General features: G+C 41.8%; 118 protein-coding genes and 1 pseudogene (2 of these 119 running past the window's edge). 37 read left to right on the top strand and 82 right to left on the bottom strand.

Annotation, left to right across the window (positions count from 1 at the left end):
* The 5 genes from DWW23_RS05765 to DWW23_RS05745 all read right to left on the bottom strand — a co-directional run.
* Positions 1-250 carry the start of an ABC transporter permease gene (locus DWW23_RS05765; RefSeq protein ID WP_122352312.1) on the bottom strand. 1,031 nt of this gene lie to the left of the window's left edge, so the window shows 250 of its 1,281 coding nt (coding positions 1-250); the start codon lies at positions 248-250; the stop codon falls past the left edge of the window.
* Positions 251-408: 158 nt separating this feature from the next.
* Positions 409-1,683, bottom strand: coding sequence for an ABC transporter permease (locus DWW23_RS05760; protein ID WP_122352311.1), 1,275 nt, complete (start codon positions 1,681-1,683; stop codon positions 409-411).
* A 10-nt stretch (positions 1,684-1,693) separates the two neighbouring features.
* A complete protein-coding gene (locus DWW23_RS05755) occupies positions 1,694-3,001 on the bottom strand; it encodes an ABC transporter permease (RefSeq protein WP_122352310.1) in 1,308 nt (435 codons plus the stop codon).
* Positions 3,002-3,158: 157 nt separating this feature from the next.
* The gene (locus DWW23_RS05750) at positions 3,159-4,439 is read right to left on the bottom strand and encodes an FtsX-like permease family protein (protein ID WP_122352309.1); all 1,281 of its coding nucleotides are present in this window, start codon (positions 4,437-4,439) and stop codon (positions 3,159-3,161) included.
* A 15-nt stretch (positions 4,440-4,454) separates the two neighbouring features.
* Positions 4,455-5,762 carry an ABC transporter permease gene (locus DWW23_RS05745; RefSeq protein ID WP_122352308.1) on the bottom strand — a complete coding sequence of 436 codons (1,308 nt, stop codon included), beginning with the start codon at positions 5,760-5,762 and terminating at the stop codon, positions 4,455-4,457.
* Positions 5,763-5,962: 200 nt separating this feature from the next.
* On the opposite strand from DWW23_RS05745, the gene DWW23_RS05740 reads away from it, so the two are divergent.
* The gene (locus DWW23_RS05740; RefSeq protein WP_122352307.1) at positions 5,963-6,760 is read left to right on the top strand and encodes a DNA-binding domain-containing protein; all 798 of its coding nucleotides are present in this window, start codon (positions 5,963-5,965) and stop codon (positions 6,758-6,760) included.
* A 528-nt stretch (positions 6,761-7,288) separates the two neighbouring features.
* Here DWW23_RS05740 and DWW23_RS05735 read toward each other — a convergent pair.
* The 4 genes from DWW23_RS05735 to DWW23_RS05720 all read right to left on the bottom strand — a co-directional run bounded on the left by DWW23_RS05735 (position 7,289) and on the right by DWW23_RS05720 (position 12,126).
* The gene (locus DWW23_RS05735) at positions 7,289-7,954 is read right to left on the bottom strand and encodes an ABC transporter ATP-binding protein (RefSeq protein WP_122352306.1); all 666 of its coding nucleotides are present in this window, start codon (positions 7,952-7,954) and stop codon (positions 7,289-7,291) included.
* A gap of 349 nt (positions 7,955-8,303) precedes the next feature.
* Complete coding sequence (locus DWW23_RS05730) at positions 8,304-9,566, bottom strand: FtsX-like permease family protein (protein WP_122352305.1); 1,263 nt, start codon at positions 9,564-9,566, stop codon at positions 8,304-8,306.
* Positions 9,567-9,588: 22 nt separating this feature from the next.
* On the bottom strand, positions 9,589-10,860 hold the full coding sequence (locus DWW23_RS05725) for an ABC transporter permease (RefSeq protein ID WP_122352304.1): 1,272 nt from the start codon (positions 10,858-10,860) through the stop codon (positions 9,589-9,591).
* A gap of 21 nt (positions 10,861-10,881) precedes the next feature.
* The gene (locus tag DWW23_RS05720; RefSeq protein ID WP_122352303.1) at positions 10,882-12,126 is read right to left on the bottom strand and encodes an efflux RND transporter periplasmic adaptor subunit; all 1,245 of its coding nucleotides are present in this window, start codon (positions 12,124-12,126) and stop codon (positions 10,882-10,884) included.
* A gap of 180 nt (positions 12,127-12,306) precedes the next feature.
* Between DWW23_RS05720 and DWW23_RS05715 the strand changes: the two genes are divergently transcribed.
* Positions 12,307-13,146, top strand: coding sequence for a PepSY-like domain-containing protein (locus DWW23_RS05715; protein WP_122352302.1), 840 nt, complete (start codon positions 12,307-12,309; stop codon positions 13,144-13,146).
* Between the two features lie 355 nt (positions 13,147-13,501).
* Positions 13,502-13,687, top strand: coding sequence for a hypothetical protein (locus DWW23_RS26370; protein ID WP_147382596.1), 186 nt, complete (start codon positions 13,502-13,504; stop codon positions 13,685-13,687).
* A gap of 65 nt (positions 13,688-13,752) precedes the next feature.
* On the opposite strand, the gene galB is transcribed toward DWW23_RS26370, so the two are convergent.
* Positions 13,753-16,260: a beta-galactosidase GalB gene (gene galB, locus DWW23_RS05710; protein ID WP_122352367.1), complete on the bottom strand. Its 2,508-nt coding sequence runs from the start codon at positions 16,258-16,260 to the stop codon at positions 13,753-13,755.
* Between the two features lie 93 nt (positions 16,261-16,353).
* Here galB and DWW23_RS05705 point away from each other — a divergent pair, with 93 nt between their 5' ends.
* Positions 16,354-17,658: an anaerobic C4-dicarboxylate transporter family protein gene (locus DWW23_RS05705; protein ID WP_122352301.1), complete on the top strand. Its 1,305-nt coding sequence runs from the start codon at positions 16,354-16,356 to the stop codon at positions 17,656-17,658.
* 124 nt (positions 17,659-17,782) lie between these two features.
* Positions 17,783-18,142 carry a co-chaperone YbbN gene (locus DWW23_RS05700; protein WP_122352300.1) on the top strand — a complete coding sequence of 120 codons (360 nt, stop codon included), beginning with the start codon at positions 17,783-17,785 and terminating at the stop codon, positions 18,140-18,142.
* A gap of 16 nt (positions 18,143-18,158) precedes the next feature.
* Here DWW23_RS05700 and DWW23_RS05695 read toward each other — a convergent pair whose 3' ends face one another.
* Positions 18,159-18,809, bottom strand: a complete 651-nt coding sequence (locus tag DWW23_RS05695; protein WP_122352299.1) for a DUF5715 family protein — start codon at positions 18,807-18,809, stop codon at positions 18,159-18,161.
* 106 nt (positions 18,810-18,915) lie between these two features.
* On the opposite strand from DWW23_RS05695, the gene DWW23_RS05690 reads away from it, so the two are divergent.
* The 7 genes and pseudogenes from DWW23_RS05690 to DWW23_RS05660 all read left to right on the top strand — a co-directional run bounded on the left by DWW23_RS05690 (position 18,916) and on the right by DWW23_RS05660 (position 23,679).
* Complete coding sequence (locus DWW23_RS05690; RefSeq protein WP_122352366.1) at positions 18,916-19,164, top strand: hypothetical protein; 249 nt, start codon at positions 18,916-18,918, stop codon at positions 19,162-19,164.
* Positions 19,149-19,463, top strand: coding sequence for a type II toxin-antitoxin system RelE/ParE family toxin (locus DWW23_RS05685; RefSeq protein ID WP_122352298.1), 315 nt, complete (start codon positions 19,149-19,151; stop codon positions 19,461-19,463). Before DWW23_RS05690 ends, DWW23_RS05685 begins: the two co-directional genes overlap by 16 nt.
* A gap of 119 nt (positions 19,464-19,582) precedes the next feature.
* Positions 19,583-20,593, top strand: a complete 1,011-nt coding sequence (locus tag DWW23_RS05680) for a PhoH family protein (RefSeq protein ID WP_122352297.1) — start codon at positions 19,583-19,585, stop codon at positions 20,591-20,593.
* 13 nt (positions 20,594-20,606) lie between these two features.
* Positions 20,607-21,557 (top strand): phosphoribosylaminoimidazolesuccinocarboxamide synthase, encoded by a 951-nt coding sequence (locus DWW23_RS05675; protein ID WP_122352296.1) that lies wholly within the window; start codon positions 20,607-20,609, stop codon positions 21,555-21,557.
* 6 nt (positions 21,558-21,563) lie between these two features.
* Positions 21,564-22,328: a bifunctional demethylmenaquinone methyltransferase/2-methoxy-6-polyprenyl-1,4-benzoquinol methylase UbiE gene (ubiE, locus tag DWW23_RS05670; protein WP_122352295.1), complete on the top strand. Its 765-nt coding sequence runs from the start codon at positions 21,564-21,566 to the stop codon at positions 22,326-22,328.
* 20 nt (positions 22,329-22,348) lie between these two features.
* Complete coding sequence (locus DWW23_RS05665; RefSeq protein WP_122352294.1) at positions 22,349-23,089, top strand: shikimate dehydrogenase; 741 nt, start codon at positions 22,349-22,351, stop codon at positions 23,087-23,089.
* Between the two features lie 61 nt (positions 23,090-23,150).
* A pseudogene (locus DWW23_RS05660) lies at positions 23,151-23,679 on the top strand (ORF6N domain-containing protein).
* Between the two features lie 52 nt (positions 23,680-23,731).
* On the opposite strand, the gene DWW23_RS05655 reads toward DWW23_RS05660, so the two are convergent.
* Together DWW23_RS05655 and DWW23_RS05650 are read right to left on the bottom strand one after the other, a co-directional pair.
* Positions 23,732-24,496, bottom strand: coding sequence for a TIGR03915 family putative DNA repair protein (locus tag DWW23_RS05655; protein WP_122352293.1), 765 nt, complete (start codon positions 24,494-24,496; stop codon positions 23,732-23,734).
* Positions 24,497-24,559: 63 nt separating this feature from the next.
* On the bottom strand, positions 24,560-25,825 hold the full coding sequence (locus DWW23_RS05650; protein ID WP_122352292.1) for a putative DNA modification/repair radical SAM protein: 1,266 nt from the start codon (positions 25,823-25,825) through the stop codon (positions 24,560-24,562).
* A gap of 67 nt (positions 25,826-25,892) precedes the next feature.
* Here DWW23_RS05650 and DWW23_RS05645 point away from each other — a divergent pair, with 67 nt between their 5' ends.
* Positions 25,893-26,720, top strand: a complete 828-nt coding sequence (locus tag DWW23_RS05645) for an AraC family transcriptional regulator (RefSeq protein WP_122352291.1) — start codon at positions 25,893-25,895, stop codon at positions 26,718-26,720.
* On the opposite strand, the gene DWW23_RS05640 is transcribed toward DWW23_RS05645, so the two are convergent.
* Together DWW23_RS05640 and DWW23_RS05635 are read right to left on the bottom strand one after the other, a co-directional pair.
* A complete protein-coding gene (locus tag DWW23_RS05640; RefSeq protein WP_122352290.1) occupies positions 26,715-27,929 on the bottom strand; it encodes a multidrug effflux MFS transporter in 1,215 nt (404 codons plus the stop codon). The two genes, DWW23_RS05645 and DWW23_RS05640, sit on opposite strands and share 6 nt — an antisense overlap.
* Positions 27,930-28,026: 97 nt before the next feature.
* Complete coding sequence (locus DWW23_RS05635) at positions 28,027-28,689, bottom strand: vancomycin high temperature exclusion protein (RefSeq protein ID WP_122352289.1); 663 nt, start codon at positions 28,687-28,689, stop codon at positions 28,027-28,029.
* A 116-nt stretch (positions 28,690-28,805) separates the two neighbouring features.
* Here DWW23_RS05635 and DWW23_RS05630 point away from each other — a divergent pair, with 116 nt between their 5' ends.
* Entirely contained in the window at positions 28,806-29,969 is a 1,164-nt protein-coding gene (locus DWW23_RS05630; protein WP_122352288.1) for a glycosyltransferase, read from the top strand.
* Positions 29,970-29,998: 29 nt separating this feature from the next.
* Here the strand turns inward: DWW23_RS05630 and DWW23_RS05625 are convergent, their stop codons facing one another.
* The 13 genes from DWW23_RS05625 to DWW23_RS05565 all read right to left on the bottom strand — a co-directional run bounded on the left by DWW23_RS05625 (position 29,999) and on the right by DWW23_RS05565 (position 46,786).
* Positions 29,999-31,243, bottom strand: coding sequence for an ABC transporter permease (locus DWW23_RS05625; RefSeq protein WP_122352287.1), 1,245 nt, complete (start codon positions 31,241-31,243; stop codon positions 29,999-30,001).
* A gap of 16 nt (positions 31,244-31,259) precedes the next feature.
* Entirely contained in the window at positions 31,260-32,459 is a 1,200-nt protein-coding gene (locus DWW23_RS05620) for a pyridoxal phosphate-dependent aminotransferase (RefSeq protein ID WP_122352286.1), read from the bottom strand.
* Positions 32,460-32,600: 141 nt separating this feature from the next.
* Positions 32,601-33,497, bottom strand: coding sequence for a YitT family protein (locus DWW23_RS05615; protein WP_122352285.1), 897 nt, complete (start codon positions 33,495-33,497; stop codon positions 32,601-32,603).
* Positions 33,498-33,642: 145 nt separating this feature from the next.
* The gene (locus DWW23_RS05610) at positions 33,643-33,999 is read right to left on the bottom strand and encodes a hypothetical protein (protein WP_122352365.1); all 357 of its coding nucleotides are present in this window, start codon (positions 33,997-33,999) and stop codon (positions 33,643-33,645) included.
* A 120-nt stretch (positions 34,000-34,119) separates the two neighbouring features.
* Positions 34,120-34,644, bottom strand: a complete 525-nt coding sequence (locus DWW23_RS05605) for a DinB family protein (protein WP_122352284.1) — start codon at positions 34,642-34,644, stop codon at positions 34,120-34,122.
* 63 nt (positions 34,645-34,707) lie between these two features.
* Positions 34,708-35,388 (bottom strand): RNA polymerase sigma factor, encoded by a 681-nt coding sequence (locus tag DWW23_RS05600; RefSeq protein WP_187576638.1) that lies wholly within the window; start codon positions 35,386-35,388, stop codon positions 34,708-34,710.
* Between the two features lie 189 nt (positions 35,389-35,577).
* Positions 35,578-36,639, bottom strand: a complete 1,062-nt coding sequence (locus tag DWW23_RS05595; RefSeq protein ID WP_122352283.1) for a DUF4221 family protein — start codon at positions 36,637-36,639, stop codon at positions 35,578-35,580.
* Positions 36,640-36,750: 111 nt separating this feature from the next.
* Complete coding sequence (locus DWW23_RS05590) at positions 36,751-37,926, bottom strand: MFS transporter (protein ID WP_122352363.1); 1,176 nt, start codon at positions 37,924-37,926, stop codon at positions 36,751-36,753.
* 4 nt (positions 37,927-37,930) lie between these two features.
* Complete coding sequence (abc-f, locus tag DWW23_RS05585) at positions 37,931-39,814, bottom strand: ribosomal protection-like ABC-F family protein (protein ID WP_122352282.1); 1,884 nt, start codon at positions 39,812-39,814, stop codon at positions 37,931-37,933.
* A gap of 79 nt (positions 39,815-39,893) precedes the next feature.
* Positions 39,894-43,202: a DEAD/DEAH box helicase family protein gene (locus DWW23_RS05580; protein WP_122352281.1), complete on the bottom strand. Its 3,309-nt coding sequence runs from the start codon at positions 43,200-43,202 to the stop codon at positions 39,894-39,896.
* A 32-nt stretch (positions 43,203-43,234) separates the two neighbouring features.
* Positions 43,235-44,164, bottom strand: coding sequence for an endonuclease NucS domain-containing protein (locus DWW23_RS05575; RefSeq protein WP_122352280.1), 930 nt, complete (start codon positions 44,162-44,164; stop codon positions 43,235-43,237).
* 13 nt (positions 44,165-44,177) lie between these two features.
* Positions 44,178-45,287 (bottom strand): restriction endonuclease subunit S, encoded by a 1,110-nt coding sequence (locus tag DWW23_RS05570; RefSeq protein WP_199664121.1) that lies wholly within the window; start codon positions 45,285-45,287, stop codon positions 44,178-44,180.
* 2 nt (positions 45,288-45,289) lie between these two features.
* Positions 45,290-46,786 (bottom strand): class I SAM-dependent DNA methyltransferase, encoded by a 1,497-nt coding sequence (locus DWW23_RS05565; RefSeq protein ID WP_122352278.1) that lies wholly within the window; start codon positions 46,784-46,786, stop codon positions 45,290-45,292.
* A gap of 434 nt (positions 46,787-47,220) precedes the next feature.
* Here DWW23_RS05565 and DWW23_RS05560 point away from each other — a divergent pair, with 434 nt between their 5' ends.
* Entirely contained in the window at positions 47,221-47,628 is a 408-nt protein-coding gene (locus DWW23_RS05560; protein WP_122352362.1) for a MauE/DoxX family redox-associated membrane protein, read from the top strand.
* Positions 47,629-47,724: 96 nt separating this feature from the next.
* Positions 47,725-48,171, top strand: coding sequence for a DUF6078 family protein (locus DWW23_RS05555; protein WP_122352277.1), 447 nt, complete (start codon positions 47,725-47,727; stop codon positions 48,169-48,171).
* A 260-nt stretch (positions 48,172-48,431) separates the two neighbouring features.
* Here DWW23_RS05555 and DWW23_RS05550 read toward each other — a convergent pair whose 3' ends face one another.
* A complete protein-coding gene (locus tag DWW23_RS05550; RefSeq protein WP_122352276.1) occupies positions 48,432-49,271 on the bottom strand; it encodes a phospholipase A in 840 nt (279 codons plus the stop codon).
* A 163-nt stretch (positions 49,272-49,434) separates the two neighbouring features.
* Between DWW23_RS05550 and DWW23_RS05545 the strand changes: the two genes are divergently transcribed.
* A complete protein-coding gene (locus DWW23_RS05545) occupies positions 49,435-51,228 on the top strand; it encodes a MutS family DNA mismatch repair protein (RefSeq protein WP_187576637.1) in 1,794 nt (597 codons plus the stop codon).
* 50 nt (positions 51,229-51,278) lie between these two features.
* Here the strand turns inward: DWW23_RS05545 and DWW23_RS05540 are convergent, their stop codons facing one another.
* Positions 51,279-52,076 (bottom strand): M48 family metallopeptidase, encoded by a 798-nt coding sequence (locus DWW23_RS05540; RefSeq protein ID WP_122352361.1) that lies wholly within the window; start codon positions 52,074-52,076, stop codon positions 51,279-51,281.
* A 183-nt stretch (positions 52,077-52,259) separates the two neighbouring features.
* Here DWW23_RS05540 and argR point away from each other — a divergent pair, with 183 nt between their 5' ends.
* The 5 genes from argR to DWW23_RS05515 all read left to right on the top strand — a co-directional run bounded on the left by argR (position 52,260) and on the right by DWW23_RS05515 (position 56,735).
* Positions 52,260-52,703 carry an arginine repressor gene (gene argR / locus DWW23_RS05535; protein ID WP_183672226.1) on the top strand — a complete coding sequence of 148 codons (444 nt, stop codon included), beginning with the start codon at positions 52,260-52,262 and terminating at the stop codon, positions 52,701-52,703.
* Between the two features lie 65 nt (positions 52,704-52,768).
* Positions 52,769-53,362: a GNAT family N-acetyltransferase gene (locus DWW23_RS05530; protein WP_122352273.1), complete on the top strand. Its 594-nt coding sequence runs from the start codon at positions 52,769-52,771 to the stop codon at positions 53,360-53,362.
* Positions 53,363-53,432: 70 nt separating this feature from the next.
* Positions 53,433-54,632 carry an argininosuccinate synthase gene (locus DWW23_RS05525; protein WP_122352272.1) on the top strand — a complete coding sequence of 400 codons (1,200 nt, stop codon included), beginning with the start codon at positions 53,433-53,435 and terminating at the stop codon, positions 54,630-54,632.
* Positions 54,629-55,597 (top strand): N-acetyl-gamma-glutamyl-phosphate reductase, encoded by a 969-nt coding sequence (gene argC, locus DWW23_RS05520; protein ID WP_122352271.1) that lies wholly within the window; start codon positions 54,629-54,631, stop codon positions 55,595-55,597. Before DWW23_RS05525 ends, argC begins: the two co-directional genes overlap by 4 nt.
* A 10-nt stretch (positions 55,598-55,607) precedes the next feature.
* Positions 55,608-56,735 carry an aspartate aminotransferase family protein gene (locus tag DWW23_RS05515; RefSeq protein WP_122352270.1) on the top strand — a complete coding sequence of 376 codons (1,128 nt, stop codon included), beginning with the start codon at positions 55,608-55,610 and terminating at the stop codon, positions 56,733-56,735.
* A gap of 74 nt (positions 56,736-56,809) precedes the next feature.
* Here DWW23_RS05515 and DWW23_RS05510 read toward each other — a convergent pair whose 3' ends face one another.
* Positions 56,810-57,322, bottom strand: coding sequence for an FKBP-type peptidyl-prolyl cis-trans isomerase (locus tag DWW23_RS05510; protein WP_122352269.1), 513 nt, complete (start codon positions 57,320-57,322; stop codon positions 56,810-56,812).
* A 126-nt stretch (positions 57,323-57,448) separates the two neighbouring features.
* Here DWW23_RS05510 and DWW23_RS05505 point away from each other — a divergent pair, with 126 nt between their 5' ends.
* The 3 genes from DWW23_RS05505 (at position 57,449) to DWW23_RS05495 (ending at position 62,236) form a co-directional block, all read left to right on the top strand.
* Complete coding sequence (locus DWW23_RS05505; RefSeq protein ID WP_122352268.1) at positions 57,449-59,683, top strand: S9 family peptidase; 2,235 nt, start codon at positions 57,449-57,451, stop codon at positions 59,681-59,683.
* Positions 59,684-59,767: 84 nt separating this feature from the next.
* On the top strand, positions 59,768-61,576 hold the full coding sequence (locus DWW23_RS05500; protein ID WP_370449243.1) for a mechanosensitive ion channel family protein: 1,809 nt from the start codon (positions 59,768-59,770) through the stop codon (positions 61,574-61,576).
* 102 nt (positions 61,577-61,678) lie between these two features.
* Entirely contained in the window at positions 61,679-62,236 is a 558-nt protein-coding gene (locus DWW23_RS05495) for a copper resistance protein NlpE N-terminal domain-containing protein (protein WP_122352266.1), read from the top strand.
* A 93-nt stretch (positions 62,237-62,329) separates the two neighbouring features.
* Here DWW23_RS05495 and DWW23_RS05490 read toward each other — a convergent pair whose 3' ends face one another.
* From DWW23_RS05490 to DWW23_RS05480, 3 genes are read right to left on the bottom strand one after another with little or no spacing between them, the layout of a single operon-like run.
* The gene (locus DWW23_RS05490; RefSeq protein ID WP_158583159.1) at positions 62,330-63,223 is read right to left on the bottom strand and encodes a T9SS type A sorting domain-containing protein; all 894 of its coding nucleotides are present in this window, start codon (positions 63,221-63,223) and stop codon (positions 62,330-62,332) included.
* Between the two features lie 13 nt (positions 63,224-63,236).
* The gene (locus tag DWW23_RS05485) at positions 63,237-65,564 is read right to left on the bottom strand and encodes a C25 family cysteine peptidase (RefSeq protein ID WP_122352264.1); all 2,328 of its coding nucleotides are present in this window, start codon (positions 65,562-65,564) and stop codon (positions 63,237-63,239) included.
* 4 nt (positions 65,565-65,568) lie between these two features.
* Positions 65,569-66,642: a tail fiber domain-containing protein gene (locus DWW23_RS05480; RefSeq protein WP_122352263.1), complete on the bottom strand. Its 1,074-nt coding sequence runs from the start codon at positions 66,640-66,642 to the stop codon at positions 65,569-65,571.
* Between the two features lie 547 nt (positions 66,643-67,189).
* Here DWW23_RS05480 and DWW23_RS05475 point away from each other — a divergent pair.
* Positions 67,190-67,999 carry a DUF6261 family protein gene (locus DWW23_RS05475; RefSeq protein ID WP_122352262.1) on the top strand — a complete coding sequence of 270 codons (810 nt, stop codon included), beginning with the start codon at positions 67,190-67,192 and terminating at the stop codon, positions 67,997-67,999.
* Between the two features lie 130 nt (positions 68,000-68,129).
* Here the strand turns inward: DWW23_RS05475 and DWW23_RS05470 are convergent, their stop codons facing one another.
* From DWW23_RS05470 to DWW23_RS27020, 3 genes are all read right to left on the bottom strand, one after another.
* On the bottom strand, positions 68,130-69,323 hold the full coding sequence (locus DWW23_RS05470) for an aminopeptidase C (RefSeq protein ID WP_122352261.1): 1,194 nt from the start codon (positions 69,321-69,323) through the stop codon (positions 68,130-68,132).
* A 198-nt stretch (positions 69,324-69,521) separates the two neighbouring features.
* The gene (locus DWW23_RS05465; protein ID WP_122352260.1) at positions 69,522-69,926 is read right to left on the bottom strand and encodes a type II toxin-antitoxin system HicB family antitoxin; all 405 of its coding nucleotides are present in this window, start codon (positions 69,924-69,926) and stop codon (positions 69,522-69,524) included.
* A 39-nt stretch (positions 69,927-69,965) separates the two neighbouring features.
* Positions 69,966-70,142, bottom strand: a complete 177-nt coding sequence (locus tag DWW23_RS27020) for a type II toxin-antitoxin system HicA family toxin (protein ID WP_122352259.1) — start codon at positions 70,140-70,142, stop codon at positions 69,966-69,968.
* A 330-nt stretch (positions 70,143-70,472) separates the two neighbouring features.
* Between DWW23_RS27020 and DWW23_RS05455 the strand changes: the two genes are divergently transcribed.
* A complete protein-coding gene (locus DWW23_RS05455; protein ID WP_122352258.1) occupies positions 70,473-72,155 on the top strand; it encodes a WG repeat-containing protein in 1,683 nt (560 codons plus the stop codon).
* Positions 72,156-72,295: 140 nt separating this feature from the next.
* Here the strand turns inward: DWW23_RS05455 and DWW23_RS05450 are convergent, their stop codons facing one another.
* The 40 genes from DWW23_RS05450 to DWW23_RS05250 all read right to left on the bottom strand — a co-directional run bounded on the left by DWW23_RS05450 (position 72,296) and on the right by DWW23_RS05250 (position 100,677).
* A complete protein-coding gene (locus DWW23_RS05450) occupies positions 72,296-72,715 on the bottom strand; it encodes a hypothetical protein (RefSeq protein WP_122352257.1) in 420 nt (139 codons plus the stop codon).
* Positions 72,716-72,986: 271 nt separating this feature from the next.
* Positions 72,987-73,706: a hypothetical protein gene (locus tag DWW23_RS05445; protein ID WP_122352256.1), complete on the bottom strand. Its 720-nt coding sequence runs from the start codon at positions 73,704-73,706 to the stop codon at positions 72,987-72,989.
* A 440-nt stretch (positions 73,707-74,146) separates the two neighbouring features.
* Positions 74,147-74,524, bottom strand: coding sequence for a hypothetical protein (locus tag DWW23_RS05440; protein WP_122352255.1), 378 nt, complete (start codon positions 74,522-74,524; stop codon positions 74,147-74,149).
* Positions 74,521-74,928: a structural protein P5 gene (locus DWW23_RS05435; RefSeq protein WP_122352254.1), complete on the bottom strand. Its 408-nt coding sequence runs from the start codon at positions 74,926-74,928 to the stop codon at positions 74,521-74,523. Before DWW23_RS05435 ends, DWW23_RS05440 begins: the two co-directional genes overlap by 4 nt.
* On the bottom strand, positions 74,915-75,355 hold the full coding sequence (locus DWW23_RS05430; RefSeq protein WP_122352253.1) for a phage holin family protein: 441 nt from the start codon (positions 75,353-75,355) through the stop codon (positions 74,915-74,917). Before DWW23_RS05430 ends, DWW23_RS05435 begins: the two co-directional genes overlap by 14 nt.
* 135 nt (positions 75,356-75,490) lie before the next feature.
* Positions 75,491-75,706: a hypothetical protein gene (locus tag DWW23_RS05425; RefSeq protein WP_122352252.1), complete on the bottom strand. Its 216-nt coding sequence runs from the start codon at positions 75,704-75,706 to the stop codon at positions 75,491-75,493.
* A 3-nt stretch (positions 75,707-75,709) separates the two neighbouring features.
* On the bottom strand, positions 75,710-76,207 hold the full coding sequence (locus DWW23_RS05420; RefSeq protein WP_122352251.1) for a hypothetical protein: 498 nt from the start codon (positions 76,205-76,207) through the stop codon (positions 75,710-75,712).
* 71 nt (positions 76,208-76,278) lie between these two features.
* The gene (locus DWW23_RS26520) at positions 76,279-76,944 is read right to left on the bottom strand and encodes a pyocin knob domain-containing protein (protein WP_187576636.1); all 666 of its coding nucleotides are present in this window, start codon (positions 76,942-76,944) and stop codon (positions 76,279-76,281) included.
* A 46-nt stretch (positions 76,945-76,990) separates the two neighbouring features.
* A complete protein-coding gene (locus DWW23_RS05410) occupies positions 76,991-77,866 on the bottom strand; it encodes a hypothetical protein (RefSeq protein WP_122352250.1) in 876 nt (291 codons plus the stop codon).
* A 56-nt stretch (positions 77,867-77,922) separates the two neighbouring features.
* Positions 77,923-81,399: a hypothetical protein gene (locus DWW23_RS05405; protein WP_147382595.1), complete on the bottom strand. Its 3,477-nt coding sequence runs from the start codon at positions 81,397-81,399 to the stop codon at positions 77,923-77,925.
* Between the two features lies 1 nt (position 81,400).
* Positions 81,401-83,494, bottom strand: coding sequence for a hypothetical protein (locus DWW23_RS05400; RefSeq protein WP_122352248.1), 2,094 nt, complete (start codon positions 83,492-83,494; stop codon positions 81,401-81,403).
* Positions 83,491-85,365 (bottom strand): hypothetical protein, encoded by a 1,875-nt coding sequence (locus DWW23_RS05395; RefSeq protein WP_122352247.1) that lies wholly within the window; start codon positions 85,363-85,365, stop codon positions 83,491-83,493. The genes DWW23_RS05400 and DWW23_RS05395 overlap by 4 nt, the downstream gene beginning before the upstream one ends.
* On the bottom strand, positions 85,346-85,588 hold the full coding sequence (locus DWW23_RS05390; protein ID WP_147382594.1) for a hypothetical protein: 243 nt from the start codon (positions 85,586-85,588) through the stop codon (positions 85,346-85,348). Before DWW23_RS05390 ends, DWW23_RS05395 begins: the two co-directional genes overlap by 20 nt.
* A gap of 98 nt (positions 85,589-85,686) precedes the next feature.
* On the bottom strand, positions 85,687-85,983 hold the full coding sequence (locus DWW23_RS05385; RefSeq protein WP_122352245.1) for a hypothetical protein: 297 nt from the start codon (positions 85,981-85,983) through the stop codon (positions 85,687-85,689).
* Entirely contained in the window at positions 85,980-86,375 is a 396-nt protein-coding gene (locus tag DWW23_RS05380; protein ID WP_158583158.1) for a phage tail protein, read from the bottom strand. The genes DWW23_RS05385 and DWW23_RS05380 overlap by 4 nt, the downstream gene beginning before the upstream one ends.
* Before the next feature lie 75 nt (positions 86,376-86,450).
* On the bottom strand, positions 86,451-86,834 hold the full coding sequence (locus DWW23_RS05375; RefSeq protein ID WP_122352243.1) for a DUF3168 domain-containing protein: 384 nt from the start codon (positions 86,832-86,834) through the stop codon (positions 86,451-86,453).
* Positions 86,831-87,352, bottom strand: a complete 522-nt coding sequence (locus DWW23_RS05370; RefSeq protein WP_122352242.1) for a hypothetical protein — start codon at positions 87,350-87,352, stop codon at positions 86,831-86,833. Before DWW23_RS05370 ends, DWW23_RS05375 begins: the two co-directional genes overlap by 4 nt.
* Positions 87,342-87,674, bottom strand: coding sequence for a phage head closure protein (locus tag DWW23_RS05365; protein ID WP_122352241.1), 333 nt, complete (start codon positions 87,672-87,674; stop codon positions 87,342-87,344). Before DWW23_RS05365 ends, DWW23_RS05370 begins: the two co-directional genes overlap by 11 nt.
* Positions 87,671-87,967: a head-tail connector protein gene (locus DWW23_RS05360; protein WP_122352240.1), complete on the bottom strand. Its 297-nt coding sequence runs from the start codon at positions 87,965-87,967 to the stop codon at positions 87,671-87,673. The genes DWW23_RS05365 and DWW23_RS05360 overlap by 4 nt, the downstream gene beginning before the upstream one ends.
* 77 nt (positions 87,968-88,044) lie before the next feature.
* Entirely contained in the window at positions 88,045-89,154 is a 1,110-nt protein-coding gene (locus DWW23_RS05355) for a phage major capsid protein (RefSeq protein ID WP_122352239.1), read from the bottom strand.
* 18 nt (positions 89,155-89,172) lie between these two features.
* Entirely contained in the window at positions 89,173-89,808 is a 636-nt protein-coding gene (locus DWW23_RS05350; RefSeq protein WP_122352238.1) for an HK97 family phage prohead protease, read from the bottom strand.
* The gene (locus DWW23_RS05345) at positions 89,795-91,009 is read right to left on the bottom strand and encodes a phage portal protein (protein ID WP_158583157.1); all 1,215 of its coding nucleotides are present in this window, start codon (positions 91,007-91,009) and stop codon (positions 89,795-89,797) included. The genes DWW23_RS05350 and DWW23_RS05345 overlap by 14 nt, the downstream gene beginning before the upstream one ends.
* A 131-nt stretch (positions 91,010-91,140) precedes the next feature.
* Positions 91,141-92,847 (bottom strand): terminase TerL endonuclease subunit, encoded by a 1,707-nt coding sequence (locus tag DWW23_RS05340; RefSeq protein ID WP_122352236.1) that lies wholly within the window; start codon positions 92,845-92,847, stop codon positions 91,141-91,143.
* 1 nt (position 92,848) lies between these two features.
* Entirely contained in the window at positions 92,849-93,193 is a 345-nt protein-coding gene (locus DWW23_RS05335) for a hypothetical protein (RefSeq protein WP_122352235.1), read from the bottom strand.
* Between the two features lie 114 nt (positions 93,194-93,307).
* A complete protein-coding gene (locus DWW23_RS27015) occupies positions 93,308-93,562 on the bottom strand; it encodes an HNH endonuclease (RefSeq protein ID WP_158583156.1) in 255 nt (84 codons plus the stop codon).
* 76 nt (positions 93,563-93,638) lie between these two features.
* Positions 93,639-93,938: a hypothetical protein gene (locus DWW23_RS05325; RefSeq protein WP_122352233.1), complete on the bottom strand. Its 300-nt coding sequence runs from the start codon at positions 93,936-93,938 to the stop codon at positions 93,639-93,641.
* Between the two features lie 10 nt (positions 93,939-93,948).
* The gene (locus tag DWW23_RS05320) at positions 93,949-94,317 is read right to left on the bottom strand and encodes a hypothetical protein (RefSeq protein WP_147382593.1); all 369 of its coding nucleotides are present in this window, start codon (positions 94,315-94,317) and stop codon (positions 93,949-93,951) included.
* A 23-nt stretch (positions 94,318-94,340) separates the two neighbouring features.
* The gene (locus tag DWW23_RS05315) at positions 94,341-94,739 is read right to left on the bottom strand and encodes a hypothetical protein (RefSeq protein ID WP_122352231.1); all 399 of its coding nucleotides are present in this window, start codon (positions 94,737-94,739) and stop codon (positions 94,341-94,343) included.
* Between the two features lie 21 nt (positions 94,740-94,760).
* Positions 94,761-94,970, bottom strand: a complete 210-nt coding sequence (locus tag DWW23_RS05310; RefSeq protein WP_122352230.1) for a hypothetical protein — start codon at positions 94,968-94,970, stop codon at positions 94,761-94,763.
* Between the two features lie 26 nt (positions 94,971-94,996).
* Positions 94,997-95,137: a hypothetical protein gene (locus tag DWW23_RS26515; protein WP_187576634.1), complete on the bottom strand. Its 141-nt coding sequence runs from the start codon at positions 95,135-95,137 to the stop codon at positions 94,997-94,999.
* A 109-nt stretch (positions 95,138-95,246) separates the two neighbouring features.
* On the bottom strand, positions 95,247-95,537 hold the full coding sequence (locus DWW23_RS05300; RefSeq protein ID WP_122352228.1) for a hypothetical protein: 291 nt from the start codon (positions 95,535-95,537) through the stop codon (positions 95,247-95,249).
* 14 nt (positions 95,538-95,551) lie between these two features.
* Positions 95,552-96,844 carry a PcfJ domain-containing protein gene (locus DWW23_RS05295; RefSeq protein ID WP_122352227.1) on the bottom strand — a complete coding sequence of 431 codons (1,293 nt, stop codon included), beginning with the start codon at positions 96,842-96,844 and terminating at the stop codon, positions 95,552-95,554.
* Positions 96,845-96,847: 3 nt separating this feature from the next.
* A complete protein-coding gene (locus tag DWW23_RS05290) occupies positions 96,848-97,210 on the bottom strand; it encodes a Cas9 inhibitor AcrIIA9 family protein (protein ID WP_122352226.1) in 363 nt (120 codons plus the stop codon).
* Between the two features lie 202 nt (positions 97,211-97,412).
* Positions 97,413-98,387, bottom strand: coding sequence for a hypothetical protein (locus DWW23_RS05285; RefSeq protein WP_122352225.1), 975 nt, complete (start codon positions 98,385-98,387; stop codon positions 97,413-97,415).
* Positions 98,388-98,675 (bottom strand): helix-turn-helix domain-containing protein, encoded by a 288-nt coding sequence (locus tag DWW23_RS05280; protein WP_122352224.1) that lies wholly within the window; start codon positions 98,673-98,675, stop codon positions 98,388-98,390.
* 9 nt (positions 98,676-98,684) lie between these two features.
* Entirely contained in the window at positions 98,685-99,149 is a 465-nt protein-coding gene (locus DWW23_RS05275) for a recombination protein NinG (RefSeq protein WP_122352223.1), read from the bottom strand.
* Positions 99,136-99,444 carry a hypothetical protein gene (locus DWW23_RS05270; protein WP_122352222.1) on the bottom strand — a complete coding sequence of 103 codons (309 nt, stop codon included), beginning with the start codon at positions 99,442-99,444 and terminating at the stop codon, positions 99,136-99,138. The genes DWW23_RS05275 and DWW23_RS05270 overlap by 14 nt, the downstream gene beginning before the upstream one ends.
* Before the next feature lie 373 nt (positions 99,445-99,817).
* Positions 99,818-100,033 carry a hypothetical protein gene (locus tag DWW23_RS05260; protein ID WP_122352220.1) on the bottom strand — a complete coding sequence of 72 codons (216 nt, stop codon included), beginning with the start codon at positions 100,031-100,033 and terminating at the stop codon, positions 99,818-99,820.
* Complete coding sequence (locus DWW23_RS05255; RefSeq protein WP_147382592.1) at positions 100,030-100,269, bottom strand: hypothetical protein; 240 nt, start codon at positions 100,267-100,269, stop codon at positions 100,030-100,032. The genes DWW23_RS05260 and DWW23_RS05255 overlap by 4 nt, the downstream gene beginning before the upstream one ends.
* A gap of 12 nt (positions 100,270-100,281) precedes the next feature.
* The gene (locus DWW23_RS05250) at positions 100,282-100,677 is read right to left on the bottom strand and encodes a hypothetical protein (RefSeq protein ID WP_122352218.1); all 396 of its coding nucleotides are present in this window, start codon (positions 100,675-100,677) and stop codon (positions 100,282-100,284) included.
* Positions 100,678-101,020: 343 nt separating this feature from the next.
* On the opposite strand from DWW23_RS05250, the gene DWW23_RS05245 reads away from it, so the two are divergent.
* The 6 genes from DWW23_RS05245 to DWW23_RS05220 all read left to right on the top strand — a co-directional run bounded on the left by DWW23_RS05245 (position 101,021) and on the right by DWW23_RS05220 (position 104,936).
* Positions 101,021-101,590 carry a hypothetical protein gene (locus DWW23_RS05245; protein ID WP_122352217.1) on the top strand — a complete coding sequence of 190 codons (570 nt, stop codon included), beginning with the start codon at positions 101,021-101,023 and terminating at the stop codon, positions 101,588-101,590.
* Positions 101,591-101,737: 147 nt separating this feature from the next.
* Entirely contained in the window at positions 101,738-102,379 is a 642-nt protein-coding gene (locus DWW23_RS05240) for a S24 family peptidase (RefSeq protein ID WP_122352216.1), read from the top strand.
* 46 nt (positions 102,380-102,425) lie between these two features.
* Positions 102,426-103,238, top strand: coding sequence for a hypothetical protein (locus DWW23_RS05235; RefSeq protein ID WP_122352215.1), 813 nt, complete (start codon positions 102,426-102,428; stop codon positions 103,236-103,238).
* A gap of 53 nt (positions 103,239-103,291) precedes the next feature.
* Positions 103,292-103,558, top strand: coding sequence for a hypothetical protein (locus tag DWW23_RS05230; protein WP_122352214.1), 267 nt, complete (start codon positions 103,292-103,294; stop codon positions 103,556-103,558).
* Positions 103,559-103,619: 61 nt separating this feature from the next.
* Positions 103,620-104,510: a hypothetical protein gene (locus DWW23_RS05225; protein WP_122352213.1), complete on the top strand. Its 891-nt coding sequence runs from the start codon at positions 103,620-103,622 to the stop codon at positions 104,508-104,510.
* 225 nt (positions 104,511-104,735) lie between these two features.
* Positions 104,736-104,936 carry a hypothetical protein gene (locus tag DWW23_RS05220; protein ID WP_122352212.1) on the top strand — a complete coding sequence of 67 codons (201 nt, stop codon included), beginning with the start codon at positions 104,736-104,738 and terminating at the stop codon, positions 104,934-104,936.
* Between the two features lie 262 nt (positions 104,937-105,198).
* Here the strand turns inward: DWW23_RS05220 and DWW23_RS05210 are convergent, their stop codons facing one another.
* Entirely contained in the window at positions 105,199-106,479 is a 1,281-nt protein-coding gene (locus DWW23_RS05210; protein WP_122352210.1) for a phage integrase SAM-like domain-containing protein, read from the bottom strand.
* 220 nt (positions 106,480-106,699) lie between these two features.
* Here DWW23_RS05210 and proC point away from each other — a divergent pair, with 220 nt between their 5' ends.
* A complete protein-coding gene (proC, locus tag DWW23_RS05205; RefSeq protein ID WP_122352209.1) occupies positions 106,700-107,503 on the top strand; it encodes a pyrroline-5-carboxylate reductase in 804 nt (267 codons plus the stop codon).
* Positions 107,504-108,035: 532 nt separating this feature from the next.
* Here proC and DWW23_RS05200 read toward each other — a convergent pair.
* The 3 genes from DWW23_RS05200 to pruA all read right to left on the bottom strand — a co-directional run bounded on the left by DWW23_RS05200 (position 108,036) and on the right by pruA (position 112,244).
* A complete protein-coding gene (locus DWW23_RS05200; protein ID WP_122352208.1) occupies positions 108,036-109,229 on the bottom strand; it encodes an aminopeptidase C in 1,194 nt (397 codons plus the stop codon).
* A 95-nt stretch (positions 109,230-109,324) separates the two neighbouring features.
* Positions 109,325-110,500, bottom strand: a complete 1,176-nt coding sequence (locus tag DWW23_RS05195; RefSeq protein WP_122352207.1) for a proline dehydrogenase family protein — start codon at positions 110,498-110,500, stop codon at positions 109,325-109,327.
* Between the two features lie 112 nt (positions 110,501-110,612).
* A complete protein-coding gene (pruA, locus tag DWW23_RS05190; RefSeq protein ID WP_122352206.1) occupies positions 110,613-112,244 on the bottom strand; it encodes an L-glutamate gamma-semialdehyde dehydrogenase in 1,632 nt (543 codons plus the stop codon).
* A gap of 189 nt (positions 112,245-112,433) precedes the next feature.
* On the opposite strand from pruA, the gene DWW23_RS05185 reads away from it, so the two are divergent.
* The 3 genes from DWW23_RS05185 (at position 112,434) to DWW23_RS05175 (ending at position 114,483) form a co-directional block, all read left to right on the top strand.
* The gene (locus DWW23_RS05185) at positions 112,434-112,622 is read left to right on the top strand and encodes a ferredoxin (RefSeq protein ID WP_122352205.1); all 189 of its coding nucleotides are present in this window, start codon (positions 112,434-112,436) and stop codon (positions 112,620-112,622) included.
* Between the two features lie 133 nt (positions 112,623-112,755).
* Positions 112,756-113,760 carry a L,D-transpeptidase gene (locus tag DWW23_RS05180; RefSeq protein WP_122352204.1) on the top strand — a complete coding sequence of 335 codons (1,005 nt, stop codon included), beginning with the start codon at positions 112,756-112,758 and terminating at the stop codon, positions 113,758-113,760.
* A 90-nt stretch (positions 113,761-113,850) separates the two neighbouring features.
* Positions 113,851-114,483 (top strand): murein L,D-transpeptidase catalytic domain family protein, encoded by a 633-nt coding sequence (locus DWW23_RS05175; protein WP_122352360.1) that lies wholly within the window; start codon positions 113,851-113,853, stop codon positions 114,481-114,483.
* A 1-nt stretch (position 114,484) separates the two neighbouring features.
* Here the strand turns inward: DWW23_RS05175 and DWW23_RS05170 are convergent, their stop codons facing one another.
* A protein-coding gene (locus DWW23_RS05170; protein ID WP_122352203.1) for an alpha-L-fucosidase crosses the window boundary here: on the bottom strand, positions 114,485-115,343 show its 3' portion. The gene runs 692 nt beyond the window's last position; only the last 859 of its 1,551 coding nucleotides appear in the window; its start codon lies beyond the right edge, outside the window — the gene reads right to left on this strand; the stop codon is at positions 114,485-114,487.

Below are 115,343 nucleotides of genomic sequence, written 5' to 3'. Positions count from 1 at the left end.
TCGTCTTCAGCGACAGGTAACCGTTCGCCTGGGTACTCTCAGTCAGTTTATCCTGCACGCCAACCCATTTGACATAAAGCGTCCGTTCGCGGGCGGTCTCCGGAGCTATATTTTTGTACATGGCCTGATGGCTGATAATGATCGTCATAATGAACGATATCGCCAGTGCCGTACCGAATATGGAGATGAAAGTGAGCCAGGGACTTTCCTTCATCATTTGTATGGTTTGTTTGAAGTATTGTTTATACATAGCTTTTGTTGTTTATATTTTGTATATACAGTTCGTATTAGGGAACGCAGACGACGCAGACAAAGCGCAGAAGAACGCTGATAAGAATATTAATTAGTCTGCGAAACTCTGCGTTATCTGCGTCGTCTGCGTCCCCTAATATAGACTTTGAACAAGATTTACTCATAATGTAATGCTTCCGCCGGTTCCAGATGTGCCGCCTTGCGCGACGGATACCAGACAGCTAAAGTGATAATAACAGCCAGCAAGAGCCATGTCAGCAAGCTGACAAGCAACAGGCGACCGACAGTCACCTCCATGACTTCCGTGCTCAGCAGACCGGCAAAGGCTACATTCACACAGATCAACAAGGCAGGTACGGCAGTAATAGTCAGTATCATCAATCCCTCGCCGATCAGCAACTGCTGCAGGCGGAGACGGGTAGAGCCGACAGCCATGCGAATCCCCAGCTCGTTACGGCGGCGGTTCACACGGAACCAGAATGTCCCGATCACAGCCAAAAAGACATTGATCAGCAGGAAGAGGTTAATGGCAACGTCCAGCTTCTGCCCACCCGTATTCATCGAGGTCGCCAGATAGTTCGTACGTAGATCGGGATAATATTGAACATTCGCCAGCCAGAAGTTTCCCGCCGCCAGCCGGTGTTTCATCTCTTTCTTAAAACGGACGGCATATTCGGAAGCACTTTCCGCCGCGACATTCGGACGAACCCGGAAACAGATCTGCATCTTCCCCAGCTCCTGTTCACCCATCCTGAGGATACTCCGTTCCTTCATCTCTTTAAAGACAATCGAAGGCGGTTGGCTAAACTCTTCGCGTTTTACGCCTCCCGTCACTCCCTTCACACGGAAACGTAAGGTATCATCCTGAAGGATAAGCAACTCCTGACCGTCCACCTTCGCCGAACCGAAACATTCCATCGCCATCGGCTCACTGATAAGGATACCCTCCTGAATAGCAGCAGCCAACTCGTCCGATGAACCGCCATCGGCTGTATGTATATCGAATACACGAAAATAACCGGGCGTAACGTTGAAGTCTAAGGCATTCCGGAAAAGAGAATCTTTCTCCTGAAAGTAAGTATCCGAATTGGACATATACGTATAAGGCATCGAAGCCTCGTTTGCCATACCTACCACCTGCACGTCGGGATGTGCTTCCAACTGGCGGATGATACGCATGAAATCCTCTCCCGCCCCCTGGCTTCCCTTTTCGTAGGCAATAAAGGAAGCGCTGTTTGAAGGACGTACTGCCAGCGTCACCTTATAGACATTTTCAAACGAATATTCCATCGGTTGTGCCTGTGTTATCCGATTCATCATCATCCGGTCGACAGCATACCAGAGCAGTACGAAGACGACAAGTAATTCGATAAACACCCAGGTATTGCTGCGGCGTTGTGTCTTGATCAGTTTCAGTATATGTAACAGCATATCTATCTCTTTAATTGTGGTTTAATGACTCAGTTATATTCACACGGATCGCACGCCAGGCAGGGATCATCGACGACATCAGGTTCAAGACGAAGCAAACCAGGAAAGCATAGCCGAACACAGCCGGACTCAACAGCATTCCGAATGTCAGTTCCGTCTGTACACTGCCCTGTATCATGGCGATGATACCCGGAGTAAGCAGCAACTGCTGGAAAAGCGCGACCATTCCATAAGAGACCAGTAGTCCGACCAATCCGCCCGGCAGCATCAGCAATAAGTTTTCTATCAGTACCTGTGTCAACAACCGGTTCTTACGTGCCCCGAAAGCCTTCCGCACACCCAGTTCGGAAATGCGATCCTGCATCCGTGAAGCGTTCAGTCCGGACAGGTTCAGAGCCGGAATCAGCATAAAAAGCAGGATCAGAAACAGGAGTATCAGGTAAACCGCAGTCACGGAGCCGCCCATCACAAACTGGCGGACCACATGCGTCAGATGCGTCTCCACCCCGTTCATCATACTGAGCTTTCCGTCGGCCAGGGTCGTATTATAACGGTCGATCATTTCTTCCAGTTCATGGCTCACCTCATCGACTCCCATCCCGTCGGCAGGCAGAATACAGACCGTCAGCAAGCCGACCGACACATCACGTTCGCCAGAGGCCCCCATAATCAGCGGTATGGAAGTATAAGGCATCCACATATCGGCATAAACGGACGGTGTAACGGCAGAGATATCCTTTACCACACCGCTGACGGAATATTCGGTATCATCGAGCAGGATGCTTTTTCCCGTCACACCGGTCGTCGTCGAAAAAATACGGCGTGCCAGCGATTCGGAAACGACCACACGGGGGAAGCCCGACTGGAACTCTTCCTCACTAAACGGCTTCCCTTCGATAAAAGAAAAAGAGAAGAGGCGCCAGAAGCTATTGTTCGTCCCCATCACTTGCACCTTCTGCGGGTCGTCTCCCCCTGGAATCTGCACATAGGTATCGCCATGAAGCATGCTTGTAATGGCCGTGTTGGTCATCAGTGCCACCTCCTTCGCCGACTTCAACGGCATCAGGCATTCTTTAGCAGAACGAATGCCCCAGAAGAAATTGGAACTGCTTTTACCCCATTCATATTTCATCTGGTCGATATACAGGTATTTACCGCGGTGCACTTCAGGGGCGATGTCGGCGGTACGGATATGGTACACGATCGCCATGACCATCACCATCGAGATAGCCAGTCCGGTACCGATAATGTAGACCGCGCTGTAGAAGCGGTTCTGCTTCATCAGGTTCCAGGCTTGTTTGAAGTATTGTTTATACATAGCTTTTGTTGTTTATATTTGTATATACAGTTCGTATTAGGGAACGCAGACGACGCAGACAGAGCGCAGAAGAACGCTGATAAGAATATTAATTAGTCTGCGAAACTCTGCGTTATCTGCGTCGTCTGCGTCCCCTAATATAGACTTTGAACAAGATTTATTCATAGTGCAGGGCTTCGGCAGGTTCCAGATGCGACGCTTTGCGCGACGGATACCAGGTTGCCAGGATGATCGTCAATGCCAATGTCGCCCAGGTAATCAAGCTGACGACAAGGAAACGTAGCGTACCGGCAGGCATCACCGTAGCGGAAAGGAGATCCATCCAGACCAGGTTCGCACAGACCAGCAAGGCCGGGAGTGCGGCAAGTGTCAGCAGAACCACTCCCTCCCCGATCATCAGCGTCTGAATGCCCGAACGGGTGGAACCGACCGCCATACGCAATCCCAGTTCGCTGCGCCGACGGTTCACGCGGAACCAGAAAGTACCGATCACGGCCAGGAAGACGTTTACCAGGAAGAAAACACCCAGTGCAGAGAACAGCTTCCGGTTGTTGGTTTCCTTTGAGTTAGCCAGGAAGTCGGCACGAATATTCTCAAAACGCTTTATATCCGACACCCAAAAGTTCCCAGCCTTCAACTGAAGTTTCATCTCTTTAAGAAAATGCTGCGCATAGTCAGGCAAAGTACTCCCCGGACGGGTTCGAAACGTAACCTGCACATCCGTAAAATCGCTCTCTTTCATCCCCCACTCCCGCTGCATAGCCGTTAAATCCATCCGGGTAAAGAAAACATTCATATCTCCGGCATCATATTCATCGTTACGTACCGGTTCCGTTACTACCACAATACGCTTAGGTATTGAATCACCAGACATATAGACTTCTTTACCCAGTATATCAGTCCGATCGAACAACGATCTGGCTAATTCTCCTGAAATCATCAAATCTTTAGTGCTCACCAGCTCCGATAACTTACGTGCCATTTCCTCCGGAGATTCACCTTCCGCGGAATGAATACCAAAGACTTGCAAATAGTCTGGCGAAACCATCATATTGCGTACATTCAAACGAATAGAATCCCTCCTTATCCCATCGCCCATATTGGAGAAGGTATAAGGCAACGAATAATACGACAACCCCACTACCTCCACATCCGGATGCCGCCCGATGCGTTCGATGATACGTTCGAAATTCTGCAACGGTTCCTCGCTTCCTTCCTCATACTGAATGAACGAAGGGCTTTCCGCCGGACGAAGCGATACGACCGCCTGATAAACATTATCCAGCTTGAAACCTACCGGACGGTTCATCAGAACACCCTGCATCAGGAAATAGTCCGCCATAAACCACATCACGACAAATACGACCAGCAGTTCTGCCAGCACCCAGCTATTGCTGCGAAACTGCGCTTTTATCAATTTCAATATATGTGTTACCATTGTCTTATCGTTTTATTATCCGTTCAACGCATCTGTAATATTCACCCGGACAGCCCGCCATGCCGGGACCATTGAAGATAGCAGGTTCAGCACCAGACAAATAAGGAAAGCGTAAAAGAACACCTCCATATTCAACAGCATCCCTGGTGAAAGAGCTATCGTATTACCTGTCCCCATCTGCATCGCAAAGAATCCGGAAGACAACAGGATATTCCGGAAAAGGAACACCAGCACATACGAAAACAGCAACCCGGCTATTCCCCCCGGTAACATCAGTATCATATTCTCGGCAAATATCTGCGACAACAGGATCGAACGCGATGCCCCGAAAGCTTTCCGTATGCCGACCTCCGGAATGCGATCCTGCATATGCGACGTATTCAATCCTGACAGGTTCAACGCCGGAACCAACAGGAAAAGCAGCAATACGATAACCAGAATGAGATAGGTTTGCTTCCTGTCCTTATAGAACAGGTTACCGATCATATTATTCGCATAGGATACAGGCTCGCCATATTTAACCTGCCCTTCGACCAGCCCCGTATTATAACGTTTCACCGACTCTGCCAATTCATCCGTCAGCGCACCGATATCTTTCTCATCATGAAGCAAGATATTTGCGATCAGAGGTCCTGCCGAACCGTTCTGCTCACTCGTCATCTGTTTCATAATAGCATTCAAAGAAGAGTAAGGAACCCAAACTTCCGCATAGACATCGGAAGTAACGCCGGACACATCGGCCACTACCCCACTTACGGTATATCTCGCCTCATTAATCAATAAGGTCTGCCCAGTCGCTTCGTTCTCTCCGAACAGGCGGCGCGCCAACGATTCAGTCAGCACCATACGCGGAAAGCCAGACTGGAAATCGGCTTCGGTAAACGGTTTCCCTTCGCGGAAGTTAAACGAGTAGACTTTCCAGAACTGGTCGTTGCAGCCCAGCAGATTGACCTTCGGCATCTCATCGTGTCCGGGTACCTGTACAAAAATATCTCCCAGCATAAAACGTGCAATAGAGGGATCGGTAGTGACGGCAACCGCCTCGGGTGTCTTCAGGCTGTAGAGCACATCCTTTACAAACCGCGTACCGCAGCTGCTGTTCAACGTCCCTTTGTTATCGTTTACCCGATAAGAAACATATCTCACGTAACATGTCCGGTCACGGTTCACCTCCGGTGCTATATTCGCTGTCCGGATATGGTAAACCACCGCCATCACCATTACCATCGAAATGGCCAGTCCCGTACCGATGATATAAACGGTACTGAAGAAGCGGTTTTGCTTCATCAGGTTCCAGGCTTGTTTGAAGTATTGTTTATACATGGTGCTATATTATTTGTTTTGTTTCTGCAAAGGCAAATGCCGTGCCATAAATGTAACCAGCTGATAGTAAGCATGAATACCAAATCCGGAAGTGTTCAATAACGAACAGTGCTCACGGTTTCGAACACTGCGGTGTCCGGTATGGTATATTGTCCGGACATATTACCTATCTTTGCATTCAATAGTAACCTATAAGTCTTATGGATAAAGAACTTCCCCAATCGAAGATGACCGTCAAACCCGGCAAACTATTCGTCAACCTGACCAAAAGCCAGCTCCCCGGACAAGAACCGTTTTATAAAGGAACACTTCCTTTTCATCCTTCACTGACCCTCGAGGATATCGCCGAACGCGCAGTGAAGAATCGTTCTTCCTATTCGCACGGGACGCTCATTGCTTCCTTCCGCACGATGGTGGAAGAGATATATGGTGCCATCGAAGACGGCTTCAACGTCGACTTCGGACTGGGGCGGACGGAAATGACCGTCAAGGGCCGCTTCAAGACTGAATACGAGAAGTTCGACCGCGAACGGCATGCGATTTGCATCAAACTCCGTCCTTCGCCCCGGCTTAATCAACTGGCCGGTTGGTTTCCGGCGGAGGTCACCCCTTACCACCGCAACGCACCGCTACCCAACGAAGTCAGCATCCATAATGACTGTTACCGTCAACAGGAGGATCGCGAGTTCTGCATTATCCCAGCCAACTATACTCTTCCGCTCTTCATTCATGGCAGCCGTCTCAAAGTGATGGGCGATCATCCGGAAGTAGGCATCGTCATCAGACAGGAAGAGGGCGAGAAAAAGTATTTCATCAATCCCCGGATGGTTTTTATCAATGAGTCGACACACCTGGCCTTTATGCTGCCCGAGCCGTTGACACCGGGCAGGTGGGTGGCGGAGGTGCATAGTCAGTACAATCCAAACTATATCCTGTACAAAAACCCTCGCATAGGGTCTGTCACCTTTACTATACTCGACCCCACCCTACCCGGATAGTGCAGTTAACCCTATCAGGATAGGGTCGACTACACCATCAGGATAGGGCAAGCTACACTATCAAGATAGTGTGACACCCTACCTTAGGCATCTCCCCTCCCCAGACAAAAGATATCGACATATCAGAGATACCCGGGTTATCCCCAAGCAGGAGCGGATCTATCCTCTCATCGAAGTTACTTAGCCATTGCAGGTTCATTTGCCGTCAGTTTTAACTGACGGGTTACAAGTCGTTTCTCTTTTTTGGCTTTAGCCACATTTCTCGTCACATAAAGAGACTGTTAAAATGGGACTAAAGTCCAAAGAGATAGATCATTTACTAATCCGTCAGCTGAAGCAGACGGCAAAGGAACCTGTAACTAAGCATGTCTTATTTATGACTGATGGCTTATGCTCGAATAAGCTCAAATCTTTCTAATTCGACAGCGAAGCCTAACTGTCAACTGTCACTTGTCACCTATCAACTGAAAAAAGGTTTCACCTTTTCCTAGATTCTCATCCGCTCCGAAACTCCTTCCCTTTACCTATCTATTGAACCTGTCGTCCGTCGAAGAAACGCACCGTACGGCTGGTCTGCTGTGCCTGTGCTTCGTTGTGGGTTACCATTACGATGGTACGTCCGTCTTCCTTGTTCAGTTTATGAAGTATTTCCATGACCTCGATACCCATCTTAGAGTCCAGGTTACCGGTCGGCTCATCCGCCAGGATGATCTCGGGGTTACCTACGATCGCACGGGCAATGGCTACACGTTGGCACTGACCACCAGACAACTGGGTCGGGAAGTGACGCATACGGTGACTCAGACCGACCTTTTCGAGAACGGCTTCGGCTGCCTTGCGGCGTTCGGAGGAAGAGACGTTGCGGTAAAGTAACGGCAACTCCACATTATCCAGTACATTCAGGGAATTGATCAGATGGAACGACTGGAAGACAAAGCCCAGCGTCTTATTACGGAAAGCTGCCAGTTGCTTGTCGTTCATATGGCTCGTATCCGTACCGGCAATTTCCACCATACCGCCTGTCGGAGCGTCCAGCAGGCCGATAATGTTCAACAAGGTCGACTTTCCACAACCGGAGGGTCCCATGATGCTCAGGAATTCACCTTTCCGGATATCCAGATTTACATTTTCCAGGGCTACTGTTTCGATCTCCTTCGTGCGGTAGATCTTTTCGAGGTTTGTTAACTTGATCATGATGTTTGATATTTAATTGTTATTATTGATTAATTCGTTATTTACCAGTTTTAAGTTCTCTCTTTATCAAAGTCAGAGGTAACTATTCTCTTATCAATGTGACTTCGCAATTGCAGGTTCATTTGCCGTCTGCTTTAGCTGACGGTTTACAGTTGTTTCTCTCTCTTGGCTTCAGCCACATTTCTCTTCAATAGAGAGATTGTTTAAATGGGACTAAAGTCCAAAGAGATAAACCATTTACTTATCCGTCAGCTAAAGCAGACGGCAAATGAACCTGTAACTAGGCATGTCTTATTTATGACTGATGGCTTATACCTTGATAGGCTCACATCTTTCTATATTTATTTTCTTATTCATAATGTAGTGCCTCCGCCGGTTTCATCTTCATCGTTTTACGGATCGGGAACCAGATGCCGAGGGTGATCATTCCTGCCATCAGCAGATAAGCTCCTCCAAAGGTCGCCGCAAACCGCCACCAGGTATACGGTAGACGATAGGTGTCAGGCATATCGAAGTAAAGCATATTCATTATAAATACCAGCAGAAAGGGAATTGTGAGAGCCAGCAGAATAAGCCCTTCGAGGTTCATCAGGCGGCTAAGCTGACGACGGTTCGAGCCGAGAGCGACACGCAATCCCATCTCCCCCTGTCGTGCCTGCGTACGCAACCAGAAAGTTCCGATGATGCCGAAGAAGACGTTGATCAGCATGAAACCCACCAGGGCGGTCTTTTTCTTCATATTGTCTTCGCGGCTCTTCAGAATCTGGCTTCTCATTTCACTGAGCGGGACGACGCTCGAAACGTAGACATTGTTCACCGTCAGCCGGTCGCCCATCCCTTGCAGGAGTGCTTCCATGTCTTCCGCCCGGAAACCGGGTTTCATTCGCACCAGGCAGTCGACAGCCTGCGGTTGATTCTCTTCAATATCCCCGAGCAGCTGCTCCCGGGTGGGTATCTGGTAAAAGAAAGGTATGCTCTCCTTATATTCCGACTCGCGGACGGAACCGGAAACCGCCAGGACGAGCATCTCATCCGAACTATCGGGATGATACTTGACAAACTGCCCACGGGCCGAACCTTTCTCCCCGTAGAAAGCACGCTCCATATCGGCGGAAATAACGATCCCGGTCCGTTGCCCGATAAGTGGAGAAAGCTCCTTACCCTCTTTTTCTTTTATCCGCAGTACGGTAAAATACTCGGGAGTGACGGTCGACTGTCGGAAACCTGCCTTGATAAACGTATCCGCATCAGCCCGGAAGAGTGTCGACCAGGAACGGTTCTCCGTATAGACACAGCCGACGTGGGACAATGAAACTTCTTCCACCTTGTCTTCCTGACGGATGTTGTCGACCAGGCGCAGTACGTCCTCACCTTGCCTGGTGATGAGTAACGAGTCTTCCACGTACCCCGAAGTACCCGGCATAATAACTCCCAACTGCACCTTATAAACATTATCGATATTAAAACCCAACGGTTGGTAATAGGTGTACTTATCCACCAGCAGTGAATCCATCATGACCCATAGAATGCCGACCACAACCAGAAGTTCGGCAAAGATCCAGCCATTGCTGCGCCGTTGGTTCCAGATTATCTTTAGTATATGCTTTATCATCTTCGTTTCGTCTTTTATCTTGTTATTTATCTATCGAGTCTTCTCCTTTCAACGAGCCGGCTATCTGTTCATTGGCAATGCGCAGGGCAGGTATCCCGGCTGAGAGCAAATTGAGCAACAGGCAGAATAACAGGGCGATGAAGAAGATACCGGGCTTAAACAGCATATCGCCTTGCAACGTCGTATCGGCATTGGGCAACAAGAAGTCGCGACAGACAGTCAGAAGCAGGAACGAAAGGATCAGGCCGATCACACCGCCCAGCAGGGTCGTCACACTGTTCTCATAAAGAACCTGGCGTACAAGTACAGCGGAGGTTGCCCCGAATGCCTTACGAACGCCCATCTCCCCACGGCGTTTCTGTACCGCCGATTGCGTCACGCCCATCAGGTTCAGCGCCGGAACGAGCAGTAGGAAAAGCAGCAAGCCACCCATCTCCGCGAGGAAATCTTTCAGTTCGACTTTGACCTGCCCGATGGTACCGATCGCCTTGTCGAAACGGGTGATCGGGTTGTGGAAAAAATGAATCTCTGCTTCCTGCTTCGTTGAGTTATAACGAGCGATCTGTCCCTTCAGTTCTTGGCGGATGGCATCGAAGTCGGATGCATCGCGAGCCAACAGGCAGGTATTGAAAGCACCCGACATATTCTCAAGGTATGCCATATTGAGTACCATCGGATTGGTCGTGTAAGGTGTCCAGACTTGTCCGTAGGAAGAGTCGGAGGCACGGCTGACATCTTTCACCACCCCGCAAATCGTAAAAGGCTGACGGTCGATGATGACCGGCTTTCCTACTACCTGAGTCGTGCCATACAGCCCCCTCGCAACACTCTCGCAGACAACAGCCTGGTGAATGCCGGATGTGAAGTCTGCCTCCGTGAACGGCTTGCCTTCCAGAAAAGAGAAGGCGTAGACCTTCCAGAAACCCGGATCGGTATAAAAGATCTTATATGTCTTAAACATTTGCCTACCGGGCAACGACAAAGGGTATGACATCGTGAACCAGGCAGATACGGCTTCGGGTGTTTTCAACGAATAGAAGCATTCGCGGACAGCTTCGACAGACATGTTTCCTCTGCTCCAGCTGTTCTTTGTCTTTACCTCGGTTCCTTGTTCCACATAGAGCATCCGGTCGCGGTTCACCTCCGGTACAAAATTGGTCAGCTGTACCTGAAAGACCAGGATAACGATCATTATCATTGCGATAGACAGTGCCGTTCCGAGTATGGATATCACGCTGATGAGAGGATTCTCACGCAGCATGCTCAGGGCTTGTTTTATATATTGTTTGATCATATTATTGTTGGGTAGGGACGGTTATTTGATTTTGAGCTTGTTCTTATCCTTGTAGCTGCTCATGTCGGAGACGATGACTTCGTCGCCGGGTTGCAGGCCGCTGATCACTTCCACGTATTCGTAATTGCTGTCGCCCAGCTGGACTTTGCGTTTCAGCAGTTGGTCGCCGTTGATGACGAACAGTTCATATTCGCCTTTGCCGACGTAATAAGAGGCATTAGCGATACGCAAAACGTCGTCTTTTATTGCGTTCATTACATATACGTCTGTCTTCAGACCGGAGCGGAGGCGGCGGTGGTTGTCTTCCTCCAGTTGTACGGTAAAGGAGATGACACCGTTCTTTGAAAGCGGGGTAACGTCGCTGACGGTACCTTCCAGCTTATCGCTGCCGATCTTAACAACCGCCTTGCTGCCTGCGGCGATACGGTCGCCATACGTGTCGGCTATCTCTCCTTCGATCTTGAAATGGGACAGGTCGGAGACGATGGCGACTTTCGTTCCCTGTGGCACCTGGGCACCGATCTCGTTGTTCACATACGTCAGGATAGCCTTACGCGGCGAACGGATCTGGGCATCGTCGAGGGTACGTTTCGTTTCTGAAAGACCTTTGCGGAAGATATTGAGGTCGAGTTCTTTTACCTTCAGGTCGGCTTCGGAAAGGGCTTGTTCGTTGATGTATTTCTGTTCGTCTTCCTTCAGCTTGAGCTGGCTGACGTTGAAGTCGAGTTCTACCTGGCGCACTTTGTCGGTCGTTCCGGCACCGAGGCTGTCGAGATAGCGTTCGTTACGGAGTTCCACGGCTTTCCGGTCGAGTTCCATGCGGGATACTTTCAGTTTCATTTCCATTTCAGACAGCTTGCTTTGGTTGGTGACTTTCAGCTTTTCCAGTTCCAGGCGTTTCATCTGTTCTTCGTCCAGCAGTTTGTTGTATTCGGTTTCTGCACTTTGCAGGTCCAGTTTCAGGATGGGGGTACCGACATCCACGGAGTCGCCGCCTTTTTTATAGATCTCGACGATGCGGGAATTGATCGGTGAGTTGATTATTTCTTCAAAGGCGGGAATCACTTTCCCGGATGCGCTGACCGATACTTCGATCACCCCTTTATCCACTTTCGAAATAGTGATGTCTTTACGATTCAGGCTGGTTTGCAGAAAAGAGATGACAACGGCAACGACGAGAACGATGCTCCCTACCCCTGCTCCGATCTTGATGATCTGTTTGCGTTGTTCTTTTCTCCGAACCTCTTTCGATATCTCTCTATCCATATTTAGTATTGTTTTTATTTCTGCCCTCCTAGGGGCAAACTCCGTGCCAAAAAGCTAAACAACTGATTATGTGCAAAAAGGAAGGATGAATGGGTGTTCAATATCGGACAGTGTGTTCGGTTTTACGGAAAACATTCCAGGCATGACGGTTGTTCTTATTACCATTAAAACAGTAAACGTATGAATGCTAAAACAACACTTTTCACACTTTTCGCGGGCTTAGCCATCTTGCTGGCTGGTTGCGACAATAACGACGATGATCACAAAGATGCAATCGAACCGACCGAACCGGTCATGCAAGCTTTCAACAAGAAATATCCGAATGCCTCCAACCCGATCTTTACGATAGAGGGTAATTACTACGTAGCGGAATTCACGAACAACGGTGTCTCTACCGAAGCGTGGCTAACCGAACAGGGCAAATGGATGATGGACAAAGCGGATACGCCTTTCAACCAGCTTCCGGAAGCGGTGACCGCCGCATTCGATAACGGACTTTATGCCGGTTGGAAAGTGGATGATTCCTATACGATCAACCGGGATAGCATGACGGTCGTTTATAAGATCGATGCCGAGAAAGGGAACAGTGATATGGATCTGTATTACTCCCCGTACGGCAATCTTATCAAGGCGGTAAATGATGAAGGGAATGAGGATGCCCCGATCGTGATACCGGCAGAGGTGCATACGTTGATGGCATTCACCTTTGCTACCTGCGACTTGCTGGATATACAGAGTAATGCCGACGGGTATATCCTGAATATGCTGGATGGAAAGGTGTACAAGATTGCCCAGTTGAATAAGAATTATTTATGGCAAAGCACTTCCTACCAGATCGCGGAGCAGAATGTACCGGAAATCATCATGGATAGTTTCCAGTCTACGGGCTATGTCGGAGATACGATTGAATCAATCCTGGTAAAGATCGATGCAAACGGCACATTCTATACCTTTACCGTCGATCACAATGGGCAGAGCACGGAGGTTACGTTCGATGCGATCGGAAATATCGTACAATAAGTAATTTTAAACCTACTTTTCCCTTGATGGAAAAGTAGTCAAAAGATCAAGGCTGAACCGGCTTCACTGCTCCGGTGAAAGACTACGCTGAAAAATCCGAAACTCGCTACGCTCAGACAACGGTTTTTTTAACCGCTTCGTCTTTCCCCTTCGCGGACGCTCACCCGCTTAGGCCTTTCATAGGAAGCAGAGCTTCCTCTTAGGATTGCCGACACCGCTTGCTTTTTGCACGATTCCGGGTCAAGCCCGGAATGACAAGCTTGGGACTTCGGGATTGATAACAAACCTGTCATCCCGTGCTGACAGCCTAAAGAACTGCCAGTATCGGCAATCATAAGAGAACGCTTTGCGTTCTATGAAAGGCCTCAGCTGGCGAGCGTTAAGCGCAGCAGCCGGAGAGAGCGCCCGGAGCATCCGCTGTTTGAGCGAAGCGAGTTTCGGAGGCGACAGCGAACGCAGGATGCGGAGTAGCGAGGCAGGTGCAGCCTTGAACTTTTGGTTACTTTTCTTTCAAGAGAAAAGTAACATACAAATAGGATAATATCCGAATCTATCCATAAAAAAATCCCCTTCGCACATCATTCTGCGAAGGGGATTTTAATAATCTTATCTACTTATCAACTCGATCCGTGCACTCTTGACTCCCGGTGAAGAAGCTTCGAAGTAGATCGTTCCCGGAGTCTCTTCCGTTTGTACGATGGCGGTCAGCTGTCCGCTGAACAGTTTCATCTGTGGAGCCTGGAAAGATTCGAGGCTTGCCGAATTACCGTTGGCGGCCGCTTTATATGTACCGGCTCCACGAACATTGAACTTGATCTGGTTGGTGGCATCCGGACAAAGGTTACCGTTTTTATCCACTACCCGTACGTTAATAAAAGACAGGTCTTTACCATCGGCTGTCAGATTATTGCGATCAGCAGAAAGCTCGATATGATGAGGTTTACCGGCTGTATGTACTTCCTCTTCGGCAACGGCGTTTCCATCCTTATCATAAGCTACCACTTTCAGCGTACCCGGCTCATATTTGGTATCCATCCACATCAGGCGATAGCGTTTCTGACGTTCGAAACTCTTCTGAGCTGCTTCGGTATAGCTGCTGTCAATGCCGATGCTCAGATCTTTCGTACGTTTGCCCTGGCTCTTTCCGTTGATGAACAGCTCTGCAGAAGGATAGTTGGTGTAAACGAACACCGGAGTCACTTCACCTTCGCGTCCCGGCCATGTCCAGTGAGGCAGGACATGTAACGTCTTTTCAGCCTTGTTCCAATGACTGCGATACAGATAGTAGCGGTCCTTTGGAATACCGGCCAGGTCAATGATACCGAACAGGGAGCTATGGCTCGGCCAGTTAGTATAATACGGAGTCGGTTCACCCAGATAGTCGAAACCGGTCCATACGAACTCGCCGATACAATAAGGCAGGTCTTCATGCTGGATGAAATCGTCTTCCGGCAAGTTTGACCAGCCGCAATGCTCTACGTCGTAAGAAGAACTCTGATGATCGTCGTAGACAGCCATCGCCTTGCGTTCAACCGGAAATTTATAGACACCACGTGAACTTACCGTTGAAGCCGTCTCACTTCCCAGAATAATTTCCTGCGGTAGTTTCTTGTAATTAACCTGATATCTGAACGGACGGTAGTTAAAACCGGCCACTTCCATTACCGCAGCAAAGTTATTGTTTACGACAGCATCCGGCGCATCCATACCCTGCGTTACCGGACGAGTCGGGTCTTCCCGGTGGCAGATGTCCTGCAGGAAGCGGGCGATCTTGGCATCTCCTTCAATCCACTGGTTCGGAACTTCATTACCGATACACCACATCACCACACTCGGGTTATTACGGAAATGGTGAACCAGGTTTACCATATCTTTTTCCGCCCATTCATCGAAGAAGAGATTGTAGCCGTTCTTACATTTAGCGACATTCCACTCGTCGAAGCTTTCAGCCATCAGCATCATACCCATCTCATCACAAGCCTTCACCAGTTCAGGGGCAGGCATGTTGTGGGAAGTACGGATCGCATTACACCCCATCTCTTTCAGGATACGGATCTGGCGACGGATAGCGGCATCATTCACGGCTGCTCCCAACGGCCCCAGGTCATGGTGGTTACATACGCCTTTGAACACGGTCTTTTCACCGTTCAGGAAAAAGCCTTTACCCGGAATGATCTCGATAGAACGGATACCGAACGGGGTCGTGTATTCGTCTTTCAACTCGGTTCCGTTCCGGTACAAACGGCTTTCTGCCACATACAGGGCCGGCATATCCGGTGACCAAAGTGTCGGAGTATGAACAATAAACTCTTGGTCGACCGAACCGTTATTATATTTAATGTCGGTCAATGGAAGCATTGTCTCTACCAGCATCTGTCCGTTCGGATTACGAAGGCTTGTTTTTACTGCATATTGTTTCGGGTCAGCTCCTGCCGGCAGGTTCACCTTCGTGTTTACATTCACTTTGGCATATTCTTTCTTTACAATAGGAGTTGTCACATACGTTCCCCAAACAGGGATATGCGCATCTTCCGTAACAATCACATGCACGTTCCGATACAGACCGGCTCCGGGATACCAGCGGGATGATTCCGGCTGGTTTTCCAGGCGGACAGCCAATGTATTCTTCTGTCCCGGTTTCAGATACTTCGTAATATCGAAATGGAACGAGTTATATCCGTAAGGCCAATACCCTACTTCTTCTCCGTTAATATACACTTTCGCGTGGCTCATAGCTCCATCGAACAGGATGGATGCTTTTTTACCTTCAGCGAACTGGGGGACTTCAAACTCAGTACGGTACCAACCGACACCAACAAAAGGCAGACCGCCTGTACGTCCGGCGTGTTCCATTGCCTCTTTCTGGCCATCCTGTGAAATGGCTACTTCCTGCTTGTCGTTCTGGGAACTGAACGGACCGTATATCGCCCAATCGTGAGGCACTGTCACCGATTGCCATTTACTGTCGTCGAAAGCGGGTTTGATAAAGTCGGGGTTATCCTCACGGGTGAACTTCCAGTTTTTCTCCAGAAGGAACTCACTACGTACTTGTGCTGAAAGGTTGGTCAGCAGTCCGAATAACGCGACTAAAATAACTAAATTGAATCTTTTCATGCGCATTTTAATGTTTTTGTAGTTCTTAGCGCAGCAAAAATAGCTAAATTTGCAGCTTTCACAAACTAAATCTACAATAACAAGTTACTGAATATGTTAATTCAACTAGCGTTTGTACTAATTGCAATTATAATCGGAGCCCGTCTTGGTGGTATCGGGCTTGGTGTTTTAGGTGGACTCGGGCTTGCCGTACTGACTTTTGTCTTCGGCCTCGAACCAACCTCTCCTCCTATCGACGTGATGTTAATGATCGTAGCCGTCATTGCTGCAGCCAGTTGCATGCAGGCAGCCGGTGGTCTGGACCTGATGGTGAAATGGGCAGAAAAACTTCTTCGTAAGAATCCTTCCAAAATTACAATATTAAGTCCGCTGGTTACCTATGTTTTCACGTTCATTGCCGGTACAGGGCATGTAGCTTACTCGGTTTTACCCGTTATCGCGGAAGTGGCAACCGAAACGAAAATACGTCCGGAACGCCCGCTGGGTATCGCCGTGATTGCTTCACAGCAGGCTATCACCGCCAGTCCGATCTCTGCGGCTACCGTGGCTCTGTTGAGCATGCTGGTGGGACAAGGGTTCAATGTGACTCTATTCGATATTCTGATGATCTCCGTACCCTGTACGCTGGCAGGCGTGCTGGCTGGTGCTTTCTATTCCCTGCGTGTCGGTAAAGAGCTGGAAGACGATCCTGAATTCAAAAGACGTATTGCAGAAGGAGAATTCACGACCCAGAAGTATGAGTTGAAAGATGTAAAGAATCAGAAAGCGGCCGGTTGGTCGGTCATCATCTTTATCCTGGCGACTATCGGTATTATCCTGTTCGGTTCGATTGAAAGTATCCGTCCGACATTCAACGGCCAGTCTCTGTCGATGGCTTACATTATCGAGATATTGATGTTGTCGGCTGCCGCCATCATCTTGCTGGCAACCCGGACGGACGGGATCAAAGCCGTTCAGGGTTCGGTTTTTTCTGCCGGTATGCAGGCCGTTGTCGCCATCTTCGGTATTGCCTGGATGGGCGATACGTTTATCGGCGGGAATATGGCGGAGCTGAAAGGCTCGATTGAACAGATCGTTACCGAAATGCCTTGGTTATTCGGGATCGCCCTGTTTCTGATGTCTATTCTGCTGTTCAGCCAAGCGGCAACCGTACGTGCTTTGCTTCCTTTAGGATTGGCGCTGGGAATATCTCCTTATATGTTAATCGCCCTCTTCCCTGCCGTAAACGGTTACTTTTTCATACCGAATTATCCGACAGTCGTTGCTGCAATCAATTTTGACCGTACAGGAACCACCCATATCGGAAAATATATCCTGAATCACTCTTTTATGATCCCCGGATTGATCGCAACCGGAGTTTCTGTATTGCTTGGACTACTTCTTATACAATTATTTTAAGGATAGTCGGCAGTAACTTTTAAAACGGCCATACGGAAAAATTGACAAGTATATTAGCCATATTGCTATGTCACCGATTCTTTATCCTGTGTAACTTTGCACTGTAAATAAAAACAATAAGCATATGAAACCAGTAGAATTGACAAAAGCAGATTTCATTCAGAAAGTAGGTAATTTCGAAGCTGACCCGAAAGATTGGAAATACATAGGAGATAAACCTTGTATCGTAGATTTCCAGGCACCATGGTGTGGTTACTGCAAACGTTTGGACCCGATATTGGATGAATTCGCCGAAACGTATGACGGGAAACTGGATATCTATAAAGTAAATGTAGACGATGAGGAAGCTTTGGAAACGGCATTCAACATCCGTACTATCCCTACACTCCTTATCTGCAAACCGGACGGGACAAAAGAATTCATGCTCGGAACAATGCCCAAGCACGAGTTAAAAAAGATCATTGAAGAAAATATCCTGAAATAAGAGTCATTACACTCCGTTATTTACGGACTGTAATATGGAAACAGCCTTGCTTGCGTTCGTGCTTGATATAACAACGTTCAGCCTTTCGCTGATCGCGGAGCACAGACGCAAGTACCATTTTCAGACGGTCGCTATCGATATTCAAGGTATCCTTTTCGTCTATTTTAGTGTAACGAACCCAGGATATATCAAAAGTAGTACCATAGCGGTGAGCTGAATTCATGGAAGCGTTATAGTTACGTTTTCCTAATTTCTTCACATCATCGACTGTACGGGTAACGCTTGTCACTTTTATTTTATAGATGGAAGCATTCAGGTTATAAAGGGAATCCTGGAAATTCCGTCCGATATCTTCCAGCAATGTAGCAGCTTCGGGGATCAGATAAGGGATGGAATGTTTCAATTCTTCCACTTCATAATAATCGCAGGTCTTGATCTCCTTCATTTTCTTAGAGGCATGTTCGGCATCATCCCGATTACTGATAGGTTCTATTCCTATTTTCTGTGCTACCGCCAGTTGAACATCATTCAAGTCATTAAAGTCCCGGTTATAACTACCATTATACCAAATGGTTTTCAACTCACCCCGCTTTTCCTTGCAAGAAGAAAAAGCACAAACAGCCATCAATACGGCCAGTAAACTTATTGTATTTATAAATAATTTCATCCCTTTTGATTTTGGGAAACAAAAATAAGAAAAATAACAGACTTAACAGGACAAGAGAAAAAAGATTTCGTACTTTTGTAAACAGTATAAATAAAAGAATATGGATATGAGTACTTTAGAACTAAAACTTTCACTGATTGAACAATTAAAGCAAATCGATGACGAGCAGTTGTTGCATAAGATCAAAAATCTTATCAGCCAGCACACAGGCAAGAAAGTCGAACGCCTGCCGGCACAAATGACGGTAGATGAGCTGAAAGAGGTGTTGAAGAAATCTATAGAAGAATCCAAACAAGGGTTAGGTATGACTTCCGATGAATTACGAAAAAGACATCCTCTATGCCAACAAGATTAAAGTGGTTACCACAAGCTATTACCTTACTTGAAAATATTTACGATTATTACAGTAAGAAGAGCGAATGCTCTGCCGTTCGCTTATATAACAGAATTATTGATTCTGCCGACTTGTTAAAGACATTTCCTCACGCAGGACCTCTCGAACCTTCATTAAAGGATTTTCCACAAAACTTTCATTCGTTTGTTGTCGAAAAACATTACAAGCTGATCTATACGATCAGTCCCGACCTCATCGAAATACATGCCATATGGGATTGCAGGCAAGACGACTGGAAGCTTAAAGAAATGTTCCGATAGTTATATCTCAAAAAAAAGCCCGAATCTATTTAGGAGACAAAGAATATTACTAATTTTGCGTACCTAAATAATAGATGGGATAAAAACATAAAAATTATAAGGAAAAAGGAAAAGAACGGATGATAGAACGAATATATATTCTGGAAAGTGTAGACCCGGTTATTTTTTACGGAGTGAACAATGCGAACATGCAGCTTATCAAAACACTGTTTCCCAAGCTTCGCATCGTTGCCCGAGGAAATGTGATGAAAGTAATCGGAGACGAAGATGAATCCGAACTGTTCCTGAAGAAAATCCGGGAAGTTGAGAAATACTGCGAAGAGTTCAATTCCCTGACTGAAGATGTCATACTCGACATTATCAAAGGTAAAGCCCCGACTGTCGTTAAACAGGAGAACCTGATCATTCATGGGATGAACGGTAAGGCGATCGTTGCCCGTACCGAAAACCAGCAATTACTGGTGAAGGCATTCGAAAATAACGACCTGGTATTTGCCACCGGCCCGGCCGGAACGGGTAAGACATTCGTAGCCATCGCCCTGGCCGTAAAAGCATTAAAGAACAAAGAAATAAGAAAGATCATCCTGAGTCGTCCCGCCGTCGAAGCCGGCGAGAAGCTGGGATTCCTTCCGGGAGAGATGAAAGACAAGCTCGATCCGTACCTCCAGCCGTTGTACGATGCCCTGCAGGATATGATACCGGGAGCGAAACTCAAAGAATATATGGAAAATAATGTGATTCAGATTGCCCCGCTGGCTTTTATGCGCGGACGTACGCTGAACGATGCCGTTATTATCCTCGATGAAGCACAAAATACGACTACGCACCAGATCAAGATGTTCCTCACCCGCCTGGGTATGAACGCTAAAATGATTATTACCGGTGACGTAACGCAAATCGACCTTCCCCCCACAGCAACTTCCGGACTCGTGCAGGCCATGCAGATACTGAAAGGCGTAAAAGGGATCGGCAAAATTGAATTCGATAAGAAAGATATCGTACGACATAAACTGGTGCAACGTATAGTGGAAGCGTACGACAAATTCGACGATAAACGACGCAGTGAGACAAAGGCCCACTCGCCTAAAACAACAATAGAAAAGAACAACAAACTATCAGAAAACAATTAAAAATAAATTGGTCATGAAGAAGGCGTTAGTTAAAACAGATTACAATTTCCCGGGACAAAAGAGTGTCTATCATGGTAAAGTACGCGACGTGTACAATATCAATGACGAAGTATTGGTGATGGTCGCAACCGACCGTATTTCAGCTTTCGACGTAGTATTGCCGGAAGGTATTCCTTACAAAGGCCAGATGTTGAACCAGATTGCTGCCAAATTCCTTGACGCGACCACCGACATTTGCCCGAATTGGAAAATGGCTTCACCCGACCCAATGGTTACCGTTGGTGTACAGTGCGAAGGTTTCCCTGTTGAAATGATCGTACGCGGTTACCTTTGCGGTAGCGCATGGCGTGCTTACAAAAGCGGTGTACGCGAAATCTGTGGTGTGAAACTGCCGGAAGGTATGCGCGAAAACCAGCGTTTCCCGGAACCTATCATCACCCCGACAACGAAAGCTGCCATCGGTGCTCACGACGAAGATATCTCCAAAGAAGAAATCCTGAAACAGGGACTTGTTTCTGAAGCCGACTACGCCGTTCTTGAAAAATATACAATGGAGCTGTTCAAACGTGGTACAGAGATCGCAGCCGGACGCGGACTGATCCTGGTCGACACCAAATATGAATTCGGTCACCGTGACGGTAAGATCTACCTGATCGATGAGATTCATACACCGGACTCTTCCCGTTATTTCTATTCAGAAGGTTACGAAGACCGTTTCGCCAAAGGTGAACCGCAGAAACAGCTGTCTAAAGAATTTGTTCGCGAATGGTTGATGGATAACGGCTTCCAAGGTAAAGCAGGCCAGGTTGTTCCTGAAATGACTCCGGCTATCGTCGAAGGTATCAGCGACCGTTACATCGAATTATTCGAACACATCACCGGCGAAAAATTCGTGAAAGGCGATACAGACGACTTGCTTGCACGTATCGAAAAGAACGTTACAGATTATCTGAACAATAAATAAGAATGTATGAAGTACGGTTCGGAACAGATTTTACCTTACAACAGGGAAGAACAAAAGAGCACACAAGTCAGACGTATGTTCGACTCGATTGCAGGCACATATGATCTGCTGAACCATACGCTCTCGTTCGGAATTGATAAAATATGGCGCAGGAAAGGTATTGCTTTCCTGCGTCCTTTTTCTCCGAAGTCAATACTGGATATCGCAACCGGAACAGGCGACCTGGCCATCTCCATGCAAAAGAAACTGAAGGCAGACCGGATCATCGGCGCCGACATTTCGGAAGGCATGATGCAGGTCGGACGTGAAAAAGTAGCCCGTGCCGGTCTTTCGGAGCATATCTCGTTCGAACAACAAGACTGTACGGCGCTCACTTATCCGGACAATTCGTTCGATGCCGTTACTGCCGCATTCGGAGTACGTAACTTTGAAAATATAGAACAAGGAATAGCAGAGATGTTCAGGGTCCTGAAACCCGGTGGCCATCTCATGATCCTGGAGCTTTCCACCCCGGAACATTTTCCGATGAAACAGCTCTACCGCATTTATTCAAAGACGATCATTCCATTTATAGGCCGGTTGTTCTCAAAGGAAAAAGCGGCATACAGTTATTTACCGGAATCCATCAAGGTCGTTCCTCAAGGAAAGGTTATGGAGAAACTACTCGCACGGCAAGGTTTTGCACAGGCGAAAGCACGTACCTTTACCTTTGGGATTTGTTCATTATATACAGCCAGTAAGGACAGTTCGCGAACTGCCCCTACAATTTAAACATAAAAAAGAAGAAGGTTATGCAGAAATATGGTTTATTGGGATATCCACTCGGGCACTCGTTTTCCAAAACTTATTTCAACCAGAAGTTTGAGGCGGAAAAGATAGATGCTCAATATGTAAATTTCGAGATTCCGAACATCAAAGAGATAAAGAATGTTCTGAAAGAGAATCCCGAATTAAATGGTTTGAACGTTACGATCCCTTATAAAGAACAGGTGATCCCTTATCTGGACGAACTGGATGAAGATGCACGCCTGATCGGTGCCGTCAACGTGATCAAGTTTACAAAAGGTCTTTTCGGCAGGAAACTGAAAGGTTACAATTCCGACATTATCGGTTTCAAGCAGTCGATCGAACCTTTATTGAATGAAACACACCGGAAAGCCTTGATCCTCGGAACAGGCGGAGCTTCTAAAGCAGTCTTCCAGGGATTGAAGCAGTTGGGTGTCGGAGCTACTTTGGTATCACGCAAGCCAAAAGAATTTTGCATTACCTATGAGGAGATCACACCTAAGACGATGGAACAATACACTGTCATTGTCAATACCACACCGCTCGGAATGTTCCCTAACATCAACAGTTGCCCGGATATTCCTTACGATCTGCTCACCCCAGACCATCTGTTATACGACCTGCTGTATAACCCGGATGAAACACTTTTCATGAAGAAAGGAAAAGAAAAAGGAGCCGTCGTTAAAAACGGTCTTGAGATGCTGTTGTTGCAAGCGTTCGCAGCCTGGGAAATCTGGCAGAAATAAAAGGTTGTGAGGTGGTAATTACCCCACACATCTACAATATAACAATCAAAACACATTAATTATGAAAGACAAAGATGAATTGCAGACAATCCAAAATAGGATTTATGAGATAAGAGGACGGAAAGTAATGCTGGGCGGTAAAACGCAATTCGGATCGCTTCCCCGAAGATTTTATGTTTCAATTAACAAACGAAGAAACTCAAAATTGGAAGTCACAAATTGTGACCTCCAATTCCATAAAGATGGGTATCAGACGAAATCCGTATGCCTTCACAGAACTGGGAGTAGCCATGCTAAGTAGCGTTCTTAACTCTAAAACAGCTATACAAATAAACATGAGTATCATGCGCGTTTTCGTTGTAATTCGTCACCAAATACTCACACCTCCGAAAAATGAATTACATGAGTTGCAACAAGAAGTCAAGCAGTTAAAAGAATACATAGAAGAAGTCTTCACCGATTACAATGATATTAATGAGGATACCCGGACACAGTTGGATTTGATCAATAAAACACTGGCTGAATTACAAATACAAAAAAGACTATCGGATAAGCCACGCAAACCGGTAGGATTTGTGAAACCCCAATAACTACCTTTTCCCATACGTGGAAAAATAAGCAGAAACCATATTCAGGCTTTTCCTACTGTTTTTCCGTCATATACTTCCAGAAACGGGCAGGCATATGCTGGCGGTGCAGCTTCGGGTTGATACGTTCTTTGATAGCAATCGTCTTGAAATACTCTTTCCACATCTGCTGGAACAATTTCTCATCCTTATCCATCAGACTCTCATTGAGGAAACCGGATAACAGATGCTCTTCCTTCTGTTCGAAACGGACCTCGATCGTCTCTTTCAGATCATAATAATAGCCGTACTCCCGGCGCATATCATAGATCAGCCATTTCTGATCACCGAAACGATCGTTCAGATACGGAAGGACAAGCGGCAATACATTATATATAGGCTCGACGGCAGAGAAGTAAGTGCCGTCCAATGCTTTCTGAAAACGGAGAAACTGCATGATGCGGAGGCGCTCGTTACTCACTTTCTTCCAGACTTTGGAAATCTGCAGTACATCGGGATCGCCGAAATTCAACTCGATGGACTTGGAATGATCGAGCGCCTTACGGATATAACGGAACAACAACATATCGACCTCCGGCAGTTCCGACAGCCAGGAGACTGTCAACCCCGACAGGGATAGTTTCGACACTTTCTTTTCAAGCCCTTTCCAAACCCGGTCCGCCTTTTTCTTGTCGGAATAAATCGTCACCGTTTCCTCGCAAAACAGAGGTAACGGCTCGCCTTCCGCCAGCAGCACATCGGGAAAAGACTTCCGGACATAAGCGTCGAAGACGGCAGTCAGTAACCCCTCGAAAGTTTTGTCATATATAAAAGCAATCACAATACGTCCTGTTTCAATCCACGCACCCGTAAAGAATGCAACTTTTCTACCTCTACATCACGTTCACAATACATCCTGAAATTGAATTGTTAGTTGGCGGTCGTCCAGCTTCCTGCCTTTTTTCTGAGTCAGGATATGGCGCACATTCTCCGGCGTCAGTTCGTTTACCGTCCGCATCGCCAATTCATGGCAGGTGATGAAGTATTGCGCTTTCTTCATCACGACCCCGATCTTTTTCAATTGTTCCGATCCCAGACGGGAATAGCGGCGGGAGACAACGATCATCTTCGCCGATTTCACCCCGATACCGGGTACACGGAGAAGTAACTCATAATCCGCCTTATTGATATCGACCGGAAACATATGCGGATTCCGCAGTGCCCACGATAACTTCGGATCGACCTCCAGATCCAGTTCCGGGTAAGCATCATTCACGATCTCGTCCACCTTAAACTCATAAAAACGCAACAACCAATCTGCCTGATACAAACGGTTTTCCCTCACCAGAGGCGGTTGCTTCAATGCCGGAAGCCGGTTGTCATAATCATTCACCGGGATAAACCCCGAATAATAAACACGTTTCATCGTCGGACGCTGATAAAGAGCTGACGACAAACGGAGAATATCTTTGTCTGTATCGGCTGTCGCTCCGATGATCATCTGCGTGCTTTGCCCGGCAGGGGCAAAGCGGGGTGCATGCCGGAAACGCTTCCTTTCCTCCGCACTTTGCAACACGCCCTGCTGAATATAGCGCATCGGGGCAAACACGCTCTTGAAGTCTTTTTCCGGAGCAAGAGTCTGCAAACTTTTCTCATTGGGTATCTCGATATTCACACTGAGACGGTCGGCATACAACCCGGCTTCATTCACCAGTTCCTGGCTGGCTCCGGGAATGCTCTTCATATGGATATAACCGTTGAAACGGTGTATCAGCCGCAGGTCTTTCACGACACGGACCAAACGTTCCATCGTATAGTCCGGACTACGCACCACCCCCGAACTCAGGAAGAGACCTTCTATGTAATTCCTCCGGTAAAACTCGATCGTCAGATCGACCAGCTCCGTTACGGAAAGCGTCGCCCGGGGCAGATCATTGCTCCGGCGGTTGATACAGTAGGCACAATCATACATGCAATAATTGGTCAGCATGATCTTCAGTAAGGAAATACATCGCCCGTCTTCCGCAAAACTATGGCAAATCCCCCACCCTGCCGCACTTCCGACCATTCCTTTCTTTCCGGAACGGGAAGTACCGCTTGACGCGCAGGATACATCATACTTAGCTGATTCTGCTAATATTTTCAGTTTTTCGAGAACAGTTTCATTCATATTTTAGGAGGATATGCCATACAAAAATAAGGATTAAAAAGCTATCTTTGCGATAAAACAGAGTGAAATGTTCTTAGATAATATTCCCGTACATAACCTGGATGAAACGGACTTCTTTGTCGTCGAACGGATCGAAAACTGTGCGCCCTTGAATTTTCAGGGATCGCACCGGCACAATTTCTACGAACTGCAATTCTTTACGGAAACAGGGACAAACGAAAGCCACAGCATCGACTTCGTCGAATATCCGTTGCAAGCCAACCAGCTTTACCTGCTCCGTCCCGGACAAGTACATACACTGAAACTAAAAGATCAGAAAGGATTCCTGTTCGCTATCAATCCCGATTATTTCGAGCGCCTCTGCCTTCATATCGAGAGGTATGCGGATCATACATTTCCGAATATGCTTCTTCTCCCGGAGAAAGAAATCTTTGCCGTCCGCCAGATCGTTCATCTGATCTACTGCGAACATGAAGAGCTACACCGGAAAAGCCTGCTCAACTCATACATGCATGCTTTGATCACCCATCTGTTGCTATTATATACCGACACCCGGATCGACCAGGATATACGTGTCGGCAAAGTCTTATCCCTGATAGACAAGCACTACATCAACGAACGTACGACCGACTTCTATGCCCGCGAAGTAAACCTCAGCAACAAACGGATGAACGAGCTTACAAAAAAGGCCGTTGGCCACACAGTCAAACAACTGATAGACCAACGGCTATTACTGGAAGCCAAACGCATGATCAGTTCCGGAGCTTCGAGCTTCAAGGAAATAGCGTTCAGCCTGGGATTTAGCGAAGCTTCTTATTTCACCCGCTTCTTTAAGGAGCAAAGTGGCTGTACCCCCGAACAATTCCGGTCGTTACTGAAGAAAGACCTGTCATGAACGAACTTTGATCACCGCCAACCGTCGCCGTGTATCGACAAACAACAACACGAAAGAGGTCAGTCCGCAAACAAACAATCCGCACATCATCGGTACCACCGAATTGTTCTGCAGGAAACTGACTACCGCCGACAATATCCCGGTAAACAATAATTGCAGGAATCCCATCAATGCCGAAGCTGCCCCGCTATCTTCCTTAAAATAAGCCAATCCAAGCGAAGTCGTTGCCGGAAGCAGCAACCCGATCGGAATCAGATTCAGGAAAACCAGCACCAGCAAAGGTATGACGGAAGTCGACACCAACGAAGTCACCACCAACAATACCCCGATCAACAACTGAAAGACAAGCGTATATCTCACCAGCTTCTTCAACGTCATATATTTCAGGAAGAAATTAATAATATAGGTACCGAACATCAAACCCAACGAATTGACTGCGAAAATAATGGCAAACGTGTCTCCCGACATTCCTCCCTTCTCCATGATCAGGAACGGAGCATTGGAAACATACACCATCAAACCGCCGTAAGCCATACAGCCAATAATCGTATAAACCACAAACGGCCATACTTTCATCACCCGCACATATCCTTTCGTCATCTCCCTCAACGAAGGTTTCTTTGCTGTTACACCCTCGGATAAAGGTATCGGTTTACTTTTCGGAAGAAATACCCAGGTCAGCAAAATGGTACAAGCGCCTAACAATGCCATTGTATTGAACACCCCGTGCCAATGCCATTGTTTTAAAAGTAAATTACCGATAGTCGGTGCAATAACAGGAGCAATACCTGAAATAATCACCAACAAAGAGAATACTTTTGTCCGTTGTTCATTCACAAACAGGTCGTTTACGGCTGCACGTCCGACCACAACACCGGCGCACCCACCGAAAGCCTGAAAGAAACGGATTACCCAAAGTTGTTCTATCGAAGTCACATAGATGGAAGTAAACGAACTTACGGTGTATAAAGCAGTTGCCAGCAGAATCGGATTTTTCCGTCCGTAATAATCGGATAGCGATCCCCAGAACAATTGTCCGAGGGCAAAACCCGCCAGGAAGATGGATAAGGAAATTTGTACTTCACCCAGAGAAACCTGCAGGCTCTCAGCAATATCTGTAAAAGCAGGAAGATAAAGGTCTATACTCAGAGGTTCCAGAGCCGCCAGTAAGGAAAGGACCAGAACCACGATTCCCATTTTTCTATTCATCACGTTATACCTATTAAAATTACCGCGACAAAAGTACTTCCTTCTTTCCGTCCGTCTTTTACATTAATTGCACATTTACTGGTATAAACAGGAACTTTCAGGGAATAGGGACCGGTTCACCCAGATGGCGCGGTTGCTTCCGTATCGCCAGATCGATAAAGACTTTTACCCTCGCCAGCAACTCGCGGATACGTGTCTTGAATCCGGCATAGGTATCCACATCACGTGCATTGAAACCGACAGCCTGAATCCCATGCTTACTAGCCAGGAACAAAGCCCGTTCATTATGGAATCGTTGAGAAATAACGGTGAAACGATCTTGCCCGAATATCTCCCTGGCACGGACAACCGAATCCAGGGTACGCAGTCCTGCATAATCCAGAACAATGACCGAATCGGGAATATGGTACATCAGAAGAGCTTTTTTCATCTCTTCAGGCTCGTTATAATTTCGCCGACGGTTGTCCCCGCTGATCAGGATATATTTTATCTTTCCGGACTTATACAATTCGGCAGCGGCTTCGATCCGGTAATCGAAATACAGGTTACTCCGTCCGTTCTTCAACATCGGTGTAGTTCCCAGCAATAAACCGACTTTATTTTCCGGGATTTGTTCCGTATCGTCATAAACGAGTTCCTTTGCATAATTACGAATACGAACATGGCAGGATAGTATCACAATACCAACCAGCAGACAAGCAGTGAACAGAACACCAGCAAGCACACCAACCACCTCTTTTCTTTTATTTTTATTCGCCATCTACAAATATAGTATTTTTCAGTAGAATAAACGAAACGGGATATTTCTTTTATGAGTGTGGTTATTAGGCAGGAAACATGTACATTTGTACGTTTTTAAAATTTACAAATTCAAGAATGAACGACTTACTTATTTTCAACCATATAGAATTGATCCTGGCGGCTACAACTGCCGGTCTTTTCATCATCCAGCTTTTGTATTATCTTGTTACTTATGCCCGTCCGTTGAGACAGGCAAAAAGGAGACAAATGGAGGCAGGACAGGCGAAACCCGCCGTTTCCGTGATTGTCTATGCCAAGAACGAATCGGAGAATCTAAGGAAACATCTCCCGGCTTTACTGAACCAGAACTATCCGGAATACGAAATTATCGTCGTCAACGATGGCTCCACGGATGAGAGTGACGAGGTTTTAAAAACCTTCAAAAACGAATACGATCACCTTTATCACACCTATATTCCGGAAGACGTAAAATACCTGAGCCGCAAAAAACTGGCACTCACCGTCGGAATCAAAGCTGCCAAATACGATATCCTCCTTTTCACCGAGGCTAATTGCGAACCGATGGGTAAAAACTGGGTATCTGCTATGGCACGCAACTATACATCCAAGACAAGCATTATTTTAGGTTTCTGTGCGTATGGTCCCCATAAAGGATTTTTCCACAAACTGGTCGCTTACGATAACCTGATGACCGGACTGCAATACATTTCGTCTGCCCTTACCGGAAATCCCTATACCGGAAACGGCCGTAACCTCTCCTACCGGAAAGACTTGTTCTTTGCTCATAAGGGTTATTACAAATCGCTCAGCCTGCATGCCGGAGACGATGATTTGTTCATCAATGAATCCGCCACCAAAGATAACACGTGGGTGGAATATTCTCCGGATAGCATCACCGAAATGGCCAAGATAGACCGTTTCAGTATGTGGAAAGAAATGAAAGTATCACGTGCTGCGACCCAGCGTTATTATAAAGGTTGGAATCTGACCTTTTTCAGAACGGAGAGCATCAGCTACTTCCTGTTCTTCATTGCGGTTATTACCAGTATCGTATTGGGTATCCTCGGAAACTGGTTGATCTCCATACTGGCCGGCTTACTTTACACAATCCGGTTTTCCTGTAAAGCTGCCATCCTACACAAATCGGCCAAGCTCCTGCAACAGAAACCGGTCACAGGCTGGCTATTTCTATTGGAGTTGATCTTACCTCTGTTCAATCTGTATGTAAGAATATACCGTATATTCAGAGGGAAGAACGATTATACGTTCAGGCTGTGAATAATTGAGAATTGAGAATTAATGGAAGATTACTCGAATCGAATACTTTTGGCGGGATCGATCTTTGTAATCAGGTAAGACGGGCCGAGCATCATCAACATGGATGCACACAGCGTTCCGATATTCAGCAGAACTAAAGAGAGTACACTCAGATCGATAGGCACTGCATCCAGATAATAGGTAGACGGGTCCAGTTTTATTATATGAAAATGAGACTGGATCAGACAGATGGCAATCCCGATCACATTTCCCCAAAGCATCCCTTTCCCTATCAGGAAGAAAGAGATATAGAGAAATATCTTACGGATACTGGCATTGTTTTCTCCCAACGCTTTCAGGATACCGATCATATTAGTCCGCTCCAGAATAATAATCAGCAAACCGGAAATCATTGTAAAACCGGCAACAGAAAATATCAGGATAAGGATAACGACCACATTCACGTCCAACACATCGAGCCAGTTAAATATCATCGGATTCATCTCCTTGATCGAACGGGTAAAATAGGTATTTCCATGACGATCCTGTTGTTCAACCAAATTGAAATACAGGTCTTCTGCTATCTGATCCAGATCGTTGTAGTCATCGACAAGCAATTCCAGTCCGCTGACTTCGTCTTTATCCCAGCCATTCAAACGACGTATCTGCTTGATATCCGCCAGGACAAACAACTTGTCGTAATCCATAAAACCAGTCTCGTAAATCCCGGCTATGTTGAATTTGCGTGCACGGACATCTTCCTGAACGAAATAAGTCCGAACCGAATCTCCCAGTTTCAGATTTAATAAATCGGATAAATATTTGGAAATAATGATATCTATCGAACTTTTATCCGGGTTTATCGTAAGGATTTCACCCTCTTTCAGATTATTCCGGAAGAAACTCCAATCATAATCCGTATCGACACCCTTCAATACAATCCCCTGAAAATCGCTATCCGTTTTCAGAATCCCCATCTTAGTGGCATATGCTTCTATATGTTTGATCCCGGGAAACTCCTGAAGAGCCTGAAGCAAGGAATCGCTCACCGCAATCGGTGTCGTTTCGTACGAACTGTTATTATCGAAATTGGTGATCTGGATATGAGAGCCGAAACCGATCACCTTATTACGGACTTCTTTTTTAAACCCGATTACAATAGCCACCGAAAGAATCATTACCGCCAGTCCGAGCGCAATCCCAATTATGGCAATACGAACAGCAGGAGGTGTTACCTGACGGTCCCCCTCCTTACTGAAATGAATTCTTTGTGCTATAAATAATTCTAAGTTCAAATCACTTTATAATTCGTTAAATGACTCTTCCCGGATAAGCTTCCAATGCTTTAGCCAGCACAACCAACGCATTTGCCAGATCTTCTTTTTTCAATACGTAAGCAATACGTACTTCATTCTTACCCAGACCCGGTGTTGTATAGAAACCGGAAGCCGGAGCCATCATGACTGTCTGTCCTTCATATTCAAATTCATCCAGACACCAGGCACAGAACTTATCGGCATCATCCACGGGCAGTTTGGCAACCGTATAAAAAGCTCCCATAGGGATCGGAGAATAGCATCCCGGAATACGATTCAGACCGTCGATCAGGAATTTGCGACGTTCCACATATTCGTTATACACCTCCAACATATACTCTTCAGGCGTATCCAATGAAGCCTCGGCAATGATCTGTCCGATCAATGGAGGACTCAAACGGGCCTGGCACCATTTCATAACATTTTCCTTCACCATCTGGTTCTTCGTGATCAGCGCCCCGATACGGATACCGCATTCGCTGTAACGTTTAGAAACAGAATCGACCAACACCACGTTATTCTCTATCCCTTTCAAATGGAAAGCAGAGATATAAGGGGCTCCCGTATAACAGAACTCGCGATATACCTCATCCGAAAACAGGAACAGATCGTATTTCTTCACAATATCACGAATCTGATCCATTTCTTTCTGTGTATACAGATAGCCGGTCGGATTGTTCGGGTTACAGATCAGGATCGCTTTCGTACGCGGTGTGATCAGTTCCTCAAAACGTTCTACCGAAGGAAGGGCAAAACCTTCATCGATAGTAGACGGAACCGTTTTGATCACAGCCCCGCTGGAAATGGCAAACGCCATATAGTTTGCATACGCAGGTTCGGGAACAATAATTTCATCCCCCGGATCCAGACAAGCCATAAAAGAGAAGAACACAGCTTCCGAGCCACCGGTAGTGATGATTATATCGTCAACATCGACATTGATATTGAATTTCGCATAATATTTAACCAATTTCTCACGGAAACTACGAATCCCTTCACTGGGTGAATACTCCAAAACCTTACGATCAATACGGCGCATCGCCTCCATCGCGACCTCAGGAGTAGATAAATCCGGTTGACCGATATTCAGATGGTACACCTTGGTACCCTTTGCCTTAGCCTTATTGGCTAGCGGAACAAGTTTTCTAATGGGGGAAGCCGGCATGTTGACACCCCGCTGTGAGATATTAGGCATTACTTTTTCTATATGTTAGTTTAAAGTTCGGCAAAGATAGGAAATAATTGAAAATTGAAAGTTGAAAATTGAAAATTAATATCGGTTTGCATGTTTTCCGCTCATTTAATTTTCAATTTTCAATTCTCCATTTTCAAATCCTCAAATTCCCGGCCGAGGTGAATCCTTGCTTGCATGCATCGTCGAGATAAACGCATGTGGATCAATATCTTTAATCTCGTCTTTCAAACGCGGCATATCTTTACGTTCAGCGATCGTAAAAATGATCTCTTTCTCCTGTCCTTCATACATTCCGCGTCCATGCAGGAAAGTTCCGCGCATCCCCATCTTGCCGACAATCAGGTCTTTTATTTCCTGTGTTTTCTTTGATACGATGAATACGGCGCGATTCGGATTCTCTGTCTGGAACATTTCCACAACCTTCCCATAGACAAAGATGGCAAACCAGGAATACAAAGGCACTGCCCAATCCTGAAATACGATCAAACCGAGCATTACGATGGCAGAGTCAAGCAATATGATCATATTACTAACTTTCAGATTGGAATTATTGGCAATCACACGGGCCAGCACATCGGTTCCCGCACTTGTACTTTGTGCCTTAAAGACACAAGTCACACCCAGACCTAATATCGCACCGCCATAAAAACAGGCAATAAAAGTATCATTTTCTACCAGCGGTTCCGTTCCGCAGAAATAAGATAAAGTATCTGTAAAAACAGAGATCAGTACAAATGTCACTATTGTTTTCGGTCCGGAAGAAAGTCCGATCTTTTTCATCGCCAGTATCAGCAACGGCACGTTGAAGCACAAAGCGGTAGCCCCCATTGGCAAACCATCCGGAAAAATGGAGAAAAGTCCTTTCGTGACATAATGTAAAACAATGGAAATACCATAAACCCCGCCCGGTACGATTTTATAAGGGGCGAGAAAAAGCACATAGCTCAGTGCCTGGAGAAAAGCTCCGACAACGATCAGCGAATAGTCGAAAGCATTACTTCTCAATGTAGCATTAGAAGGAAAACCTAGTTGTTTCATGATAAGATTAAATCATTATTTGTTCTTTTAAGTGTCGCAAAGATAAATAAAAAAAGAAGAGACTACACAAACAAATTGTGTAATCTCCTCTATCTATTTTCAACAACCGCGATACGGGATCAAACAATCCCGACGCCTTTTATTATTAAAGGCTCAATGCACGGTTATTATTATTTGTCACATTCAACAATGTTACATATTTACGATACTGGTCGGGAGTCAGAACCTTTTTCATCAATTTCAAATTCCCATAGATAGCCTGGTGCATTTTCTTCTGTTGCTTGCTTTCGCTCGAACGAAGACTTTCACGTTGCATATCAAGGAAGTATTCATTAATGTTTGCTACTTCATTCACCTGAGAGGGGGTTAATTGTAAATAATAACTCAGTTTCTCAAAGTTAATAGCAAACGGTTCTTTACTCACATTGTTCCGGTTCTCGCGTGCAAAACCTACTGTTGCACATAATAAAATGGCTGCTACAGCCATACCTAAACGTTTCATAATACCTAAAAACATTAAATTAATAACCTAAACTCAGAGGCCGCTGCCTCTCTATCTCCTTTTATCTTTTTGCTTTCAGATATATAACAGTATGTTTTATAACATTGTTCACGAGCAGGTTTATTTATTCAGCCAAATGATCGGATATCCCAGTCTCCGCTTGATATCTTCCATCTCCGCACTATGCCACATTTCATGTTTGAAGCACCAGGACAATGCCTCATATTTGTTATTTGCGACCGGATGTTTAAAGGGAATAGGTTCTAATGGAGTATATAAAATACCATCACTTAAAGCCAACAGGTTTTCAATACAAATTTCATGAACTGCGTCCAACTGATTTTTCAATACGGAAGCAGTTACAACCTCCTCTTTGACAGACCGGTGTAAAGTACCCATCCCATTAAACAATTTATTATACTGTGCCACAGGAATCACCCGGTTGACTTTTTCATTCCATCCTGTTATCACAGTAATTGCATGAAAGTTCTGGGCAACGATCAGATGTCCGATCTGCCACGCAAAGTTTGAATCCGTATTTTCCGGTATGACAAACCATAAATCTTCCGGGAGTTCCGAAACCAGGCGATTGACAAAATTTCTTGATTCAATAATCTGCTCTCTCAAAAATTCAATTCGATTCATAATGTTTACTTTTTAAGTTATACATTAATCATTAGTGAACGAAAGAGCAGGATATGTGACAACTCAGTCCAAAAATTTTTCCCAATAATTCTTTCTCGGTAAATCTTTTTCAAATTTATGATACAGATCGGCCAGCCGTATCATTTTCAAAACGGTTGAATATTCTTTCTCCAGATCGATACGGTAAACCTGTTTGCAGATCCGGCATTTACAAGTCCCGACAGGATTATATAACGGACAGGTATCATTCATAAAATGACTGATCTTAGTTATTGAACGAGAGGATATCTGCCGGACATTCTCTACCGACATTTCCATAATACTACTGATCTGTTTATAGGAAAGACCTATATTTTCTTTAAATATAAAGATCAAACGGGCATCGTTATTTAAACAGTGATTCAATGCAGTCAAACACCAGTCACACCGTTCCTTTACCCATTCTTTCCGATCCTCGTCAGAACCGGAATACTTAATTTCCTCCAAACCTCTGAATTGTTCCAAGTTCAGCAAAGTGACTACCTTTTCATTTTGGGCATACCGTAAAATAGTCCGTTTCGCAATCGTATATATCCACGTTGACAATTCAGAATTACCATTAAAAGAGGACAGGCTTTTAAAGATTTCATACCAGACTTCCTGTGCCGCCTCTTTCGCTATCTCTTTGTTCTGGATCATACGATGAGCAATGGTAGCAACCATTCTCCCATATTGTTCAACTAAATTTTTACGGTCTATCTCCATTGATCGGGTTATTAATCGATTTCTCCTGCCAAACCATACTATATTATATATGATTAAACCATTCTCCTATTACAAATCCTGTATATTGAACAAACCGAAAGTCAGATAATCGTCATCCTCCGGTTCTGTTCCGATACGTTCTATATTCAATCCCTCTTTAGTGACAAAAGAGTTCGTCCAGTTCCATTCCTACCCTGTTCCTATCATTGTTTCACCGAGGTAATGAAACTGTTCGTCCATCATGACAATCGTTAGCGGCTTACTGTCGAGAGGTGTTTTCAAATTCGCATCCGGCATGCCATGTAACAAATAACGGTAATATACTTTACGGTACGGATCATGAATTACAGCTGCATAAAAGTCCTGTTCCATATAAGAGGTATAAACCAACTCGTCAGGTGTAGTCTTTACCTCCTCATGGCCGATAGAAGTAATCGTTCCGGCTTCATTGCTACCTCCGTATACTTTCATTGCTGCATCACTGTCCCAATCCGATATATACAGATCGTGTGAATTTGTAAAACTGTGGACCATCTTCCCTTCCGGTGTTATTGCCGGATACACAAACTGAATCAGGTCACCTCCCCAATTATAATTATTTCCGAATAACTCTTCCGGATAAAGATGATGATTCTCAGCCTTATCAGTAACCAAATCAATAGAGGTTGTAAACCGGAAATTCTCCCTGTCGGCCAATATCTCCGGGAAAGGAGCAAGACCGGGTAACTGTAAATGATTATCTATCAACATCAACGGCATAACTGTAGAAAAAACATACTGCGGATTATGCATTGCCCATTCTTTATCGTCTTTATTTAATAATGTAACACGGTTATGTATCACCCCAGCACTATCAGCCAAAGCGATTTCTATCAACGGGCGGTTGAATACATAAATAGAATCCGGACTTTTGATATAATAAGCCCCTATACTCATAACGGCATTCGCTCCTTCACGCTCGAAAGCGATTTGCCTGAGATAAGCAGTATCCGAATAATTGTAGAAATAAATCGCATTTTTCCGGGGATTCAGGAAGGTGAGCAGATCATTCCCCGTATGATCGGAACAATACTGGATATAAGGAGGCTTAACCTTTGTCTCCGTATCCAAACGGAAACGTTTCTCGCCTGTCTCCACCAACTGCTTAACAGCCTTCAACTTCCCTTTATACTCATTCTTCACGCTTTTTTGATTACCGGAACAAGCGAAAAGTAGCAACAGCGATAACAGATAACAGTAATTCTTTTTCATATAGTTCTTATAGATTTGTTTTTCAGGTATAAATCAAAATCAATGCACAAATGTAAAGAAATATTCCATCGAAGTACATTAGAAACTGTTCATTTCTATAAACTCTAATATTCAAACAGATAATTTATATTTCTCATATGAAGGTCTCACCCATCGCAAATAAACCAGGAGCGATATCAGGCAACACCCCGAACCGGCTAAATAAGCAGTTGCCAGATCAGCATGCGAAGCAATAAAACCAGCCGCAAGCATGCCGATCCCCACCCCGAAATCGAAAGAAGTCAGATAAGTAGAAGTAGCCGTCCCACGCATATGATGCGGGGCCACATTCACAAAAAGGCATTGAATGGCCGGTACACAAACGCCAAATCCTATACCGATAGCCAAGGCAGAAGCAAAGAATACAATTTCATTATGAAAAATAGCGAAAACGGCGAATGAAAGCGTCAGGAATGTCAGTGCACTGATCGACACAAGATGTATCTTCCCATGATCGACCAAACGCCCGGAAATAAGACGGGCCGTTCCCACTCCTATTGCCATAAAAATAAAGAAATAACCCGGATTGGCGACATTGATCTCCTTCCCGTACAATACCACAAAAGAAGTCACCATCCCATAAGGAATTGCACTCAACAGATAAGCCAAAGCCGTCGGCAAAGCTTTCACCAGGATAAAACGATCGAGCGAGAATGCTGGTCTCGGCACTTTCTCCCGCTTCGGATAACGGATCAGGCAAACCGAACCGACACCCACCAAAGCAATTGCCAGTCCTGCAAACACCACCGGATGAAAACCGAACCGGTCATAGATAAACACGGCCACCAACGGCGACAGCGACATCGCCAGGTTTATCGTCAATCCATAAAAACCCATTCCTTCCCCTCTTCGTTTGGAAGGGATCACATCGATCGCTATGGTATTTCCGGCAACGGAAGTCATTCCCATAAACCCACCCTGAATAAAACGGACAGCCATAATCATCAATACTGTCGTTGCGAACAGGTAACCGGTAAACATACAGGCAAAAACCATAAAAGCTAACAAATATAATGGCTTGCGGGAAAAACAATCCACCAGATATCCGGAGAACGGACGAACACATAACAAACCGATCGAATAACTGGAAAGAGCGATTCCCACTTCCGACGGATCGATCTTCAGAACTTCCACCAAATAGACCGGCATAGTTGGCATCAACATGTAGAAAGAGAAGTTCATCAGGAAATAAGAGATACAACACTGAATGAAATTCCGGTTCCAAAGCACAGGTTTCGCTTCGTTCATATCTTTAAGCCAGTTCACTCAGTTCCAGCCAACGCATTGTCTTTTCGTCTATTTCTTCCATTACTTTCGCAATTCGTTCCGACTTAACCATCAGCTCATCGTTGCTAAGTGTTCCGCTACTCATTGCTGTTTCCAGTTCTGCCTTTTCGGCTTCAAGCTGCGGTATTTCCACCTCCAGTGCTTCAAACTCTTTCCGTTCTTTGAAGGTAAGTTTCTTTTTCTGCTCAGGCTGCGGACGGTTATTCTTTTCAGGAACCGATGTTTGTTTGGGCTGGCGAGCTGCTTCAGCCTCTTTCTCCAACTGATCCTGTACCTCTTTCCAGTCACGGTATTGGGTATAATTTCCGGGGAAATCCTTCAGATCGGCATTACCACGGAATACCAACAGGTGATCGACTACTTTATCCATAAAGTAACGGTCGTGCGAAACAACGATTACACAACCCTTAAAGTTACGCAGATATTCTTCCAATACATTCAAGGTCACGATATCCAGATCATTGGTCGGCTCATCCAGTACCAGGAAGTTCGGGTTGCGCATCAGAACGGTACATAGATATAAACGGCGTTTTTCTCCACCACTCAGCTTGTAGACATAGCTATGTTGCTTTTCGGGAGTGAACAGGAAATAATTCAGGAATTGAGAAACCCCCAACTTCTTACCGTCCCCAAGATCGACATATTCAGCTATATCCTGCACGACATCGATCACTTTCATCTGCTCGTCAAACTGCAGACCATCCTGACTGTAATAGCCGAAACGGACTGTTTCGCCGACATCGAAGCGTCCGCTATCCGGTTCTACTTCGCCCATCAGCATTTTAATAAAGGTAGACTTCCCTGTCCCGTTGTTACCTACGATACCCATCTTTTCGTAACGGGCAAAAATATAATTGAAATCTTCTACAATCTTGATACTGCCGAAGCTTTTCGTAACATGCTCCGCTTCAAATATTTTTGATCCGATATAGGATGCTTTCACATCCAGGTTCACATTACCGTTATCCCGTTGCTGCTTGGCTTTCTTTTCCAGCTCATAAAAAGCATCGATACGGTATTTAGCTTTCGTACCGCGTGCCTGTGGCTGACGACGCATCCATTCCAACTCTTTACGCAACAGGTTGTTGGCACGTTCCACCTCTGTGTTCATCGTCTCCATCCGTTCCTGACGTTTTTCCAGATAATAGCTGTAATTACCTTTATACTGATAAATTTGTTGACGGTCTATTTCGATAATCTCGCTGCAGACACGATCCAGGAAATAACGGTCGTGCGTAACCATCAGGATACTGATATTGGCACGGCTCAGGTAACCTTCCAGCCATTCGGTCATTTCCAGGTCGAGGTGGTTGGTCGGCTCATCCAGAATGATCAGTTCGGGGTCGGTAATCAGAACGTTGGCCAATGCCACACGTTTCAACTGCCCACCGGACAGATGTTCCACTTTCTGATCGAAGTTTGTGATCTTCAACTGCGAAAGGATCTGTTTGGCACGCTGTTCATAATCCCAGGCTTTCAGGTTATCCATACGCATCAGGATATCCTCCAGATTGGAATGATCGTCACTCGCCATCGCTTCTTCATACTCGGCAATCAGACGAACCGTCTCGTTCGGAGAATAGAAACAGGCTTGCAGAACAGTCAACCCTTCCGGATAGACAGGCGTCTGCTCCAAGTAGCCGACACGCAGGTCGTTACGGAACACGACAGCTCCGTTATCATAATCTTCCTTCCCTGCAATGATATTCAGCAAAGTTGTTTTACCCGTCCCGTTCTTTGCTATAAGGCCCACTTTCTGACCTTGTGCAATACCAAATGTAATATCCTCAAAAAGAACCAAATCGCCGAAGCTTTTGGTCAGTCCGTCTATCTGTAAGTAACTGATCATACTGCCTTTTATGCTTTAAATGCCGGACAAAGATACAAAAATTCAGCGTAGGGTAATCTATAATAATGCCTCGTTTACTTTAAGCAGTTATTACCTTATGCAAATTCTCCACATATTGAGTAAGGTCACTAAGCTTATCACCAAATGCATCATACCAATCAAAATTCACAAATGGATCATTTCCGAATGTAGAGGTCGTTATGTCCCCATTTTCACATACATAATTTAAAATGGTCTTCAAATATTCCTCCTGCATGGAATTCAGATTACTTTCAGATATTAGTTCTGTGAATTTTCGAATAGCAATATTCCGATTCACTCCAATTATAGAACGGATAAAAGCAGCAACATTACCTCCATAAATCATATTCTGAGCATATTTTGAATATTCCTCTCTGGTTCCCAACTGCTGCCATAATATACGTTCCAAATCACGAATATCAGCTTGAGATAATGGCTCTACATTAAATATCTTTTGCAATACTGCATTATCTTTGTTCTCAGCCAAATAATCCACAACACGCTGTTTGTAAGTCGTAGTCGTAACTATTCCTGGCGCTTCTCCTCCATCGGTAAAAGCATCTTCAATATCTATAGTAAAAGTATTCTTACTATTTCCTTTTAAGAATAATATCAGTTCACGCAAGTCCTTACGAACACGCTCCAAACCATCCAAATTCAGATTTTCCCAGAAATGAGAGCTTAGAACCTCCTTTATAGTCTCTATCTTTGCCATAACCAAAGGAATGGAAGTTGCTTTTTGAAGATCTCGGGCAATTTCAATTACTTTTTTCTTACTTCTCACAGCATTAATATCCGCATCCAACAAGGATAATTCTATATAAAGAATAAGTAAATCGAACTGTTTAGACTCTTCATTCTCCATTTTTTGAATCAATAACGGAGATAGACTATTTTTTATGTGTAAAGCATCTGTCTCGGAAATAAAAATCCAATTTTCTGATTTACGATATTTACATACCAAATCCCAATGCTTCCGAACTCCAATTCGTGAATCATTCAGCGTAGCCACCTGACTATGCAACAGAGTCTTCAATTCATCATGTAAGTTTTTAGCAAAAGGATCTTCCTGATACCGGCTATGCTGCAAAAACACAGATATATCCGTACGAAGACAAAACAAACGCTCAGTCAATGACTGAACAGGTTTTGCCTCTACCCCTTGAGGGTTATCATTGAAAAACTCAAAATTATTACAATAATCAAATATGTAAAAACATTCCTTATTCTTTCCGGGCCCAAATATATTTTCAGATAAACGAGTGCCTCTACCTATCATCTGCATAAATTTGATCTTTGATTTAATCACTTTAAAAAAGACCAAATTCAAAATATCCGGCACATCAACTCCAGTGTCGAGCATATCAACAGAAACAGCTATTTGTGGTAAATTATCTCTCACCTCAAACTGATCAATCAGATTTCCTGCATACGTCACCGAGTTATCAATCAATTGACAAAAGCTCGGACCATATTCAGGATAAAGTTTTCCAAACCGTTCTACAATCAATACTGCATGTTTGTGATTATAAGCAAAAATGATTGTTTTTCCGATCCGTTCACCGCTCTGAACCCGCAACCCGTTTTCCATCAGATCCTGCAACACTTTATCTACCGTATCTTCATTAAAGAGAAACTTAAATATTTCATCCTTTTCTATATCACGATGATAATCCTCATCCGGATCAATATTTCTTTGAGCTTTTTCATATTCCCACACTTTTTCAAGCTGTTCCTTCTCCTCTTTACTCAAATTTTCATATTTAATTCCATTATTAATATGAGCAGAATGACGGATAATTCCTTTATAAGGGACCAGATACTTTTCAGCAACAGCTTCCTCCAGTTCATAAGCAAAATTGGGTTCTCCCTGTTCCTGTTCGAATAACTGATAAGTACTTCTATCCACCTCACTACGTGGTGTAGCAGTCAATCCGACCAGTAAAGAGTCAAAATAATCAAATATATCCCCATATTTTCCAAAAACAGAACGATGCGCCTCGTCAACAATAATCAAATCAAAACGACCTACAGAAAAATCTTTCGTATCACGATCTATATAATTAATCATCGTTTGATAAGTACTGAACATAACACGGGCTGCCAAATCCGGTTTATTATCATCCGACAAGACACAATAGGTTCCTGGTAATAATTTTGTAAAATTCTTATATGCTTGTTTTACCAAAGCGGTACGATCAGCCAGAAACAAAACATTTTTCACCCAGCTGTTGCGCATTAGTAATTCAACCAAAGAAATAGCAACACGCGTCTTCCCTGTACCTGTTGCCATAACCAATAAGGCACGACGATGTTTTTTATTGAAATATTCACAAACAGCTTTAATTCCGCGTTTCTGATATTCGCGGTCTGTTATCTCGTCACGAATACGCAAATCGGAAATCTCCGCTCTCTCTCGTTTCTGAATGATCAGCTCCAAATCAGCTTGCGTATGATAACCATATACAGGACGTGAAGGATAACCTAACCCATCTATCACAAAGGTATTAAAACCGTTTGTATAATAAATAACAGGCATCACGCCATACTGTGCTTCCAGGCATTGGGCATACAATTCAGCCTGATGTTTTCCTCTGGCGGCATCCACACTGGTACGTTTAGCCTCTATGACCGCTAAAGGCTTTCCATTAGCACCAAACAAGACGTAATCAGCAAAACCAGTTTCCTTATGATTCGGCATTCCTGCTAATTGTATTTCGATGCAGGCTTTTGCTGGCATAATAGATCCTTTTGCTTCCAAAATATCCCAACCTGCCTCACGTAACATTTGATCAATAAAATACTTTCGGGTTTCCGCTTCCGAAATACCTGTAACTGCTTTCGTAACCAAGGCTGTTTCTAACTGACCCTCATATTTCTCTACCAAAGCATTGGTCGGCTCCATATTTTCTTTGGGAGCTATATGAACTTCAGCCTGTCCAGGGATCAAATTACGGTCAAAAGTCGGATAATCATCTATTACTTTCAGCTTTACTAATACTGAACCGACAAAAACATATAAATTCAGTAAAGAGAAAAAAGATTCTTTCTTTGCTACTTTTCCCAAATGTGCTGAATTATTACCGGCTTTACGGATATAGTGCAAGCGTTTCAACAAATCATCACTCTGAATAAAATTCTTAAACGACTCAGCATTTACCAACTGGAAAAGTGAAGACCGTTCCGGTATTTCCATCCCCCTAAACAAATAAATAGCTCTTACAATATATTCTAAAGCCCGGCGACTATTGATAGCCGACTTCTCCGGATCTATAATCTGGTTAATTTCTGCCTCATTGCAATATGCATACAAATCTGCAAAGTCCGAATTTCCTTTCAGGTAATCAAAGTTTTTTGCTTGTATCATAACACTAACACTAGTTATGTTGATTTATAAATTCACACGCCTTTAAAAAGTTTGAAATCTATCTGATACCGATAGAACTCAATATTAGTACATACAGAAAGAGCTCTCTTCAACCGGGTATCTGCCTCCAATCCGATAATAATACCTTTTACCTCTTGATTGGGTTCCGCTAATTCTTCTTTGACATACCCCATGTATCGATGAATTTGCCCGACAACGACATCGGATGTTCGCCCTCTTTTTAGCTCTATGACCAACAAGGTCTTTTTATCCTTGCTGACTGCCAGTATATCAATAGGACCTGTATCGCTAGGATATTGTTCCCCTACTATTTCACCATTATCCTCAAATATATCATATTTTTTTCCAATATCAGTATGTTTCCAATTTTTTACGAGAAAATCTTCCAAATGTTTTTCCAAAGCAAAGACTGTGGGGTCTTCAACCTCCTCATCATTACAATACACAGTTGGAGGAGCAGTTCTTGTCAAGAATGTTTCTATTTCTTGTTGGTATTTTGTGATATCGCAGCATGTACCGATAGAACCGGTCGAATGTTGCAAACCTTCACTCATTTCACTTCTTTGAATAGTTTTATCATACCATTGAACTCTGCGTCGGTGAGGTAGATTAGTTCCCGGCACATAATAGTAATTTCCTACAATTTCGGCAATATAATATTCACCTTTGCCATTAGGAGTTAAAACAATATCGCCTATTTCAAGCCCACGGCATACAGTCCAGAGAAATCCACAGGAAAGACCAGCAGCAACTTTTGTTTTTTCCGGATTTTCTTGCAGATATACAGGTATATACTCTTTATTAAAAGCTTTCCATCCATCAGGTAAATGACCTGACAAATCATTATCCGGAAGAAAGTTAGTTCCAATAAAACCACCTTCTTTACACTCGTCAGCATATATGCTGCCTCTTCCTAACATTACTCGGTTGTATTGTTTCATGGTTGATTAAGTTTTATCCAAAATATTTATTCATGGTGTAGTCTAAGAGTTGTTGAACTTCGACTATGGATTGTTTTATTTTTTGTTTTTGATTTTCAAGAGATACTACTTTTTCTACAAATATAGCTTGTATATCTAAAGAAGGTAAAATTAACTTCAAATTTTCAATATCTTTATTTAGAATATTAGCCTGTCGTACTCCTCTACAATTTCGTGTTAAAAATGATTTTATCTTTTTATCTGATAACAAATACTTCAAAAACATATTTTGATACAATCCATATGTTTCTAATTTAGCATTACGTTGATTCAAATAATAACATTTATAAGTATCAGGTAATATACACACATTTCCATAATCTCCCTTCCCCACTGTTCCTGTTAAGGAAATTACAAGATCATTTGGATATACTTCATATTTACACAATTTAGAATCATATGCATAAAAACATAAATTATCTTGTTTAAATATGCCTGTATTAATATTGCCTATTTTTAAAACAGGTATACCTTTTATATTAAAAGAATCACTCTTAAATGCAAAGCCTCCAATGACAGAAGCTATATCACCAAATCGCTGAATTAACCATTTTTTCTCATTATTATCTGGATCCCCAAACATATCATAAAAAACAGCCTGTCCAAGACGATCCAACTCTTTAAGCTGTTCATGTTTCTTTGTTAGTATTTCGTTTAGTTTATCAAGCTCAGCAACAATAGCTTCTTGTATTGAAAGAGTAGGAACCGGTATATAAAGTTCTTTCAGAAGCTTATAATGTCTAGAATAGCCTAAATTAGGAATATTATACCAGTACAAATAATATTTTAAAAATTTGGTATTTAGAGCGTCTTTAGGTAAAAGAATTTTTACACCATCTGCACCTATAACAAAATCAAAATCCACATATTTTAAAACACGTGTATGATCTCCAAATATAACAACAGGCTTTTGTACACGAAAAACATCATCTTCGTTATTCCAATATCCTGATACAAAAGCCTCCTCTTGAGATATTATAGGATAAGTACCTTTTTTTAAATAATCCGAACTAAAAACCTTATTCGTATATTTAACCTTTTGCAAGCAATCCTCAAATAGAATGTATTTCCAGTTATCCTTCATATTCATATCATCTTCCTAAAATCCACAATCGCCTGCCGAATCTCCTCCTCCAAACTCTCAATACGTGCAAGAATCACCTCCGGTTTTTCATACTCTACTTTTTGCCGTTCCACTTCTTTGTACTTATTGATCGAAAGATCATAATCATTGGCACGTATATCATCTACAGGCACAAAGAAAGACTGGTCTTTACGAGTGCGGGATTCTTCTCCTGCAAGGTTATGGAACCTTTTTATCACATCAGGAATATCGCTTCCTTCACATTCAGAACGTTTTTGATCGAGGGTAAAACCATCGGCTTTCATATCGTAAAACCAAACTTTACCTGTACCCCCTACATTTGTTTTTGTAAAGATTAGAATAGCCGTACTTACCCCGGAATAAGGTTGAAAAACACCTGCCGGCATAGAGATAACAGCCTGTAATCGATGCTTATCTACCAATTCCTTACGAATAGACTTATGCCCTTTACTATTGCCAAACAACACGCCATCAGGAACGATCGAAGCACAACGTCCGCCCACTACCAACATACGTAAAAACAAAGCGACAAACAACAACTCAGTCTTCTTTGTATTGGTAATTGCCAACAGGCTTTTACTCACCGAATCATTGTCAAGGCTACCGGTAAACGGAGGATTTGCCAGACAAAGCGTATATAAATTCTCATCCGTATTATCAGACGATAACGAATCACGCCATTGAATATTCGGATTATTAACTCCATGCAACATCAAGTTCATCGCCCCAATACGCAACATCGTTTGATCGGTATCGAACCCGTTAAACATTTCATTATTAAAATGATCTGCAGCATTTTCGTTCAACAATTCATCTTTACAATGCTCTGTGATGTATTTTGCGCATTCCACAATAAACCCAGCTGATCCCATTGCCGGATCACAAATGATATCTCTTACAGTCGGCTTCATTAATTCCACCATCATCTGGATGATATGCCGTGGCGTACGAAACTGTCCGTTGGTACCACTTGCCGCCATTTTACCCAGGATATACTCATACACATCTCCCATCGTATCGCGGTTATTCATATCCAGATTGTTGATACCATCGACAACCTTGGCTAAAGTCCGTTCATTAGGTATAAGAAAAATAGCACTTCGCATAAAACGACTATAAGCTGAATCCTCTCCTACACCAATATTTTTGATGAAAATGAAAACATCGTTACGAACGGTATTGAACATACGAACAGTATCCATATTCTTAAAAACAGACCAACGCAACGATTTATAAGGGACGTCCTTATCACTTTCCGGATTATGCCAGTTTCCATCCTTAAATATAAGCTTTTCAGGAGCAACATGATACTTAAATGCATTTGCTATTGCTTCTTTTTTAATCTGCGCATCATCCAACATCTTCATAAAGAACAAATAGGTCATTTGTTCCAGAATTGTAATCGAGTTCGTGATACCACCTGTCCAGAATGCATCCCATATCTGGTCTACACGGTTTTTTATCTCGCCTGTTATCATTTTCGTTTTTTATTGTTTATAAGTCTATTTGCAAATATAAGCACTTTCAGTCAAACCAGTCGTAATATACAGGTTTTCCATCCCATATTGAATATAAATTCTTATCTCCCCAAACTTTATTATTTTAAGCCCACGTAGTAATACTACTTTGTAGGAGGTTTATTTTTTACTCTAAAAGACTATCATTCATCTTAATGGCTTTTCTAAAAGGATTCACCATTACACCACATTTAATACAACCTCCCTCGTTTCTTTTGAAGAAACCATGTCTCTTCAATTTACAAATTGTCTTATGCTATAAAAATAATACATTTTCATGAACCTAACCAAAACATATAATACCTTTCTCCCGTTTTATAATAAAAGGTCTCCGCTTGATTCTGATAATCATTATCAAGAGAGATTTTAAATATCATTCTTTGAATATTATCAATATGACTAAAAAAATAGATTATATATCTTTGTTTGCACGCATTGCTTTAGCTTTGGGATTTCTGTCAGCCGTTGCAGACCGTTTAGGGTTATGGACTCCGTTATTGGGAAGTGACAATGTGGTCTGGGGGAATATGGAAAGTTTTACCGCTTACACCGGAGTTTTATTGCCGTGGGTTCCTCCATATCTGTTACCGCTGTTCGCATGGACGGCTACAATCGCTGAAATCGTACTTGGCGTATTACTATTAATAGGTTTCCAAAAACGTTTGGTTGCTCTTCTTAGCGGCATTCTATTATTGACTTTTGCTTTTGCCATGCTGTTTTCTTTGAATATAAAAACACCACTCGATTATAGCGTATTTGCAGCGGCGGGATGTGCTTTCTTGCTTTACAAGGAAAGCGATTAAGAACCGTACAAAAATTTAGATGAAATAACCTTCTCCTAAATTCGTTTAATCAAAGAATAAAATGTATGTTTGCTTCGTTAACTAAACGACAAATATATGAATCCTAATTTCGACTACAGCTTATTCCCATACTCTTTCGCCCACTGTCTGAACCACGAATGCCTACGTGCAGAAAAATGCCTGCGCCGACAAGTTGCCTTACGTATGCCAAAAGAAAGAGAAGCGGTTACAGTCGTGAATCCGAAACATGTTGCTCCTTCGGGGGAGGATTGTAAGCTCTTTGTTCCCGATCAACCGGAACAATATGCACGAGGAATCACTCATCTGCTCGATCGTGTTCCGCACAATGATGCTGTTATTATCAAACAACAAATGATAGAACATTTCGGACAGACGAACTATTATCGCTTTTCCCGGAAAGAACGTCTTATCAAACCCCATGAACAGGAATATATACGAACATTATTTCATAAGAGAGGAGTAACAGAAGAACCTGCCTTCGATGAATATGTAGAATACTACGATCTTTATCGAAAGATATAAAACAGGAAAATCCCTTTACACATATTAAACCGAGTCAACCCTTTTTATTGATTAGGCAGAAAGTAGTCAACTAAAATCGTTAAACGACAGTAATTTTATTTCCATATATTATGAAAGGACATTTTCATATATTGTGAAAATAGTGTTTCATAATATAAGAAAATAGATTTTCATAATTTACAAAAATCTTAACAAAGCAATATCTTCTGTCCGTTTATTCAGTAAAAATATGGAATTGGAACTAACCCTATCACTCAATCTCAATAAATACTGAAATCCTGCGGCTTTATCACAAACCCGATCCGCAGCATACTCTTGAACTGATTATATTCCAACAGGTTTTCACCGTAGCCATTATAATATTGTAGGAAGAAATATTGATTCTCATTATTATTGAACTTATAACTCAACTCTACCTGTGTATTAAAGCTGAACCATGTTTTGCGTTTCGTCAGGATCACTCCGCAATTAAAACGCTTATTATCCGTTCGGAAATTAGTTGCCAGCTGGAATATACCGTTGTATTTCAGCAAATCCTTGTTATACTTACCATCGACGATCGGTATCCAGGTCTTGAACTGGGCTTCCCAATTCTTGTTGAGAACAACGGCTGCAGCAAATGTGACCCTATTCCAGCTACGCGAAGCTGTGCTGTCTTTCCCGTTAGACTCATGTTCAAGCATCAGATATCCTTTACCTATATATTTGTTATGATGGATAATCAGGTGTCCGAGTCCTATTCCCGGATTAAAGTTCAGGTCGCGCATAGGAAGAGATTCCTGAAAAACATTCCAGAAAGCTTTCTGTGTATACTGGATGAAAAGATAGGTATCGAAAGGTAACTTGCTTTTGGTCAGCCGCTGCGCAATACTCAATTGAAATTTGACATCCGAATTGGCTGCGGTCGGTTTATGCCCGATCGTCGTTCCACCGATAAAATAGTTGTCTTTAAATAATGTAAAATAAGGAGCCTTGTCCAATACCGCACGTACACTGTCTGCATTATATTCCATCTTGGGGTCCTGGACCAGCACCTGGGAGAAAACTGATACGAAGCCGGAGATAAATAAAACAAACAGAAATATAGTTATCCTTTTCATATATAATATTATTGTGTATAGACCCTATAAAACAGAGCAAAGGTAATAACCGCACAGCTAAACAATTCTCCCCGATTTCCTGAATTATGGTCAATTCAGTTACCTTTTCTTTATTAATAACCAATTCTTATCCGGTAAGTTCATTTTTTATATCTTTGTCCGCATGGAAAAAGTATATCAATATTATCGGGATACAATAGCAGCATACACACGCCGCTCGGACAATCTGAAAAAGAAAATACATTTGATAGGAACAATACGCCTGTTACTCGTTGCCGGACTTATTGCAGCAATATGGTTTTTAAAGACCGAAAGCTGGATGATGCTGACAGGGGCAGTTATCCTGTTCCTTATACCTTTCGTCGGACTAATGGTCTATCATACGTTTTTATCATCGAAAAAATCGTATGCCGACGTTCTTATATCACTCTGCAACAATGAGCTGAAAGGACTGGATTATGACTTCAGCGCTTTCGACGGAGCTTCTGAAAAAAGCAGCGGAGAACACTCCTTCAGTCTGGACCTGGATCTTTTCGGGAATCGTTCCATCTTCCAGTCGATCAACCGCACGGTCACTTCCATGGGAAAAGAAAGGCTTGCCGACTGGTTCACCAACCCGCTTACCGACAAAGAGGAAATTCTCAAACGGCAGGAAGCGATCCGCGAACTAAGCGAAATGACACAGTTAAGACAGCATTTCTATGTTACCGGCATGCTGCATCCCGGAGAAAAGGGAGATATTCGTACGCTGATCTCACTAACTGACAATAAACCGGTATTCATCAACAGTTTGCTCTGGAAAAGCCTGACATGGATTATCCCTGCCATATGGGCGGTTCTGTTCGTAGGAGCATCGACCGGAACAGTCACTTTTGCCATGCTAGGTATATTTTTTGCCATTGCATTCCTTATTGCAAATATACGGGCCAAACAGATCAACACACTTCACAACTCTGTGAATAAGATGGAAAAAATACTATACACCTATTCTTCACTGATCAAAAGTATTGAAGGTGATATTTTCAAATCATCCGAACTGGCAACTATCAGCGGACGGTTCAACGGGCCGGACGGTACAGCTTCCCGTTCACTGAAAAAGTTATCCCGCTGCATCGGAGCACTCGACCAACGGATCAGCTTTATGGGAATCATCCTGAATATATTCATCCTGCGTGATACCCGGACAGCGATCAGGCTGGAACGCTGGATACAGACACATGCCGGAGATATTCCTCTGTGGTTCGATGCTTTGGAAAAATTCGATGCTTATAGTTCACTAGGCGGTTTCGCATTCAATCATCCGGGTTATATTTATCCGGAAATAGCAGATACTTATTTCAAGATGAGCGGCAAAGCATTGGGACATCCCCTTCTTCGTCGTGATGTTTGTGTCAGAAATGATATTTCGATCGAGAAAAGTCCCTGGTTCCTGATCATTACCGGGGCTAATATGGCAGGAAAAAGTACTTACCTGCGGACTGTCGGGGTCAATTATGTATTGGCTTGCATAGGTGCTCCGGTATATGCAGAGGCACTAACGGTCTATCCGGCAAAGATGGTGACCAGCCTGCGTACTTCCGATTCACTGGTCAGCAATGAATCTTATTTCTTTGCCGAACTGAAACGGTTGAAGATGATCATCGACCGCTTGCAACAAGGCGAGCAGTTATTTATCATCCTGGATGAGATCCTGAAAGGAACCAACTCCATCGACAAACAGAAAGGCTCGATCGCCCTGATGAAGCAACTGGTATCTTTCCAGGCTTGCGGTATCATCGCCACACACGACTTGGTATTAGGTGAACTGGAAAAAGAATTTCCCGACCAGATAAAAAATTACCGTTTCGAGGCAGATATCAAAAACGAAGAACTGACTTTCTCCTATCAACTCCGGGAAGGCATTGCCCAAAATATGAATGCCTGCTTCCTGATGAAGAAAATGGGAATAACCGTTTAAAAAGAAAGGCTATCAAAAATGATAGCCTTTCTTTTTAAACTTAACCGATATTATTTGGTTTTATACTTCGCCTTGATCTCCGGCAATGCCCGTTGTATCTCTGCAATACGGGTCGCATCACTCGGGTGAGTGCTCATGAACTCGGGAGTCGCCCCGCTCTTTCCGGCAGACATTTTTTGCCAGAAATTCACAGCGACATCCGGATTATACCCGGCCATTGTCATAAATACCAATCCCATATAATCCGCTTCCGATTCATGTTTGCGGGAGAATGGCAACATAACGCCATATTGTGCCCCTACTCCATAAACCGTATTCGCCAGATTCTGTACTGCCGCACTCTTATTACTTACCGCCTGACCCAGAATAGCCGCGCCATACTGTGCCATCAACTGCTGACTCATTCGTTCGTTACTATGCTTAGCCACGGCATGAGCTACTTCGTGCCCAACAACAACCGCCAGTTCATCGTCCGACGATACCAGAGACATCAAACCTTCATAAACAACGATCTTACCACCCGGCATACAGAAAGCATTTATTTGGTTATCCTTCACCAGATTGAACTCCCACTGAAAATTCTTGATCTCACTTTCCATCCCGTTTGCTTTCAGATAAGCCTCTGTGGCTGCGGCAATCTTTTTACCGACACGGGTAACCATTGCACTCTCATTCTTATCCGTTGACTTTGTGGCTGATTTCATATAATCGCTATATTGCGTTAAGCTGGAAGTCAACACTTCCTGATCGGAAACCAACAATACCTGTTTTCTCCCTGTCAAAGGAACACTTCCGCAAGCACTCAGCAGCAGAAGCATAGCCATTAATAAACCTGTAATCTTTTTCATCTCTCTCATTTAGTTTTTACGAATACAAAATTACCATTTCTTTATAAGAATAGAACAAATCCAAAGGCATTTTTGCTCAATAGACGTATATGACAAATAATTATGCAAAAAAACCGGAGTAGAATGTATATTTATTCAATTATTCGATTTATATTTGCATCCGTTTTGCATAAATATACAAACATGAGTACAAAAAAGGAACGATTGGACGCTATCTGCCGCATCATACAAACAAAGGCGATATGTAACCAGGAAGAGCTGCTGAAAGAATTGGAAACCAGCGGATTTCAGGTCACACAGGCTACCTTGTCACGCGACATAAAGCAACTGAAAGTAGCCAAAGTTCATGATGCGAACGGCGATTATGTATATTGTCTGCCTGATTATTCAGCTTTGATACAGCCGAACAAGGTACAGACACAACATCATCCGAACATCGAATTTTCCGGAAATCTCGCAGTTGTCAAGACTCGTCCGGGATATGCGATGGGGATCGCTTCCGATATCGATACCCATGCTCCGCACGAGATACTGGGAACGATTGCCGGAGACGACACCATCCTGATCATCCCCCGCGAAGGGATTAGCAGGGACCGGATAGTGAAAGCATTATCACATTTTATATAAGGGCGATTAAGGGAGACAACAGTTCTTCCGTTTATAAACAAAAGAAGATTAAGAACAATCGTAAAATGAAACAAGAAACAGAAATCGATGTAATGATTGCTGACGCCTCTCACGAAATATATGTAGACAAGATATTGACTACCATTGAAGAGGCTGCCAAAGTGCGCGGAACTGGTATCGCTAAGCGTACGCATGAATATGTGGCCCAGAAAATGAAAGAAGGGAAAGCAGTCATCGCACTGGCCGGAGATCAGTTTGCCGGTTTCAGCTATATCGAATCGTGGGGGAACAAACAGTATGTAACGACCTCCGGGTTAATTGTTCACCCGGATTTCCGAGGTTTGGGTATTGCCAAACGGATCAAGGATATGACGTTTCAACTGGCTCGCATGCGTTGGCCGAAAGCGAAAGTATTCAGTCTTACTTCGGGTGCAGCGGTGATGAAGATGAACACCGAACTGGGTTATGTACCTGTAACCTTTTCCGATCTGACCGACGACGAATCGTTCTGGCGCGGTTGCATCGGTTGCGTAAACCATGATATTCTGGAACGTACGAACCGGAAATATTGTATCTGTACGGCGATGTTGTTCGACCCGGCCGATCCGCACCGTGCCAAACGGGAAGCAGACGAAAGAGAAAAAAATAATAATAAATAAATCATACGGGGCTTTCCGGTAAGGGCGTTTCGCGAAACGCCCATACGGAACCCACAAAAACAAACAGACAATGAAAAAGAAAGTAGTAGTTGCATTCAGCGGAGGTTTGGATACCTCTTTCACAGTGATGTACCTTGCCAAAGAAAAAGGCTACGAAGTATATGCAGCTTGTGCCAACACTGGTGGATTCAGCGAAGAACAGTTGAAGCAGAACGAAGAAAATGCTTATAAACTAGGCGCTACCAAATATGTAACGATCGACGTTACAAAAGAATATTACGAAAAGAGCTTGAAATATATGGTATTCGGCAATGTATTGCGTAACGGTACCTACCCTATCTCCGTTAGCTCCGAACGTATCTTCCAGGCATTGGCTATCGCCCGTTATGCCAACGAGATCGGTGCGGATGCGATCGCTCACGGTTCAACCGGTGCAGGTAACGACCAGATCCGTTTCGACATGACTTTCCTGGTACTGGCTCCGAACGTGGAGATCATCACATTGACCCGCGACATGGCGCTGACCCGCGATTATGAGATCAACTATCTGAAAGAACACGGCTTTGTTGCCGATTTCACGAAGTTGAAATATTCTTACAATGTTGGTCTGTGGGGTACTTCCATCTGTGGAGGTGAAATTCTGGATTCTGCTCAGGGATTGCCTGAAAGTGCTTACCTGAAACAGGTAGAAAAAAACGGCAGCGAAGAACTACGCATCGAATTCAAGAAAGGTGAGATCCATGCAGTGAACGGTGAAGTATTCGAAGACAAGATCGCCGCTATCCAGAAAGTGGAAGAGATCGGTGCTGCTTACGGTATCGGCCGTGACATGCACGTCGGCGACACGATCATCGGTATCAAAGGACGTGTAGGTTTTGAAGCTGCTGCTCCTATGCTGATCATCGGTGCACACCGTTTCCTGGAAAAATATACATTGAGCAAATGGCAGCAGTACTGGAAAGACCAGGTTGCCAACTGGTACGGCATGTTCCTGCACGAAAGCCAGTATCTGGAACCGGTTATGCGTGACATTGAAGCCATGTTGCAGGAATCACAGCGTAATGTAAACGGCACGGCTATACTCGAACTCCGCCCGCTTTCTTTCTCAACCGTCGGTGTTGAATCGGAAGACGACCTGGTGAAGACTAAATTCGGTGAATACGGTGAAATGCAGAAAGGCTGGACGGCAGAAGATGCCAAAGGCTTTATCAAAGTAACTTCTACACCGTTACGTGTTTATTATAACAACCATAAGGACGAAGAAATATGATAAAGATCGGAATTATAGGTGGTGCGGGATATACGGCAGGCGAATTGATCCGCCTGCTGCTTAATCACCCGGACGCCGAGATTACATTTGTGAATAGTACCAGTAACGCCGGAAATTTGATCACTGACGTTCATAGCGGCCTGTTCGGCGAAACCGAAATGCGTTTTACCGACGAGTTGCCGTTGAACAGCATTGACCTTCTGTTCTTCTGCACCGCCCACGGCGACACGAAGAAGTTCATGGAAAGCCATACTGTACCCGAGAACGTGAAGATCATCGACCTCAGCATGGACTACCGTATCGAAAGCAACGAACATGATTTCGTTTACGGTCTGCCGGAATTGAACCGACGACGTATCTGCAATTCCCGACACATTGCGAACCCCGGTTGTTTTGCCACCTGTATCCAGTTAGCCGTTTTGCCACTGGCTAAGCACTTGATGCTGAACTCCGAATTACACGTCAACGCGATCACCGGTTCAACGGGAGCCGGCGTGAAGCCTTCGTCGACTTCTCATTTCAGCTGGCGAAACGATAACATTTCGATTTATAAACCGTTCACACACCAGCACTTGGCTGAGATTGGTCAGAGCCTGCGCCAGTTGCAGAATAGTTTCGAAAGTAATATCAACTTTATTCCGGTAAGGGGCAATTTCTCACGCGGTATTTTTGCAACGACTTATATCGACTGCAAAGTAGGATTGGATGAGATCCGCCGTATTTATGAAGAATACTACGACGATCATTCGTTCACATTCATTACAGATAAGAATCCGGATCTGAAACAGGTAGTCAACACAAACAAATGTCTCCTGTATCTCCAGAAATATGATAACAAATTGCTGATCGTATCTATGATCGACAACTTGTTGAAAGGCGCCAGCGGACAAGCTGTGCATAATATGAATTTGCTGTTCGGTTTGGAAGAGACTGTAGGATTACATCTCAAACCGTCAGCGTTTTAAATAAGAAATCATGAAACTATTCGACGTATACCCTTTATTTAATATAGAAATAGTAAAAGGCAAAGGATGCCATGTATGGGACGGTGAAGGTACAGAATACCTCGACCTGTATGGTGGCCATGCCGTTATATCCGTCGGTCATAGCCACCCTACTTATGTAGCTGCTATCACCGACCAGGTGAACAAGTTGGGATTTTATTCCAACTCTGTCATCAACAGTTTGCAACAGAAACTGGCTGACAAGCTGGGAAAAGCTTCCGGTTATGACGATTATTCCTTATTCCTGATCAACTCCGGTGCCGAAGCAAACGAAAATGCGTTGAAACTGGCTTCCTTCCACAATGGGAAGAAACGGGTAATCGCTTTCAAGCACGCTTTCCACGGACGTACTTCTGCTGCGGTTCGCGTCACTGATAATCCGAAGATCATCGCTCCGGTCAACGAAGACCTGGCTGTTACTTACCTACCGTTGAACGATGCGGCAGCTGTTGAAGCTGAATTGCAAAAAGGGGATGTTTCTTCCGTTATTATAGAAGGTATCCAGGGAGTCGGCGGTATCCAGCTTCCGACAGACGACTTTATGAAAGAATTGCGTACCTTATGTACCAAATATGAAGCCTGCCTGATCCTGGATGAAATTCAGTCCGGTTACGGTAGAAGCGGAAAGTTCTTTGCCCATCAATATGCTGATATCCAGCCGGATTTGATCACGGTTGCCAAAGGGATCGGTAATGGTTTCCCGATGAGCGGTTTGCTGATCAGCCCGATGTTCAAGCCTGTTTACGGCATGCTGGGAACGACTTTCGGAGGTAACCATCTGGCTTGTGCTGCTGCTATCGCCGTATTGGATATCATGGAAAACGAGAAGTTGGTTGACAATGCAGCCAAAGTCGGTGAATTCCTGATCGAAGAGTTACACAAACTGCCGGGAATCAAGGAAGTTCGTGGTCGCGGTCTGATGATCGGTATTGAGTTTGAAGAATCGATCAAAGAAGTACGTAGCAAGCTTCTTTTTGAAGAAAAAGTATTCACCGGGGTTGCCGGAACCAATACGATCCGTCTGCTTCCGCCGCTTTGCCTGACAATGGATGAAGCGAAAGAATTCCTTGCCCGATTCAAAAAAGTACTCAATGCTTAATTAGTTCTTTATTATAAAAGAAAGGCGCCAACGGATATTCCGAAGGCGCCCTTCTTGTTTATAGAAAGAGTCTGTTATTTGCTATCCTCTACTCTATAGTTGAATATCAGAGTAGAACCAAAAGGAACTGTTCCCATCCCCAACTGATAATCATAGCCTAAATCAGAAGGAATGATCGCCTCTATGGAATCACCCACTGATGTATCCAAAATAACATATCGCAAACCGGTAATCAGTTCTCCTACAACAAAATTTTCAGTAATCTTCTTTTGAAATACCGTACCATCTATATAATGTCCTTCCAAAGTAAAGTGCAGTTTACTACTACTTGTCGGATATTTAGGTGTTTCAGCTTTTCTGTCGATTATTCTATACAACGTTGTATCGCCATCCTTCACAATCTGCTGATAGACTAAATTCCCGTTCTCATCTTTCTCCAACGCTTTCTCACGAATATATTCGTGGTTCTTCTCGTAATGAGCAATCTGCTCCGGACTTAACTCAAATTTGTTGTTATCATTATTACAAGCGGTAAACCCACTCAACATCACCATCGCAGAACATGCGACTGCATAAATAGATCTCATTATTTGTCTTTTATTTTACTATTAAACTCTTTTGAAGCCGCAAAGATAATAATAAGAGTTTCTCCTTTGTTATCTCAAAGAACTTTACGTTATTTGTATATTCAGAAACAAACACAATAAATACAAATGAAACTAAATAAACTAATTGTTGCCGCCGCTATTACTATTTTCTGCAGCAATCTGTGTACCGCACAAAAATCATTGGATTTAGAAGAAGTTCTCAGTGGGAGACTGATCCAGACAAAAGGAATCGGTGCCATGAACTGGATGAAAGACGGGGAACGTTACAGCCGCCTGGAAAGAAATGAAACAGACGGAGGTATGGATGTCGTTGCCTACCGTGCCAAAGATAATGCCCGCGAAATGATCATCCCCTCTTCCATGTTTATAGACCCATTGACAGGAAAACACATTGGAATGGGGCGCCTCTCCTGGAGCAATGACAATGACAAAGTTATGATATTTAATAACACTAAACGTGTTTGGCGTTATGATACGCGGGGAGATTACTGGGTGCTTAGCCTGCAAGACGGCAGCCTCCACCAGTTGGGAAAAGGATTGCCCGAATCATCGATGATGTTCGCCAAATTCTCTCCCGACGGAACCAGAGTAGCCTACGTTTCCGACAATAATATTTATGTAGAAGATATAAACTCCGGCAAAAGAACCCAGTTGACCCACGACGGAAGCCGGACTATCGTAAACGGTACGTTCGACTGGGTATATGAAGAAGAATTCAGCTGCCGCGACGGTTTCCGCTGGAGCCCAGACGGCAAATATATAGCCTACTGGCAAAGCGATACGGAAGGGACCGGCGTATTCGACATCATCAACAATGTCGATTCTGTCTATCCTACTATCCTGCACTTTCCCTATCCGAAAGCAGGTACAGCCAATTCAGCAGTAAAAGTAGGATATGTCCCGGCAGAAGGGGGAACGACCACCTGGATCGATATTCCCGGAGATCCGCGGAACAATTACATTCCCCGTATGGATTTCATTCCGGAAAGCAACGAATTGTTCATTCAACAATTGAACCGGGAACAGAATACCAATAAAGTATGGATTGCCCAAATAGGCAGTGCAACACCTAAAAATATCTTTACCGATCAAGATGCTGCATGGCTGGATACAAACGATAATATCCAGTGGCTGAAGAACAACCAGTATTTCACCTGGGAAAGCGAACGCAGCGGATGGCGTCACCTGTATCGTGTGAGCCGTGACGGAAAAGAGATTGTCCCTGTCACAAAAGGAGATTTCGATTATATCCAGCCGGTCGGAACCGATCTGCAAAAAGGTTTGGTTTATTTTATCGCTTCACCGGAAAACTATACACAACGTTATCTGTACAGTGCAAACCTGTTCGGCAAAGGCGAAGTAAAACGCTTGAGCCCGGAGAACCAGCCGGGGCAGCATCATTATAACATGTCTCCGACCGGAAAATGGGCAGTACATACCTACAGCAATTCAGTAACCCCTCCGGTGATTGACATGGTTTCATTTCCTAAGAATCAGTCCGTTCGTATAATCGAAGATAATGCAAAAGCGAAAGAACAATATGACGCACTGGGATTGAATCCGAAAGAGTTTGTCAAAGTCAAATCAGGCGATTTACTACTCGATGCCTGCATGATTAAACCTGTTAACTTCGACCCTTCGAAGAAATACCCGGTTATTATCGAAGTCTATGGCGAACCGGCAGGATCGACCGTACAGGACTCATGGGGTGGCGGCGATCTGTGGAACCAATATATGGTCAATCAAGGATACATCTATGTCAGCATCGAAAACCAGGGAGCTAATGCACCACGCGGACGTGAATGGCGCAAATGCATCTATGGGGAAGTCGGTACATTTGCATCCGAAGATCAGGCACGGGGCATACAGGATCTCGGACGGCAATACCCGTTCATCGACCTGTCCCGTATCGGTATCAACGGATGGAGCGGAGGCGGTAGCCAGACACTGAACTGTATGTTCCGCTATCCGGAAGTATTTCACACCGGCATTGCAATCGCTTTTGTTGCCGACCAGCGCTTATATGACACCGTTTATCAGGAACGCTATATGAACACCCCGCAAAATAATCCGGAAGGTTATCGTAAAGGTTCTCCTATCAGTTATACAAAAGGATTGAAAGGAAACTTATTACTGATACACGGAACGGGCGACGACAACGTACATTACCAGAACTGCGAAATGCAGGTGAATGAACTGGTCAAACATGGAAAGATATTCAGTCAGATCAGCTATCCGATGCGTAGCCACGGTATCTATGAGCGTGAAGGCACCACCTTACATCTACGGAAAAGTATGGCAGACTACTGGTTGAAACATTTGCCGGCAGGAGGCAAATAAACATATATAAATTAAAGTATAGAGTAAAAAGGCACTATGAAACGTTTAGTTATATGCTTTGCCGTTATATCGGCCCTATTCCTCATGCCTTCCCGGGCTACGTCCCAGATCAGGGAAAAGGCTGAAGGATTATTGAATGCTGTCATTACAGAGAACAAGACAAACGAGGCCCCGGCCGATTCATCCGCCGCAATGGAAGAAAAGTACCGGCAGGATTCTATCAGAATGCAGGAGCTTGAACTTCAGTTACAGGAAATGAAGCTGAATGAGATCGTACTCCGGACCGAGTTGGACGATGCGCTGAACAAGCATATCACCACCGATTCGCTGAAAAAAGAGGAACAGCGTCACCGCATCGACTCGTTACGAACCCTGACACCCGGTGTCCCTCTTATCATCGACAATGATACGCTCCTCACTTTCTATGCCAAAAGAGGAGGTGTTTCTGCACACGACCGTGCTGAAAATGCCGTCAACTTAATCCTGAAGATCGGAAAAGACCTTAGCCTGAAAACCGACTCTGTATATCTGTTCACCAGTGAATACCAGACGGATATCATGTATGGAGAAAAAGTGATATTGAGTGTTACCGACCAGGATGCCCTTTGGATGAATACGGATAGGGACGAACTGGCAAAACAATATCGATCTGCTGTCCACGATAAGATCCTGTCGCTGAAAAAAGAACACAGCATCCTTCAGATCGCTAAACGGGTAGGCCTTTTCATCTTAGTACTGGTCGTTCAGTATTTCCTGTTTAAGCTGACCAACTATCTGTTCAGAAAACTACGCCGCCGTATTATCTGGCTGAAGCAGAACAAACTCAAATCCATCACCATACGGGATTATGAATTTCTGAATACTCACCGGCAAGGCAGGATACTTATCTTCCTGAATAACATTCTTCGCTACCTGGTTTTACTGATACAGCTTATGTTCAGTGTCCCGATGCTGTTTGCCATATTCCCGCAAACAGAGAATCTGGCAATGAGGTTATTCACTTATATTATCGAACCGATCAAAATGGTTCTTAAATCTGTTGTCGAATACATACCTAACCTTTTCATTATCATTGTCATTTATTACAGTGTAAAATATATTATAAAGGGTATTCAATATATAGCCAATGAGATTGAAAGCGAGAAATTAAAGATCACCGGATTCTATCCGGACTGGGCACAGCCATCTTTCAATATAATACGCTTCCTGTTGTATGCCTTTATGATCGCAATGGTCTACCCGTATCTGCCAGGCTCCGATTCCGGTGTATTCCAGGGTATTTCGGTCTTTGTCGGACTGATCGTCTCCCTGGGTTCAAGTACGGTTATCGGAAATATCATAGCAGGGCTGGTCATTACTTATATGCGTCCGTTCAAACTGGGCGACCGCATCAAGTTAAACGAGACTACAGGAAATGTAATTGAAAAAACGCCGTTCGTAACCCGCATCCGTACCCCAAAGAATGAGGTTGTAACAATTCCTAACTCATTCATCATGTCGTCACATACGGTCAATTACAGTGCATCCGCCCGCCAGTTCGGTCTGATCATCCACTCGACAGTCAGTATCGGTTATGATATTCCCTGGCGTCAGGTCCATCAGTTGCTGATCGATGCAGCCCGCTCGACTCCCGGAGTGATGTCGCACCCGAAACCGTTTGTTCTGGAAACGGAATTGCAGGACTACTATCCCTGTTACCAGATAAATGCTTATATAAAAGATGCCGACAAATTATCTCAGATATATTCCGACCTGCACCAGAACATACAGGATGTATTCAATGAAGCAGGTATAGAGATCATGTCGCCCCATTATTATGCAGAACGCGACGGTAGTGCTATCACTATTCCTCCTGAATATCAGAAAAAACCGGAGAGTCCGGATAAAAAATGAGAAACAGCCTGTCATATAGTTAAAAAAGTCCTCCTGCAAAACAAAATGCAGGGGGACTTTTGTTATAACGGCAAAGTCACTAATAAATAAAAATGCAGAATAATGAAAAAGTATTTTATCGCAGTAGCAGCTCTGGCTTTATTAGCTGCATGTAGCGGGAAGAAAACAACCGAACCCGCTTTAATAGAGGAAGAAAGCGTAACAGTAGCTGAAGCGGTACCCGATGCACCGGCTTTGCCTGAAGTAACAGGAAAAACGACCAAACCTGTGAACATGCGTGATTCGCTGAAAGTAGATCCTAAAAAAGGAAGCGTTATCCAGAAAAAATATAAGGGAACATTCCCGGCTGCAGATGGTCCCGGCATCGTTTATGACCTGACTTTGTTCTATCAGCAAGATAGCGACGACGGCGTTTACGAAATGGATGCCACTTATCTGGAAGCTGAAAACGGACAGGATAAAACATTCTCTTCTACCGGTAAACGTCAGGTAAAACATGGTACACCCAGCGATTCAGAAGCTGTCGTTTACGAATTGATCCCTAGCGACGGAAGTATGACATTCTATTTCCAGGCAGAAGGCGACAGTCTGACACTATTGAATCAGGAATTACAGAAAGCAGCATCCGATCTGAATTACACCCTGATACTGGTTCCATAAATAAGCACATCTTTGTATAAATAGAAAAGAGGCACCCCAACTCCTACCGGGAATGCCTCTTTTCGCTTTTAACGTTCAATAGCCATATCGGGTTTACAGATTATACACCTTCCGGGAATAAACATCATTACCGCAAGTGACACGGACAACAAAAATACCTTTGCCGGAATAGACCGGTATTACGGCTTCTTTCGAATGACCTTTCCGTTGTTTCAGTAACACTCCGTTCATGCTGTAAACAGCTACATCGAAGAATTTTTCTTCTTCAAATATAATATGCAACATATTGTCGCTCATGGATATTTTCAAATTATCCGGGATTTTAATGGTTTCATTACCAACTATGGTACCTTCGCAATCAGAGAAACGGGGATTTCTGTAAAGCAACTGACCATTTACATGGCAACAAATATTAGTCTCACGAATCACACAGTTTTCACAAGTTGGTATCGGAGTAAATATAACTAAAGGACTTGTTTTTGCAGAACCAAGACCTTCTATAAAGCTTCCATTTGAAGAAGTAATTAATCTTTTATGTTTTTTCCCATCATGCAATAAAACAGAGTCTACCCCAATAATTGGGGCATACCAAGGTTCTTGATTATAAAAAACCAAAACACTATCTCCTACGTCGAAAGAGAAATCATATAAAAGGATCTCTTTTCCTGTATAAGGATATATATTGTTTTTAGTTTCTTCATCTGGTTTAAAAATAACTTTCTGCCCGTCGGTACGAATAAACCCTGCTGCCTGATAAGGAGGTGCCTTGATAATTTTCCAATTCATTTTGTCAATGATCGTATCACCTTCCAATATTAACTTGTCTATATATTCGCATTCATGCGTAACACTGGTGGTATAATCAATTATCCACTCTGTCTTTTCCGCAGTAAACGCATTAAGAAAACCATCATCTGTATTGGTTTCCTGAGCCGAAAGACCTGCCGCCAAACCCAGTGCAATGGTAAATAATAATATCTTTTTCATACTCAATTGTATTTTATTCAATGCTAAATATTGAATTTTCATTTATAGACAACTTACCGGTTGCTTCAAAAGTACCCGTCGACTCTAAATGCAAACTAGTAGATCCAGTCACCGTTACATTATCCAATGAGAAGTTCTTTCCATTTATAAAATAACGGCCTGTATTATACGTTTTGTTTGTAATAATAACATCACTTACATAGATATATGGAATATTATTATCCCCTATGACAGTCACTGTATACGAATCCGGTACATTTGTAAATGTATTACGTGAAGCTTTAATTGTTTTATGATAGCTAACTCCGTTATCTGCAGAACTCATAACACATATTTTACACCCAGCCTTATTGGCTACTACTGTTACAGAACTTCCAGATCTTGTAATCGATACATTGGTGAACTTTGCTGGAGTAGTTGTCCAGATTTTCATTTCGGGACAACCGATAAGATTATGGGTAAAAAATAAATATCGATCATATGCATTCGTTTTTGATAATGAATTTTTAGAAAAGATCTCAGCTTCACCTAAACTTAAATGACCGGAATTAATAGCATCTGCAAAATAACCAAATAATTGTTTTGATGAATTGACCCAGCCAAATCGTGTATTACCCAAAAAAGCAACACAGCCGGTCCTGTAAATAGAAGTTAATACTTCACCGAAACTATCGTCAATGTTTTCTGCCAATTTATCATATGGTATATTATCACAAGACATGGAATAATTGATATTAGGATATCCGTCATTTGTCATATTTTTTAAAGCACCTCCATTACTAAATTCATTTGCTCCATGTACATCAGTTTTGATGTAGTCGTAAGTATAAATTCTTAATTTAGGTACTCCTTCTCGATTCATACCAGTAGTAGCCAAGGCAACACTAGTAATAGAACCATGCCCTAAAAAACTTATAAAACCATAGTTTTTATTCAATTCTTCAATGACATCCCTTCCTGAAGGGAAAGATGGCAATACGGAAGAGTTATAATCAAGTACACCATCCACTTCTTCATTAAAGACCGTCTTTGTTGTGAAAGAAGTCAATTTAGATCCAAGATAACTTGCATGGTCATATTGTTGCATTTGATCAGCTTGTGCAAAAAATAGCTTTTTTAAATATGAATAATCCCCCCGCCCAGGATTTTGTTCATATAATAATGCCTTATAAGTCCAATTATCCACATGCGTCTGTTGCGAACAGAGAATACGTCCGACATAAATTTGTTGTGTAAATGAAGGATTGTCACCGGAATATTCACCATAATATTGATCGCCATCTACATTCCAATCTCCATTAAATTCTGCATAATAGACATCTGTTGGAATTGTTTTATTATAAGAAGTATAGTTATTCCCTATTTCATTAACATATGCATACCGTGCCGGAATAATATTCTCATCCCCTCCAAGAAGGACATATTTCGTTCCATTTGTATAAGAATCCTTTAAAAACTGTCGTACTTTTCCTGGATCATCATAAATTCCCGAAACTAGATCTCCTGTATAATTTGCTTTGATGTATTCCATTGTAACAATTCCCACAGTCAAGCCTTTACGTCTTTTCCAATTTGCAAACCGTTCAAAAGCCGGAGCCAAGGCTTCACTTGTTATAATAACATATTCAGAACCCAGCCCATTTTGCACGGCTCTATTTATAGAGGTAGCAGATGCCGTTTCCATTGATTTAACGGCAAAACGATCAAAATCATCTTTATTATTGACAAAATCGCGCAACATTTCGTTCGTCATAAAACTATTCTTAGCATTGCTACCGATTAATGCCAGAGATTGTTTCTTATTGATCGTTCCTCCACTATACCGAAGAGAAACCTCCAGGCGGGAATAAAATTTCAATCGATTACTTGCCGGATGATATTGAAAAGGAGATATTTTTATTGTTACAACTTTATTACCGTTAAAATTCTCGGTATTCAGAATCTCTGCCATTTCTACCGGAAACGGATCATCTGATGAATAGACAGAGATATTACCAGATATAATTTCCGGATTACCCCCAAAACCGATCGGAACGGGAGCCTGTGCCGGTTGTATGTCTTTATTCAATTGAAAAGTCTGTTCTTCCAGCTTATTTACACTGACAGATGTAGCTTGGCTAGCTGAAGGAATTATAATACGCAGGTACCGAAACGGAATATCAGGCAAACCTTCTTCTATTCCCATTAACATATCGTTTGCAACCACCGATACATAATTATCTGATCCGGCATTTTGAACCTGTGGCGTCTCAAATGTCACATTGACCTTCACCTCCTGTGCAAAACTTAACCACGGAATGACCAGTAATGCAGTTATAAGTAATAAACGTATTTTCTTCATAGTCTTACTGATTAATCATTTTTTTAGAACCTAGAACTATTCCATTTGCTATCAACCTGTAGATATGAAGACCGGAAGTAAAATCAGCAGAAGAAATAGAAATTGATCCGCTTCTTTCCTGTACATTAAGTGGTATGCTTTTTATTATTGTACCATTCATTGAATAAAAAGAAATGGAAGCACTTGTTGTTCCTTCAGGCAAAGAATAATTGATCTGAGCCGTACCATTCACCGGATTCGGTATGTTTTGCGACAGATAAGCAACAGAAGCATCAATCGTTTCATTTGCTGTAGCCACACCGCTCCTGGTTGACAAAGCTGAAACTTGTAATGTCGACTGGCTTTCCAATGTTTCTACTTTTGCCTGTAATTCTTTAATCGCTTCTAATAATATAGGTATTAATCCCGTATAATTTACAGCAGATATTCCATCTGCACTTTCTTCCACCAATTCCGGAAAAACGTCTTTTACTTCCTGCGCAATAAAACCGAACTCCTTTTTATAAACGTCTTTTCTGGTCTGATTTAATGATTGCAATGCAGCCGAAGCATCTTCTTGCCGAATCTTTCCCTGAGCGACCATCTCTGATATTTCTTCTGAACTGGCTCTATTATTATAAACCAATTTCTCGTACGATTTGCCATTTAGGTTCTTGAGTTTTTCCAGATAGTTAGAATTATTGTCATTGATGTTTACAATATTTCTTTTAAACTTTTTATCTGACGTGATCAATAATCCACTGGTAGTCCAAACCTGACCATTCACTTCAAGTGCATACGTGGTCGGTTTACGATTAATTCCAACTTTACCGGTAGCATCAATGAATATTTTGTAGTTTCCTGGACTAGTATTTGGATAAGGGCGCCAAAAGTTTAGTCCATTTTCATAGAACTCCATTCCAAAGTTAGGTCCCAGATATATACCAGGCCCTGTACTTAAGGTTTCCCAAGCTGTAGGTTTTTCACCAAGGAACAAATGACTGTTGTGATAAAGCATCTGTGCTTTCACTGATGATAAATAAATCATAGTTAACAATGCAACAAGAACAACTCGAAAAACTGATTTTTGCTTTTTCATTTTGTGTAATTTTAAAGTTAATAATTATAATCAAGTAGCAACATTCACATTTTTTCAATTAAAAAGGATATCTGACAGTTATTACCGGATTTAAGAGGTCTTTACAGATAGATTAGATTCCAAATAACATCCTTATATAAGTAATAAATTAAAATAAACGACAGTAATATAACAAATTATTTTTAGCAAGATGATGAAAAGAGAAGAAAATATTATAAAAAATTATCCCGTCATCTGCCACACAACATACAAAATCAAGCCGAATCTTATAAAATAAGGCTTACATTTACCCCGAAAGCAAATGAGAAAGATTGTTGCAACCGGAGAAAAGCCTGGCGAAACTTTCAAAAGATTGTTGTTCCGATGTAAAATGCTTTCGGTACTCCCGTAAGGTCGATGCAACTGATGCAATAACCTCGCGGAATCTCCGAAAGCACTTTGCAACCCTTGCAACAACCTCGCGGAAATCCCGAAAGTACTTTGCAACCTTTACAACGACCTTACGCATAAAAAAACAAGTTGTTACATCATTAAATCAAACAAAATCATGGCTGAAATTAAAAAAGTAGATTTCTCCAGATTCCTGCAAAACCAGGATTTCACATTACACGGGTTGCTGATAGCAGAAATTGAAAAATTGACCGAACCTAAAATCACGGATTTACGGACCATCTATAAAAACAAGTATAATACATTCGATGATGTATTGAAAGTGGGTGGCAAAAACCCTAATTCCAAAAAATTATCAGACCTCGACTTGTTGCAGGATAAAGCATACACGGGACTGGCTGCCCAAAACAAGGCCATGCTTAACCACTTCGACCCGGAAAAAGCAGAAATAGCTTATCAAGTGGATGTCATCCTGAAAAAATATGGCAATCCCTGCCGCCTGGCTTATTTGCAGGAAGATGCCGTCATTAAAAACCTGATACAGGACCTGGAAGCGTTCGACAATAAGCCGGGAGGAGACCGACCGGAAATAGAGTCGCTCGATGGAGTAACAAACCGACTGGAAAAAATAGGACTGCGCGAATGGGTAGACCAATTGAAAATGAAAAATGAAGAATTCATGGCACTCTATACCCAACGAAATGAAGAAAATGCAACTATCGTGACCGGCGCCACCAAAGAGGCACGCGATGCAACGGATGCTGCTTGCTATGACGTGATACGCCGGATCAATGCATTGGCAGATATCAACGGAGAGGCCGATTATCTTACTGTTATCAACAACATTAACCAGTTGCTCGACAAAGAGCTGGCGGCTCTTGCACTTCATCGCACTACGACAAAAAAACGTAACGACAAGAAAAAAGAAGAAGGGGGCGGCAGTAGCGACCGTCCGGAGATCGAATAGAAACAACATCCTCCGATAAATCCGGATAAGAAGAAACAAAAGCTAAAGAAAAAAAGAGATGTGTCTAAAAGCGATTAAAGAACGCAGATGACACATCTCTCCATTTTTCTCCGAAGAGAAAATATCTTAATTATTTAATACCTAATTTTGTTTTGATCGTTTTAGGCAGTGCATCTTTGTGAACGACGATCGTCATAGTTTTAAAAGCGACAAACGGTTCCGAAGCATACCAGGTTCCTTTATATTTGTTGTCAGTTCCCCAGGAATTCTTTACCATATAGAACTTCTTACCGTTCTGGTCTTTGGCAATACCATAGATCAACATGCCGTGATCATCGGTAGTCTGATAGTTATCATAATCTTTCTGACGCATTTCCTGAGTGATCGTCAATTCCTTGCAACCCGGTTTTTCGATCATCTTCTTGATCTCTGCATCCTTCTCAGTCTTGCTCAAACCTACCCATTTATCCTGGTCTGAACCGGATGTTTCAATGGAAGTAACATCAGCAGCTACAGCAATACCGTTACGGGTAAAACCTTTTTCACTTACATCGGCAGCCCATGCGATAGAATAACCTGTATTGATTGCATTGTCCATGACCTGCATCATTTCATCCAACGGCAGGTTATAAGACAAATCCCAACGCCAGTTATCCTGCACTTCAATAGGGAATGCAGTATAGAAAGGATGATGTGTATAAGAAGTCAAAGAGATATAGTCATCGATATTCAAACCCAGTTCTTCACCAAAACTCTTCGGAGTATATTCCTTTCCGTTGTAAGTAAACTTTTCAGGAACTGCTCCCAAATAAGAATCGATAATCCCGTCAAAACCTTTCTTCCAGACTGGCGACAGCTTTCCGTTCGGATTCTTGATGATTGTATTTACATAAGAGATGGCCAGGCTTTCCAATTCACCGTGCACATGCTGTTCTTCGCCATACTGCAATCCGTTCATGACTGATTCGGGTACTGCGCCATAATGTTTCGTTGCGTAAAGCACATCTCCAAACGAACCGCCCTGTGCGAAGTTCAGACAACCATGCAAACGGACAAATTTATCAGCCTTATCTTTATAAGAATGACTTACTACAAACATCTCAGACAGGTCATATTCACCTTTTCCCGTACGCAACAATTCTGCTTCCAGGAAACCGATTCCAGAGAACGACCAACACGTTCCCGTACGGTTCTGATTCTTGACCGGAGTAATTTTCAATTCTTTGACCGGAGTAAACACATACTCGTCTTTTTCCTGTGCTTCAACACTCGTTGCAGAGAAGGCACAAGCCAACAGCAGGCTAGCAGCAATAAGTTTCTTCATCTTTTGTTTTCGATTATATTAGCAATTATACATTTTGAGGCAAATGTACGGGTTTTATTCCAATCTAGCAATCAACCCTTATCAATAAGAACGTTACATAGATTATGAATTACCAATTGTAAAACATTTGTACGATTAAATAAAACCCGGAGTTGGGTTTCCCTCTCCGGGTTCGCCAGACTAAATACAATTGTGTAATCAAAAGCGTATTTGAACCTGGCTAAACTCTTTACCGAAAGCTTGAATGCTATTCAATATCTTTTCGGCCGTATCTTTATTCGGATTTCTATAACCATTAGCATAATTCCAAAGCTGCTTCTGGTTAACACCCGTTATTTCTTTCATGCCTGCAAAGGAAATGAATTTTGAATAATATTTCAAGAATCCGGACACATCAAAAGTAAATTCGATTTCGTATTCTCCTTTTAACAGTTCCGGTAATTCCTCGTTTACCTCCTTATACAGTTCCAGGCCTTCCAGTAGATTTTCTTTTGTTTCTTCTACTGTATCACCAGCACCATACACACCGGGCACATCTTCCAACCATGCCCCAAACTGATCCTTACCACCAGTTATGACCGCTTTCAATAATTTACTTTCCATATTCTTTGATGTTTTTAATTACAAAGTAAAGAGAGGGGCTTAAAGCCCCATCTCCTTTTCAATCTTAAGCCGAAGTCCTTCGGGAATCTCTTTAGAACCGTGAAAAGGTACTGGATACCTTTTTCCATTCTTTTCGTAGATTACATGACTTCCACTTTTACGAACCTCAATCCAACCTTGCCGAACTATGGTTCTGTGAAATTCTCTGTACTTCATAATTTCAAATATCGCTTTTGATTACATCACAAATGTAGGAAATATTTCTATCACCACAAAATACGTCGATAGAAATATTTCCTACATAGTCATATTTAACATTTGCACATAAAAAAAGAGTGTCCGGGCAATCACTTGTCCAAGCGCTCAACCTTAACTATGAAAAAAATTACGTTTTTCGTTTGGAAATGTATCTGTTTATTTAATAAACGGATCTACAGATTGAATGTTATTCAACAGGTTTATCGTATTTTTGAACAAAAAAAACAGTTTTCGTAAATAATAATATACTTTTGTGAATACAATATTTATTTTAAAGTATAGTGGGGTATGAAACATCTGTTATTTCTTATATTTTTTGTATTTACAATGCATTGTTCAATCATTCATGCACAAGAAAATGAAGCTTTAAAAGAAGGAATCAGACAAAAGTATAACATCAGTCTTGATCAAATTACGTACGAGAATAAATACGAAGATGAGATAGGTGGATTCTATTATGTACAAGTTAATAATCATTGTGGTATGATCGATAGTAAAGGTAAAATTTTTATTAAACCATCCAATTATACCAGTATATTCTATGTACAAGATGGTTATTTTGTGGTTGGTCAAAATGGTAGATATGGAATTTGTGGTTTTAATGGTAAAGAACTTTTATACTGTGGGGAAAGAAGGCTTCGGATAATTGGTAATCACATACAAATAGAAAATATGCCTCATAAAAATACGTATATACCTTTAGCCGCATTTGATGGATATCATAATATGGGAAAAACTACACATGAAAGTTCTAATTTGTTGGAGTTTCCCCAAAAACAAAACAGTGAAATTGTTAAAAAGCTCAAACAAAGGTATCCTGATATACAATATATTGCATATGAAAATAAATACGGATTTAAACTAGAATGTTTTTATTATTTCCAAGTTAATGGTAAATGCGGGATTTGTGATGATAACGGAAAAGTCCTGATTGAACCATCTAGATTTACTAGTATATTTTATGCACAAGATGGCTATTTCGTCGTTGCAATAGGGGACAAGTATGGAATCTATGGGTTTGACGGTAGTGAACTTTTATATTGTGGAGAGCATGAACTTCTCATTATAGGTAATAAAGTGGCAGCAAAATATTCACCAGATATAGAAAATGTATATCTCTCATTAAGTTCACTTGGTGGATATCATAATATGGTGAAACCAACTTATGTTGTTTCAAGTTTACTTAAGTCGCAGATAATATCTACAACGAATAATGAAGTACGCGAAAGCAAAAAACAAACTTCATCTGTAACGGGTGAGAATGACGCAACTTCTCTTCCAGAGGAAGAAAGAGAAGTGACACAAGCAGAGCTGGACAGGTTAAAAAAAGAATTAAGAGAATTGTCGGATGCAAGTAAAAAATCACTTCGTGAGAGCGAAGAAGAATATGATATAAGTTTCATGTATACAGAAGATAAATCTACATATGATGGTCCAAAAGTTATTTCTATAGTTAAAAAACGAATAAAGAATGATATGTATGACAGAGCAGTAGACATACTCAAAATGTATCTTGTGGAGAATACAACATTTACTGCAGATGAGTTATTTGAATGCGGAAAGTTATTGGATGAATTAGATATTATATATACAAAATTAATGATGCAATATAGTATGTCTCCTAAAGTTTTTTCTTTCTTGAGCACACAGGCAAAAGTGCGGGACCTAGGACTAATGGCATATCAATTATCATGGGAAAAAGGAAATAGCCAAGCTGAAAAGATTGTTAAACAAAGAGTAATGAATGCTATCATTTCGACGCAATCACAATCCATATTTTCTTCTCCAGGCAATTCCTCTGGATCTTCTAGTAGTAAATCTTCATGTAGTAGATGTGGTGGAACTGGTGAAATTATTGAGTCAACAGCCTCATATGTAGGTGGAACAAAATGGTGTAGTAAATGTAACAAAGAGGTACCTGAAGGTCATTATCATACTCCTTGCCCTGTATGTGGAGGAAATAGTTATTGATAACCTCTTTAAAATACTATTTTAAATTTTTAAAGATGAACTAATGAAGGTTATCTTTACTAGTTCATCTTTTTCACAAATTAATTTTTTCTCTGTATAAAAACTGTATCCGTAAAGGTTAATCCTTATATCTAAATGACTTACTGATCCAGTTTAAACCTTTGGCTCCACACGTCTTCTTCATTATTTTCTATCCATGTTAAAATCGTCTGATGAGCCCCTACTTGTTCAGCATTATAACCGCGTGGATGCGTCCGTTCTTTATCTCTCTCAACAGCATCTAGCCAGCCTGAGACAACACTTCCTTGATCACGTCTTATAATAGTGTTTACGCTTCCGCCAGCATTATGGGTATGCGTATATCCCAGATAATATCCACTAATATGTAGATGTGGGCATTTACTTGCATTCGGAATATATTTGTCTTTTAGCTGTATTACTTCGAATGTCCTTTTTTGAGTTCTATTATCTATAAATTCCTTCAATTGCCTATTTCCAGTCTCCCTATTAGCAATCGCCCTGCTCTGCTGCCCCCTTCGCTCCCTATTATATTCAGCCATACTCCATACATTTAAAGTGATGGATAAAGATAGCTAATAAGAAAAAGACAGGCTAATTTATTTACTAAACGACAAGATTTGTTTGTAAACGACAAACCAAAGGACATGAACGTAAAAAGAGCGTCCGGGCAATCACTTGTCCAGGCGCTCAACCTTAACTATGAAAAAATTTACGTTTTTCGTTTGTAAATATACGAGTTGTTGTGATCCGGTGTTCACCGGATTGAATGTTGTTCAGCAGATAACTCTGATTATTTATTGAAACAAGACTCTATTTTTTTTCATTTTGCAGTCTTTGCTGGTAAAATTCTGATCGTTTAACTTTATCCATTATTCTTCCATACAAATCTTTCCAATTTTTATCGTTTAACAAATCGGGAAATGATTCACATATATTTTTTGATTCTAAGTCTTGTTCATCAATAACACCAAATTGATATAATAGCTCATTGTATAAATGATTTTTACATTCATTTAAAACGTACATATAAGCAGCCAAAGTATTTTTCATACCAATTGAAGGGCCTTCATATTCACGAACACACTGTTGCATAAACTTAATCCTTTCATATGATGATGAAAAACTCGATACAGAAGGAGCTGATATTATTCTTAGTAATAAATCATTATTAAAGCTAATATCAAATGCAGTTGGATAACCAAGAGTCCTTTTTGCAAATCTATCCTTTTGATACACAATAGTATCAGAATCTTTTGAAATATCATTACTGAATCCTGATACGTCATTATATGCATCAGTTATACTTTTCTCAGAAGCCTCTATATATTTAATCACATTATTTTTTTCAGTTTTAGAAACCTCAATTTGATTAAAATAAATAGCTAAAATTACGCCAAGAAATGTCATAGAACATACCGTTATCATTTCTTCCAATATTGTCCATATTTTTTTCCCTTTTTTATAAAAACACATTTTATAGGAAAATACAACAACTATAACTACTATAGATAAAACAAGATATACATTCATAATTTTAATATTTAAGGAAAATTTGTATTAATGTATAGAATTTCAATTCATCAAGATTTTTTTTGTTAGATACAAAGCACTTTTATATCCGTACTACAATTCTTGAGATTATTAACTGAACCACTCAACACCATCTTTCCTGGTATTCCATAAACAAAGATATTTACAAAAAACACTTTTTCATACTAATATCATTCAAAATGTTAATAAAAACTTAATGTGCGCACATTCTATCGGATCAAATTTACACAAATAAAACAATAAAAAGCATCTTTTTTATAACATTTGTGTAAAAATATCTCTTTAACAATCAGCCATTTACAAATTAAACTTGCTATACAATAAGCCATTTTAAGTAATAGTTTTCATCTTGAAAAGCCAAGCCGCCCCACCTATCACAGGCAGAGCGGCACACACTAGTATTAATATCAAACAAAAAGCTATTTCTTTCGACGGACTAGCCAGAGCATCAGAATTACCAACGCCCCTACCCCGATCCACATTAACGTCTCCTGATACCATCGAAGCCGGTTCACCTCGACAATCTTATCGACTGGATATGGCACCTGAACACTATCCGTTTTATAAATATTGATAGTATCACGTAACAAGCGATCTTTATATTCTGTATGCCATCTATCCCGGAATACCGTATCTCCTTTTTGATAAACGTTAATACTATCATGAACATGAATACTATCACGTTGCAGTCGATCACGGTACTCTATTTCCGTTCTAACTTTTTCGACAGGTACATAGACCATTTTCGTACAGCCTACCAGCCAAAAGGCAATACATATATATAATAGGACTCTCATAGCAGATTCCACCCCGCGATTACGTCTGACATATCAGCCTCTCTCCCATTCTCGACACGACTCATCCCGGCCACGATCCGGATCATCTGCTCACGATCGAAGCTCAGGGGATCGTCGGGTCCGATCCCGGAATAGCTACTCACTAGCGACACATAAGCGCTCGTATTGTTTTCGTTTTCCGGTGCCCAGCGTCCGATCATCTTTCTGATCGTGGTTAAACTATATTTCCGGTAATAGTTCGACAGGATTTTAAACATCGCTCGATAGCCGTGAGCCATGCTTTTGAATTGCTTAAAATCCTTGTCTCTACTCGGGTTTACTTCGCCTTGAAATACATCGCTATTCTTTCTGATGTTGCCGGGATTGTTATTTCTCAGCCCCCTAGCTAATTCATTCTTTTTCATCTTTCTTCTCCTCTATCTCTATTATGTCCGCTTTTTTCGCGAACAGTTTAAACACATTTACTTTAACCTTCTTCCCGTGAGCCTCAAAATAGTTTCCGTAACAGGAGTTTATTTCAAAGCCATAGACCGCGAGCAAAACCAATGCCGGTAACAAGGGTATATCAAACGGTATCCCAAACGCTTTGTCTAAAGCACCAGCAAGCAATATCCAACATAGATAGTCCACCATCTTATTAATTGTCCTTCGACCGGCCCGAGACTTCCGGATCTTCTCTTTTCTAAATTTAGCGGCCTCAATGCCGAACCGTAGATCGACTAAGACTAATACCACGGCAGCCAGTAAAAAGAATCGTAGCGGATAGAGGAAGTCAACAAACTCACTCAACACGACTGCACCCACTCCATTTATTACATTCCTCTCATCCATATACTTTGTTTTTCAAATTAATATTCTACCTTTGTTAATAGGTAAACACAGTTTCGAAAAAAGAAACTAAGGTATCCGCCTCCCTGCTGCGAAGTTCGGAGGCGGAGTTTTGTTTCATATCTTATGCGATCTGAACTATTCCAGTTCGGCAATCTCCAACTCCAATTGGTTGATCTGATCTCGGATAGATTGTCGTTCCTGATGTAGGGTATTAAGATCATATTCACATTCTAATCCTAAAGCTGCATATTCAGTCGCTTTGATAATCTTATAGTCAGACGCTTGTAAGGATTCAATAAGCTTCTGTCTATCTCGGTTGAGATAGTATCGTTTTTCTGTATTTTTATCCATATCTTATACTATTCCAATTGTTATAGTTTTTGATAATTTATTGCAAACGAAAACATTACCAGATGTTTCCTTTCTTCCTAGAGATATTTTATTTAACTCTCCATATGTTGCAGAGAAAACACCTCCGCCATAAATTAATTTAGAGTTCTTATAAGAGTCAATTAAAAAAAAGGAAGTTGCTCCTTCATACGGAAATGTTACAGTAAATGTCCTACAGTAATAATATTTCCCTAAATCATATTCTTCCCCTTCTTTAAGTGTTATAACAAAAATATTATTATAAGGTATAATATCTTTACTCATTAATCCATTTGAATCTTTTGTAGCGATAGGTATTTTACTAGTTAGTAACTCAATAAATCTCACTATGGTCATAATCTCCGCTGGTTCCCCGCTCTTCGGATTGATTAGCGACACCAACCAATCATCTGGTAAGGAGTTCGTTTTTATCTTCAAATCATTTAAAGCTACATCTATATTTAAATTTGAGCTATCTGCCATAATTTTTCGTGTTGTGGGCGCGTGCCCGGTTAATTAATAAATTTAGAAAAGGTTATGGCAGATATAGATGATTAGGCTTTCATGCCGACAACTTGTTTCTGTAGTTCAAGGATAGCTTCGGCCATTTTCGGTATACTATACTCATATCTTTCGATGGTCTGCGTTACGGGCACCGGTTGCCCGGTTTCCTCTAGCGTCATCGGTGTATCGGCTGATACCGGTACTTCTTCTACGATTGTTTCAGTCAGATCATTAGGAATCAAAGAATAATTGCTAGGAATTGCTGCAGTAAATCTCTTCCAGTCAGAAAACGTATTATTTATATAAACACGAGTATGTATAAGACCGGTTTTATAACCTAAAGCAATCTGTACCCTATTTGAGGTAGAAGAAATACCTGAGTAAAATATTTGTATAATATAATGAAAATCATCATCACTTGGACGGTTTACCCCTCCCAACAAAACTAAATTATTTAATATTGTATTTGCATCACCTTGAGGGATATAATAAGCCATGCCGCTAAATCTTCTAAATAATGTACTCGAAAAAAGTCCATTATTATTTTCCGAAACGATAGGCTGCTTGTTTGTAAACAACTCGATAAACCTAGCTACCGTCATATTTTGTGCTGGTGCTCCAGTCTTCGGGTTGATTAAAGTTATCAACCAATCATTGGGCAAAGAGTCTGTCTTTAAATCAAGTCCATTTAATGCCTTATCTATATTATCTGCCATAATGTTTATTTAATTAATTAACCGGGGCGGTCCCGCCCGCGGAAGGTTACATTTGTTGTACCTCGCTATCGTCAGAGATATTGAGGATTTGTTTAAGTCTCTTGTTTTCTGCCTGTAGTTCCAGGACAGCTTTTCCGATCTTGTCGATTGACCAGATGTACTGTTTCTCGTTTGACTCAGATTTAACTGGAATTGAACCATCCTGACCCGATTGTACTGATTGTTCGCGAGAAAAATTTGATATAGATGTTTCTGCAGGCAAGTTGCAGCGAACTTGCCTGCTCTCCAGTACTGGAGAGGTTGTAATTGTATCGGTTAAAGCATTTTGTTTAACTGCTACCGATCGACCTGTTTGTATTGTTAATTCAGTTAATCCACCAGGATCGCTAGATACAGTCATGGGATATGTAACACCAAAATAACCTAGTGGAGTAATGGATACTTCCATGTTAGTATCTGATTTAACATATAATTCCAGCATATCATTATATACTCTATAATAATATCCTCTTGTCAAACCTGGATTAATGCCTAGCGATGTCAATACCGGTACTGAATTTTTCTTTATTACAGCACATACGGGGCCTATTAAAGAGGCAGAAAGATTACCCGCCCAAATTAAGGCACACCCTTGACTATAATGATAGTCTGCTGTTCTCATCAATAATATATACTGATTATCAGAAGATGTACCTGACTTGTATTTTAATGAGGACAGTTGTTTATAATTTTCATTACTAAACAGACCGTTAGTTTTATCTGTCGCTACTGGCATTTTACTTGTCAGCAACTCTATAAACCGCGCCACAGTCATATTTCGGGCCGGTAGTCCTGTTGTTGGATCAATCAATATTACCTTCCAGCTATCTGGTAGACTGTCTGTTTTGATCGTTAGATCATTCAAATCAATTTCATTCGCCATAATATTTCAATTTTAGTTGTTAGTTCTATTTTGTTTCAAATCTTTCCAGTTTTGAGTTATTTCAGTAAAATCCATCTAATGCAACTACCTGAAGCTTTTAAAGAGTAGCCTAGTACCGCTGAAAATCGAACTATACCTCCACAAACACCAACCGAATCCTTAAAAAACTCTTCTCGTGGAATATCTGAAGAACTTTCAGTATTTATCTTCTCTCCGTTTTGTGTAGTAACTATTGTTGAATACGTACTCTTTGTATAAGGAGGCCATTGATTATCACAAATGGAAACAATACTTCCTTCGTAACTTTTGTCTGTAGGTAGTATAATATTGTTGCCATAAGATTTTATATTCAGATTGTTTTTCAATAGATATTTTCCATTTGTCTGTACTGCATCAGATTGTTCTATATCTATAAATGGCAGTTTAAGATATCCATAAAATTCCCCTTTATAGGCATAAAACTCCCCAGTTCTACCATTCATTATAAGATATGGTTTACCTGTTTTAGGATCAACATCCCGGCTTTGCATAAGCTTGTTTTTAAACAAAAATCCCGCTATGTCAGCGCCATCAATTAAAGCAGTATCCATCGCAACAAAGCCCAATTTGTTCGCCGGTTCCCAGTTTGCGTCACCGTTCTGTGACGTGGGAGGCACGGAAACACCTTGTCCCGGACTGTAATTACGAACCTGAAAGATATAGTAAATGTTACCAAACGGATGCAGCACGATATCTCGATACTGTTCATTCCAAAAAAACGGAGCTTTACTTTGGTCGTAGTAACCACAATTTCGCGGCATAGCACCGGTTTGTCCGTCTTTAATCACAGAGACACCGACTTCATCCATGTAGTTACTGTTCCAGGCTTTTGCATCAGCTTGATTCTGATACAATCTGATGGCATAAGCTTTGATTCCTGCAATAACTGTTACGTTTACAGATGATGCTTTTACGGGAGCGACATGCTGTTCCCAGGCAGATGTTCCGGTGATTGATTTTCTAGCAGCCAGATAAAACTTATCAGAGGCTTGTACTGATCCGGTACCTGTCTGTTGTTTGGCTAACACGGTAAAGGCAGACGGAGTAGGTGTACCGACTGTATTAAATGTGATATTTGTTATAGGAGATACAAGCCAATAGGCTGTAGCATCAGTTCCTGGCTTACCATCTTCTGCCGAATACTGTACCGGATCACTCCAGCTGCCGGTAGCGTCCGATACCGCCTTCTTCGTAGATTTCCACCGGGCACCAGTCATAATTGTTTGACTCCAACCTAAACTATTTCCAGTTAAAATCGGACGGGGCGGTTTGGTTACGCTTGTATGATAAGTTGTAAACTCTTGCTTGATCGGCTCGACAACCGTCGGAGGAATAAAGATATCCCAGTATTCCGAATTAATAGTTTGAGGCGTAAGAGGCTTGCATAATAGATAGCTACCACCGGTCTTTAGATATTTACCTCCTGTGGTCAAGAATGGTACAGGCGTTTGCCCTGTATTTTTCTTTTTGCAAAATATCTTACCTCCTGCAAAAGATAGGAGATCACGTTGCTGATATTCTCTATATGGACTATAAGGTTCTGTTATATAGTTCAATCCGGCTTCACCCGGATCACCTTTAACTTTACTCCATATGTAATCAGCTGGATTGTCTGATTCCTTGATAGTTTCTTTATTATACGCTAGCCCGATATACGCTTTTCCATCAGGACTATTACTCATTCCGTTACCTTGGTCATCATCTGCATATCGAATCCATGTGTAGTAAGTTTTTCCATCATCTCCCGGTTTTCCCGGTATTCCTTCTCCAACGATTAAAGCCCAAGTATATTCTGTTGGATCACTGGATTCGATAGGACTAAGTTTATTAATAGCAAGTCCTATGTACTTTTTCCCAGCCGGTAGTTCAGACATACCGTTACCTTTGTCATCATCAGCAAATTTTAACCAGGTATAATACTGTATCCCGTCATCTCCTTTTTCACCTGGGACACCCTGTGCACCCGGTTCTCCATCTTCGGATATTAATTGCCAGGGATGATTTGGATCGCCGGTATATAACCGTTTGCCTCCGGTGGTTAAGTATTTTCCTCCAGAGGTCAAATACCCTCCAGGATTCTTTACTGGTTTTACTCCTATGTTGCCCCTATTAGCAATATAAGATGCTCCATCACTTCGAACGATATTGCTTTTTTCATATTCACGGGCACGATCCCACTCACCGACCGCCTCGGCACTTGTTCCGTCTTTACCGTCTTCCCCTTTTGATACGCGCTTAAACCAGTCCGGATTAGCATCGGTCGGTTCCGATGTTGTCCCATCCGGATTGACACATAACCAAGATGATCCGTTATGTGTCACATTATCGTAGTAGGCATATTTCCCCTTAACCCAATTCCCTTTAAAGAAGGGTACTCTCTCAACAGACGTTCCGTCAGCAGACATCTGGTTGATAGTGCCGGTCATGTAAATGTTATTTAGGAAAATGGAATAACCGGTCATATTATACCCATGTATCGAAAGATTTGTGAGGTCACCAAATTGAGCGGCAATCTGACGTTTTTCGAACTCCCAGCCATCAACATGATATAGATAGCGGGTATAAGTCCGGGTTGAGTAGTTTGATGTCTGACGGTCTTTATTTGTAAAGTTTCCATAGGCAACGAAGTGCATCGCTTCGACTGGATGGAACTCGTGAGGATAACTAGCAGAAGAAGGGCGAAGCTGATATCTAAATGTCTTGTTCCCTTTATCCAGTATTTCTGTCACAGTGAAATAAGCCGTAAAAAAGCCAGCAAAAGTGAAAACGCCTTTGCTGTCGTCTTTGTCCTCTGTCGCATTTTCAGAAGCAATAAGAGAGTGAAATATACCCATACAGATATCTCCGACGGAAACTGCCCCGACCTCCCCGTTTTCAAGTTTTAATTTGGCAATCCGATTTTTGACATCGACAGACTCAATAATTCCACCACCGGGAGCGTTCCACTTGATACCTGTAAACACTTCGGCCCGGTTAAATCGAATCTCAGGTACTTCCAAAAATCTACGTATAATCAATGACTCCAACTCTCCGTTTCCGAAAGCGTCAATCATACCTCCTTTACCGGTTAGGATACCAGGGATGAACTCTCCGAATTTTGTCCCTTTCAAAAAGTTGATCAATTCCAGGGCAAAATCTTCAATGTCCTTCCTGAGGCGTTTTTCGTCCTCATTTTTCGCCCGGAGAGCAGTATAAAGGTTCTTGTCGCTAGGTACAGTTTCGGTATTCGTTGACTCAATTATTTCAAGAGTTGAAAGTTTTTTTAATGCGTCAGCGTCAGTCGCTGTCAAGTGGATATCCCGGGCAAATTCAGAATATTCATCAGAAGTCGAAATAATTCCGCTCAGTTCACTATGGTTTGTAACACCACTATTTGTCCCCGAGGAAATAATTGTGTTATTTCCTCGAATGGCATTCGCTGCACCTTCCAATACCCTTCCTATTCTTGGGGTAGCAGAAACCTCTCTAACCTTATATGTGTACTTTTTAGCCATTCTAATTAGTGAACTCTACGCCTTCATAATTGTCAGCTTCTATTTCTACCATATTTATCTCAGAAGTGGCCGCACTTAAATTTTGCAACTCAGACGTAAGCATGTATTTACCTGGCGTATTATTTTCTGAGCAGATTGTAAATTCGGGTAATAATTTGACCGTTCCGGAAAACTGATTTTTGCGATTCCCAAATTGAGAATAGATAGTACCTATTGCTAGCTGTTCCAATCCTGCCGTATATCCATTTCGGTAAAGTTTTTCAACCATATCATTAGATGAGGCACGAAATATAATACCGCGAGCGGCAGGAGATGCTTTTTTCATTGTTCCTATATGTGTTTCTACCTCATATTCCTCTTCTGCATCTCTTTCTATCCAAGCGGTATGTATTTGATCTTTTAAGTCTAGAGAATTACCATATTTATCTACAAGTTCGATCTCAAATGACTTATAAAGCATCCAACGTGTTCGTGAATAGATATCCTTTTCCTCACGTTTATAATCGAATTGATAAACACCAACACCTACACGAACATCAAGCCACCCCGCAGTAGGCGGCATTTCGATAAATTCACCTTCACCTCGTTTAGTTATTTTGGCCGGTAAACCGCCTCTATAATAGCCTATAATTTGCCTGTTAGTACTCCAACCACCTAGTCCGGTTCCACTTTTGCGGTTTCCCTCATCATAATAACAGAGATAACAATCACCCCATGAACCTTCTCCGGCATCCCACCTACCAGCTAAATCATACCGATCACTCTCCATCACATTTTTATTTCTGTAATGATATAAAGCTTTCCCATCTTTATCTCGTAATGTCAACATTATAGGGACATAGGCAAAATTACACCAGTCAGTAAGACGAGCATAATTCCCCTCCTCATTTCCAAGGGCGGCAGATTCAAAAGGATTGTATCTCACATCAAAAAGAAAATTTAAAGACAGTTTCAATTTATAATCCGTCCTACGGTAAGATACATATCCCAAATAGGGCTGTTTCTTCACTTTAAATAATTCTCCTTTTACATGTTTACCTCCAGACATACAGGAGGTAGCTTTATTTAGGTATTGTATATTATCCGGGGTACAACAATACGCTACACCACGATCATTATTTCCGCTGTAAGTAGGCTTTATGCAAAAGTATTTGGCACCGGTACCCGACTTGATTTCAAAAACACTATCTTTGGTCGTATCAAATGATATCTTAAAACCTTCTACCCCGTCGTTATGGTCTGTTTTGACTAACGTCCCTCCATCCTCAGGAGTTTTATAATCTTCCTCATCCATTTCTGCAGATAATATGTCTGTTTGCTCATAAGCAGAAAAAGTTATCCTAGCATTATTGTAAACCTTATCAACACTAAGTAGACTGTCTTTTCTCATCCATTTTATCAAGATAGGATTCTCTGTTACTATTTGATTAATATCAAAAATATGAATGGAACCGTTCTTTTGTTGAATGTGGGCTGTGAATGGAGTCAAGACATACTCCAATACATCATTTAGGTTGTCGGCTTCCCCATCTTCATTGTAAAAGTTATCACTCAAAATACTAAGCGACTCAAATATATCATTTGAGTCACCACTGTACATCTTTGTAGAAATATGTTTCTCTATTGCCTTATACTTTAACCCGGCAGAATTAATACAAGTATTGAGAACATCATTAATAGTTTTAAATCCCGCCTCTCCCCACTTGATTCGATTCAATACCGCGAAATCACTAAATGTTAATGAAACAACATATCCTTTTGGAGTATAATAAGGTTCCTCATATAGTTCCGTATCAATTGTGCCACTCCAATAAAGAGATCCGGACCGATAAATATCCAAGCGTACGGTTTTAACAGCAACCGAATAAAGATCGATAAATTTACGATCAGACTGGCAAAGTATCTGTAAGGTTACCGCACTCGACCGGATGGGGTCTAATTTATCCTGTTTCGTCCATTCGATAGTGACAGCTTCACGAACTAACGTTATTTCTTCAACAGCGAACGCTTTTTCTGCATCTTGCCAGATTTCAATATTATATTTAATTTTGTCTACATCACAAAATCTACTCTTGTATCGTAAGTATAAACTCATTGCGTCCTCCTTTTAAATTGATTACGTTTTTCCATCACTAATTCAAGATCCCGACCGGAAATCCGGCCAACAACATTGACATCAACCCGGCTTGTACTACCACCGGCAACCAGTTGAGCGGCGATATTCTTCTGCTGCGCCCTGTTGAGGATAAGTTCACCAGAATTTACCCGAGCCAGTATTTTATCTCCTGAGAAAGAGGCCCCGGGAACAACGCCATTAACACCAGCAATACCTCCATTTTCATATTTTGGTAAAGAAGCAAATGCAGCAGTCATAGCACCGATTGCAGCAATAGCGGTTATCCAGCCTACAATCGGAGTTTCGGCAGCACTAGCAGCACCGGCAACAAGGGCCTTAACTTGTAATGCAGGAATTACAGCTGCTAACGCTTGATATGTACTATTCAAGGCAGCTAAAGAATTTGCACCGTAGACAATCCAGCCTGCAGCTCCCTCATTTGTGGCATTACTAACCGCAAGCAGCATGCTTAGCGTATGGTCTAAAGACTCATTATACTGATTGGTAACCTTTACGTCTTTGGAGGTTATTGCGGGTTTCAATTTTTTATTTGCGATAGGGCTAACCTTCTCCCCTGCTGCATCTTTAGCACTTTTGCCGGTGACCTTTCCGACCTTTTTACTTTGCAGTGGTTTTATAGTCGCTTCTAGCTCTATCAAATGTTTTTCCTTATTAAACTTCTCAATCGCCTTTCTTAATCCGTACCGAGCTGCCTCATCCGTCGAAGCATTTAACTTTTTGGTAAACTCTGCAATCTGAGCATTGATATAGTCGATAGATCCTTCAACCGGCTTTTCTTTTTTGGCTTTATTTTCCGCCTTCCCTGCTTTCTCTTTTTTGGCAGCACGGCTATTTACTCTTCTTTCTGTCAAATCTACTCTTAGTTGAAGAGAGGACATTTCTTCCATTACCCGAGATTGCGCTATCAAAGTTTCTATACTCTTTCTACGCGCTTCATCGTTTTCTTCGGTAAGCCATCCTTGTTTGATTAAAAACTCATTCTCCTGTTTGTATAGTTCCAATTCTTTCTTCTTTTCAAGATATGCCTTTTGGGCTTTTGTTGTTGGATCAAAACCAAAGTTTTTTACTTCATAATCAAACGATTTCTTTAATTTTTCAGCTTCATTATTCAGTTTGACGTATTTTTTATAGGCTTCGTTCATGGGTGCAGTTGCATCACCACTAAAGTTTGTGTTTTGAGCAAAATATCTGACATCATCCGCATTGATATTTAATCCGGATTTATTTGCATAGCTTTTGTTCAATGTCTCAAGTTCAAAGTCTATTGTCTCCTTAGTTTTCTTATTAAGGTGGTTAACTACTCCCTGCATGTTTTGAATCGCATCTTTTTGCTCCGCGATTGTGCTATCTGAATCTTTTGCTATCTGCTCAAACCTTTTGAGGTCTTTTAAATCATCAGCCTTAATAAAAGACAGTGATAGTTTTTTATCTGCCAGCTCATCCATCATGGCAGATAAATCGCGTGCGCTTTCAAAGGCTCCAATAAGTCCGTTTTCGAAAGGAGTCCAATCGCCAGTAGCGAGACTTTTAAAAAATAAATCTACTGAATCTTTAGCCGCATTGATATTGTTATCAAATAAATCAGAAGTAGTCTGGTTACTTCTCATCATTTTTTCCAATCCCTCCCCCGCTGTTATTGCTAATCCAATACCACCGGCAAACTTTAAGAAACTGCTTCTAGCAGCTCCAATAGTACTCTCAAATTTCTTAAAATCCCGATTTGCATCCTGAGTCTTTTTGGTAAACTCTTGCATTTGTTGTCTTGACTTTTTGAGGTTTGACTCATAATTGTCAGTAACTAATTTTAATTTACATAGTATATCTGCCATCTTTCAACTCTTTTTCTATTAATTTTGCTTGTTCTCGTAATTCCCGAAGTTCGTCAGGATCAACCTCGGTACTTTCTTCGATGTTCTCATTTTCTTTATCCCAAGGCAAAGGCAAAAACTCCTCTGCTGTATCTGCATCACATCCTCCAACACGAGCAACGATGAATGATAACAACCTGGTCTGTTCCCATGAGTCCTGCAAACGTTCCGCAGCCCCTTCCATGTAGTCTCCTATTTCTAAGATTGTTGCCTGATCCAAAAAATATACCGGATCCATGCCGTACCGTCCGACACAAATCCGGTATAACTCCCTAACACCTATTACTTTTTCTTCGGCACTTTTTTTTTATCCTCTACAGGAGTACGTTTTTCCAATTCACCAGTCAACCAGTCTCTGAATTTATTAAGAGGCGTATTATCTTCATCCAAAAAACCAACAAGCTGAGCGAACGTGCAAGGGAAATCATCATTACTAGCCAATAGTGCCGAATAAAACAGGAGTGATACAGAAATAAGAGTACCACCGGTAAACATCGTACCAGTTATACATTCATACGTATAGTACATACGTAAGGAGTATTTAATCTCATACTCTTTACCTTCAATTGTCACTTTCATGCTTTCGGGAATTTTTCCAATGCTCCCTTACCTTTCAAAGAGACGGTAATAGTTGCATTTTGTTTATTTGCGGCAGTGATTTTCACACTGTCAATAACAGCTTTGCCGGTATATCCTTTACTAGGCGCCTCCCAACCTGCTGCGGGGACCTCCACATCTGAGGCGTTTTTAGCAATGCCAAACTTGAGGTCTACCGGTTCACCTGCCATCCATAAATCGACAAGACTTTCATAGGTAACGTCTACACTGTCGGCCTCATCGGCGCTACATAGGTTGTCAGAGCTAGCTGACCAAGCCCAGCCGGTAATCTCCGGATCATCCCAGCCGCCACTGTCTTTACTCGCAGAATCTTCTGTGTTGGCAGTAAGATCAATGCCACATGATGTTGCCAACGCTAATGCCTTTCCACCTACAAAAAGCATTAGATTTTTTCCTTTTAAAGGCCGTTTCTTCATATTCTCAATTATTTAAAATGTTTCAAACTCAAAATTTAACACTATCACGTAAACGCCATTTTGATAAGAGTCTCCGCTTTTTTTCAACTCGGCACTTCCGATTGTGTACCCGTCATATTGTTTTTTACTATGCTCTAACGTAATTCGTACACTCTCCGCCAAATCGGCCGCACTTTCGTATTTATCGGCCACACACATAACGGTAGCCTGTGTTACATCTCCCGCCCAACCATCCTTCGTGTATTCACCGACAACATTAATATCGTTAAATACGGCAAATGGGCGATCTGCCCCATCCGGTATAACCAGCGGGAAAACTCTTTCCTCTACTAGCCCATTAACATCATTGTCTGATGTTAATACACTGTATATATGCTTTCCTATTAGTAAACTCATGATCGTTTTTTATTAGCTATTTTAATAAGTTCTTTCTCTATTCCATCGTTGAGTATATCCTGAGCGGCTTTATATTTAGCCTGTACGGCTGGCGCAAAGAATGGCCTGGCTTCCAATACTCCCCTGTTCGTTCCTCTAGGGTACTTCCCGCGCCCTTTTAATTCACGTTCGTCAGTTCCTCGCTCAATAAATCTCAAAAGGTAAGCTGGGTTCTTATAATTGCCGCCCTTATATCTCACCGTTGCTTTACGATTATCAAGCAAGCTGATACTTGCCCCGCGTCCGGATTTATATACAAGAGTATTAACCCCTCTCGATAAAAACATGGGGTTTTTAATAGGTCCGCCCTTATATGACAATCCACGCAGATTTTTCTTTGCTTCAGTTTGTATCATGCGGGAAGATGTAGCAAGAGCCTTCTTCATAGCTTTGTTCAAATCCTTGCTTGACAAATCCAGATCATCAATCACACTGTAAAGCTGATGAGCATCTATTAACCAACCGTCATTATCCGCCATTGTTTTCGTTTATTAAATCCGCGATTATTGTTAGTGACCGATCTGCTGCATCAGGATTGATAGATACTATATTGTACTGATTTCCTTCCCATCTGATCCGCTGCCGGTTATTTATCTTGTCACTTCTCCGACAGGTAATGACTACACTAGTCGGGTTCCAAACTTCACCGGCCAGAATCGCCCTGGAACCTTTACTAAACTTTACATCTGCACGACAGGTATAAGTCGGGATCCAGGTCTGTATCTGTTCTCCGAAACTATTCCGGTCAACATCGGCCTGCAGAAAAGATATTCTATATTTAAGCAATCCGGATGATATCATATAATTTTCTTATGTGGGGTTATTAAAGCCTCTACTCCGAAAGGTACACGAGATTGAGCCGTAGAACTAACAGCCTCACGAACTCTATACCAATGTGTGGCAACCATTAGTACAGCCATTTCGATATCTTCCGGGAACACACCATCATTATCGACTATGATATCCTTAAAGGTTGTATTAAGACGCTTCTCGATAAATCGCTCTGCTGCTACTGCATACTTGATAAGCAATTTATCGTCCTCTTCAAAATCAACATTACACTGCTTCTTTAAATCCTCCAATGTTACTATCATATCATTGCTTTTTACCAAAAGAGGCGGTATTACCCGCCCCCTTCCTTTACATAATAAAAAGATTGTTACAAACAACGTTAAGCCTTAGCCGGAGCAGCAGCTTTAACAGTACCAAGAGCAAAGGCTTCATTTCTGGCAGCTGTCATACTAAACTCTGTGTTAAGCACAAAATAGGTCATGTTCTTTTTTGCACCTGTATAAGGATCTACAATGAAATTTATATCACCGAACTGGCCGAACAATTCATAGCTGAAAATTCCGAAACCGATCTTTCCTGCGCCAATATACTCAGTGACAAAAACAGGAATACCGCCGATTTTCCCGTTCTGGATTATCATTAAACCGGAACCTGCATCGATCGGGGTAGCTTCCAGGATGGCGTACAACTCGGCACCCATAACATACGCTCCTGATCCATCCGGAACAATACCCTTTGCATATACCTTACCACGCATTAGGATCAGTTCCTTATATGTCGGAACCTCACCGGCAAAGTCAACAGTCGTACCCGGAGTTTTAAAACAGCCCGAACACCCCACAACAACTTCCTCCGGCTGAAACATCCATTTATTCAATGTACGCTGCAACGCTAAAGGAATTTGCATTTTAACGATCTCCAGCAAAACACCGCGCGTCTGATGTACGGCGAAATTTGAGACAGGGATAGAAATACCTACGCGCTTCGGAGCGGGTTGTAATTTTGTGATATCGATTTTCTTATCAGACAAAGCCACTTCCTGGCCTGCTATTTCTGCATCAACTGCCGCAACGATCGGGAAAACATAATCACCGGCTAAACCGGTCTGTAATTTAATACCGACCTTATCCAAGATCAACCCCTTTTCCAGCGGCTGAATAATATCCCCAATAGTAACCGGAACAATATTTGTTGCGCTGGCTAAATCCTGCATCACGTCGGCACGTTGCAGTTTGATTGTTGTCTGAGTACTATTGGTAACAGAATCACGCACAATTTTGTCAAATGCATCCGCACGACTTTCGACATGGACAGGCTTACCGGCCTGCATTGCATCAACTCTCATCGACAAAAGACCACGCTCGATACGGATAGATTCAAATTCCTTCTTTTCGTCATCCGTCATGGCGCGTTTTTCCTTTTCGCACAGATCCGCCATCTCGCTCATACGGATATTGATTTCACCGATTCTCTTTAAATAATTCTTCATCTTATGATTTTATTAACGTTAATAAATTTGTTCTATACTTCTACGCATCGCAGCGACCTCCGCGATGACATTATTGTTTTCCGGCTCAATAACTCCGGCATCCTCCATGCTCCTACGACTTACCGAGCTTGCCTGATAAGCTGGGTTCTGTACGATTGATATATCATACATCTGTACAATTTTATTTACTGACCGGCAAAGAATGCCATCCTTATCACGACTGTATGTACAATCTGTTTTCTCATCAAATGAAAACATGAAAGATGATCCAAATAATTCGCCGCGTTTTATGCGCTCAGCAGCCCGTTCGCCGTCGATTGTATCAGGAACATCAAACGAATATTTAACACCATGATCGTCTACCGTCAGCGCCAAAGATCCTTTACCGTTGACGGATCGAGCCAGAAGCTGATTAAAGTCATGATCCAACGTTGCCCGAACGTCCCACTGATCCAAATCAGCCTGTGTTACAGATCCGCGCTCAATTGTTTCGTATATTTTTTCACCAGCCATCCAATCGTAAATAAGATTAGATCTGGAGCCAAAAACAACAGCATACCCCTCAATGATTTCGGGTCTACCTTCCTCTGCGGAACGTACTTGTACGTTAACCGCATCTGAATAAGTTCTTATTTCATGCTTATGCTTTTCCATCTTTTTTATTATTACTGTTAGTTCCCGATAAATTGGCCGCACTTTCTGTCTCTCCACTTATTTTAGGCGAATTTATAGGGGCAACATTACAGGATACGAATACCTGATCGCCGCCCTCAACCGGTTTCAGATCCTTCTTGCGTCGCCAGTCATTAACGGTCATAACCCCGTTTGACAACGTTGTAGTCATATAGACTCCCTCTGTTGCCAGGTCTGTCGTGTAGATACTAGATTTATCAAATTCAAATTTGTAATACTGGTAAAACTCACGGTCTACCAATTTTGCATAAAACTCCATTTCAATTTGTCGGAGTGTTGGAGCTAATGTATCAGTTAAAAAAGACACCTGAGACATTTCGCTAGCTTTGTAATTTGCAGATTGACCGGCAAAAACCTTATCAGGATGCACGCCAAAGAACCGGCATATTTCCAGGACGCCGAACTTTTTACTTTCCAAAAGCTCCATGTCTTTTTGGCTGATAGACATCGTAGAGAATTTGGAGTCACCCGGTACAGAAATAATGTCATTGCCTGACTTTATCGCATCTTCAATTATTTTTGCTGCTGTTTTTAACTGCCCGTCTTGCAGTTCTCCGAATCCTTTCGCAAGACTGTTGTCATTACTTACAAGCCCCTTCAGACGACCGCCAGTAGCAAAAGCGGAAAGGGTTTCTTTATCTGCTGTTGCCGATATTCCCAGGACATTTGTAGCCCACTCAATTGTAGAAACACCAGTATAACCACCGTCGAGACTGAAGTTTCTGATATGAATTATATGGTTGGCCTTGTATGTTCCAAATACTCCATTTATGTAATCAGTAATCGTATAAGAGTTCAGATATTTATCGAAGCTAACACTATGAGGACTACATAGAATAAGTTCATCCAAATCACCTCCTGCCATTCGCGGAAAAACGTAAGCATTCCCTCTCATTACTTTCTCAATAATGATATTGCGCATAAACTCATAGGCCGTCATTCTGGGATTAGCCTGTACAGTAAGAAGATAATACAAATTGGATTGATAATAATCAACAAAGTATCCCTCAGCCTGATTGTATCGTTTGTACTCAAACGGTAACGATGCAACACCGGATGATAGAATGTCTACACATCTAAAGACCGCGGCTATTTTCATTGCTAAATCAGGAGAATTGACCGAGACTACCCGCCCGGAAGATGGCGGAGGTTGTGCAGTCATATCAAAATAGCTTTCTCGATCGGGAGCAATACCGCCCACGGAGTCAGACCTTTTAAATCGAAATAAATCAGAAAAATTCATACCTGGCTTTTTACAACCCGGTACTCCCTGATAAATTGGCCGCACTTCTGCTATTGTTCGTAGTTATTGAATAGCCAGAAGGTCATAAGCATTGTTATCACTCCGTCGATCTTCCGGAACTGGCTACGTTTGATAGGTTTCTTATTTTCGTTTCGATCCGTATCAAGTACAGCATTGCCAAAGCAATAAAAGTTGATCGGATTATTGTTGATCTTTAGTTTTCCGGTTCGGGCCGCATATTCAAAGCTCTCGACTGGTGAGGTAAAGTTCCCGTATGTCTGAGGCACAGCTTTGAGTACTCCCATAGCTCCGGCAGCCCCTAGCATGTTAACACACTCCTGACTCTTATATGCATCGTATCCAATCTGCAGTATAAGTAAGGTTTTGTTCCTTTCCAGTATATCATCAACGATCATTCGATAATCAATAACATCACCTTTGCATAATTTCAAATACCCGGCATCAACCCAACGCCGGTATAATTCCTCGTTTGGATGCCCGGTCAAAGCTCCCTCCGGAAAATAGTAATCCGTGTGAGCAAAAAATGAGCGATTAAGTTTTGAATAAACGGTATAAGATACAGCAGAAAAATCGTCATGAACAGACAAGTCAATAGAAACCATTGCCTCCGGTCGTCCCTGGATCTTATCTACATCAATATCACAAGCCATCGACCGAGCAAAGTCGGCACTAATCCAAGCTCTAGCCTCATCGACAGCAAAAATATTCAACAATTTATTGCGGAAATCTTTCATATCGGCACTTGATCGGAGAGCCTTGTTATATTCGTACGCATAAAAATCAGGCTGTATCGTTATCCCCCAGTGCGGTTGTACCTTTTTCCATGTTCTTTCGTCGTCCTCCTCGTCGTCCACATCAGGTTCAAATATATGAGCGAATATAGTATCATCCTGTTGCTCTCCACATAAGATCGCTTTGTAGCCTTGCAGCATCTCATAAAAAGGAGCATCCACTTTGTCGCTTGCAGTTGTGATGACGATAGTAAGAGGGTTTTCACGGACACCCATAGATGAGGTTAGTACATTTTTTAGGTCCGCGCTGTTTGCCTGTGAATATTCATCGAGTATAACTACCGACGCATTAAGCCCGTCCAGCTTATCCGGATTGGTGGCCAGGCAGCGCGCCAGAGAACTTTTACCTTTCATCCGGTTATACACTACTTCCCTATTCAGCTTAAAGTACCTCAACCTTTTATCAAGCCCCGACAAAATACTTTTTATCTCTCGGAAACAAATCTGAGCCTGGTCATAACTGTTAGCACCGACATAAGCCTGAGCATTAGCATCACCAAAAAGTAAATCATAGATAGCAATCGATGCAACGGAGGTTGTTTTGCTAAATTTGCGGGGAACAAACAAAAGAGCTTCCCGGCAAAGTCTTTTCCCGTCAGACTTATAGAAGCCTAGTATATTAGCGAATTGAAAGACCTGTATCGGCGTAAGTTTATACCGGGTCTTCCCCTTCTTCCCTGTAAATTTCAGACGCTCATAAAAGCGGATAAACTTTTTTACCTCCCTGGATCGGAACTCGTATGTGTCAAGGAAACGAAAAAAACGGACAATAGAAAGATGTTCATACAGATTGTGAGCGTCAGGATCTGAAATGCATTGCAGAACATAATCACGCAGCCGGGCATCAGTATTGCACAATCCGTACGAGTCCACATTTATAGACCGTAACCGGGCAACTGTAAAGGATTTCAGTTCTCTGAGTTTCTGCTTTTCAGTTTCTTCCATTTCATTCTACACTCTCAACATCTTCAATTAACTTACCCAGTTCATCATCTTCATCAACAGCCAGAGTAGACATAGTCAGACCCAACTCCCGTAAAGCTTTACGAACACTTTCCTGTGAATCTTTCAGCGTCTTAAATGCCGGATGAGGAACCAGCTTTATATTGCCTTCCCGAGAAACTTCCTCTACAAAACTGCGGTCTAAACTTTCAATATCCCTCTGGGATAGTAAAAAAGCATAATACGAGCCTGCAGCTGTACCTATACATATCTCTAAATCCTTTGAATAAGTACCCTGCCTTTTTAAGGCCGATCTAATTTTTGTTGTTATACTTTTTACTGTTTCCATATTTCACCATTACCCCCCAGGGAAAAAATACCTCGCGAGTGTAAATACTAAAAGGGCGGGGTTTGGGGCTTTCTCCTTCAATTAAAAAAAGACCCTCCCCCCTCTTGTTGATTTTTATAAATACCGGCCCTTAAAGCTCTTTACCTCTCGCTCAGTCTTGTTCTTTACTACATCTTTTCCTCTTGAATGCAGAGCCTTGTGTACTTCTATGTGACACTCATGGCAGAGGTTTACAAGATTGTCGGGATCATACGCCAGCTTCTTCATTGCTTGTTCACTTTTTACCGACTCTACCGGCATACGGTGGTGTACCTCGGTTGCTGACGTATAGATTCCTTTACTCCTGCATTCCTCGCAAAGTGGCCGCATTTTCAATTGTCTATTTCTGAGGTTGCGCCAGGTCTGGCAGTTGATTAGCTTTATATAAGTTGGATTGCGTGACATATCAGATGTATTTGCTCATTGGGTCAATATCTTTGTCGATCGTGGTGTTACACCTCCGTTTAGGTTTCTCGCCTTTATATCTGCTTTCTGCATCGGTATAGCCTGCAAACATTGTCTCTATCTCAACAGGCAGAGGCTCATCGATCGGATCATTCTCCGGATCCGCTACACGCAGAAAACAATGTACCAGGTAATTCAATATTTCATACACGGATTTAAATCCATACTTTTCTTTGATCGCATTAAGCCGGTCAAAGTCTACTCCTGTCACTCTGCTTTTAATATGTCTAAATCGTTTCATTTCAATGCTATTATTTATTATTTTTGTAGTGGAGATTTACATTGAAACGTTTTGGTTTTACTAAAGCCGTCCGGATTGCCGCCGAACGGCTTTGCTTTTCTTTTCTGATTGGTTCAGTTCTTGCGTGAATTGAACTATTCTTCTTCCGTTTCTTGAAACCAATCAACAAATGTTTTAATACATTCTTTCGAAGAAAATATCTTCTCAAAAACAAACCGAGGTATAAATGTTTCAAAGCAATAGTACCAACAACCCCATATATTCCGGTATCGTGTAGCACTTTTGGCCAGCTTCTCATTGTCAGTAAATCCATGAGCATGTACTGCAATGAAGTTTTCATGAAACCAGAATTCAAATCGCTTTTTCCGCCCATTGTCATCTTCCTGTGATATTGTAATATTCCTATTCATGATCTTTATTCTTTAATTGACTCAAGGAACTATCATCAAATCTAGGACAGGCCGGATCATTACAATCTACGCCATACGGCCCCATAACACACTCACAAAACGCGTCACAGTTGCCGCAGATCAGGTCGTTCGGTTTTTCCGAACAACTGCTATCTAGTTCTTGACCCAGGTAAGCTCTAAAATACTTCAACGCTTCCTCGTCCTTAGTACAGGCCGGAGAGGTATAATAAATCATCGCCTCATTGAAGGCTTCGATAGCTTTAGACTTCATTTCTTCCTCTGCAAGTTCTACGGACTGAACTGCATCATCATAAGAAACAACTGGTGTACTATATCCTTTAACCTTCGTCACCCAGGTATCAAGGAATATTTTTGCATTTTTACTCTTCATCCTTTATTCCTTCAATTTCAGTTATAATTGCTTTAGTTTCACCTCACTTATTACAGCGAGAGGTGTATCTTCGCTGAATTTTGCCAATAATTGTTGAACTATCTCAGCCAGGCCACGATTCAGAGCTAGCGGCGAAAATGTTCCATCTGAGTTTTTCTGAAATAGAAGTATTGAACCCTCTTGTAGATTTCCGAATGCTGTATTCGGGGTTGAAAAATCAATATTGATCATAACTATCAATTATTTTTAGTTGTTAATTAATGATTGTCTCCTCCGTCTCCACCTTCGCAGTTAATAAATACATTACAGCAGGCGTCTATGTTATCGTCATGCCATTGATCGTTAATTCTTACACTTATGGTCCCATTTGCCATCAGGCAGATTCTACCAGGATTCATTTTGCTTAATCGCTCTAAGGCTCGGATATATCGTTCTTCGTCTTCTGTGAGAGTAAAAAATTCATCTCTATGGTTCCAAACTTCTCGACATTTCATGATTCACTTCTTTTTAAATTCGAACTACATTAAAATCCTTCAATACAAGCCTATAAGACAGATCGTCATATTCATACACACTATACTCATACACATGTTCTATTGCAAATCGTCCTTCCAGACTTTTGCCCGCTATATGAAATACAACCATATCACCAATGCCTAAATCATCCGGCTTCTTTATTACTACCTCATCCTGCATAAAATGATACATAGAGCGGGCTATTTCTGATTGACCACTGCCGAACTCTTTGAAAAAGCGTTCTATACTTTCTGTTTTAACTATTAATCTCCTTGTTACCATAATACATTTAGTTTTTACGCCGTCAGTTTACGACGGATTAGATTCATATTCTTTTTTACTAGCGCAATTATCCGGTCGTGGTACTCTGTATTTTTGTTACACACTCCCCGGGATTGAACTATCTCCATCTTTTTAAGTGAAACCTCTATTGTCTCAATACGCTTATCATTTATGCGCGCGGAAAGTATTAATGAATCTTTCTTTTTAAAATATTCATTTGTAAATACACAATGGTGCATAGCATCTCCTTCTTGCTTGAAATCATCGAGGCTTTTTAGAACTACAATAACAATCTTTCCGTCTGAGATATTCAAGTCAAAAAATTTGGACTTTAGTTCCTCAAATTCTTTCTCGTATTTCTTTAACTGAAGTAATTTTTGCATATCACGCTCTTTAGCTTCTCGCTCCTGCTCTTTCCTACGTTTATTCATATAGTAGTCATGAGCTACACTTAAGTCTTTAGGGCAAACATAATGAGCATTTCGCAGGTCCTTATGATACCGCTTAAGAAGATCCAGATAGTCGAACCACATAGAAGCATCTTTCACGATATAGTTATTACGGAAACAGATTTTGATAGAAGGCCAATTGTTATGAACTTTATATGCTCCGGAAAAACCCACAATAAATCGAAGTAAATCGTATTGTTTTGCTTTTAATAAGGTTTCAACCTTAGGTTCATATAGTAATTTACGAAGCAAAGAAAATACACCTATATGAGGAATAGCTTTTGTAAATCCAAGCTTTTTCCATTCAGGTAGAACACGCATGATAGGGTAAGTCTCGTTTACACTTACATTGTAAACGTCCTGATAGTTCCTTATTTCCAACTTTCCGCCATGACTCCACATATCAGAAATATAGGCAGAGTTCATCAGACGTGGTTTAGCTATTGTCACAAGCTCATTATCGGGCTTCATCCATTGCTGTATAACTTCGTCAATGTAATAGTAAGCGGATTTTCCAGCTTTACAATTTTTCTCTATGTAGAAAAAGCGAATGACTTGCCATCCTTTACATGTAGTGACAATAGAGAAGTACTCTATCTCCCGGTCTGTCTTTCTCCGTGAAGTTTCTATTTTTATACAAGCTCCACAGTGCGGACATATATCAAATTCTCCATCTTCGAACTTCATCATGTCTGTAAAGGAATTACCACAATCTGTGCAAATAATGCCTTTCTTTGTCCGAAAACCGGGATGTTCAACCGCGTTTTTCATAGCCCACTGACGTTGCTTGTCGGTAAGTTTCGGCAACTTACTGCTTAGACTAGCTACCAGCCTTTGTTGTTTATTACGTGGTTTCATAGTTCAATCAAATAAAGATAATTGTAACTTATTTTCTTCATTTCTTATCTTTCCGCGTTTCGGTATTGCCACTGGCGAAACAATAACTTTCGCCGGCTTACTTGATTGAGTAATTTTGGCCTTATGACCGTTAGATTTATTCACTACGATATTTTCTTCATCGTAATAATGCACAGCTAGTCCAAAAACTTCGTCATCTGTCATGACTACCTCTCTACCTCTTTTACGAGCCTCTCCTAAAATGTACTGACAGCATTCATCAACACTCTTCTTTGAGTTAGTAAACTTCGGAGTGAATAGTGCATCCTCTGTTGCCCGCTGTTTCAAATAATCAGCGATTACTTCATTAAAGCTTTTTGTTTTCATAGAATATTCATTATTTATTGATTTCCTTTTAAGCCGGTAAAGTATACCGGCTTTCCCGACTGGGAAATATAAGACAAGCTACCAAAGTGTTTACGGTAATATAATAGTTACCGAACGGGTAAGTTAAATTTACCCACCTATATCCATTTATACCCTTCATTTTCCACAACTGATTTATATACAGCAAATTGAATCGTTTTTATCAATTGATAAAATCATCATTTTTCAGGAGAGTGTGATTTACCTTCATTAATTGCCGAAATTCCCTTTCTTCTTCACTCTGTATAAAGACTATAGATCGTTTTACTGTATCCCAGTCATGAGTGACAAATTCTCGGATATTACGGTATTCCCAGTCGGATAAAGAACCGTTCGTATGCCTTTCTTTAGCTTGCATCAATACCGCATCTTTACCCTTATTCATTATTTCCAGACAAAGATGTTGCCTGGCCCGCCCCGTACCTTTAGGCGTGATAATATCTTGTTCAAACTGGATCGTTCGCCAATCTCTGAAAAACGACTCTATCAGCTTCTTCAAATTATCGGGACTGAAAAAATCAGCGACAAAACAATTATCTAATCTTCTATTTACCGTCTCGATCCGTAAAATTTGGTGGCAAGGTATATTCTTTCTTTTTCGATCCATCGACTCAAATACCTTATCATACACCTTAAAATACTTTCTGGTATGCTTATGAAATATTGTAGTTTTCATACGCTCATCTTTATACCTTGCATTAACATACAGCAACTTCTCACTTCCTGCAGTTCCAATACTTTTCATCTTATCCAAATATGATCGACAATCCTTTGAAACATCAAGATTCAGCCCTATCTCATAATTATAGACTCTCAAATTTCCAATATCGATATCTTTTTCAGACAACAGATAGTCTATAGATTTTTTAGCCTCCGACATTGAAAACAGATTGTAATTGCTTCTTTCATTGCCGGATATTTCATTGAAATATTTGTGTAGGCTACTTTCTACCTTTAGTTTCCGATTTGTCTCAATTCGGATATATACCCCTTTTTGTTGAGCTAGATTTTTTGTGTTTATGTTATCATAATACACAACTCCATCGCTTGAATTAGTTTGTAAGTTATTTCTTTCAACGATAGAGGATATTTCTCTCTCAGTCAAATCCGGTTTGACTAAAGTTATTAAATCTATCATTTATATTCTCCCTTCATCGATCAGCCTTTCGATCTCCAAACGATTTACGTAAACACGACTGTTATTATGACCGATTTGGATCTGATCAAAAATTCCAGCATCTACATATCTTTGGTAAGTACTTCGGCCGATTTTCAGAATCTTACAAACTTCTTTAGGAGTCAATAGTTCCTTGCCAGCTTCATTGACTAACCTTGAAACCATCTCCTTGATGTCAAGTACAATACTTTTCAGCTCATTGTATTCCTTCAATGATATAGTATCATTATTGATATTCTTTGCTACCATAATTATTGATTATAAACCTTTTTCCTTTCTAATTCTTTTAACTTCGCCTTTGTAATAAGCGATTTTCTCTTGATAGTCAGCAACAGTCAATTTTACTATTGATCGCTTGCCAGATTCCAATTCTTCCAAAACCTTCACGCCATATTTCGTCACAATGGCACGTTTGTATTTTTCATGATTTCCACGTAGTCCGATATTGCACCGAGGACATTGCGGATGACAATTCCGTTCATCGTAACGGGTAGCAATATGTCGACGGTCTATGTAATGCCCATTTTGCATCCGTATCCACGAAAACATTTCCCCGCAGGTTATGCACCGAGAAAAACCAAGCTGATTCGCTGATTGTATCCGAATATACACCGAGAAAATCTTATCTAAGAGTTGTTGCAAAACGGAAATAGAAATCTTCTTAGACTTTGTACTTTTTGATTTTATCATGTTTTTTGCTGTTTTATTTTCAGATTTCATCATTTGTTTTTTCGTTGTCTTTTTTTGAGATCAAAATAGATTCTAACTGCTTGTTCGCTTCTATGATGAGGCGAGCATTCTGTAATAATACATGATTCTCCGCTTCTAACTGTTTGATCCGGACTGCTTGATTTCGGATCGTCAAAGATGATCGTGCAAAAGAATGTACGGCTCTCATAATCGCTTTTGAGGCTTGCCGGAAACCGGTATCAGCGATTACGACATCAATAGCAGCCCGATCATCATCCGTTAAATCACGAATTATGACATTCTTTCTTTTCCTGTTGCTCTGCTGCATATTGATTGTATTTCATAACATTCGAAACAAAATGTTTGCAACACCTAATACCAGTAGCCCGGCGTATGCCTAATATCGAACAATCACAGATAAAATTCACGACATCACCGCTATACATGCAATACCGGCAATTGGGCTTTGTTTCAGGTACTGATTTCATCGGGCATCCAATTCAATTGTATTTCACATTGCAGGTTCCCAGTCCCTCCACAAAATGTGCAATCTGTAGATTCTATTTTATTTCGGGCAACTTCGTTGTGAAATTGTTTTTGTCCTTTACATACCGGACAGGTGAAACCCTTGATCACAAATTTCTCCTTGTGCATTTTACGTTCAGGAGTTACAAACAGCACCTTACTCACCTCGCTCATACCTAACCCTCCTTATAAGTAAATTTTACAGACTTACGATCCCGGCGTAAATGAGCAAAACAAGAAGAACTCTGATCACAAAACCGGGCTCCGGCTTCCGTCTGAAATACACATCCTCTACATCCAGCCTCCGACAAGACCACCTTTAATTCCTTTTTTTTATACTTGACTAAATGACCGACACGTACATCCGCTGATATTACATTTTTCTTTGTCATTTTACTGCTATTATTGAATCGTAATACATTCTGTTATCTCTATATTCGGCAACAACTTCTTGATTGGTACAACCAGGACCAAGATCATTTACAATCTCTTGGTAAACCTCATCAGGCATTGCCCCTATCACTTCAATTGTTTCTTGATTGCAATCCTCCGCCCCAGATATTGCAAAGGCGATAACTGCCCCAATCAGCAGGAGGAATAAAATTGCTTTTTGGCTTAAATCATTCATATTCATTTCTTTTTAAGATTTAATTCTCCTTGTACCTTTCAAAACGTTTCCATCTTCGAGGGCCCTTTCTATTTCTATCACTCGATAATAAACTACCCCCTTAGCTTTCTTGATAAGACATCCATCCTCATCATAAGCCTCCCGAAGATCAAACTTGTATTGTTGTAGATATCCACGACGGACAAGAGCTATAATTACGGACTTGCCATAGCGTGTATGTGCTTCATTTTGGGTTATCAAAACCTTTGGATTGGCTGCAATCTTTTCTCTCTCTTCCCGAGTTGCTTTTATCGCCGCCCGGGTGATTGCATCATAATCAACTACTACCGGAATACCGACGGAGGATTTAGCCAGTGATAGCGCCTGTTGAAGTAGGGTCGCCACCGGATTACTGTTACTTGCTTCCATGATGTTTAATATTATACTAGTTAAAAACAAAGGCTCATCCGATCATTACCTTAATGTGGCTGCCAGGTAATTACTCGAATAAGCCTTTTAAAATCTCTTTCTCTCAGACGACAGCCACGCTATCTGATAGTTTGTGCCGAAAAACATCGGCTTTATGTTGGGTATTCAAATGGAAGTCACTACTTTTGCCTTTGAAGATATGTAATTACGGCTTTTAGACGTGACAGCCATTTTTGTACCCGTTATTGTTGTATCACGATGCAAAGATTACGGAATATATTCATTTCAACAAGCATTTTGCGGATTATATTCCGTATAAAAACTTTATTTAACAACTCCGAGTATGATTGAGTGGATTAAAAGGAATGGGATTTCATGTATAGCTATCTTCCTAGCTATAGGGGCAATATGCCTGTCTGCTATAAGGATAGACCCTATTGATTTCAACAATGGATCGATGGTGTCATTCGTTGTTGGATTAATGGGGATATGCGCTACTATAATGGTTGCTTCTCAAATAATGGGATTACGGTTTTCTGAAACTCAAGTGAGATCAATGCTTAATAAAGAGGCTGACAAACTCAGAAAAGAATCATACAACAGTATGATTGCCGGACTATTTGAAGTCGAGGTCCTTGCGGCAATTAACAGCTATGAAAGACAAGAATGGAAGCGTTTTATGACTGATATTGACTTATTAATTTCTTATGTAAGTGATTTAGGAGAATCACAAAAAGCCAATAGGGTTGCTAAAATCCTGATTGAAGCTGAAATATCATTTCGATTTTATGAGCATTTGCTTGAAGATGAAAAAAAGCACATACACGATAATGTATGGAAGCTAACAAAAATAATGGACGATAAGCCTAACGACTTATTCACCTTGTTTAAGGTTCTAAAAGCCACTCAATAATATAGCTAACAACTAATACAATACCGAAACATAATCCAAAGAAAAGTATAAAACCTATTATCGTCGCAATCATAATGGCGAATTTATAAGAGTGAATAATTAAACAGAGCACAAATATACTGAATATATTCCGTAAATATATAAAATATGGATATTAAAGACAGACTAAAAGAAATACGAGACTACGCAAAGATGGGGCAGACCAACTTTGAGAAACATACAGGAATATCAAGTGGATACTTTAATAAAGTAAAAGGTTCAATTGGCTCTGATACAATTTTAAAAATTGTTAATAAATTCCCTGAGCTCAACCTCGACTGGCTCATCACTGGCAAAGGGGAGATGCTGAAGCCCGTTTCTAGTGCTCCATCCATAAATTACGAACATAAGGGTTCCCCCTATTACGACGTTGATTTTATAGGAGGATTTGATATTGTCTTAAATAGTCAGGCTGTCAACCCTAACTATTACATAGACTTTGAGCCTTATAATAAACAGGGGGTTATGTGGTGCAACATCACCGGGCACTCAATGGAGCCTGCCATAAACCACGGCGATATGATTGCTATCAAAGAAGTGCAGGACTGGCGAAGCTATCTAACATTCGGTGAAATATACGCCATCGTTACAACCAACGACATGCGTACGGTTAAGAAGATCCGCAAAGGTAACACAACAGAGCAATATCGCCTCATCCCCATAAACACCATTGATTATGATGAGCAGGACATCGAAAAGATTAAAATCTCAAAAGTGTTCGAAGTTCTGGGATGTATGAAGCGATTTTAATCAAACATTATAAACACTAGTATTAATCTAAACAAAATAAACAATCATGAAAAAGACATTATTACTCATTCTAACTGCTTTTCTTATCAGTATAACTGCATCTGCTCAAAACGAAAAGCTTACGAATCAATCGATATTAGATATGATAGAGTTAGGTTTTTCAGAAGATGTTATTCTGACTAAGATCAAGACATCTGAAGTTGATTTTGACACAAGTATCGACGCTCTAAAAGAATTAAAATCCAAAGGCGTAGGGGATGCCATAATTATGTCAATAATGAACGGAGACAAAAAGCAGGAGAAAATTAACGGAGAAATAACGGATAACAGAACGGGGATTTACATTAACAACAATGATCAGTTTACAAAAATCCTCCCTACTGTATTCTCTGGAACTAAAACCAATACATTAGGATCTGCTTTTTCGTATGGCATCGCTAGCTCTAAAATAAAGTCTGTTATGAATAATGCAGAATCGACAAATGTCATAACAACAGACACTCCTGAATTTTGGTTTTATTTTGCACAAAAAGACAATGATTCTTTCAATATAGGTGCATCAAACTGGTGGTTTGCCTCAGCAACATCACCTAATGAATTTGCATTAGTCAAATTGAACAAAAAGAAGAACAAAAGAGAACTGGTTACAGGAAAGGTTAACGTTTACGCAGGTACTAGTATTGGTGTTGATGAAAAATACACCATTCCGTTTAATATTGAAATAATAAACGACTATACATACAAAGTTACACTTAAAGAAGCCATCGAGCCTGGAGAATATTGTTTCTTTTATCAAGGAACAATTCCTCAAGGCGGTTTCACCAATCAGTCAGTTTTTGACTTCTCTATTCAATATTAAACCCAAACCTACAGGAGTAGACAAACACTAGTATTAACCTAAATAATAAAAAAATGGGAAATCAATTAACAACGTATTCCTTTGAATACAACGAAACAGATGGTAATTTCCATCAGAATCCTGGCAACACTCCTGAAAACACCCACGGGTATAAAACTGTTTGTAGAACACAAATACCTGTTTGGTATCCATTTAATAATATGTTAAAAAGACGTTATAGTTTCACTCCGGGAAATAATCCTTCGTTTGCGACTGTAAAAAAGGAATGGGACGATTATTTATTACTACTGGAAGATATTAATAATTATAAGGATTATTGACAAAGTTCGCATGATGAGCAGGAGTAGATAAACATTAGTATTAACCTAAATAAACACATACATGAGACTTATCGAATTAAAAGAAGCGATAGATAAAGCTAATAATGCTTTTGATTTTACAACAGATAATGGAAATGGAATATACTATATAAAAAACTTAGTAAAAACTAAAGTTGCAATATTAGATCTTTACAAAGTCAAATTCTTTACTGAGGAACAAAGAAAAACATTATCCCCCATTGTTAACTCCATGGGTACAACTATAACTTTCACAGATCATACAGCATATACTTATCTTGTTAGTTCTCTAAATCATCTTAAATATACAATAACACAATTATACGATTGGTTCCAAAAGTTCATACCAGAGCCAAGCGAAGAGGATATTCAATCAACGGTAAATATTAAATTACCTAACATACAAGGTTTTAGAGAATTAGAAACTATTTCTAAATTACTGAGTGGGCCTTTCTCTGCTGCCGTTAATCTGGCAGAAGGTGGAAAAATACAAATTAAACAATTTGACCACGGATCTTTCTGGATCGTCCTTTTTGTAGGAAGCCCAATAGCCGTTTCTCTTATTGCAGGAATTGCTTGGTCAGCAGCTGTAGTTTCTAAAAAATGGAAGGAGGTAAAAATAGCTGAAGAAATGGCACGAAGAGCCCAACTTCAGAATGATGCAATTGCAAAACTGGTAGAATACCAAGAAAAAGAGATTAAGACATTAGCAGAAGCCGAAGCAAATGCGTTAGAACAAAAATGTTTTACGAACAATGACAAGGAAAGAGTAGCTACAATCCGGGAGGCAATCAGAGATGTGTCAGAACTAGTTATAAAGGGAGTACAAATTCAGCCTGCTTTGTGTGCCCCTGAAAATGTCGCAAATCTATTCCCAGATTATTATAAATTACCGTTTATAGACAGCAAGATCAAAAAGCTTTCTGGAGAATAAACTAAGCTCTTTTGGAAAAATATGAAAACACAAAATATGCGGAGAGGAAAAATATGATTTTATAAATGCAAATCAATATAAGCCCTAACGCATAAAAAATCGAACTTACAGAAGTAGCCAAAGTTCGACAACTGTAAGAAATCATAGTTTTACAAAAAGTCCGATATTCTTTATTTACCATACAGCATTTTAAAACGGTTGCAAGATACAATTAATAACTAATAGATGAAACATTTCATAGAATTTACAAGTATAAAGGGAAATACCCGAGCATTCAGGGTGGATACGATCCTCCAGGTGGTAAACCAAAAAGTTTTCAGCAAAGAGGACTACGAAACCTCTTCAGAACTGAAAGAAAAGTTGGAATGGGTTTATATCGATCAGCAATGTAACGCCCCCCAGATATTACGTACGGGAATCATATAAAGATGTGATGCGGATGATAAAGGAATCATTCCTTTGATCCGATACCGATCAGGAGCAGTGTTTGTCTACTCCTATTCCTCTCTCTTACTACATCACGGATACATCCTATACGCAATCTCTGGCGTTCAGCGTCTGAGACATCTTTAAAAACGACTCTATTCCGCTTAAACAGGGAGCTTACAGCCGCTTTTTCCACGCTGCCATCTAGCTTTTTCTTTTTATTTCTCATATAACAATCCGTTTATGATACAAATATAAAATACTATTCAGACTCTTTAAACACATATTCCACAACCATATCAATCACCTCATCTACCAAACCATAATCCGGATCCACATAAATCTCTGTAATATCATGACCAGATGAGTGAGTAAGACAGAATGCAATGTCATCGAGACTCCTTCCGCATTTCGTCCGGGCGATAGTGGCGAAGCTATGACGGGCACAATAGTATTGCAATTTCGGTATACCGGTTGCATCCCTTACGTATTTGAGTCCCCGAGATATTGCATGATTTAAAGCTTTAGTATTTTTATGATTCTGATAGAAGTTAAACACTCGTTTTCCTGTTTTATCCCTATACTTCTCAATCAAAGGCTCAATTTCCGGTCTAACACGAATTGAAAGAAACGCATCGCCCGATGACTTCCTGTCTGTTGTTTTTGTACGAAAATACTCTATCCTTCCATCTTTATAAGTAGTGCAATTATAAAAGTCCACAGCATTCATTCCCGCAAGCATGAATGACATTTTAAACAAGTCGCATGCTAGTGCATCGCTTCGCCAGTCTTTAGGAGGATTATAATTAAATACTTTAAGCAGTATATCCTTTGACAACGCCCTTCTAGGTGGTCGTTTAACTTCAGGTATGTGATATACCTTAAATGGATCACCCTTTATTATAATATCATCAAATTCATAATCATTATACGTATCTTTAGCCCGATTAAATATAGTGCGGATAGGCACCATGTAATTAACAATCCCAGTATTCTCCATAGCCGGGGATTTAAATGTTCGTCCATTTATAATAAATGTTCTATCAGTCCGCAACCATGCTTCATATTTCATAAGGAACTTTGATGTAAGTGATTTAATGGGAAACAAGGTCTTTCCTGTTGTTTCCATTAAATAACGACAGAGCATGTTTATCCCCGTTGTCTGTACACACTGTGTCCCTTTTTTAGGTATAGAGCGAATATATTCCCGAGCAAACTCAATAAAGTCTATATTCAAATTTTGCCTATTTATATACCGATCTATATACCCGACAAGCTCTCCAGCATTCTCGCACAAATCAACAGCTTCTTGATTCGTGTTAACAATCTTCCGGATCATACTCACCCTATCGTTTAAACTATCCTCAACCTCGCCATTAGTTATGGTTCCAGTTGAGGCACCTCGTTTAAACCGGACAAACGGCGTATAGATATTCGTAGACATATACGACGTTGTCCGGTTGTGTGTCACTCTAATTTTGGGATTAAATGTCTCGTCCGCTTTTTTGTGATGTTTGAAAATCACCCATGATATTGTTGCCATATTCTGTAAAACATTTGTAAAACACAAAGTAAATTCTAATCAAATTATCCAATATTTGAGTTTAAATGAAAAAAGCTCAAATCCTTCAAAACCCGCATTAACACTGGGTTTTCGCAAACTGCGTTAGATAATAAATAATTTATATGCCGTAGTACGGGTTTTATTCCTTTTTTCCATACTTTTGCAACTCATGATTTTACAATTATAAATAAACGGAGACATGAAAATAACTATTATCGGAGCCGGGAATATCGGTGGCGCCATTGCCCGTGGACTGGCAAAAGGCCATATGTTCAAAGCATCGGACATAACCTGTACGGCACAGTCGCAAGCCACATTGGATAAAATCAAAGCGGCCAATCCTGATTTTGTCGTATTGTCCGACAATATCGAAGCCGTAAAAGGAGCCGACATCGTTGTCATTGCAGTAAAACCCTGGAGGGTGGAAGAAATTATCGACCAGATAAAGGGAGTACTCGATTCCGACAAACAGATCATCGTTTCAGTAGCCGCAGGAATCACTTTCGAGACACTGAATACATATCTTACAAAGAAAACCAGTTACGAGGACTGGGTGACGCCGGCGCTGTTCCGTATCATGCCTAATACTGCTATCGAAGTATTGAGCAGCATGACTTTTGTCTCTGCACATAATGCAACGAAAGAACAGTGCGATTTGATTGTCAACATATTCAACGAACTGGGAAATGCCATGCTGGTAGAAGAACGCCTGATGGGTGCCGGAACGGCATTGGCCTCGAGTGGCATTGCCTTTGCCCTTCGTTATATCCGTGCAGCAATCGAAGGTGGTGTCGAACTCGGTTTCTATCCGAAGCAGGCACAGGAGATCGTTGTTCATACGGTAAAAGGAGCTACAGACCTGTTGCTGGAAAATAAAAGCAATCCGGAAATGGAGATAGACAAAGTAACGACTCCGGGAGGAATTACGATCAAAGGGTTGAATGAAATGGAAATGTCCGGTTTCACATCTTCGGTGATCAAGGGTCTGAAAGCCAGTAAGTAAAAATTTGGTTCAGAATTTATCAATTTTGAATCATCAGGCACGTATTTTACCTGCTACATACGAAAATTTATTATGCACGTTTCAGCCTTCAGGAACTTCCGACCCCAGATAATCATAGCTTAATTCTGAAGGATAAAAATATTGGGTAAAAATATATCTGATTCCTAAACTCAGGACGATACAGCCATAGATTTTACCTCAATGACACGCTTTATTCTCCCTTCAGGATAATATCCTGTAAATCAAATCCGTGAAGCGACTGAAGGCTGAAAGGTGACTATATGGATCTCGCTTGTAGAAGCCATTTCGGGTAGCTGCTGCAGTCATTCCCAGTAGCTGCAGCAATCATGAAAAATCGCTGCAGTACTTATTTGAAATGGCTGCCTACCCATTCCGGAGTGACTGCCTACCCATTCTGAAAAAGACGTAAGCTTTTCGACAAAAAAACGTAAGCTTTTTCTCTGAAGATTTCGCCTTTTTCTAACCCAGGAATCAATCAATCAATCAATCAATCAATCAATCAATCAATCAATCAATCAATACCTAATTTCACCTTGATCGCTTTGGGAAGTGCAGCTTTGTGGACGACGATATCCATCGTCTTGTAAGCCACAAACGGTTCAGAAACATACCAAATACCTTTATATTTGTTATCAGTGCCCCAGGAGTTCTTCACCATATAGAACTTTTTGCCATTCTGATCTTTGGCAATACCGTAGATCAACATGCCGTGATCATCAGTAGTCTGATAGTTATCATAATCCTTCTGACGCATTTCCTGAGTGATGGTTAATTCCTTACATCCCGGTTTTTCGATCATCTTCCTGATCTCCTCATCTTTTTCCGATTTGCTCAAGCCAACCCATTTATCCTGATCCGAACCGGATGTCTCCATAGAAGCCACATCGGCAGCGACAGCAATTCCGTTACGGGTAAAACCTTTTTCACTTACATCAGAACCCCACACAATCGTATAACCGGTATTTATCGCATTATCTATGACCTGCATCAACTCATTCAACGGCAAGTTATATGCCGATTCCCAACGCCAGTTATCTTCCAGTTCAAGAGAGAATTCCGTATAAAAAGGATGATGCGTATAAGACGTCAAAGAAACATAGTCGTCCATATTCAGCCCCAGTTCTTCTCTGAAACTCTCCGGGGTATATTCTTTTCCGTTATAAGTGAACTTCTCCGGAATTTCACCTAAATAAGAATCGATAATTCCGTCAAAACCTTTCTTCCAGGCAGGCGACAACTTCCCGTTAGGATTTTTGATCACAGTATTTACATAAGAGAGAGCCAGACTTTCCAGCTCGCCATGCACATGCTGATCTTCACCATACTGCAGTCCGGTCATGACCGATTCAGGAACGATACCATAATGCTTAACGGCATACAGCACATCACCGGAAGAGCCACCCTGACCAAAATTCAGACAACCATGCAAATGGACGAACTTATCAGCCTTGTCCTTATAAGAGTGGTTTACAACAAACATTTCAGACAAGTCATATTCACCTTTTCCCATACGTAACAATTCAGCTTCCAGGAAACCGATTGCCGAGAAAGACCAACAGGTACCTGTACGGTTCTGGTTCTTTACGGGAGTAATCTTCAATTCTTTTACCGGAGTAAATACATACTCATCACTTTCCTGTGCCCAGACATCAGTCACAGAAAACGTACAAGCCAGCAATAAGCCGGCAGTAATTAGTTTATTCATCTTTTGTTTTTGATTATATTAAAAAAGCTGTCTCTTTATTTTGAGACAGCTTCGCAAAATTAACAAATAAACACCACCAGAATCATGATGGCTGATTATTGTTTCACTTTTTTACGGCGATTCAACTCTGACTGTAGCATCTTTAGTTCACGACTGGTCTGCCCGGCAACTGAAGTATTTTCTTCTGCCCGACGAATCAGATAAGGCAGAACCTCTCTTACCGCAGCATAGGGCACATATTTCGTAACGTTATATTTTTCATGCGCCAGATTGAATGAGATATTATCACTCATTCCCAGCAACTGGGCAAAAAAGATACGGGGATCGTTCCTTTCAAGGCCTTTTTCATCTATCAGCTTTGCTAATTTATAATTACTTTCCTCATTATGTGTCCCCATAAACATTTCCAGATGATCCAGATGATCCATTGTGAAACGAACGGCTGCATCAAAATTCTCATCCGTCGCTTTTTTATCCTTACAGATCGGATCAGGATAACCTAAAGCTGCAGCACGGGCACGTTCGGCTTCCATATAAGCTCCACGTACAAACTTGACTCCGGCAATATACCCTTTTTCCGTGGCATCATCCAGGATACGGCGCAGGTAAGGCATGCGGTCGTGCCGGTACATCTGTAAAGTAGCAAATACGATAGCCCGTTTTTTATTATATTTCCGCATTGCTTCGTCAGTCAGTTCATCCAACGCATCCTGGAAACAGTAATCCTCGGCATCGACGATCAGGCGGACGTCATTTTCATAGGCCCGCTGACAAAATGCCATAAAACGTTCCTTGAATTCACGGAAAGCCTTTACCTCCTCGATGGTCAGTTCACTTCGTTTTTCGGATGCTTTGGCCAACAGTTCATCAGTTACAATAGTAGAAGGTTTGAATACAGCATACGCCAGGTTATCGTTTCCTTTTGCGAAATCGATCGAACGTATTGTCTCTTCAAATGTAGCCTGTATACCTTCGGGAGTCTGTTCTCCTTCGGCTGAGAAGTCGAGTGTTGAACGCACATTGAAGCGGCGAAGATGGTCGATTGCCCTCGTACAATCCTGCAAGGTCTCACCACCAACAAACTGTTTATACAACGTAGGCTTCACAGCCCATGCAAGAGGGAAATGAATTTTTAAAGCGATATTACTGGCGAAGCTGGCGCATTTTACCAACCACGGATATTTGATTGTGTTGAATAGTAAGTAAGCGTTTTTCAATTCGGACTGCGATTTGGATGAGAACGCAATCTCTGTATTATTAAAGTCTAACATAGCATTTGATTTTAAGAGTTAACAGATGACAATTGACAGATAACAGATAAACAGGTAATATATCATTAACCATTACCTGTCAACTGTCACTTGTCAATTGTCATCTGATATGTTATTTTTCTCCTAAGAACGGATAACCATAAGAAGTAGGCGGAACCAGAGCCTCTTTGATACAACGAGGATTCGTCCAGCGGATCAGGTTCAATGGACCACCTGCCTTATCGTTCGTACCGGAAGCTCTTGAACCACCGAACGGTTGCTGGGCAATAACGGCACCTGTCGGCTTATCGTTGATATAGAAGTTACCGGCTGCATAACGAAGCTTATTGAAAGCTGTATCGATAGCATACCGATCGCGTGCAAAGATAGAACCTGTCAGGCCATACGGAGAAGTGCGGTCACACAGTTCGAGTGTTTCTTCATATTTATCATCGTCATAGACATAGATCGTAATGACCGGACCAAAAATTTCTTCTACCATACTCTTGAACATCGGATCGGTCGTCTTGATAACTGTCGGTTCAACAAAATAACCGACCGATTTATCGCCATTACCTCCAAAGACAATCTCTGCATCCGGCGACTGTTTCGCATAATTGATATAGCTCATGATATTATCGAACGATGCCTCATCAATAACGGCATTGATAAAGTTCGTGAAGTCCTGTACATCTCCCATCTTGATCTCTTTCAACATATCGCCAACCTGGTCTTTCACATCTTTCCACATGGAAGCAGGTATATAGGCACGTGATCCGGCAGAACATTTCTGTCCCTGATATTCGAATGCACCGCGAACGATAGCCGTTGCTACGTCCGAAGACGGAGCTGAAGGATGAACAAAAATAAAATTCTTTCCACCTGTTTCACCGACAATCTTCGGATAAGATTTATAATGACCGAGGTTCTCACCCATCTGACGCCATAAGGTATTGAATGTAGCTGTCGAACCGGTGAAATGGAAACCTGCCAGATCGCGGCTACCTGTTACCACCTTACCGATCACACTGCCCTGGCCAGGGATAAAGTTGACAACACCATCCGGTAATCCGGCTTCCTGGAAGACTTTCATCAGCAGGTAATTCGAATGGATAGCTGTCGTAGACGGTTTCCATACAGCAACATTACCCATCATAGCCGGTCCCATATTCAGGTTACTGGCGATAGAGGTAAAGTTGAATGGTGTCAACGAGAACACGAAACCTTCCAGTGCACGATATTCCATCCGGTTCAGGATACCTGTTTCCGAATAAGGCTGGTCTGCATACACCTGGCTGGCATAGAATGTACTGAAGCGCAGGAAGTCGATCAACTCACAAGGAGCATCGATCTCTGCCTGGAACGGATTCTTGCTCTGGCCCAGCATGACGGAAGCATTCAACAGATAACGATATTTTGTGGCAAAGAGTTCCGCCACCCTCAACATAACGGACGCACGTTCTACCCAGGGCAGTTCCGACCAGTCTTTATGCGCTTTCATAGCGGCATCGATAGCCATTTGTACCTCTTTCTCACCTGCTTTATGGTAAGTAGCCAATACATGGTGATGATCATGTGGCATAACCACTTTACCGGTGTTACCCGTACGAACTTCTTTCCCTCCGATGATCAATGGAATATCCCATTCTTCATTCGACAGTTGTGCTAATGTTTTTTTCAGGGCTGCTTTTTCACTTGATCCGGGTGCATACGATTTTACCGGCTCATTAATTGGCTTAGGAAATCTAAAGATAGCGTTATCCATGTTGTTTTTAGTTTATGAATGGTTAATCAATGATTTTATCTATGCTGTAAACGTAATAAAATAATTTTAAATCAAACGGCTTAATGCGTTAAATTAGTTTTAATTGGACAAGTGTCTTTCTGCCGGACATATCAACATTTTCTTTACCATATCTGTTATTAGGATATAATCATCTTAAATGTATAAACTATGGCTATTAAAAGTGTTTGGATAGAAGAAGATTGTATCGCTTGTGGTACTTGCGAAGGTATATGTCCGGAAGTTTTTCATGTAACTGACCGTTCCCACGTAAATGAAGGGGTGAACTTCAACGATTTCGAAGAAGGGATCAAAGAAGCTGCTGAAAGCTGTCCGGTCAGCGTTATTAAATATGATTAAGTGAGAATGGATCACTCACCGTTTCACAGAGTAAAAAGCAGAGAGGTTATTCCATCCGGAGTAACCTCTTTTTCTGCCGGTACTTGCGGTTATTCCGATAAAAAACCGTATATTCACAAAAAAGATAAATGGGATGAAAAGAGCTGTTATATTTCCGGTATTCTGTCTTATTCTGCTTAGTTACTGTACGACTAAAACGGACAGGGCGGTCTCCGGCGGAGAAGCTCTTCCCGACTCTATAGCTATAGAAGCGGCAGAGGTAATCGATACGGTTCCCAAAGAGATCATCATAGAAAAAGAACTGCTCTATGACCAGCATACCTTGGCCGACACATATCCTTATAAAGACACGACACGGGAATTCCAGTGGGATAAAATAAAAGAACGCCTCTCCTGGCTGGAATCTATCCAGAAGAAACCGGCGACCTGGTCAGTCCTGCAGAATTACAGGAACAAAAACGGAGAAGCTCCGTTGGTAAAAAACTACCACAGGGATTCATATCGGCGCATTGCGGATTCTTTAGGTGTCGAACGTTTCCAGGGAATCCCTCTTTACCTGACGACAGATACCTCCGTTCCTGAACTCTACGGCAGAGACGGTGCCCTGGTTAAACATCTGGAAGATTACACGAATTTTACGAAAGTGACTTCCGTACATACCGGAAAGGAATGGATGATCCCTAAAAAATATATTAAGACCATTCCCGACACGATCGCATTCAGAAAAGCTATCTTCGTCGATACAAAGAATCAAAACATTGCGACATTGGAACAGGATGGCGATAAATGGCTGGTTAGAAGTATGAATCCTGCAACTACCGGGTTACACAGACCACCTTATGCCCAGGAAACACCTCCCGGCGTATATCTCGTCCAGGAAAAAAAACCCCGTATGATCTATTTGGTGGACGGGACAACAGAAACCGGAGGATTTGCGCCTTATGCCAGTCGCTTCACTAACGGAGGGTATATCCACGGCGTACCGGTCAATGCCCCACGTAAAACATTTATCGAATACAGCCCATCGCTAGGCACGACTCCCCGCTCCCACATGTGTGTCCGGAACGCCACTTCGCATGCTAAATTTATTTATGACTGGGCACCGGTTTATGAGGCACTCGTTTTTGTTTTCGATTAAAAATTCTAACTTTGCAGTCTGATTCACACAGACATGCACAAAATTTTCATCTACCTGCTCCTCCTGTTCATACCTGTGAATTTCTCCCAAATGAGAAGTTCAGAACCTGTCATGTATGAAATTTCAAGCTGTCGGCAATTATACCAGGAGATGCGACTGGAAGGGATCGTAAACTTCACGGCATTCGAACAGGCAATCGCCGGATATAATAAAATCGAAGAAAAGTCTAAAGAGATACTGACACTGGTCGATTTCAGCAAGCCTTCCACCGAAGAACGTTTTTACGTATTCGATATGAGACATAAAAAACTGTTATTCTCTTCACTTGTGTCACACGGAAAGAATAGCGGAGGAAATTACGCCACCTCTTTCTCCAACGAGAACGGTTCTCTCAAAAGTTCATTGGGATTCTTTCTGACAGAAAATACCTATCAGGGTAAAAACGGTTATTCGCTTGTCCTTAACGGACTGGAAAAAGGGATCAACGACCGCGCAAAAGAACGGGCGATCGTGATCCACGGAGCAGCTTACTCCAACCCCTCTGTCATAGCTTCATCCGGTCGCCTGGGACGCAGCTTCGGTTGCCCGGCATTGCCACAGGCTGTAAGCAAACCTATTATCAACACGATTAAAGGCGGTTCCCTACTTTTTATCTACGCTAATAATCAGTATTATCTGGCTTACAGCCCTATTTTATCCAAACAACAGGTTGCTTCCATGTAGATCATTCATCCCCGTGCTTAAACGGGATGTCGATCATCTCCGATTCCAGATGGCTTCCTGCTTTCTTATCGAAACTGATCTTAAAAGCATAAGCATATTCACACGGCTTCTCTGCCGGAACAGATAGTTTCAAACCTTGGTCGGTCTGCTTCCAGCTGATCTTCGCATCGGATCCCAACAACTTCACATCCAGTATCTTTGCATCGGCAACAGTAGTCTTATCCAGCGATTTTATTAAAACACCGGCCTTATCCCAATTCAGAACAATCGCATAAAGATCGTTTCCTTTGGTTGTAAAACGCATATCACGGGCGGTATAAGCGGTCGCTTCATTATCCGTGAAGGTACCGGCAGTACCGGCAATATCTCCTTCTCCTGATTTTATCCAGCAACGAGTTCCGTAGATCGCTTCTCCGTTCACTTTCAGCCAATCACCGATAGAAAGCAACACTGATTTTTGTTCTTCCGTAATCGTTCCGTCCGCACGGGGACCGATATTCAGTAACAGGTTACCGTTTTTACTGACAATATCGATCAGGTCGTGTACAATCTGTTCCGGGGTTTTATTCTCTTCACCATCGGTATAACACCACGAATGTTTACCGACGGAAGTATCTGTTTGCCAGGGATATTTACGCATCTTATCCAATTTACCACGCTCTACGTCGCCAACCTGGATATTTGTCGGGTAACCATGCTTGGTATTTACCACAACACCTCTTCCCCAATCTATCGAATTATTATAATAGTAAGCCATAAACTTGTTGAAGTAAGGACGTATAACCGGATTATTCACTGTCCAGTCAAACCAGATCAACTGAGGCTGATACTTATCTATCAGTTCATGAGTATGTGCCAAG

It is taken from the genome of Parabacteroides sp. AF14-59 (genome assembly GCF_003479515.1).
Classification (GTDB): domain Bacteria; phylum Bacteroidota; class Bacteroidia; order Bacteroidales; family Tannerellaceae; genus Parabacteroides; species Parabacteroides faecis.
This window is presented reverse-complemented; position numbering and strand designations above follow the sequence as displayed.

Excerpts from the sequence above, each read along its gene's own strand:
- DWW23_RS05760 (WP_122352311.1), bottom strand. The coding sequence starts at position 1,683 with ATGCTGTTACATATACTGAAACTGATCAAGACACAACGCCGCAGCAAT.
- DWW23_RS05755 (WP_122352310.1), bottom strand. The coding sequence starts at position 3,001 with ATGTATAAACAATACTTCAAACAAGCCTGGAACCTGATGAAGCAGAAC.
- DWW23_RS05750 (WP_122352309.1), bottom strand. The coding sequence starts at position 4,439 with ATGGTAACACATATATTGAAATTGATAAAAGCGCAGTTTCGCAGCAAT.
- DWW23_RS05745 (WP_122352308.1), bottom strand. The coding sequence starts at position 5,762 with ATGTATAAACAATACTTCAAACAAGCCTGGAACCTGATGAAGCAAAAC.
- DWW23_RS05740 (WP_122352307.1), top strand. The coding sequence starts at position 5,963 with ATGGATAAAGAACTTCCCCAATCGAAGATGACCGTCAAACCCGGCAAA.
- DWW23_RS05735 (WP_122352306.1), bottom strand. The coding sequence starts at position 7,954 with ATGATCAAGTTAACAAACCTCGAAAAGATCTACCGCACGAAGGAGATC.
- DWW23_RS05730 (WP_122352305.1), bottom strand. The coding sequence starts at position 9,566 with ATGATAAAGCATATACTAAAGATAATCTGGAACCAACGGCGCAGCAAT.
- DWW23_RS05725 (WP_122352304.1), bottom strand. The coding sequence starts at position 10,860 with ATGATCAAACAATATATAAAACAAGCCCTGAGCATGCTGCGTGAGAAT.
- DWW23_RS05720 (WP_122352303.1), bottom strand. The coding sequence starts at position 12,126 with ATGGATAGAGAGATATCGAAAGAGGTTCGGAGAAAAGAACAACGCAAA.
- DWW23_RS05715 (WP_122352302.1), top strand. The coding sequence starts at position 12,307 with ATGAATGCTAAAACAACACTTTTCACACTTTTCGCGGGCTTAGCCATC.
- DWW23_RS26370 (WP_147382596.1), top strand. The coding sequence starts at position 13,502 with ATGAAAGGCCTCAGCTGGCGAGCGTTAAGCGCAGCAGCCGGAGAGAGC.
- galB (WP_122352367.1), bottom strand. The coding sequence starts at position 16,260 with ATGAAAAGATTCAATTTAGTTATTTTAGTCGCGTTATTCGGACTGCTG.
- DWW23_RS05705 (WP_122352301.1), top strand. The coding sequence starts at position 16,354 with ATGTTAATTCAACTAGCGTTTGTACTAATTGCAATTATAATCGGAGCC.
- DWW23_RS05700 (WP_122352300.1), top strand. The coding sequence starts at position 17,783 with ATGAAACCAGTAGAATTGACAAAAGCAGATTTCATTCAGAAAGTAGGT.
- DWW23_RS05695 (WP_122352299.1), bottom strand. The coding sequence starts at position 18,809 with ATGAAATTATTTATAAATACAATAAGTTTACTGGCCGTATTGATGGCT.
- DWW23_RS05690 (WP_122352366.1), top strand. The coding sequence starts at position 18,916 with ATGAGTACTTTAGAACTAAAACTTTCACTGATTGAACAATTAAAGCAA.
- DWW23_RS05685 (WP_122352298.1), top strand. The coding sequence starts at position 19,149 with ATGCCAACAAGATTAAAGTGGTTACCACAAGCTATTACCTTACTTGAA.
- DWW23_RS05680 (WP_122352297.1), top strand. The coding sequence starts at position 19,583 with ATGATAGAACGAATATATATTCTGGAAAGTGTAGACCCGGTTATTTTT.
- DWW23_RS05675 (WP_122352296.1), top strand. The coding sequence starts at position 20,607 with ATGAAGAAGGCGTTAGTTAAAACAGATTACAATTTCCCGGGACAAAAG.
- ubiE (WP_122352295.1), top strand. The coding sequence starts at position 21,564 with ATGAAGTACGGTTCGGAACAGATTTTACCTTACAACAGGGAAGAACAA.
- DWW23_RS05665 (WP_122352294.1), top strand. The coding sequence starts at position 22,349 with ATGCAGAAATATGGTTTATTGGGATATCCACTCGGGCACTCGTTTTCC.
- DWW23_RS05650 (WP_122352292.1), bottom strand. The coding sequence starts at position 25,825 with ATGAATGAAACTGTTCTCGAAAAACTGAAAATATTAGCAGAATCAGCT.
- DWW23_RS05645 (WP_122352291.1), top strand. The coding sequence starts at position 25,893 with ATGTTCTTAGATAATATTCCCGTACATAACCTGGATGAAACGGACTTC.
- DWW23_RS05640 (WP_122352290.1), bottom strand. The coding sequence starts at position 27,929 with ATGAATAGAAAAATGGGAATCGTGGTTCTGGTCCTTTCCTTACTGGCG.
- DWW23_RS05635 (WP_122352289.1), bottom strand. The coding sequence starts at position 28,689 with ATGGCGAATAAAAATAAAAGAAAAGAGGTGGTTGGTGTGCTTGCTGGT.
- DWW23_RS05630 (WP_122352288.1), top strand. The coding sequence starts at position 28,806 with ATGAACGACTTACTTATTTTCAACCATATAGAATTGATCCTGGCGGCT.
- DWW23_RS05620 (WP_122352286.1), bottom strand. The coding sequence starts at position 32,459 with ATGCCTAATATCTCACAGCGGGGTGTCAACATGCCGGCTTCCCCCATT.
- DWW23_RS05615 (WP_122352285.1), bottom strand. The coding sequence starts at position 33,497 with ATGAAACAACTAGGTTTTCCTTCTAATGCTACATTGAGAAGTAATGCT.
- DWW23_RS05610 (WP_122352365.1), bottom strand. The coding sequence starts at position 33,999 with ATGAAACGTTTAGGTATGGCTGTAGCAGCCATTTTATTATGTGCAACA.
- DWW23_RS05605 (WP_122352284.1), bottom strand. The coding sequence starts at position 34,644 with ATGAATCGAATTGAATTTTTGAGAGAGCAGATTATTGAATCAAGAAAT.
- DWW23_RS05600 (WP_187576638.1), bottom strand. The coding sequence starts at position 35,388 with ATGGAGATAGACCGTAAAAATTTAGTTGAACAATATGGGAGAATGGTT.
- DWW23_RS05595 (WP_122352283.1), bottom strand. The coding sequence starts at position 36,639 with ATGAAAAAGAATTACTGTTATCTGTTATCGCTGTTGCTACTTTTCGCT.
- DWW23_RS05590 (WP_122352363.1), bottom strand. The coding sequence starts at position 37,926 with ATGAACGAAGCGAAACCTGTGCTTTGGAACCGGAATTTCATTCAGTGT.
- abc-f (WP_122352282.1), bottom strand. The coding sequence starts at position 39,814 with ATGATCAGTTACTTACAGATAGACGGACTGACCAAAAGCTTCGGCGAT.
- DWW23_RS05580 (WP_122352281.1), bottom strand. The coding sequence starts at position 43,202 with ATGATACAAGCAAAAAACTTTGATTACCTGAAAGGAAATTCGGACTTT.
- DWW23_RS05575 (WP_122352280.1), bottom strand. The coding sequence starts at position 44,164 with ATGAAACAATACAACCGAGTAATGTTAGGAAGAGGCAGCATATATGCT.
- DWW23_RS05570 (WP_199664121.1), bottom strand. The coding sequence starts at position 45,287 with ATGAAGGATAACTGGAAATACATTCTATTTGAGGATTGCTTGCAAAAG.
- DWW23_RS05565 (WP_122352278.1), bottom strand. The coding sequence starts at position 46,786 with ATGATAACAGGCGAGATAAAAAACCGTGTAGACCAGATATGGGATGCA.
- DWW23_RS05560 (WP_122352362.1), top strand. The coding sequence starts at position 47,221 with ATGACTAAAAAAATAGATTATATATCTTTGTTTGCACGCATTGCTTTA.
- DWW23_RS05555 (WP_122352277.1), top strand. The coding sequence starts at position 47,725 with ATGAATCCTAATTTCGACTACAGCTTATTCCCATACTCTTTCGCCCAC.
- DWW23_RS05550 (WP_122352276.1), bottom strand. The coding sequence starts at position 49,271 with ATGAAAAGGATAACTATATTTCTGTTTGTTTTATTTATCTCCGGCTTC.
- DWW23_RS05545 (WP_187576637.1), top strand. The coding sequence starts at position 49,435 with ATGGAAAAAGTATATCAATATTATCGGGATACAATAGCAGCATACACA.
- DWW23_RS05540 (WP_122352361.1), bottom strand. The coding sequence starts at position 52,076 with ATGAAAAAGATTACAGGTTTATTAATGGCTATGCTTCTGCTGCTGAGT.
- argR (WP_183672226.1), top strand. The coding sequence starts at position 52,260 with ATGAGTACAAAAAAGGAACGATTGGACGCTATCTGCCGCATCATACAA.
- DWW23_RS05530 (WP_122352273.1), top strand. The coding sequence starts at position 52,769 with ATGAAACAAGAAACAGAAATCGATGTAATGATTGCTGACGCCTCTCAC.
- DWW23_RS05525 (WP_122352272.1), top strand. The coding sequence starts at position 53,433 with ATGAAAAAGAAAGTAGTAGTTGCATTCAGCGGAGGTTTGGATACCTCT.
- argC (WP_122352271.1), top strand. The coding sequence starts at position 54,629 with ATGATAAAGATCGGAATTATAGGTGGTGCGGGATATACGGCAGGCGAA.
- DWW23_RS05515 (WP_122352270.1), top strand. The coding sequence starts at position 55,608 with ATGAAACTATTCGACGTATACCCTTTATTTAATATAGAAATAGTAAAA.
- DWW23_RS05510 (WP_122352269.1), bottom strand. The coding sequence starts at position 57,322 with ATGAGATCTATTTATGCAGTCGCATGTTCTGCGATGGTGATGTTGAGT.
- DWW23_RS05505 (WP_122352268.1), top strand. The coding sequence starts at position 57,449 with ATGAAACTAAATAAACTAATTGTTGCCGCCGCTATTACTATTTTCTGC.
- DWW23_RS05500 (WP_370449243.1), top strand. The coding sequence starts at position 59,768 with ATGCCTTCCCGGGCTACGTCCCAGATCAGGGAAAAGGCTGAAGGATTA.
- DWW23_RS05495 (WP_122352266.1), top strand. The coding sequence starts at position 61,679 with ATGAAAAAGTATTTTATCGCAGTAGCAGCTCTGGCTTTATTAGCTGCA.
- DWW23_RS05490 (WP_158583159.1), bottom strand. The coding sequence starts at position 63,223 with ATGAAAAAGATATTATTATTTACCATTGCACTGGGTTTGGCGGCAGGT.
- DWW23_RS05485 (WP_122352264.1), bottom strand. The coding sequence starts at position 65,564 with ATGAAGAAAATACGTTTATTACTTATAACTGCATTACTGGTCATTCCG.
- DWW23_RS05480 (WP_122352263.1), bottom strand. The coding sequence starts at position 66,642 with ATGAAAAAGCAAAAATCAGTTTTTCGAGTTGTTCTTGTTGCATTGTTA.
- DWW23_RS05475 (WP_122352262.1), top strand. The coding sequence starts at position 67,190 with ATGGCTGAAATTAAAAAAGTAGATTTCTCCAGATTCCTGCAAAACCAG.
- DWW23_RS05470 (WP_122352261.1), bottom strand. The coding sequence starts at position 69,323 with ATGAAGAAACTTATTGCTGCTAGCCTGCTGTTGGCTTGTGCCTTCTCT.
- DWW23_RS05465 (WP_122352260.1), bottom strand. The coding sequence starts at position 69,926 with ATGGAAAGTAAATTATTGAAAGCGGTCATAACTGGTGGTAAGGATCAG.
- DWW23_RS27020 (WP_122352259.1), bottom strand. The coding sequence starts at position 70,142 with ATGAAGTACAGAGAATTTCACAGAACCATAGTTCGGCAAGGTTGGATT.
- DWW23_RS05455 (WP_122352258.1), top strand. The coding sequence starts at position 70,473 with ATGAAACATCTGTTATTTCTTATATTTTTTGTATTTACAATGCATTGT.
- DWW23_RS05450 (WP_122352257.1), bottom strand. The coding sequence starts at position 72,715 with ATGGCTGAATATAATAGGGAGCGAAGGGGGCAGCAGAGCAGGGCGATT.
- DWW23_RS05445 (WP_122352256.1), bottom strand. The coding sequence starts at position 73,706 with ATGAATGTATATCTTGTTTTATCTATAGTAGTTATAGTTGTTGTATTT.
- DWW23_RS05440 (WP_122352255.1), bottom strand. The coding sequence starts at position 74,524 with ATGAGAGTCCTATTATATATATGTATTGCCTTTTGGCTGGTAGGCTGT.
- DWW23_RS05435 (WP_122352254.1), bottom strand. The coding sequence starts at position 74,928 with ATGAAAAAGAATGAATTAGCTAGGGGGCTGAGAAATAACAATCCCGGC.
- DWW23_RS05430 (WP_122352253.1), bottom strand. The coding sequence starts at position 75,355 with ATGGATGAGAGGAATGTAATAAATGGAGTGGGTGCAGTCGTGTTGAGT.
- DWW23_RS05425 (WP_122352252.1), bottom strand. The coding sequence starts at position 75,706 with ATGGATAAAAATACAGAAAAACGATACTATCTCAACCGAGATAGACAG.
- DWW23_RS05420 (WP_122352251.1), bottom strand. The coding sequence starts at position 76,207 with ATGGCAGATAGCTCAAATTTAAATATAGATGTAGCTTTAAATGATTTG.
- DWW23_RS26520 (WP_187576636.1), bottom strand. The coding sequence starts at position 76,944 with ATGGCAGATAATATAGATAAGGCATTAAATGGACTTGATTTAAAGACA.
- DWW23_RS05410 (WP_122352250.1), bottom strand. The coding sequence starts at position 77,866 with ATGGCGAATGAAATTGATTTGAATGATCTAACGATCAAAACAGACAGT.
- DWW23_RS05405 (WP_147382595.1), bottom strand. The coding sequence starts at position 81,399 with ATGGCTAAAAAGTACACATATAAGGTTAGAGAGGTTTCTGCTACCCCA.
- DWW23_RS05400 (WP_122352248.1), bottom strand. The coding sequence starts at position 83,494 with ATGAGTTTATACTTACGATACAAGAGTAGATTTTGTGATGTAGACAAA.
- DWW23_RS05395 (WP_122352247.1), bottom strand. The coding sequence starts at position 85,365 with ATGGCAGATATACTATGTAAATTAAAATTAGTTACTGACAATTATGAG.
- DWW23_RS05390 (WP_147382594.1), bottom strand. The coding sequence starts at position 85,588 with ATGGAAGGGGCTGCGGAACGTTTGCAGGACTCATGGGAACAGACCAGG.
- DWW23_RS05385 (WP_122352245.1), bottom strand. The coding sequence starts at position 85,983 with ATGAAAGTGACAATTGAAGGTAAAGAGTATGAGATTAAATACTCCTTA.
- DWW23_RS05375 (WP_122352243.1), bottom strand. The coding sequence starts at position 86,834 with ATGAGTTTACTAATAGGAAAGCATATATACAGTGTATTAACATCAGAC.
- DWW23_RS05370 (WP_122352242.1), bottom strand. The coding sequence starts at position 87,352 with ATGGCGGATAATGACGGTTGGTTAATAGATGCTCATCAGCTTTACAGT.
- DWW23_RS05365 (WP_122352241.1), bottom strand. The coding sequence starts at position 87,674 with ATGATATCATCCGGATTGCTTAAATATAGAATATCTTTTCTGCAGGCC.
- DWW23_RS05360 (WP_122352240.1), bottom strand. The coding sequence starts at position 87,967 with ATGATAGTAACATTGGAGGATTTAAAGAAGCAGTGTAATGTTGATTTT.
- DWW23_RS05355 (WP_122352239.1), bottom strand. The coding sequence starts at position 89,154 with ATGAAGAATTATTTAAAGAGAATCGGTGAAATCAATATCCGTATGAGC.
- DWW23_RS05350 (WP_122352238.1), bottom strand. The coding sequence starts at position 89,808 with ATGGAAAAGCATAAGCATGAAATAAGAACTTATTCAGATGCGGTTAAC.
- DWW23_RS05345 (WP_158583157.1), bottom strand. The coding sequence starts at position 91,009 with ATGACTGCACAACCTCCGCCATCTTCCGGGCGGGTAGTCTCGGTCAAT.
- DWW23_RS05340 (WP_122352236.1), bottom strand. The coding sequence starts at position 92,847 with ATGGAAGAAACTGAAAAGCAGAAACTCAGAGAACTGAAATCCTTTACA.
- DWW23_RS05335 (WP_122352235.1), bottom strand. The coding sequence starts at position 93,193 with ATGGAAACAGTAAAAAGTATAACAACAAAAATTAGATCGGCCTTAAAA.
- DWW23_RS27015 (WP_158583156.1), bottom strand. The coding sequence starts at position 93,562 with ATGCGGCCACTTTGCGAGGAATGCAGGAGTAAAGGAATCTATACGTCA.
- DWW23_RS05325 (WP_122352233.1), bottom strand. The coding sequence starts at position 93,938 with ATGAAACGATTTAGACATATTAAAAGCAGAGTGACAGGAGTAGACTTT.
- DWW23_RS05320 (WP_147382593.1), bottom strand. The coding sequence starts at position 94,317 with ATGACAATGGGCGGAAAAAGCGATTTGAATTCTGGTTTCATGAAAACT.
- DWW23_RS05315 (WP_122352231.1), bottom strand. The coding sequence starts at position 94,739 with ATGAAGAGTAAAAATGCAAAAATATTCCTTGATACCTGGGTGACGAAG.
- DWW23_RS05310 (WP_122352230.1), bottom strand. The coding sequence starts at position 94,970 with ATGATCAATATTGATTTTTCAACCCCGAATACAGCATTCGGAAATCTA.
- DWW23_RS26515 (WP_187576634.1), bottom strand. The coding sequence starts at position 95,137 with ATGAATCCTGGTAGAATCTGCCTGATGGCAAATGGGACCATAAGTGTA.
- DWW23_RS05300 (WP_122352228.1), bottom strand. The coding sequence starts at position 95,537 with ATGGTAACAAGGAGATTAATAGTTAAAACAGAAAGTATAGAACGCTTT.
- DWW23_RS05295 (WP_122352227.1), bottom strand. The coding sequence starts at position 96,844 with ATGAAACCACGTAATAAACAACAAAGGCTGGTAGCTAGTCTAAGCAGT.
- DWW23_RS05290 (WP_122352226.1), bottom strand. The coding sequence starts at position 97,210 with ATGAAAACAAAAAGCTTTAATGAAGTAATCGCTGATTATTTGAAACAG.
- DWW23_RS05285 (WP_122352225.1), bottom strand. The coding sequence starts at position 98,387 with ATGATAGATTTAATAACTTTAGTCAAACCGGATTTGACTGAGAGAGAA.
- DWW23_RS05280 (WP_122352224.1), bottom strand. The coding sequence starts at position 98,675 with ATGGTAGCAAAGAATATCAATAATGATACTATATCATTGAAGGAATAC.
- DWW23_RS05275 (WP_122352223.1), bottom strand. The coding sequence starts at position 99,149 with ATGATGAAATCTGAAAATAAAACAGCAAAAAACATGATAAAATCAAAA.
- DWW23_RS05270 (WP_122352222.1), bottom strand. The coding sequence starts at position 99,444 with ATGCAGCAGAGCAACAGGAAAAGAAAGAATGTCATAATTCGTGATTTA.
- DWW23_RS05260 (WP_122352220.1), bottom strand. The coding sequence starts at position 100,033 with ATGACAAAGAAAAATGTAATATCAGCGGATGTACGTGTCGGTCATTTA.
- DWW23_RS05255 (WP_147382592.1), bottom strand. The coding sequence starts at position 100,269 with ATGAATGATTTAAGCCAAAAAGCAATTTTATTCCTCCTGCTGATTGGG.
- DWW23_RS05250 (WP_122352218.1), bottom strand. The coding sequence starts at position 100,677 with ATGGAAGCAAGTAACAGTAATCCGGTGGCGACCCTACTTCAACAGGCG.
- DWW23_RS05245 (WP_122352217.1), top strand. The coding sequence starts at position 101,021 with ATGATTGAGTGGATTAAAAGGAATGGGATTTCATGTATAGCTATCTTC.
- DWW23_RS05240 (WP_122352216.1), top strand. The coding sequence starts at position 101,738 with ATGGATATTAAAGACAGACTAAAAGAAATACGAGACTACGCAAAGATG.
- DWW23_RS05235 (WP_122352215.1), top strand. The coding sequence starts at position 102,426 with ATGAAAAAGACATTATTACTCATTCTAACTGCTTTTCTTATCAGTATA.
- DWW23_RS05230 (WP_122352214.1), top strand. The coding sequence starts at position 103,292 with ATGGGAAATCAATTAACAACGTATTCCTTTGAATACAACGAAACAGAT.
- DWW23_RS05225 (WP_122352213.1), top strand. The coding sequence starts at position 103,620 with ATGAGACTTATCGAATTAAAAGAAGCGATAGATAAAGCTAATAATGCT.
- DWW23_RS05220 (WP_122352212.1), top strand. The coding sequence starts at position 104,736 with ATGAAACATTTCATAGAATTTACAAGTATAAAGGGAAATACCCGAGCA.
- DWW23_RS05210 (WP_122352210.1), bottom strand. The coding sequence starts at position 106,479 with ATGGCAACAATATCATGGGTGATTTTCAAACATCACAAAAAAGCGGAC.
- proC (WP_122352209.1), top strand. The coding sequence starts at position 106,700 with ATGAAAATAACTATTATCGGAGCCGGGAATATCGGTGGCGCCATTGCC.
- DWW23_RS05200 (WP_122352208.1), bottom strand. The coding sequence starts at position 109,229 with ATGAATAAACTAATTACTGCCGGCTTATTGCTGGCTTGTACGTTTTCT.
- DWW23_RS05195 (WP_122352207.1), bottom strand. The coding sequence starts at position 110,500 with ATGTTAGACTTTAATAATACAGAGATTGCGTTCTCATCCAAATCGCAG.
- pruA (WP_122352206.1), bottom strand. The coding sequence starts at position 112,244 with ATGGATAACGCTATCTTTAGATTTCCTAAGCCAATTAATGAGCCGGTA.
- DWW23_RS05185 (WP_122352205.1), top strand. The coding sequence starts at position 112,434 with ATGGCTATTAAAAGTGTTTGGATAGAAGAAGATTGTATCGCTTGTGGT.
- DWW23_RS05180 (WP_122352204.1), top strand. The coding sequence starts at position 112,756 with ATGAAAAGAGCTGTTATATTTCCGGTATTCTGTCTTATTCTGCTTAGT.
- DWW23_RS05175 (WP_122352360.1), top strand. The coding sequence starts at position 113,851 with ATGAGAAGTTCAGAACCTGTCATGTATGAAATTTCAAGCTGTCGGCAA.